At 65.9% G+C, this 110734-nt stretch carries 115 protein-coding genes, 2 tRNA genes and 1 pseudogene (2 of these 118 cut by a window edge); 71 read left to right on the top strand and 47 right to left on the bottom strand.

The window, feature by feature from the left end:
- Positions 1-1112, top strand: partial view of a glycosyltransferase family 2 protein gene (locus IPK75_04235; GenBank protein MBK8197557.1) — the 3' portion only. It extends 1 nt beyond the left edge of the window; 1112 of the gene's 1113 nt are visible here — the last part of the coding sequence; only part of the start codon is in view: it crosses the left edge, with 2 bases visible at positions 1-2; the stop codon is at positions 1110-1112.
- A gap of 1 nt (position 1113) precedes the next feature.
- Here IPK75_04235 and IPK75_04230 read toward each other — a convergent pair whose 3' ends face one another.
- Positions 1114-1845: an SDR family NAD(P)-dependent oxidoreductase gene (locus tag IPK75_04230; protein MBK8197556.1), complete on the bottom strand. Its 732-nt coding sequence runs from the start codon at positions 1843-1845 to the stop codon at positions 1114-1116.
- Between the two features lie 78 nt (positions 1846-1923).
- Between IPK75_04230 and IPK75_04225 the strand changes: the two genes are divergently transcribed.
- A complete protein-coding gene (locus IPK75_04225) occupies positions 1924-3123 on the top strand; it encodes an FAD-dependent monooxygenase (GenBank protein MBK8197555.1) in 1200 nt (399 codons plus the stop codon).
- On the opposite strand, the gene mutM is transcribed toward IPK75_04225, so the two are convergent.
- On the bottom strand, positions 3107-3952 hold the full coding sequence (gene mutM / locus IPK75_04220) for a bifunctional DNA-formamidopyrimidine glycosylase/DNA-(apurinic or apyrimidinic site) lyase (protein MBK8197554.1): 846 nt from the start codon (positions 3950-3952) through the stop codon (positions 3107-3109). The two genes, IPK75_04225 and mutM, sit on opposite strands and share 17 nt — an antisense overlap.
- A 49-nt stretch (positions 3953-4001) precedes the next feature.
- Between mutM and IPK75_04215 the strand changes: the two genes are divergently transcribed.
- Positions 4002-4790 (top strand): class I SAM-dependent methyltransferase, encoded by a 789-nt coding sequence (locus tag IPK75_04215; protein ID MBK8197553.1) that lies wholly within the window; start codon positions 4002-4004, stop codon positions 4788-4790.
- A 2-nt stretch (positions 4791-4792) separates the two neighbouring features.
- Positions 4793-6319 carry a ubiquinone biosynthesis protein UbiB gene (locus IPK75_04210; protein ID MBK8197552.1) on the top strand — a complete coding sequence of 509 codons (1527 nt, stop codon included), beginning with the start codon at positions 4793-4795 and terminating at the stop codon, positions 6317-6319.
- Here the strand turns inward: IPK75_04210 and IPK75_04205 are convergent.
- The gene (locus IPK75_04205) at positions 6310-6924 is read right to left on the bottom strand and encodes a nuclear transport factor 2 family protein (protein ID MBK8197551.1); all 615 of its coding nucleotides are present in this window, start codon (positions 6922-6924) and stop codon (positions 6310-6312) included. The two genes, IPK75_04210 and IPK75_04205, sit on opposite strands and share 10 nt — an antisense overlap.
- Positions 6925-7104: 180 nt before the next feature.
- Between IPK75_04205 and IPK75_04200 the strand changes: the two genes are divergently transcribed.
- The 6 genes from IPK75_04200 to IPK75_04175 all read left to right on the top strand — a co-directional run bounded on the left by IPK75_04200 (position 7105) and on the right by IPK75_04175 (position 10716).
- Positions 7105-7419: a hypothetical protein gene (locus tag IPK75_04200; protein MBK8197550.1), complete on the top strand. Its 315-nt coding sequence runs from the start codon at positions 7105-7107 to the stop codon at positions 7417-7419.
- A gap of 129 nt (positions 7420-7548) precedes the next feature.
- Positions 7549-8775, top strand: coding sequence for a bifunctional phosphopantothenoylcysteine decarboxylase/phosphopantothenate--cysteine ligase CoaBC (gene coaBC / locus IPK75_04195; GenBank protein ID MBK8197549.1), 1227 nt, complete (start codon positions 7549-7551; stop codon positions 8773-8775).
- 46 nt (positions 8776-8821) lie between these two features.
- Complete coding sequence (gene dut / locus IPK75_04190; GenBank protein MBK8197548.1) at positions 8822-9277, top strand: dUTP diphosphatase; 456 nt, start codon at positions 8822-8824, stop codon at positions 9275-9277.
- A 79-nt stretch (positions 9278-9356) separates the two neighbouring features.
- Positions 9357-9566, top strand: a complete 210-nt coding sequence (locus tag IPK75_04185) for a hypothetical protein (protein ID MBK8197547.1) — start codon at positions 9357-9359, stop codon at positions 9564-9566.
- A gap of 60 nt (positions 9567-9626) precedes the next feature.
- Positions 9627-9857, top strand: coding sequence for a hypothetical protein (locus tag IPK75_04180; protein MBK8197546.1), 231 nt, complete (start codon positions 9627-9629; stop codon positions 9855-9857).
- 94 nt (positions 9858-9951) lie between these two features.
- The gene (locus IPK75_04175) at positions 9952-10716 is read left to right on the top strand and encodes an RDD family protein (protein ID MBK8197545.1); all 765 of its coding nucleotides are present in this window, start codon (positions 9952-9954) and stop codon (positions 10714-10716) included.
- Here the strand turns inward: IPK75_04175 and IPK75_04170 are convergent.
- The 8 genes from IPK75_04170 to IPK75_04135 all read right to left on the bottom strand — a co-directional run bounded on the left by IPK75_04170 (position 10713) and on the right by IPK75_04135 (position 17863).
- Complete coding sequence (locus IPK75_04170) at positions 10713-12047, bottom strand: AAA family ATPase (protein ID MBK8197544.1); 1335 nt, start codon at positions 12045-12047, stop codon at positions 10713-10715. The two genes, IPK75_04175 and IPK75_04170, sit on opposite strands and share 4 nt — an antisense overlap.
- 14 nt (positions 12048-12061) lie before the next feature.
- Positions 12062-12412, bottom strand: a complete 351-nt coding sequence (locus IPK75_04165) for a GNAT family N-acetyltransferase (GenBank protein MBK8197543.1) — start codon at positions 12410-12412, stop codon at positions 12062-12064.
- A gap of 150 nt (positions 12413-12562) precedes the next feature.
- Complete coding sequence (locus tag IPK75_04160) at positions 12563-13777, bottom strand: hypothetical protein (protein MBK8197542.1); 1215 nt, start codon at positions 13775-13777, stop codon at positions 12563-12565.
- 87 nt (positions 13778-13864) lie between these two features.
- On the bottom strand, positions 13865-15268 hold the full coding sequence (lpdA, locus tag IPK75_04155; GenBank protein MBK8197541.1) for a dihydrolipoyl dehydrogenase: 1404 nt from the start codon (positions 15266-15268) through the stop codon (positions 13865-13867).
- A gap of 129 nt (positions 15269-15397) precedes the next feature.
- Complete coding sequence (locus IPK75_04150; GenBank protein MBK8197540.1) at positions 15398-15760, bottom strand: hypothetical protein; 363 nt, start codon at positions 15758-15760, stop codon at positions 15398-15400.
- 77 nt (positions 15761-15837) lie between these two features.
- Positions 15838-16512 (bottom strand): hypothetical protein, encoded by a 675-nt coding sequence (locus tag IPK75_04145; GenBank protein MBK8197539.1) that lies wholly within the window; start codon positions 16510-16512, stop codon positions 15838-15840.
- A gap of 69 nt (positions 16513-16581) precedes the next feature.
- Positions 16582-17031, bottom strand: a complete 450-nt coding sequence (locus tag IPK75_04140; protein MBK8197538.1) for a hypothetical protein — start codon at positions 17029-17031, stop codon at positions 16582-16584.
- A gap of 106 nt (positions 17032-17137) precedes the next feature.
- Positions 17138-17863: a glutathione S-transferase family protein gene (locus IPK75_04135; GenBank protein ID MBK8197537.1), complete on the bottom strand. Its 726-nt coding sequence runs from the start codon at positions 17861-17863 to the stop codon at positions 17138-17140.
- A 91-nt stretch (positions 17864-17954) separates the two neighbouring features.
- On the opposite strand from IPK75_04135, the gene IPK75_04130 reads away from it, so the two are divergent.
- Positions 17955-18647, top strand: a complete 693-nt coding sequence (locus IPK75_04130; protein ID MBK8197536.1) for a YafY family transcriptional regulator — start codon at positions 17955-17957, stop codon at positions 18645-18647.
- An 11-nt stretch (positions 18648-18658) separates the two neighbouring features.
- Here the strand turns inward: IPK75_04130 and IPK75_04125 are convergent, their stop codons facing one another.
- Both IPK75_04125 and IPK75_04120 read right to left on the bottom strand, forming a co-directional pair.
- The gene (locus tag IPK75_04125) at positions 18659-19408 is read right to left on the bottom strand and encodes a DJ-1/PfpI family protein (GenBank protein ID MBK8197535.1); all 750 of its coding nucleotides are present in this window, start codon (positions 19406-19408) and stop codon (positions 18659-18661) included.
- A gap of 79 nt (positions 19409-19487) precedes the next feature.
- Positions 19488-20042, bottom strand: a complete 555-nt coding sequence (locus IPK75_04120) for a methylated-DNA--[protein]-cysteine S-methyltransferase (GenBank protein ID MBK8197534.1) — start codon at positions 20040-20042, stop codon at positions 19488-19490.
- A 121-nt stretch (positions 20043-20163) separates the two neighbouring features.
- On the opposite strand from IPK75_04120, the gene IPK75_04115 reads away from it, so the two are divergent.
- Together IPK75_04115 and IPK75_04110 are read left to right on the top strand one after the other, a co-directional pair.
- Positions 20164-20937, top strand: coding sequence for a glucose 1-dehydrogenase (locus IPK75_04115; protein ID MBK8197533.1), 774 nt, complete (start codon positions 20164-20166; stop codon positions 20935-20937).
- A 7-nt stretch (positions 20938-20944) separates the two neighbouring features.
- Positions 20945-21670 carry a hypothetical protein gene (locus IPK75_04110; protein MBK8197532.1) on the top strand — a complete coding sequence of 242 codons (726 nt, stop codon included), beginning with the start codon at positions 20945-20947 and terminating at the stop codon, positions 21668-21670.
- 2 nt (positions 21671-21672) lie between these two features.
- On the opposite strand, the gene IPK75_04105 is transcribed toward IPK75_04110, so the two are convergent.
- Positions 21673-22860: an MFS transporter gene (locus tag IPK75_04105; protein ID MBK8197531.1), complete on the bottom strand. Its 1188-nt coding sequence runs from the start codon at positions 22858-22860 to the stop codon at positions 21673-21675.
- 216 nt (positions 22861-23076) lie between these two features.
- Here IPK75_04105 and IPK75_04100 point away from each other — a divergent pair, with 216 nt between their 5' ends.
- Genes IPK75_04100 through IPK75_04085 form a run of 4 tightly spaced genes read left to right on the top strand, consistent with a single transcriptional unit; the run spans position 23077 to position 24783 of the window.
- On the top strand, positions 23077-23367 hold the full coding sequence (locus IPK75_04100; GenBank protein MBK8197530.1) for a YggT family protein: 291 nt from the start codon (positions 23077-23079) through the stop codon (positions 23365-23367).
- A complete protein-coding gene (locus IPK75_04095) occupies positions 23368-23667 on the top strand; it encodes a DUF167 domain-containing protein (protein ID MBK8197529.1) in 300 nt (99 codons plus the stop codon).
- Positions 23648-24535: a bifunctional methylenetetrahydrofolate dehydrogenase/methenyltetrahydrofolate cyclohydrolase FolD gene (folD, locus tag IPK75_04090; GenBank protein ID MBK8197528.1), complete on the top strand. Its 888-nt coding sequence runs from the start codon at positions 23648-23650 to the stop codon at positions 24533-24535. The genes IPK75_04095 and folD overlap by 20 nt, the downstream gene beginning before the upstream one ends.
- Positions 24532-24783 carry an HNH endonuclease gene (locus IPK75_04085; protein ID MBK8197527.1) on the top strand — a complete coding sequence of 84 codons (252 nt, stop codon included), beginning with the start codon at positions 24532-24534 and terminating at the stop codon, positions 24781-24783. The genes folD and IPK75_04085 overlap by 4 nt, the downstream gene beginning before the upstream one ends.
- 842 nt (positions 24784-25625) lie before the next feature.
- Here the strand turns inward: IPK75_04085 and secA are convergent.
- Positions 25626-28355 (bottom strand): preprotein translocase subunit SecA, encoded by a 2730-nt coding sequence (secA, locus tag IPK75_04080; GenBank protein MBK8197526.1) that lies wholly within the window; start codon positions 28353-28355, stop codon positions 25626-25628.
- 187 nt (positions 28356-28542) lie between these two features.
- Between secA and IPK75_04075 the strand changes: the two genes are divergently transcribed.
- From IPK75_04075 to IPK75_04060, 4 genes are read left to right on the top strand one after another with little or no spacing between them, the layout of a single operon-like run.
- Positions 28543-29463, top strand: a complete 921-nt coding sequence (locus IPK75_04075; GenBank protein ID MBK8197525.1) for a peptidylprolyl isomerase — start codon at positions 28543-28545, stop codon at positions 29461-29463.
- Positions 29460-30710: a bifunctional glutamate N-acetyltransferase/amino-acid acetyltransferase ArgJ gene (argJ, locus tag IPK75_04070; GenBank protein MBK8197524.1), complete on the top strand. Its 1251-nt coding sequence runs from the start codon at positions 29460-29462 to the stop codon at positions 30708-30710. The genes IPK75_04075 and argJ overlap by 4 nt, the downstream gene beginning before the upstream one ends.
- Positions 30707-31111, top strand: a complete 405-nt coding sequence (mutT, locus tag IPK75_04065; GenBank protein MBK8197523.1) for an 8-oxo-dGTP diphosphatase MutT — start codon at positions 30707-30709, stop codon at positions 31109-31111. Before argJ ends, mutT begins: the two co-directional genes overlap by 4 nt.
- Positions 31035-31301 (top strand): Flp family type IVb pilin, encoded by a 267-nt coding sequence (locus IPK75_04060; protein MBK8197522.1) that lies wholly within the window; start codon positions 31035-31037, stop codon positions 31299-31301. The genes mutT and IPK75_04060 overlap by 77 nt, the downstream gene beginning before the upstream one ends.
- A 25-nt stretch (positions 31302-31326) precedes the next feature.
- Here IPK75_04060 and IPK75_04055 read toward each other — a convergent pair whose 3' ends face one another.
- A complete protein-coding gene (locus tag IPK75_04055) occupies positions 31327-32232 on the bottom strand; it encodes a methyltransferase domain-containing protein (protein MBK8197521.1) in 906 nt (301 codons plus the stop codon).
- A 10-nt stretch (positions 32233-32242) separates the two neighbouring features.
- Here IPK75_04055 and IPK75_04050 point away from each other — a divergent pair, with 10 nt between their 5' ends.
- From IPK75_04050 to IPK75_04025, 6 genes are all read left to right on the top strand, one after another.
- Positions 32243-33001, top strand: a complete 759-nt coding sequence (locus IPK75_04050; protein MBK8197520.1) for a ComF family protein — start codon at positions 32243-32245, stop codon at positions 32999-33001.
- 49 nt (positions 33002-33050) lie between these two features.
- Entirely contained in the window at positions 33051-33311 is a 261-nt protein-coding gene (grxC, locus tag IPK75_04045) for a glutaredoxin 3 (GenBank protein ID MBK8197519.1), read from the top strand.
- 13 nt (positions 33312-33324) lie between these two features.
- The gene (locus IPK75_04040) at positions 33325-33771 is read left to right on the top strand and encodes a DUF1178 family protein (GenBank protein MBK8197518.1); all 447 of its coding nucleotides are present in this window, start codon (positions 33325-33327) and stop codon (positions 33769-33771) included.
- A gap of 80 nt (positions 33772-33851) precedes the next feature.
- A complete protein-coding gene (locus IPK75_04035; protein MBK8197517.1) occupies positions 33852-34154 on the top strand; it encodes an aa3-type cytochrome c oxidase subunit IV in 303 nt (100 codons plus the stop codon).
- A 126-nt stretch (positions 34155-34280) separates the two neighbouring features.
- Positions 34281-35249 (top strand): ATP-binding cassette domain-containing protein, encoded by a 969-nt coding sequence (locus tag IPK75_04030; GenBank protein MBK8197516.1) that lies wholly within the window; start codon positions 34281-34283, stop codon positions 35247-35249.
- Positions 35249-36634, top strand: a complete 1386-nt coding sequence (locus IPK75_04025) for an ABC transporter permease (protein MBK8197515.1) — start codon at positions 35249-35251, stop codon at positions 36632-36634. Before IPK75_04030 ends, IPK75_04025 begins: the two co-directional genes overlap by 1 nt.
- A 21-nt stretch (positions 36635-36655) precedes the next feature.
- On the opposite strand, the gene IPK75_04020 is transcribed toward IPK75_04025, so the two are convergent.
- From IPK75_04020 to IPK75_04010, 3 genes are all read right to left on the bottom strand, one after another.
- Complete coding sequence (locus IPK75_04020; protein ID MBK8197514.1) at positions 36656-37252, bottom strand: hypothetical protein; 597 nt, start codon at positions 37250-37252, stop codon at positions 36656-36658.
- A gap of 183 nt (positions 37253-37435) precedes the next feature.
- A complete protein-coding gene (locus tag IPK75_04015) occupies positions 37436-39127 on the bottom strand; it encodes a hypothetical protein (protein ID MBK8197513.1) in 1692 nt (563 codons plus the stop codon).
- 109 nt (positions 39128-39236) lie between these two features.
- Entirely contained in the window at positions 39237-39446 is a 210-nt protein-coding gene (locus IPK75_04010) for a 30S ribosomal protein S21 (protein MBK8197512.1), read from the bottom strand.
- 133 nt (positions 39447-39579) lie between these two features.
- Here IPK75_04010 and IPK75_04005 point away from each other — a divergent pair, with 133 nt between their 5' ends.
- From IPK75_04005 to IPK75_03995, 3 genes are all read left to right on the top strand, one after another.
- The gene (locus tag IPK75_04005; GenBank protein MBK8197511.1) at positions 39580-40191 is read left to right on the top strand and encodes a COQ9 family protein; all 612 of its coding nucleotides are present in this window, start codon (positions 39580-39582) and stop codon (positions 40189-40191) included.
- A gap of 247 nt (positions 40192-40438) precedes the next feature.
- Positions 40439-40774, top strand: a complete 336-nt coding sequence (locus IPK75_04000; protein MBK8197510.1) for a DUF2794 domain-containing protein — start codon at positions 40439-40441, stop codon at positions 40772-40774.
- Positions 40775-40872: 98 nt separating this feature from the next.
- Positions 40873-41208, top strand: a complete 336-nt coding sequence (locus IPK75_03995; protein MBK8197509.1) for a hypothetical protein — start codon at positions 40873-40875, stop codon at positions 41206-41208.
- A gap of 12 nt (positions 41209-41220) precedes the next feature.
- Here the strand turns inward: IPK75_03995 and IPK75_03990 are convergent, their stop codons facing one another.
- On the bottom strand, positions 41221-43176 hold the full coding sequence (locus IPK75_03990) for a DUF885 domain-containing protein (protein MBK8197508.1): 1956 nt from the start codon (positions 43174-43176) through the stop codon (positions 41221-41223).
- 107 nt (positions 43177-43283) lie between these two features.
- On the opposite strand from IPK75_03990, the gene IPK75_03985 reads away from it, so the two are divergent.
- The 5 genes from IPK75_03985 (at position 43284) to IPK75_03965 (ending at position 48606) form a co-directional block, all read left to right on the top strand.
- Positions 43284-44075, top strand: a complete 792-nt coding sequence (locus tag IPK75_03985) for a SapC family protein (protein MBK8197507.1) — start codon at positions 43284-43286, stop codon at positions 44073-44075.
- A 173-nt stretch (positions 44076-44248) separates the two neighbouring features.
- Positions 44249-46357: a thioredoxin family protein gene (locus IPK75_03980; protein ID MBK8197506.1), complete on the top strand. Its 2109-nt coding sequence runs from the start codon at positions 44249-44251 to the stop codon at positions 46355-46357.
- A gap of 41 nt (positions 46358-46398) precedes the next feature.
- On the top strand, positions 46399-47043 hold the full coding sequence (locus IPK75_03975) for a redoxin domain-containing protein (GenBank protein MBK8197505.1): 645 nt from the start codon (positions 46399-46401) through the stop codon (positions 47041-47043).
- An 86-nt stretch (positions 47044-47129) separates the two neighbouring features.
- Positions 47130-48110, top strand: a complete 981-nt coding sequence (locus IPK75_03970) for an alpha/beta hydrolase (GenBank protein ID MBK8197504.1) — start codon at positions 47130-47132, stop codon at positions 48108-48110.
- Positions 48111-48168: 58 nt separating this feature from the next.
- Entirely contained in the window at positions 48169-48606 is a 438-nt protein-coding gene (locus IPK75_03965; GenBank protein MBK8197503.1) for a hypothetical protein, read from the top strand.
- Here IPK75_03965 and IPK75_03960 read toward each other — a convergent pair.
- The 4 genes from IPK75_03960 to ggt all read right to left on the bottom strand — a co-directional run bounded on the left by IPK75_03960 (position 48603) and on the right by ggt (position 52547).
- The gene (locus tag IPK75_03960) at positions 48603-49424 is read right to left on the bottom strand and encodes a ferredoxin--NADP reductase (GenBank protein ID MBK8197502.1); all 822 of its coding nucleotides are present in this window, start codon (positions 49422-49424) and stop codon (positions 48603-48605) included. The two genes, IPK75_03965 and IPK75_03960, sit on opposite strands and share 4 nt — an antisense overlap.
- Positions 49425-49498: 74 nt before the next feature.
- Positions 49499-50059, bottom strand: coding sequence for a rhodanese-like domain-containing protein (locus IPK75_03955; GenBank protein ID MBK8197501.1), 561 nt, complete (start codon positions 50057-50059; stop codon positions 49499-49501).
- Positions 50060-50174: 115 nt separating this feature from the next.
- Positions 50175-50762, bottom strand: a complete 588-nt coding sequence (locus IPK75_03950) for a thymidine kinase (GenBank protein ID MBK8197500.1) — start codon at positions 50760-50762, stop codon at positions 50175-50177.
- Between the two features lie 9 nt (positions 50763-50771).
- A complete protein-coding gene (gene ggt, locus IPK75_03945; GenBank protein ID MBK8197499.1) occupies positions 50772-52547 on the bottom strand; it encodes a gamma-glutamyltransferase in 1776 nt (591 codons plus the stop codon).
- 78 nt (positions 52548-52625) lie between these two features.
- Here ggt and IPK75_03940 point away from each other — a divergent pair, with 78 nt between their 5' ends.
- The 5 genes from IPK75_03940 (at position 52626) to IPK75_03920 (ending at position 58755) form a co-directional block, all read left to right on the top strand.
- A complete protein-coding gene (locus IPK75_03940; GenBank protein MBK8197498.1) occupies positions 52626-53621 on the top strand; it encodes a P1 family peptidase in 996 nt (331 codons plus the stop codon).
- Positions 53618-54652 (top strand): serine protease, encoded by a 1035-nt coding sequence (locus IPK75_03935; protein MBK8197497.1) that lies wholly within the window; start codon positions 53618-53620, stop codon positions 54650-54652. The genes IPK75_03940 and IPK75_03935 overlap by 4 nt, the downstream gene beginning before the upstream one ends.
- A 69-nt stretch (positions 54653-54721) precedes the next feature.
- Positions 54722-54798, top strand: a tRNA-Arg gene (locus IPK75_03930).
- Positions 54799-54976: 178 nt separating this feature from the next.
- Positions 54977-55450 (top strand): hypothetical protein, encoded by a 474-nt coding sequence (locus IPK75_03925; GenBank protein MBK8197496.1) that lies wholly within the window; start codon positions 54977-54979, stop codon positions 55448-55450.
- 77 nt (positions 55451-55527) lie between these two features.
- Entirely contained in the window at positions 55528-58755 is a 3228-nt protein-coding gene (locus tag IPK75_03920; GenBank protein MBK8197495.1) for a PAS domain-containing protein, read from the top strand.
- Here IPK75_03920 and IPK75_03915 read toward each other — a convergent pair.
- The 3 genes from IPK75_03915 to efp form a co-directional block, all read right to left on the bottom strand.
- Positions 58737-59441: a response regulator transcription factor gene (locus IPK75_03915; GenBank protein ID MBK8197494.1), complete on the bottom strand. Its 705-nt coding sequence runs from the start codon at positions 59439-59441 to the stop codon at positions 58737-58739. The genes IPK75_03920 and IPK75_03915 overlap by 19 nt on opposite strands.
- Before the next feature lie 102 nt (positions 59442-59543).
- A complete protein-coding gene (locus IPK75_03910; GenBank protein MBK8197493.1) occupies positions 59544-60071 on the bottom strand; it encodes a PilZ domain-containing protein in 528 nt (175 codons plus the stop codon).
- Between the two features lie 52 nt (positions 60072-60123).
- A complete protein-coding gene (gene efp / locus IPK75_03905) occupies positions 60124-60696 on the bottom strand; it encodes an elongation factor P (GenBank protein ID MBK8197492.1) in 573 nt (190 codons plus the stop codon).
- 112 nt (positions 60697-60808) lie between these two features.
- On the opposite strand from efp, the gene genX reads away from it, so the two are divergent.
- Positions 60809-61852, top strand: coding sequence for an EF-P lysine aminoacylase GenX (gene genX / locus IPK75_03900; GenBank protein ID MBK8197491.1), 1044 nt, complete (start codon positions 60809-60811; stop codon positions 61850-61852).
- Complete coding sequence (locus tag IPK75_03895) at positions 61849-62886, top strand: lysine-2,3-aminomutase-like protein (GenBank protein ID MBK8197490.1); 1038 nt, start codon at positions 61849-61851, stop codon at positions 62884-62886. The genes genX and IPK75_03895 overlap by 4 nt, the downstream gene beginning before the upstream one ends.
- On the opposite strand, the gene IPK75_03890 is transcribed toward IPK75_03895, so the two are convergent.
- The gene (locus tag IPK75_03890) at positions 62868-63737 is read right to left on the bottom strand and encodes a hypothetical protein (GenBank protein MBK8197489.1); all 870 of its coding nucleotides are present in this window, start codon (positions 63735-63737) and stop codon (positions 62868-62870) included. The genes IPK75_03895 and IPK75_03890 overlap by 19 nt on opposite strands.
- Before the next feature lie 565 nt (positions 63738-64302).
- On the opposite strand from IPK75_03890, the gene IPK75_03885 reads away from it, so the two are divergent.
- The 3 genes from IPK75_03885 to IPK75_03875 all read left to right on the top strand — a co-directional run bounded on the left by IPK75_03885 (position 64303) and on the right by IPK75_03875 (position 66911).
- A complete protein-coding gene (locus IPK75_03885; protein MBK8197488.1) occupies positions 64303-65193 on the top strand; it encodes an acyl-CoA desaturase in 891 nt (296 codons plus the stop codon).
- A gap of 116 nt (positions 65194-65309) precedes the next feature.
- Positions 65310-65996: a VWA domain-containing protein gene (locus IPK75_03880; GenBank protein ID MBK8197487.1), complete on the top strand. Its 687-nt coding sequence runs from the start codon at positions 65310-65312 to the stop codon at positions 65994-65996.
- A gap of 159 nt (positions 65997-66155) precedes the next feature.
- Positions 66156-66911, top strand: a complete 756-nt coding sequence (locus IPK75_03875) for a VWA domain-containing protein (GenBank protein MBK8197486.1) — start codon at positions 66156-66158, stop codon at positions 66909-66911.
- A gap of 106 nt (positions 66912-67017) precedes the next feature.
- Here IPK75_03875 and IPK75_03870 read toward each other — a convergent pair whose 3' ends face one another.
- Entirely contained in the window at positions 67018-70332 is a 3315-nt protein-coding gene (locus tag IPK75_03870) for a PD40 domain-containing protein (protein ID MBK8197485.1), read from the bottom strand.
- A 117-nt stretch (positions 70333-70449) separates the two neighbouring features.
- On the opposite strand from IPK75_03870, the gene IPK75_03865 reads away from it, so the two are divergent.
- The 3 genes from IPK75_03865 (at position 70450) to IPK75_03855 (ending at position 72557) form a co-directional block, all read left to right on the top strand.
- Positions 70450-70782 (top strand): PadR family transcriptional regulator, encoded by a 333-nt coding sequence (locus IPK75_03865; GenBank protein ID MBK8197484.1) that lies wholly within the window; start codon positions 70450-70452, stop codon positions 70780-70782.
- Positions 70779-71384, top strand: coding sequence for a hypothetical protein (locus tag IPK75_03860; GenBank protein MBK8197483.1), 606 nt, complete (start codon positions 70779-70781; stop codon positions 71382-71384). The genes IPK75_03865 and IPK75_03860 overlap by 4 nt, the downstream gene beginning before the upstream one ends.
- A gap of 294 nt (positions 71385-71678) precedes the next feature.
- Entirely contained in the window at positions 71679-72557 is an 879-nt protein-coding gene (locus IPK75_03855; protein ID MBK8197482.1) for a M23 family metallopeptidase, read from the top strand.
- A gap of 35 nt (positions 72558-72592) precedes the next feature.
- Here IPK75_03855 and IPK75_03850 read toward each other — a convergent pair whose 3' ends face one another.
- The gene (locus tag IPK75_03850; protein MBK8197481.1) at positions 72593-73918 is read right to left on the bottom strand and encodes a L,D-transpeptidase family protein; all 1326 of its coding nucleotides are present in this window, start codon (positions 73916-73918) and stop codon (positions 72593-72595) included.
- 112 nt (positions 73919-74030) lie between these two features.
- Entirely contained in the window at positions 74031-74708 is a 678-nt protein-coding gene (locus tag IPK75_03845; protein MBK8197480.1) for a nitroreductase, read from the bottom strand.
- A 133-nt stretch (positions 74709-74841) separates the two neighbouring features.
- Between IPK75_03845 and IPK75_03840 the strand changes: the two genes are divergently transcribed.
- The 4 genes from IPK75_03840 (at position 74842) to IPK75_03825 (ending at position 76982) form a co-directional block, all read left to right on the top strand.
- Positions 74842-75309: a MaoC family dehydratase gene (locus tag IPK75_03840; protein MBK8197479.1), complete on the top strand. Its 468-nt coding sequence runs from the start codon at positions 74842-74844 to the stop codon at positions 75307-75309.
- A gap of 57 nt (positions 75310-75366) precedes the next feature.
- On the top strand, positions 75367-75855 hold the full coding sequence (locus IPK75_03835; protein MBK8197478.1) for a GFA family protein: 489 nt from the start codon (positions 75367-75369) through the stop codon (positions 75853-75855).
- Positions 75856-75937: 82 nt separating this feature from the next.
- Positions 75938-76342, top strand: coding sequence for a response regulator transcription factor (locus IPK75_03830; GenBank protein ID MBK8197477.1), 405 nt, complete (start codon positions 75938-75940; stop codon positions 76340-76342).
- Positions 76343-76445: 103 nt separating this feature from the next.
- Positions 76446-76982, top strand: coding sequence for a DUF4199 domain-containing protein (locus IPK75_03825; protein ID MBK8197476.1), 537 nt, complete (start codon positions 76446-76448; stop codon positions 76980-76982).
- Positions 76983-77037: 55 nt separating this feature from the next.
- Here IPK75_03825 and IPK75_03820 read toward each other — a convergent pair whose 3' ends face one another.
- Positions 77038-77817, bottom strand: coding sequence for an SDR family NAD(P)-dependent oxidoreductase (locus IPK75_03820; protein ID MBK8197475.1), 780 nt, complete (start codon positions 77815-77817; stop codon positions 77038-77040).
- 77 nt (positions 77818-77894) lie between these two features.
- Here IPK75_03820 and IPK75_03815 point away from each other — a divergent pair, with 77 nt between their 5' ends.
- The gene (locus tag IPK75_03815; GenBank protein MBK8197474.1) at positions 77895-78296 is read left to right on the top strand and encodes a DUF1232 domain-containing protein; all 402 of its coding nucleotides are present in this window, start codon (positions 77895-77897) and stop codon (positions 78294-78296) included.
- Between the two features lie 119 nt (positions 78297-78415).
- A complete protein-coding gene (locus IPK75_03810) occupies positions 78416-78949 on the top strand; it encodes a lysoplasmalogenase (GenBank protein MBK8197473.1) in 534 nt (177 codons plus the stop codon).
- On the opposite strand, the gene IPK75_03805 is transcribed toward IPK75_03810, so the two are convergent.
- Both IPK75_03805 and IPK75_03800 read right to left on the bottom strand, forming a co-directional pair.
- Complete coding sequence (locus IPK75_03805; GenBank protein ID MBK8197472.1) at positions 78946-79782, bottom strand: TauD/TfdA family dioxygenase; 837 nt, start codon at positions 79780-79782, stop codon at positions 78946-78948. The two genes, IPK75_03810 and IPK75_03805, sit on opposite strands and share 4 nt — an antisense overlap.
- Positions 79783-79840: 58 nt before the next feature.
- Entirely contained in the window at positions 79841-81055 is a 1215-nt protein-coding gene (locus IPK75_03800) for an FAD-binding oxidoreductase (GenBank protein ID MBK8197471.1), read from the bottom strand.
- 227 nt (positions 81056-81282) lie between these two features.
- Here IPK75_03800 and IPK75_03795 point away from each other — a divergent pair, with 227 nt between their 5' ends.
- The 6 genes from IPK75_03795 to IPK75_03770 all read left to right on the top strand — a co-directional run bounded on the left by IPK75_03795 (position 81283) and on the right by IPK75_03770 (position 87335).
- Positions 81283-82449: a phosphoserine transaminase gene (locus IPK75_03795; protein MBK8197470.1), complete on the top strand. Its 1167-nt coding sequence runs from the start codon at positions 81283-81285 to the stop codon at positions 82447-82449.
- A 19-nt stretch (positions 82450-82468) separates the two neighbouring features.
- Positions 82469-83011: an acetyltransferase gene (locus tag IPK75_03790; protein MBK8197469.1), complete on the top strand. Its 543-nt coding sequence runs from the start codon at positions 82469-82471 to the stop codon at positions 83009-83011.
- A gap of 5 nt (positions 83012-83016) precedes the next feature.
- A complete protein-coding gene (locus IPK75_03785) occupies positions 83017-84612 on the top strand; it encodes a phosphoglycerate dehydrogenase (protein MBK8197468.1) in 1596 nt (531 codons plus the stop codon).
- 110 nt (positions 84613-84722) lie between these two features.
- On the top strand, positions 84723-85328 hold the full coding sequence (locus tag IPK75_03780) for a flavodoxin family protein (protein ID MBK8197467.1): 606 nt from the start codon (positions 84723-84725) through the stop codon (positions 85326-85328).
- A gap of 56 nt (positions 85329-85384) precedes the next feature.
- Positions 85385-85963, top strand: coding sequence for an acyloxyacyl hydrolase (locus IPK75_03775; GenBank protein ID MBK8197466.1), 579 nt, complete (start codon positions 85385-85387; stop codon positions 85961-85963).
- A 76-nt stretch (positions 85964-86039) separates the two neighbouring features.
- Entirely contained in the window at positions 86040-87335 is a 1296-nt protein-coding gene (locus IPK75_03770) for an adenylosuccinate synthase (protein MBK8197465.1), read from the top strand.
- 10 nt (positions 87336-87345) lie between these two features.
- Here the strand turns inward: IPK75_03770 and IPK75_03765 are convergent, their stop codons facing one another.
- From IPK75_03765 to sdhC, 5 genes are read right to left on the bottom strand one after another with little or no spacing between them, the layout of a single operon-like run.
- Positions 87346-88128: a succinate dehydrogenase iron-sulfur subunit gene (locus IPK75_03765; GenBank protein ID MBK8197464.1), complete on the bottom strand. Its 783-nt coding sequence runs from the start codon at positions 88126-88128 to the stop codon at positions 87346-87348.
- Between the two features lie 27 nt (positions 88129-88155).
- Positions 88156-88452 carry a hypothetical protein gene (locus tag IPK75_03760; GenBank protein MBK8197463.1) on the bottom strand — a complete coding sequence of 99 codons (297 nt, stop codon included), beginning with the start codon at positions 88450-88452 and terminating at the stop codon, positions 88156-88158.
- Positions 88453-88483: 31 nt separating this feature from the next.
- Complete coding sequence (locus tag IPK75_03755; protein MBK8197462.1) at positions 88484-90271, bottom strand: succinate dehydrogenase flavoprotein subunit; 1788 nt, start codon at positions 90269-90271, stop codon at positions 88484-88486.
- A gap of 24 nt (positions 90272-90295) precedes the next feature.
- Entirely contained in the window at positions 90296-90685 is a 390-nt protein-coding gene (sdhD, locus tag IPK75_03750; protein MBK8197461.1) for a succinate dehydrogenase, hydrophobic membrane anchor protein, read from the bottom strand.
- 9 nt (positions 90686-90694) lie between these two features.
- On the bottom strand, positions 90695-91093 hold the full coding sequence (gene sdhC / locus IPK75_03745) for a succinate dehydrogenase, cytochrome b556 subunit (GenBank protein ID MBK8197460.1): 399 nt from the start codon (positions 91091-91093) through the stop codon (positions 90695-90697).
- Between the two features lie 94 nt (positions 91094-91187).
- Between sdhC and IPK75_03740 the strand changes: the two genes are divergently transcribed.
- The 5 genes from IPK75_03740 to IPK75_03720 all read left to right on the top strand — a co-directional run bounded on the left by IPK75_03740 (position 91188) and on the right by IPK75_03720 (position 98131).
- Complete coding sequence (locus IPK75_03740; GenBank protein MBK8197459.1) at positions 91188-92903, top strand: DUF885 domain-containing protein; 1716 nt, start codon at positions 91188-91190, stop codon at positions 92901-92903.
- A gap of 18 nt (positions 92904-92921) precedes the next feature.
- Complete coding sequence (gene bla, locus IPK75_03735; protein MBK8197458.1) at positions 92922-93875, top strand: subclass B3 metallo-beta-lactamase; 954 nt, start codon at positions 92922-92924, stop codon at positions 93873-93875.
- 51 nt (positions 93876-93926) lie between these two features.
- Entirely contained in the window at positions 93927-95789 is a 1863-nt protein-coding gene (locus IPK75_03730) for an ABC transporter ATP-binding protein (protein ID MBK8197457.1), read from the top strand.
- A 5-nt stretch (positions 95790-95794) separates the two neighbouring features.
- A complete protein-coding gene (locus IPK75_03725; protein ID MBK8197456.1) occupies positions 95795-96511 on the top strand; it encodes a type 1 glutamine amidotransferase in 717 nt (238 codons plus the stop codon).
- A gap of 102 nt (positions 96512-96613) precedes the next feature.
- Positions 96614-98131 carry a phosphomannomutase/phosphoglucomutase gene (locus IPK75_03720; protein ID MBK8197455.1) on the top strand — a complete coding sequence of 506 codons (1518 nt, stop codon included), beginning with the start codon at positions 96614-96616 and terminating at the stop codon, positions 98129-98131.
- Position 98132: 1 nt separating this feature from the next.
- Here IPK75_03720 and IPK75_03715 read toward each other — a convergent pair whose 3' ends face one another.
- The 3 genes and pseudogenes from IPK75_03715 to IPK75_03705 all read right to left on the bottom strand — a co-directional run bounded on the left by IPK75_03715 (position 98133) and on the right by IPK75_03705 (position 100186).
- On the bottom strand, positions 98133-98468 hold the full coding sequence (locus IPK75_03715; protein MBK8197454.1) for an EamA family transporter: 336 nt from the start codon (positions 98466-98468) through the stop codon (positions 98133-98135).
- Positions 98469-98488: 20 nt separating this feature from the next.
- A pseudogene (locus IPK75_03710) lies at positions 98489-99183 on the bottom strand (methyltransferase domain-containing protein).
- A gap of 1 nt (position 99184) precedes the next feature.
- On the bottom strand, positions 99185-100186 hold the full coding sequence (locus IPK75_03705; protein ID MBK8197453.1) for a glycosyltransferase: 1002 nt from the start codon (positions 100184-100186) through the stop codon (positions 99185-99187).
- A gap of 81 nt (positions 100187-100267) precedes the next feature.
- On the opposite strand from IPK75_03705, the gene IPK75_03700 reads away from it, so the two are divergent.
- Complete coding sequence (locus IPK75_03700) at positions 100268-102028, top strand: hypothetical protein (GenBank protein MBK8197452.1); 1761 nt, start codon at positions 100268-100270, stop codon at positions 102026-102028.
- Positions 102029-102034: 6 nt separating this feature from the next.
- Here IPK75_03700 and IPK75_03695 read toward each other — a convergent pair whose 3' ends face one another.
- A complete protein-coding gene (locus tag IPK75_03695; GenBank protein MBK8197451.1) occupies positions 102035-102655 on the bottom strand; it encodes a glutathione S-transferase family protein in 621 nt (206 codons plus the stop codon).
- A 154-nt stretch (positions 102656-102809) separates the two neighbouring features.
- On the opposite strand from IPK75_03695, the gene IPK75_03690 reads away from it, so the two are divergent.
- The 5 genes from IPK75_03690 (at position 102810) to IPK75_03670 (ending at position 107595) form a co-directional block, all read left to right on the top strand.
- Entirely contained in the window at positions 102810-104120 is a 1311-nt protein-coding gene (locus tag IPK75_03690; GenBank protein ID MBK8197450.1) for a UDP-glucose/GDP-mannose dehydrogenase family protein, read from the top strand.
- Between the two features lie 166 nt (positions 104121-104286).
- Positions 104287-104937, top strand: a complete 651-nt coding sequence (fsa, locus tag IPK75_03685) for a fructose-6-phosphate aldolase (GenBank protein ID MBK8197449.1) — start codon at positions 104287-104289, stop codon at positions 104935-104937.
- A 187-nt stretch (positions 104938-105124) separates the two neighbouring features.
- Positions 105125-105937: a bifunctional hydroxymethylpyrimidine kinase/phosphomethylpyrimidine kinase gene (gene thiD / locus IPK75_03680; GenBank protein ID MBK8197448.1), complete on the top strand. Its 813-nt coding sequence runs from the start codon at positions 105125-105127 to the stop codon at positions 105935-105937.
- A gap of 320 nt (positions 105938-106257) precedes the next feature.
- Positions 106258-106617 carry a hypothetical protein gene (locus IPK75_03675; protein MBK8197447.1) on the top strand — a complete coding sequence of 120 codons (360 nt, stop codon included), beginning with the start codon at positions 106258-106260 and terminating at the stop codon, positions 106615-106617.
- Between the two features lie 159 nt (positions 106618-106776).
- A complete protein-coding gene (locus IPK75_03670) occupies positions 106777-107595 on the top strand; it encodes a PhzF family phenazine biosynthesis protein (GenBank protein ID MBK8197446.1) in 819 nt (272 codons plus the stop codon).
- Here IPK75_03670 and IPK75_03665 read toward each other — a convergent pair.
- From IPK75_03665 to IPK75_03650, 4 genes are all read right to left on the bottom strand, one after another.
- Positions 107592-108311, bottom strand: a complete 720-nt coding sequence (locus tag IPK75_03665; GenBank protein ID MBK8197445.1) for an SDR family NAD(P)-dependent oxidoreductase — start codon at positions 108309-108311, stop codon at positions 107592-107594. The genes IPK75_03670 and IPK75_03665 overlap by 4 nt on opposite strands.
- Positions 108312-108353: 42 nt before the next feature.
- Positions 108354-108429: transfer RNA gene (locus IPK75_03660), tRNA-Thr, on the bottom strand.
- Positions 108430-108511: 82 nt separating this feature from the next.
- Positions 108512-109945 (bottom strand): heme biosynthesis protein HemY, encoded by a 1434-nt coding sequence (locus IPK75_03655; GenBank protein ID MBK8197444.1) that lies wholly within the window; start codon positions 109943-109945, stop codon positions 108512-108514.
- A 6-nt stretch (positions 109946-109951) separates the two neighbouring features.
- Positions 109952-110734, bottom strand: partial view of a hypothetical protein gene (locus IPK75_03650; protein MBK8197443.1) — the 3' portion only. It continues 243 nt past the right edge of the window; the window shows 783 of its 1026 coding nt (coding positions 244-1026); its start codon lies beyond the right edge, outside the window — the gene reads right to left on this strand; it ends in the stop codon at positions 109952-109954.

Raw genomic sequence — 110734 nt, 5'->3', positions numbered from 1 at the left:
TGCCCAGCTCCCTACAGTCTCTCGCGCTTGACCGTGACCTCTTGGCTGTGCCGCCGCCTTTCCGGCCGCACGCCGTTGCGCCGGCCCTGACGGTCGTCATCACCAACTACAATTATGCGCGCTATCTCGGCGTGGCTATTGACAGTGTCCTATCCCAGGACCGGACGGTCGAGCTTGTGGTCGTTGACGACTGTTCGACCGATAATTCACGTGACATCATCACCGCCTATGCCGGCCGCCTGAAGGCGATTTTCCTGCCGGTGAACGGCGGCCAGGGCGCAGCCTTCAATGCTGGTTTCGCCGAAGCGACCGGCGACCTTGTGATGTTCCTCGATGCGGACGACTTCCTGCTTCCGGGCGCGGTCGCCAGCATCCTGTCGAACCGCAAACCGGGCGTTTCGCTTTACCTCTACCCGATGCGGTATTCGGACAAGTCCGGCACCCTCGGCGGCGTGCACCCGGCCCGCGGCTTCTCCGGCGGCGACATTTCTGCCCTCCTGCGCGAGCGCGGCCGGTATGACGGCACGATCACGTCTGGCATGGTGATGGACCGTGAGCGGATGAAGTCCTTCATGCCGATGGATGCGGCCTCCTTCCGATATGGCAGCGACGGGCACATCGCCGTCGCCGCGCCGCTCTACGGCGTCGTCAGTCCAGAGCGCGACCTCATCTCTGCCTACCGCCTGCACGAGGCGCAACACACCAGCGCCGCTTCGGGTATCGTTGCCGCCCGCGCCCGCTGGCGCATCACGCACGACCATGCCCGCTATGCCGTGCTGCGCGAACATGCTGGCCGTACGGGCCTGTCGGTCGCCGCCGAACTCGGCGGTCGCGACAGTCTCCACCTGAAGGAGCGTCTCGTCTCACTTGTCTACGACCCGGCGCAGCATCCTGTGCCGTCTGACTCTGTGAAAGCCTTGCTCGGCCAGTTGCGGCGCGTGTCGCTGGCGCAGATCAGCGGGCCCTACCGCTTCCTTCGGGCCGCCTGGTGGGTCCTGCTCGCCTGCCTTCCCGCAGGCCTGCGCCGCAAAGTGCTGGCCTGGGAGGTCGAGCCCGCGTCGCGCCCGCAATGGTTCACCCGCGCCGTGCGCGCGCTGCGCCGCAAGCCCTGACCTACCAGCTCTCGTTCCAAGGCCTGAGGTCGAGTTCGTGAGTCCAGGCTGAGCGATGCTGGCGGTGCAGCCAGACATAGTTCTTCGCAATTTCGTCCGGGATCAGCAGGCCGTCACGCGCGCGCCGCTCATCGGCGTCGGCGAGGTTCTCGCGGATGAACTGGCTGTCGATCGCGCCGTCGACGACGATATGCGCGACATGGATTCCCTGTGGGCCCAGCTCGCGTGCCATCGACTGGGCGAGCGCCCGCAGGGCATGCTTGGCGCCGGCAAAGGCCGAAAAACCTTCGCGGCCCCGCACACCCGCTGTCGCGCCGGTGAACAGGATCGTTCCTCGTCCGCGCGGACGCATCACACGCGCCGCCTCGCGCCCGGCCAGGAAACCTGAATAGGCCGCCATCTCCCAGACCTTGTGATAGACGCGGCTGGTCGTATCCGTGATTCCGAAGCGCACATTGGCGCCGATATTGAACACGCAGACTTCCAGCGGGCCGATCTCGGCTTCGATCTGGTCGACCAGCGCAGCGGTCGCCTCTTCTTCGCGCGCATCCACGCCGAAGGCGCGTGCCTTGCCGCCTTCTGCCTCGATGTCCGAGACGAGCTGGGCAAGCGAATCGAGATTGCGCGCCCGCCGCGTCACACAGGCCGTGAGGCCCTCGCGCGCGAAGGCCCGTGCGATCGCGCCGCCCGTCGCATCCCCCGCGCCCACGATCAACGCTGCTCCGCTTGCCATGCCTGCCTCCCGTTTCTTTTCGGAACTTACTCTCGCGCACACTTGCGCTCCACACAAGGAGCAGGGCTAAACAGGCTGATGAGCCGAACCCTCCACATCGCAATTGCCGGCGCCGGGATCGGCGGCCTGGCTGCAGCCGCCCTGCTTGCCCGCGCAGGCCACCGCGTCTCCATATTCGACCAGTTCGAACAGGCCGGTCCGGTCGGCTCCGGCTTGATGCTGCAGGAGACCGGGCTCGTCATTCTTGGCGCGCTAGGCCTGCGGGAAACGGCCGAAGCGCTTGGCAGTCCGATCCTCCGGCTCTGGGGGATTTCCGCCGACACCGGCCGCGCCGTCCTGGACGTCCGTTACGCAGCCTTGCGCCAAGGGCTCGCCGGCGTGGGCATCCAGCGCGCGGCCCTGTTCGGCCTGCTCAGCGAGGCGGCCCGGGCCTCCGGCGCGGCGCTTGTCGCGTCCACGCGCGTTTCGGCCGCCAATCCGGAAACCGGCATGCTGGTCACCGCGCAAGGCGCGCACGGGCCGTTCGACCTGCTGCTCGACTGCATGGGCGTGCGCTCTCCGCTTTCGTCGGCGCCCGTCCGCGAATTGCCCTTTGGTGCGCTCTGGGCAACCTTGCCCTGGCCCGAGGCCGGCCCGTTTGACAACACCGCCCTTGAGCAACGCTACCAGGCGGCCAGCAAGATGGCCGGCGTCATGCCATCGGGCCGGGTGCAGGACGGCGCGCCGCAAAGCCTCACCTATTTCTGGTCGATCCGCGGCGATGCTTACCCGGATTTCCGGGCAGCGCCGCTCACGCACTGGAAGGACGCGGCCCGTGCGCTCTGGCCAGACACCGCGTTGCTCATCGATCCGTTGACGGAGCATGACCAGCTCACATTCGCGCGCTATCGCCATCGTACGCACTGGCCGGCAGCCTCCGGGCGCCTGATCCACATCGGCGATAGCTGGCACGCCGCCAGCCCGCAGCTCGGGCAGGGCGCCAACATGGCGCTGCTGGATGCCTATGCCCTCTCGCGCGCAGTAGGCGCGGGCGGCGAAGCGGCGGACATCGCGGCGTCCTATGTCCGGCAGCGCGCGGCGCATGTGCGCCTGTTCCAGCTGATGACCTGGGCCTTCACGCCCGTCTACCAGTCCGACTCGCGACTGCTGCCCTGGCTGCGCGACTGGCTGGCGGCGCCGGTATCGAAGATCTGGCCCACGCCAGCATTGCTGGCCGCCCTCGTCAGCGGCGCCCTCGGCTCTCCGCTGCGCCGGCTCGGCCTCAGCGCTGGCAGGTAGGGCAATAGAAAGTCGACCGGCCGGACTGCACGATGCGCTTCACGGGCGCACCGCAGCTTTTACAAGGCTCGCCCTCCCGATCATAGACGTCAAAGCGATGCTGGAAATAGCCGAGCCCACCGTCGGTCGCCGCGAAGTCCGATATTGACGATCCGCCGGCCGCGATGGCCTCGGCAATTACCGCGTTGATCGCCGGCGCGAGGCGTGCGGCGCGCAGGCCCGGCACCGTGCGCGACAACCGCTTCGGCGAAATCCCGGACCGGAACAGCGCCTCGCAGACATAGATGTTGCCGAGGCCTGCGATGATCGACTGGTCGAGCAGCGCGGCCTTGATTGGCGCCGCCTTGCCCGCAAGAGCGGTGTCGAGGTAGGCGGCCGAAAACCCGTTCGACAACGGCTCCGGCCCCATCGTCTTTAACCTTGGGTATGCCTCAAAAGTCGCGGCGGGCCAGAGTTCCATGAAGCCGAACCGGCGCGGGTCGTTATAGGTGACGGTCTCGCCGCCTTCCATGTGGAACACGACGTGGTCGTGTGCCGGTGCGCCGCCCGGATCGTGATGAAAACTTGCGGTCGCCCCCCCGCCAACTGTGAACCGCCCGGTCATGCCGAGATGCATCACCAGCACCTCTCCGGTCGAGAGGTGTGCCGCGAGGAATTTCGCCTGCCGGGCGAGCCGGTCGATCCGCGCATTCGCCACCCGTTCGGCAAACCGCGCGGGCAGGGGAAAGCGCAGATCGGCCCGGCGCTGCTCAAGCCGCAGGATGCGCCGGCCCTCCATCACAGGGGCAAGTCCGCGGCGAACTGTCTCGACTTCAGGTAATTCAGGCATCCTTATCGCATATACGCTAAGCAGGCAGCGACATGTAAGATGGCTGAGCATGACCGGAACGGACAATTCAGAGCGCAAGGTCTCCTTCGGGTTCGAGGAGGTGACGGAATCCGAGAAGGTCGCCCGGGTCAAAGGCGTGTTCCGCTCGGTCGCCTCGCGCTACGATCTGATGAACGACCTGATGAGCGCCGGTGTCCACAGGTTGTGGAAACACGACGCCATGAACAGGCTGAACCCCCAGCCGGGCGAGCGCCACCTGGATGTTGCCGGCGGAACTGGCGAACTCGCCCGCGCCTTCCTCGCCCTGGCTGACAAGTCGGCCGCGCGGCGCGGCGACACGCGCCAGGCCACGGCGATCGTCTGCGATATCAATGATGCGATGCTAGAAGCCGGTAAGGCGCGCGCCGACAATGCGCAGTGGGCCGGGCGGCTCGACTGGGTGTGCGCTGACGGCCAGAAGCTGCCCTATCCCGACCGCAGCTTCGACGCGGTGACCGTATCCTTCGGTATCCGCAATTTTGCTGACCGCGTCGCGGGCCTGCGAGAGTTTCGACGTGTGCTGAAAACCGGCGGCCGCCTCGGCGTGCTCGAGTTCAGCCATATGACGGCGCCGCTCCTGCAGGAAGCTTACGACCGCTACAGCTACGCTGTGATTCCGCCGCTCGGCAGCCTCGTCGCGGGCGACCGGGCAAGTTACCAGTACCTGGTCGAGTCGATCCGTCAGTTCCCGGAACAATCCGTCTTCAAGGCTGAAATCGAATCGGCCGGATTCTCTCAGGTATCCGTCACCAACTATTCCGGCGGCATCGCGGCCCTGCATTTTGGCTGGGCGGTCTAGCCGTGTTCAGGGCGCTCTCCGACTACCGCCGCTTGTTGCGCGCCGGCACGGCGCTGGCGCGCTACGATGTCGTGTTGCCCGGCGACTACCAGGCCCGCTTGCCACTGCCCGCCAAGGTCGCCGGCGGCATACTCCGCCTTTTCGGGGGCGGCGCGCGCGGACGTCCCGGCCAGCGCCTCGCGGCTGCGCTGCAGCGCCTCGGCCCGGCCTACATCAAGCTGGGCCAGTTTCTTGCAACCCGTCCTGACGTGTTTGGCCCGGAAGTCGCGGGCGACCTGTCGCGCCTCAAGGACAAGCTGCCACCATTCTCGATGAAGCAGGCCCGTGCGGCTCTCGCGGGTGAATTCGGCGAGGCGGAGGCTGCACGTCTTTTTCCCGGCTTGTCTGAGCCATTGGCCGCTGCGTCGCTCGCGCAGGTTCACCGGATGGCGCTTCCGGACGGCGACCGCGCGGTCAAGATCCTTCGCCCCGGCATCGAGCAGCAGCTGGCGCTCGAACTGTCCGCCATGCGCCGCGCAGCGCGCACGATCGAGGGCGTCTCCGCCGAGAGCCGGCGCCTGAAGCCGATTGCCTTTACCGACACCATTGCCGCCTTCATGACGCGCGAGCTGGACCTTCGCCTCGAAGCCGGCGGCGCCGACGAGATGCGCGAAATCCACCTGAAGACAGGCTATTTCGACATCCCGAAGATCGACTGGGAACGCACCGGGCGCCGTGTGCTGACAATGCAGTGGATCGAAGGCACGCCTCTGACGGTGGCGGGCGTGCTCGACCGGCCTGGCCTTGATCGCACAAAGCTCGCCAATGACATCACGCAAGGCTTCCTCGCCAGCGCCATTGAGCACGGCGTTTTCCATGCCGACATGCACGAGGGCAACGCGATCCTGACACCTGAGGGCCGTATAGCCCTCGTTGATTTCGGTATCATCGGCCGCATCGGGCCCACCGAACGCCGCTTCCTCGCGGAAATCCTGTGGGGGTTCCTGAAGCGCGACTATGTCCGCATAGCTGAGGTCCATTTCGAGGCGGGCTATGTGCCGCCCACCCAGTCGGTAGGCGATTTCGCCCAGGCGCTGCGCTCCATCGGCGAGCCGTTGTTTGGGCGGCCCGCAGAAGAGGTGTCGATGGGCCGCGTCCTGCTTCAGCTGTTCGACTACACGCACACGTTCGGCATGGCGCTACGGCCCGAACTCGTGCTGCTCCAGAAGACGATGGTGCAGGTCGAAGGCGTCGCGCGCGCCATCGATCCCGCCCACAATATCTGGAACGCTTCCGAACCCGTCATTGAAAGCTGGATGCGCCGGAACTTCGGACCCGAAGGCGCTATCCGTATGGTCACCGAGAACGTCCGTGCCGTGACGGACCGGCTGAAACGCCTGCCGGACGTGATGGACCGTTTCGAGAAGCGGCTCGAGGCAGAACCTGCCCCGCCGCCGGTGCGCGAACGGTTTGCGCCCTGGTGGGGCTGGTTCGGCCTGCTTGCGGTGCTGGCCGGTTTCGCAGCCTGGGCCGCGCGCGGCTATTCCTGAGGCGTTGGCCCGGCGTCGATCACCGCTTCGGTGACCGGCACGTCGGCGGCCGCCGCGTCATCCGCCGGCACGGCGTCCAGCGGCGCCTCGTCCGCTGCCGGCGGGGCGTCTCTGAGATCGGCTGGCGGCTCACTCAGGTGGCCGATCAGGAACTTCCAGTCGTCGTCTTCCTTCACCACCACACCGGTGAATGCACCCTGCGACGTGAACTGCGCGCCGGGTCCGAAATCGAAGGCCAGCGTATAGTCGGCGGAAACCGCCGCCGCAGTTTTCGATAGCGGGGTAATGTCGCGGTGTTGCAGGTCCATGTCGGCCGTGTAGCCGCCGGTGGCCGCCATATCGAGCGCGGCGGCTGCGTCCTGCGCGCTCGCATAGGCGACCCGGCCATTTTCGACCCATCGGAAGCCGGCCCGTTCGGAATACATCGGCTTCAGCAGCGCGAACTCGCCCTTGTCGGTCGTCTCGATCCAGTGATCGAGAAAGGCATCGACTTCGCTGATCGTCACTGTCTTGTCGTGCGCACTCAGCTGCGCGCCTGAACAACCCGCCACCAGCACCATCACGGCCGCAGCCGCAGCTCGCACCAATTCCTGTATCCTGTTCATGTTGTGCCTCCCCGACGCTTGCCAATCTAACCCAAGACGCGGCCTCGAACGAGAGCCAGGCGAATTTCTCGCGGCGGGGGCGCCTGCCTGCCTGTGGAAATCCCGCGCCAAGCGTAAACGGTTAATGTCCGGGCCGGTGTGCGTTAACGTCCTCGTCATCGACGACGCAGGAGCACTTCGATGAAACGCAGCCTGATCTCCTTCACGGTCCTCCTCAGCCTCGCCGCGCCCGGGTTCGCGGATGCCTGCGACGCGGCCACCGAAGCGGCGACCCGCGCCGCGCTGCAATCGGCCGAAGCCGCTGGCCGCCGCACGGCGACCGTGCGGGTCAGCTGCGACGGCGAGCGCAAGACCTACGTGCTGCGCCGCTCAACCACGGCATCGGGCGCTTCGGTCACCGTGCGCGAGATCACCCGCGGCGCCGGGCAGGACGGGTTAGCCGGCGCGGCCGCAAGCGACTCTTCCACGGCCCGCATCATCCGCGTCGGCCAGTAGGGCGGCGCGCGCCAGGCCGCGCAAAGTGTTTCCGCATCCTTGACGCCAGCTGCACAATCCCGCGGATTTGATGGGGCCATGGCAAGGTATTTGCGCTAGAAACCCTCTGGAAACAGACCGGCAGAGTGAATGAACAGCCCGCGCATCCTCCTGATCATTGGCGGCGGCATTGCCGCCTACAAGAGCCTTGAGCTGATCCGCGAGCTTGGCCGCCGGGGCATCGCCTCGCGTTGCATCCTGACCAAGGCGGGCACCGAATTCGTCACGCCGCTTTCTGTTGCGGCCCTCTCCGGCGAGAAAGTGTTCACCGAACTCTTCGACCTGACGGCAGAAACCGAGATGGGCCATATCGAGCTGTCACGCTCGGCGGATCTCGTCGTCGTCTGCCCTGCGACGGCGGACCTGATGGCGAAAGCGGTCGCCGGTCTCGCCAACGATCTTGCCTCCACCACCCTGCTTGCCACCGACAAGCCGGTGCTGATGGTGCCCGCCATGAATGTGCGCATGTGGGAACATGCCGCCACGAAGCGGAACGTTGCCCGCCTGCGCGCCGATGGCGTGCGCGTGGTTGAGCCGGATGTCGGCCCGATGGCCTGCGGTGAGTTCGGCCCGGGCCGCCTGCCGGACGTCGCCGCGATCGTGCGCGAGATCGAAGCAGCGCTCGCCCCGCCTTCGAAGCGCCTCGCCGGGGTCCACGCCCTTGTCACCGCCGGCCCGACGCGCGAACCGCTCGACCCCGTGCGCTATATTTCAAACCATTCCTCGGGCAAGCAGGGCTATGCGATTGCCACTGCCCTCGCCGCGGAAGGCGCGGATGTCACGCTGGTCTCAGGCCCGGTCGCGCTGAAGCCGCCGGAAGGTGTGCGCTTCGTTTCGGTCGAAACCGCGCGCGACATGCTGAAGGCCTGCGAAGAGGCGCTGCCGGCAGATGTGTTCGTGTCCGTCGCTGCGGTCGCCGACTGGCGCCCGGTCAGGGCGGCACCGAAAAAGCTGAAGCTGAAAGGGCAGGGCGACGCCCCCGCCATCCAGCTCGCCGAAAACCCGGACATCCTGCGCACGCTCAGCCACAAGCGGAAGGGCCGCCCGCGCCTCGTCATAGGTTTTGCCGCCGAGACACATGACGTGGAATCCCTCGCCGTCGAAAAGCGCCTGCGCAAGGGCTGCGACTGGATCGTCGCAAATGATGTCTCCGGGGATGTGATGGGCGGCGCCGAGAACGAGATCTACCTGATCACGCCGGACGGCACCGAGCACTGGCCCCGCTTGGCGAAAGACGACGTCGCCCGCCGCCTCGCCGCGCGTGTCGCCGATGCACTCTCGGGCCCGGATTCCGGCCTGAGCCTCGCCGCCGAGTAACCGCGTCCCGCTTGACTCTCCGCCAGAGTCTCCGCACCCGGAGGCCATGAGCGATATCACCGTTGAAGTCCGCCCGCTTCCGCATTTCGAAGGGCTCGTCTTGCCCGCCTACGAGACCGCAGGGTCCGCCGGCATGGACGTGCGCGCGGCGGTGCCAGAGGCCGGGCCGATTGTGCTGAAGCCCGGCGAGCGCGCCATGGTGCCCACCGGTCTGTCGGTTGCCATTCCGGCAGGTTACGAGATCCAGGTCCGCCCGCGCTCCGGCCTCGCCGCCAAGCATGGTCTCACCTGTCTCAACACGCCGGGCACCATCGACTCCGACTATCGCGGCGAGATCAAGGTCATCCTGATCAATCTCGGCGCCGAGCCCTTCACCATCCAGCGCGGCGAGCGCATCGCGCAACTGGTGCTTGCGCCGGTCACCCGCCTCGCCTGGCGCGAAGTGGACGCGCTTGGCGAAACCGAACGCGGCGCCGGCGGATTCGGCTCAACCGGCAGATAGTTCCTAAAATCTCGCCTCCGGCCCTTGCGTTGCCCCCCAATCTTCCCACATTGATAATCGATAAGTATGGGAGGAAATCATGTCCGGCTTCTGGCCTGTCTTCGGAATCATCCTGTTCGTCTGGCTGATGAGCCGGCGCGATCGCCGCCGCTGCGGCCGCCGCGCCGAATTTCCCGACCGGCGGGACGAGACAATCGACCGCCTGACCGAGCGCGTGCGCGCGCTCGAGAAGATCATCACCGACAATGACTGGCAGCTGCGCCGCGACATCGACGGCCTTGGCCGTTGAGGCTGGCATGGCCGGCTCACACCAACTATAGTTTTCCAGACTAGCGCACGGAGGCGTCTCATGGATGTTTTTACAATGGTCGTCATCATCGTGGCGCTGGGCATCGGGTCCGGGATCGTCACGACCTACCTGAAGACGCGCGCTGAAGCGCCGCCGGCGGGCGCCTCGCTGGGCGAGGTCGAGGCCATGCGCCAGGACATCCAGCGCCTGAAGGAACGTGTCCGCACGCTGGAAGCCATCGTGACCGACAAGGACCGCGTGCTGGCAGACGAGATCCGCAAGCTCGCCTGACCGGAACGTAAACGCCGCCGGACCAATTTCCGCGGCCGGTTTTGCCGGATCGTGACCTCGTCGCGCTAGGGTTGCCGCCAGCTTGGAGGCGCCCATGACGTTTGGGAAAAAGAATCAACCGGCTTCGCCGCCTTCGGGCAAGCCCTTCGGGCGCAAGGGCGCAGGCGCCCCGTCCGGCCGGCTGGCGCCCGGGTCCTCGGACAAGCTGTCGCCGGAGGCGCTCGCCTTCCTGCAGGCCGAACGGGCCCGCGCCGCAGAACTCCCGAAACCTGCCAACGACTCCAAGGCCACAATCAAGGCCCCTCGAGTCAAAGCGCCCTCGGCTGGCCTGCCGTCTTATGCGGTGCCCGCCAACGACACGTCTGCTCATCCCGGCAAGCCGGTCTGGGGCAGGCGCGTCGTTGCCCGCCTGGTCGATGAACTCGGCATGTGGCTGCTGATCTTTGTCGTCTTCAGCGGCCATCTTTCGACAACGATCGCCGCTTATGGCGATGCCCAGGACGGCAGCCCGGCCGAAGCCGCCGCCGCGCTCGACCTGTTCGGCTATGCGCTGCTCTTCATGGTGCTCCAGGCGGCCTACAACATCATCATGGAAGCGTCGCCGAAGCAGGCCACGCTCGGCAAGATGCTGGTCGGCGCAGTTGTCACCACCCGCGACGGCCTGCGGCCAAGCCTCGGCGCGGTCATCCTGCGCAACACGGCCGCGCGCTTCGCCGTCAACATCATGCCCTTCTCGGGCGGCTATGTGATCGGCCTGTTCAACAAGGAACGCCGCTGCCTGCACGACATGATCGCCGGCACCGTTGTGCGCAAGCGCGTACCCGGCGGACCCGCTGTCTACAGCGACGTCTTCGCCTAGACGAGCACGCCTTCGTCCTTGCGGAACTTTGCCAGCAGGTAATTCGGTGTGTCCTCGATCGTGTCGAGCGCGCCGAAGGCAAAGGCCTCCCGGTCCAGCACCAGGTCGCGCGGGCGCAAGGGCCGCGATATCTCGAGCCCTTCCAGCGTGCGGGCCCGCGAGAAAGCTACATAAGCCTGTCCGTGGGCGAACATTCCGGAGTCGAAGTCGATATACACGTTGTCCAGCGTCAGGCCCTGCGCCTTGTGGATCGTCACGGCATAGGCGAGCCGCAGCGGCACCTGCTTGAACGTGCCGACCACTTCGCGCTTCACTTTCTTGGTATCCATCTCGAAATCGTAGCGATACTTTTCCCAGGCTGCCGCTTCGATTTCGTAGACGCGTCCGGCAATCTTCACGATCACGCTTTTGGCGCCGAACCCTTCGACATGGCCCAGCGTGCCGTTCACCCAGCGCCCTTCCGGATCATTGCGGATCAGCATCACCCGCGCGCCGACCTTCAGTTCAAGGTCGGACTCGGTGGGGAAACTCTTCTCGTCAAACTGGCCCTGCACATCCGCCGGGAACACCTTGCGCTCGCCCTTCAGCTCCGCCAGCCGCGTCTGGTTGATGCGGAAGGCGTTCGCGTTGTTCGGCGTCAGCACGACATGCGTCTCGGAGGCGTCCGACGCGCTGCGCGCCGACACCAGCTTCGCCAGCGTCAGCTCGTCATTCGGCGTCACCCGACCGGAGCGCAGCGCGCCCAGCAGCGCCAGGAAGCGCGGATCCTCCTGCCGGAACACATGCTTCAACGCGAGCAGCGAAAACTCTGCGTCCTTGAAGGCAGGCGCATTGAAGAAATAGCTCCCGCCGAAGCGTTCCAGCAGGATCGGGCTTTCCTGATTGGAGACGACCGGCGGCAGCTGATGCAGGTCTCCCGACAGGATCATCCGTACACCGCCGAACGGGCGCTTCGAGCCCCGGTTGAGCTTCAGGCTGCGGTCGATGGCGTCCAGCATGTCGGCGCGGACCATCGATATCTCGTCAATCACCACCGTATCCACGGCGCGTACAACGCGTGCATTCGGCAGCCGGCGCACGTCCTGCGGCTCGATCAGGCGCGGCGGCAGCTTGAAAAACGAATGGATCGTCTGCCCGCCGGCATTCATCGCGGCCACGCCGGTCGGCGCGACGATCACTGCCTTGTCACCGGCCTCGCTGAGGAACTTGCGCAGCAGCGTTGTCTTGCCGGTGCCGGCGCGCCCGGTCAGGAACAGGTTGCCCTGAGCGCCCGCGCCGCGCGCCACCCATTCGGCAGGCGCCGCGTAGATGGATTCCGGGGTAGGGGGCACCTTCTTGGGCAAGCTCAGGGGCTGACGAGGCGCATCTGGCGCGCCTTGCCGGCAGCGCCTGTGCTCGCCACGACCTGCCAGCCCAGCGCTTCATAGGCGCGCCGTGCGCCGAGGTTTTCCGTATCAACATCCAGGCTCAACGCGCCGCTCGCGCCCTGGCGGGCGACTTCCAGCAGGCCGCGCGCGACGCCGCAGAAGCGCCAGTCCGGGTCGACGAACAGGTGATCGATATAATCCTGAGGCATCTGCAGGGTGAGGAAGCCGACAAGGCCGGCATCCGGCTCTTCGGCCACCCAGGCATTCTGCGGGCCGAGCGCCCGGCGCAGGATCATGTACTGTCCGCGGTTGCGCACGCGCCACGGCATGTCGGCCAAGCATTTGCGAAAGATCGTCAGGCAGGGGCCCGCATCTGCCGCCGTGAACGGCCTGATGCTCCATCCGGCTCCTGCATGCTTGTACATGCCGGCAGATTAAGGTGAGGCGGCGGCGGCGTCCAGACAGAAGGCGCCGGAATGTCAGCCGGCAGTGCACGGCTTCAGTGTCACGCCGCCGCTCCCATTGATCGTCTGCATCAGGCCCATCATCACGAAATTGTCGAAGAAGGTGTCCGACACCGTCGCCCTTGCATCGGCCATGGCCGCTTCTTTCGCGGATGCAGGCAGGTTCTTCGATTCGATGCTGTCCATGATGGCATTGCTGAGCTTGTTCACCTGGCCGGCGCCGTTGCGGGCCGATTCCTCGTCCCATTCGCCGCCGTTCTCGGCGAGCACCATGTAGGGCGCGTTATCCCCCGCGTACATCATGCTTCGAAACAGCAGCACCCAGCCGACGCGCGCGGGCTCGCCGAGGCGGAATTTCTCCATGAACTTCACTTCCTGCGTCATCGCGCCAAACGCATCGTCCGAAACCTTGGACTTGGTCAGCGCGTCACCGGCCTTCACCGCCAGCGTGCCCGGACCGCAGGCGTCATCGCCGAGCACGCTGAATTTCGAAATGTCGCCTACTGCGGCCAGGAAGTCCTGCCGCTCCTTGATCTTCTCGGCCGCGACCGCCTTGCCGAACGCTTCGGTTGTCTCGATCATGACCTTCACGGTCGGCGCAGCGCTTTCCAGTTCCGGCGGCACGTGACCGAACGGTTTGCCGTTCGAGGGGCGCTCCCGGCAGGCCAGCGTTACCGTCTTGTCGGCGAGGGTCTCCAGCGGATTGCCGACTTCCCAATAGCCGTAGCCCTTGAACTCGCGGATATGCGCGATCTCCTTGTCGAGCGCCGCGCGTTCTTCCGGCGTGTAGCGGAACACCTCGCCCCAGCGCAGGCTGCCCAGCACGTCCACATGCGCAATCATGCGCCAGTACTGGTCCATCACGAACATCGTGATCTGGTGTTGCTGCGGCGGGTCTTTGCCGTCGGGCTGCTTGCAGGCGAATTCCGTGACGCTGCCGGCCGCATTCGCCAGCGCCGCATCAACCTGGCCGCGCACCTCCGGCAAGACCATGGCTTTCAGGTCAGCCGCCTTGATCGCCAGCATCGATTCCGAAGCCAGCACGTACATGGGGTCGGTCCAGTTGCACTTCTTTGCCGCGGCCGTGATCTGCGCCACGTTCGCCAGCTCGGCCAGGATGGCATTGGGATTGGGCGCCGCCGGCGCAGGTGTGCGCGGGTCATCCATCTGCGCCATCGACGGCAACGCGATCAACGCGGCGGCCAGGCAGGCCTTCACAGTTCTGAACATCGCATTCTCCCCCTCAAGTCTGCACAGGCGGGAGTCTAGGCGTGATACGGGCCGGAAATCCACCCCCCCTGAGCGAGGGGGCAGGGCCTACATCTGCATCGTCCAGCCTTCAACGCCCATTGCCGCCTGGCGCACGGCTTCCGAAAGCGTCGGGTGGGCGTGGCTGGTGCGGGCGATGTCTTCCGAGGCGGCGCCGAATTCCATCGCGACGCAGATCTCGGCGATCATCTCGCCGACACCGGTGCCGATCATGTGTGCGCCAAGGATCTTGTCAGTGCCTTTCTCGGCAAGGATCTTCACGAAGCCGAGCGTCTCATGGTTCGTCCGTGCGCGGGAGTTTGCCATGAACGGGAACTTGCCCTTCACATACTCCACGCCGGCCGCTTTCAGCTCTTCCTCGTTCTTGCCGACCCAGGCGATCTCCGGGTTGGTGTAGACGACGCTCGGCACGAGGTTGTAGTCGACATGGCCCGCCTTGCCGGCGATCAGCTCAGCCACCGCCGTGCCGTCGTCTTCGGCCTTGTGCGCGAGCATCGGGCCTGGAATGCAGTCGCCGATTGCCCAGACGCCGTCTGCCACCTTGAAATGGTCGGTCACTTCGATCACGCCGCGCTTGTCGGTCTTGCCGCCCACGGTCTCGAGCCCGAGGCCCTCCGTATACGGCTTTCGGCCGACGGCGACGATCACGATGTCGGCGTCCAGCGTCTCGCTGTCACCGCCCTTGGCAGGCTCCATCGACACTTTCAGCTTGGTCTTCTGCTTTTCGATGCCGGTCACCTTGGTGCCCAGCTTGAAGGTCAGGCCCTGCTTCTTGAAGGTGCGTTCGGCTTCCTTCGCGACTTCGGCGTCGGCCGGCGGCAGGATGCGGTCGAGGTATTCAACCACCGTTACTTCGGAGCCGAGGCGCGCCCAGACCGAGCCCATCTCAAGGCCGATCACGCCGGCGCCGATCAATATGAGCCGCTTTGGCACGGCGGCCAGCGAAAGCGCGCCCGTGTTGGACACGACGCGTTCTTCGTCGATCTCGATACCGGGGAGGGTGGTGGGCTCGGAACCCGTCGCGATCACGATATTCCGGGTTTCCAGCACGTTGACCGCGCCGTCGGGAGCGGTCACTTCGACCTTGCCCTTGCCGAGGATGCGGCCCTTGCCTTTGATATAGTCGGCCTTGTTCTTCTTCAGCAGGAACTCGACGCCCTTGGTGAGGCCTTCGACCGCGTCGGCCTTCTGCGCCATCATCTGCGCGAGGTCGAGTTCGAGCTTGCCGGTCTTGATACCCATCGCGGCGAACTCATGCTGCGCGGCGTGGAAATAGTGCGAGGCGTTGAGCAGCGCCTTGGACGGGATGCAGCCGACGTTCAGGCAGGTGCCGCCGAGCTTCCCGCGCATCTCGATACAGGCGACCTTGAGGCCCAGCTGACCGGCGCGGATGGCGCAGTTGTAGCCGCCGGGGCCGCCGCCGATGATGACGACGTCATAGGTCTCTGCCATGGGAATACTTTCCTCAATAGGGGCCCGGTTCGGGCCGGATGCCGGACCTCGCGCGGCGCGCGAGTCATTTGCGCCGCATACCTATGCATTCCCGTATCGAAATCAATCCGCAGGGACCCGATTCTGGACCTAGCTGCGCTTGACGAAAGCGAGCCCGCCGGCGAGCACAATCATCAAGCCGCCCGCGATGGCTTCGTCCATCCACATCCGCGCCGCCGTGCCCATGCCCGCCATCGCGCCGGCGAGGGCCGCAAACAGGATCGCGCCGATCATTGCCAGCCAGCCGCCGCCTTTCAGGTTGAGCGCGGCCAGGGCGCCGCCGATGAGGGCAAGGGCGGCCGCCGCGATGCGCCACAGGCTGGTCGGCGGCTGCAGCAGTGCGTCATCCAGCGGGCTGCCCCGGCTGACCAGCAGCTGCACGGCAGAGACGCCCTGCCACAGCAGCCAGAGGGCAATTGCGGCCAGCAAAGCGGCGATGATTCGGCGGATCATGGTTGTCCCCTCCCGGAACGCGTGTTCTTGCGGGGAAAGCTAGGCCGATGCGCGCGATCCGGCAACAGAGCAGGGTATCAGGCGGCTTCGTCCTGCTCATCCTCGCCGCGCAGGCGGGCGAGTTTGGCGGCGCGGGCGGCGTTGCGGCGCTTGGCCTGCGCTATGAACATCGCGCGCTGGCGCTGCACCACGATGTCCGGCACGAACACTGGCGGCTGTTTCTTCTTGGGCGGCTTCGGCGGCTTCACCTTCGCGGCGGCCTTCGCACGCGCCATTGCCTGCTGGATGGCGGTTGCTTCGTCCATGCCGTCGGGCACTTCCACATCCATCATCCGCGGCGCCTGCTTGCGCAGTTCCCACACCGCCGACAGCAGCAGCACCGCGCCGGCCATCAGGCCCGCCATCGCACCTTCACCGGCGCTCGGGTCCAGCCACCATTGGGGATCGAAGTGAACGAGGAACACGGACGGAATCGAGAAGCACAGCGCGAACAGGTACCAGGCGACGGCGCCGCCCTTGCGTCCGGCAATGGTCGCGCCGGCGGCGTAATAGCCGATCGCGGCAAACAGGTAGGCGCTGCCATGGGCAATGCCCAGCTCGCGCCAGTTGACGCCCTTAAGGCCGTTGGCCACGTCGTCCTGCACGATCCAGCCCATCACCATCACGATCGACGGCCAGCGCAGGGCGGTCAGCGCGCCGAAGGCGAACGCAATCGCATAGATGGTCAGGAGGATCGTAATGAGGCGGCGCATCCGTCACGCGTAACACGCGCGTGGTTTGCGCTGGCTGAACACGGTCGGTGAAATTTCACCGATCGCCCGTCAGCCCTGCTGCGGGAAGACAAACAGGAACAAGGTCAGGTGGACCGAGGCCTGCAGCGCAAAGGTCATGCCGATCCCTTCGGCGGTCGATCTCAGCTGCCAGGCGAGGAAGGTCAGCGCATAGATGAAATAGGCCCAGGCGAAGATCAGCCCGCTTTGCAGCCCTGCGGCGAGGCTGAAGAATCCCGCGCAGGCTAGCGTGGCGGCGCCCGCGGCGTGCCAGTAGGTCGGCGTCCGGCGGCGTGCCGCCTCAAGCAGGCCCCAGAGCACCAGCGTCGAAACCGCCGGCCAGAGGACCACAAAGCCGAACAGCGGCGGCGGCGGGGCGGGGTCGGTCTCCGGCTGAGGGAATACCAGCACGGCAAGTACCGCGACCAGCAGGGTGCCGATGAGCGCCAGCAGGTAGGCGCGCCACAGGTACACCGCCCGGTGGCCATCGGTTCGGGTCATGAAGCCCAGCCATCGTGTCACGTGTGCGCTCCCCGGTCCTCGCAGCGACCCGCACACGCCATCGCGCGCGGGCCGCCGGATCAGGGCCTAACACACGTCCCGCCGGTCAGGCCATCTCGGGCACCGGCCAGAGGTTCTTCGCGAAATAGCGCGCCTTCATCCGGTCCATGTAGTCGACGAGGTTGCCATGGCCGCGCACCAGCCCGCTGAGCGGCGTGTCGAAAAATTCCGTCGCCGCCGAGATCAGCACCGCCGAGACGCTGGCATCTGCCGCCGTCGGATGGTCGCCGAACAGGTAGTCCTGCCCGGCCAGCTGGCTGGCGATGGCCTCAAGGTCCCAGGCCGCCAGTTGCATCCGCTCGGCTTCGGAATGGCGCGTGAAGCCGCGGCCGAACTGGGTCGCTGCAACGCCGTCGCGCGCCTGCCGGCTCACCTCGGCGCGCATCGGCTCCGGCACACCGCTGAAAAACAGTGCGGGGCCCTTGTTGAAGTTTGCATCCTTCATCCAGCGTTCGGTCACGATGCAGGCAACGAGATGGTCTTCCGCCATCCGCTCCAGCGCCCAGCTTGCGGCGCGCTGCTGGTCGTCGAGGCCATCGAGCAGCGAGCAGCCGGTCTTCGCCTCGACATGTGCGCGGATGAAATTGCTGTCCTGCACCACGAGGTCGCCGTCGCGCAGGTAGGGCGCCTTGTGCTTCGACACGGCTTCGAGGTCTGCAAAGCCCCGGTTGAACGCCGCGTCCAGCATCTGCAGCTGGATCTCGGATTTCATCACGAAGGGGCTGGGCGAGGGGCAATCGAACATCGGGCCCCATCCGTAAAGCGTCATCATGGTCAGTCTCCATCTCTCGGGTTGATGCAGGCTTGATAACCACCCACTGCTGACAGCATGCTGTCAGCAGCGTGGCAGTAGGACCAAATTCATGAGACGCACCGAACGCCTGTTCCAGATTATCCAGGTCCTGCGGCGTCACCGGGCACCGGTGACCGGGCACGCGCTGGCGGAGGAACTCGAAGTCTCCCTGCGCACGCTCTACCGCGATATGGCAGAGCTCATTGCCCAGCGTGTGCCGATCCGCGGCGAGGCGGGCACCGGCTATGTGCTGGAGGAGGGGTATGACATGCCGCCCCTGATGCTGACAGCGGACGAACTCGAGGCGGCGGTACTCGGCGCGCAGTGGGTGGCAGCGCGCGGCGACGCGGCCCTTTCCCGCGGCGCGCGCGACCTGATCGCCAAGCTCACCGTGGCCGTGCCGCGCGAGCTGCAACCGGTGATCCTCGATTCCGGATTGACGCCGGTCAGCTACCGCGAGCGCCCGAAGGACAAGGTCGACATCGGCCTCGTTCGCCAGGCCATCCGCTCACAGACGAAACTGCAGATCGACTATGCCGACGAGGCGGGCGCCGTGACGCAGAGGATCATCTGGCCCTTCCTGCTGGCCTATTGGGATGAGGTGCGCCTGATTTGCGCCTGGTGCGAGCTGCGGCAAGGCTTCCGGCATTTCCGCACCGACCGGATCAGCCGCGCCGAACTTACGCAGCGGTTTCCCGAGCGGATCGCGCGCCTTCGCAAGCGTTGGGAGCAGGAAGACCGCGGCCGCCGCCGCGATCCCTAGCTATCGCCTGATTATCCGCCCAGAGCTTCGATGATCTCTCGGGGCGCTGTTCTGGCCGACCCGGCATTATAGGGTGGATGCGGATCATATTCGATGGCGAGCTGCGCCATCATCGCGGCCTTGTCGCCATAGAGGTCTGCGATGAGCGCCAGTGTCAGGTCCATACCGGCCGACACGCCTGCAGACGTCCAATACTTGTCGTCCTTGACCCATCTTTCCGGCACGAAGGTTGCGCCTGCGGGTGCGAGCATGTCCGAAAACTTCCAGTATGTGGTCGCGCGCCGCCCTTGCAGCAAGCCGAGATGCGCGAGCATCAGCGACCCCGTACAAATACCGACCGTATAGAGACTGGTCGTGTCGATCTGCTTCACCCAGTTCGCAACCACGGGATCGTTCGCCGCGGTCATCATGCCTTGCGCTCCGCCCGGCACCAGAAGGACGTCGGTGCGCGTGATCTCCTCAAGGGATACATTGGCCTTGTACGCGACAATGCCGCTGTCACTTTTCATGATGTCAGTCGTCTTTCCGGCAAGGACGACTTCGACTCCGTTAACGCGGTGCAAGGCTTCATACGGACCAACCCAGTCCAGCACTGTCGTGCCCGGATAAAGGAGAATCGTCACTTGCGTCCGCGTACCTGTTCGCCGTCCGGTGGAGTCAAGTTGCGGGCCGGGCCCGGCATGCGCGCAGCCGGTCAAAAGCGCAGCCGTGCTGGCAAGGCTCAGGGCGGTAAAAGTTCGGCGATCAATCGTTCGAGTCATTCCGCGTCTCCGGCCCCAACCTTTTTTGTTCCCGTGAGGGTTTAGCTCGCTTTACCGCACCTGTCACAGCCCGCCGGCTTCAGTCGAACAGGCCGGGCAGTTCCGGCGCGGCGCCGTCAGCGTCGATGCGCTCCAGCTGCAGCATCCGGCGCTTCGTGGCGCGCCCGCCGTGCGCCGAAAATCCGCCGATCTTGCCATTCGCAGCCAGCACCCTGTGGCACGGCACGATCAGGGGCCAAGGGTTGGCGCCCATCGCTGCCCCGATTGCCCGCGCCGCGCCGGGCTCGCCGACAGCTGCCGCCAGCGCGCCATAGCTCGTCGCCTCGCCCCAGCCGGTTTCGCGCAGCGCCGTATATACGCGCACCTGAAAATCGCCGAGGCCGCGCATGTCCAGCTGAGCATCCCGGAAGTCCGTTTCAGCGCCCTCGAAATAGGCGCGCATCTTCTGCACGCAGGCCTCGATTGCCGGTGGCAGGTCATCGGTCTTGGTGCCGCCAGATCGCCGGGCCAGCCGCGCCGCTGTTTCCGCGGCGCTCGCTTCCGGCAGCTGCACCTGCGTCAGCCCGGCCGCGCTCCAGCCCAGGCCGCAAGGTCCCGCATCTGTCTCGAACAGGTGATAGCAAGCACCGGCCATCCACCGATGATGCCGCCACCCGGCGCGCGGTTCAAGCCGCCTGCGCCCAAGTTTGCCATTGGCCGCGCTCGGCCCGGCCTGCTAGGGATTTGCCCGAAGCAAAATCACCGGGAGGAAAACGATGGGCCGCGTATCTGGAAAAATGGCATTCATCACGGGCGGCGCGCAGGGGCTTGGCGAGGCCACCGCCCGCATGCTCGCGAAGGAGGGCGCCAAGGTCACCGTCACCGACGTGAACGGGAAGGGGGCCGAGGCTGTTGCGGCATCGATCAACGCCCAATACGGCGCCGGCACGGCCTTCGCCTGGCAGCAGGACGTCACCGACGCGGCGCGCTGGCCGGAAGTGCTCGAGCTGGCGCATGATGCGATGGGCGGCCTGAACGTGCTCGTCAACAATGCGGGGATCGGATCGCTCGGCTCGGTCGAGGACGAGAGCTACGACATGTTCAAAAAGGTCCAGACGGTCGATGTCGACTCGATCTTCCTCGGGTGCAAATACGCCATTCCGCTGATGCGCAATCATGGCCTCGGCTCGATCATCAACATCTCGTCGATCGCCGGCATCATCGCCAGTGGCAACTACGTGTCCTACAACACGGCCAAGGCTGCGGTGCGCCACCTTTCCAAATCCATCGCGCTGCACTGCGCCAAAACGGGCGGTCAGATCCGCTCGAACTCCGTGCACCCCGTATTCATCAACACGCCGATCCTGGATCGCACCAAGGAAATGTTCGGCGAGGAAAAGGCGCTTGCGAAGCTCGGCCGCCAGATTCCGCTCGGCAAGGTCGGCGAGCCCGATGATATCGCCTACGCGGTCCTGTATCTCGCTTCGGACGAATCGAAACTTGTCACCGGCATCGAACTGAAGGTCGATGGCGGCATCAGCGCGATGTGATGCCGGCATGCTGCGCTGGCTTATCCTTCCTGTCATCGCGGCGGTCGCCGCGTGCGCCTCGCCGCCGGAGCCGGAAGTGGGCAAGGGCGGCATCGCCGAGACCGCGCCGCCGCCGGACTGCGCGCCGCCCGCACCCTATGGCGGTTACCTGTTCTGGATGGAGGATCTCTCGGTCCAGCCTGGTGCGCAGGTCAAGTTGACGCCGTGGTTCACGCCGCAGCCGGGCGTCATGGAGGATGTCGATGCCCGGTGCCTGACGATCACCGAAGTGTCCGGTCCCGGCCAGCTGCTGGAGGATGGGCGCACGGTGGCCGTCAATCCAGACGCAGGCGACGGATCGGCTGTGCTCATCCGCGGAACCATCGGCGACACGGCCATCAGTGGACGGATTGCCGTCTATGACCGGTCGAGGCTTCCAATCGTCGGGTATTGGCACCAGAGGCCCGAGGAGTGCCAAGGCTCCGAGCCGATGCGCGAACTGGTGTTCAACGGCGACGGCACGTTCTCCGCGACCTGGATGCCCTTCGAGGTCTACAAGGACTTCTGGGGCACGTTCACCTATGATGCGGAGACGCGCGAACTGGTGCTGACGCCGGCTGGCGGCAATCACGTACCGCCCGATGCGAAGCTGAGGGCAACGATCGAGCTGACCTCCGACACGCTCGACCCCGGCCCCGGCTTTGCCGGTTCGCCTTCAGGCGGACCCGGCTGCGACGCGCCGTTCCGGAAATAGGATCAGGCGCCGGACGGTGTCTTCCGTGCGGTGACGAAATAAGCGTAAGCCGCCAGCCCCGCCATCAGCACGGCAGACGCGATCAGCGGCAGCGCGTGGTCGACCTGATAGAGCCCGGCGCCGATCAGCGGGCCGAAAATGAACCCGGAAGGCGGGGCGGCCGACATCAGCGCCGCCGCAGCGCCTTGTTCCTCGCGGCTCACCGACAGGCTGCCGAGGGCGTTGGCCGAAGGAATCGCCAGCGCTGATCCGGCGCCGATGGTGAGGAACGCGGCGCACAGGACCGGGAAAGCGTGGAACGCGTCGGCGGCGATGTAACCGAGGAAAACAATCGTCAGGCCAATCGGCAGCAGGCGGCGTGGATCGGGCTTGAAGCGCGAGATATAACCAAACTGGATGACGATGGTGGCGATGGCCATGCAGGCAAACGCGATGCCGGTATAGAGGACGGCGGTCTGGCCGGCCGTCTCGCCGTGTGTCTCGCGCAGCCGGTAGCGGTCCTCGATGAACCAGGCGAGCGTCTGCTGGACCATACCGACGGCAATGAAGTAGCAGACGAGGAACAGCAGGTGTGGGCGCACGCGCGGATCGGTCATCGCAAGCGGCTTGGGCCGGGCAAAATCGCGGGGCCGCGGGGCCGTCTTCGGCAGGGCGAAACCGATCAGCACACCGACGATCAGGCACAGCACGATCGAGCCCCAGAGCGGGGCGAGGGCGCCGAAGGGCGCGAGCGCCGCCGCCCCGGCCGGTCCGAGGATCGAGCCGATGCTCATTCCGGCGCCCAGCATGCCGAGGCCCGCTGCGCGGTTCAGCGGCGTGGTCGCGTCGGTCATCGCCGCCATCGAGGCGGGCTGCAGACCTGGCGTCAGCAGGCCGAACCAGAGGCGCACGAAGATCAGCGCCGACATCAGCGTGGTGCCGGCCAGCACGCCAGCCAGACCCGCTTGCAGCGTGAACAGGAAGGCCATGTTGGTGAGGCCCATCGCGATCAGCGAGAAGACCATCACGCGCTTGCGCCCCACGCGGTCTGCCAGGCGGCCCCAGCGGGGAATCATGAAGGCGTAGAGTAGGGTCGACAGCGTCAGGATCGCCGCGACTTCAATCGTGCTGAGCCCGGCGCTGCGCGCCAGCGGGGCGACCACGACGAAGTTGATGCTCATGCCGGCGCCCATCGCGATGGTGGCCAGCATCAGCATGTTGCGCTGGAACGGCGACAGCGGGTGCAGCGGCGTTTCGGTATGGTCCATCGTGTACGCCCCTGCTTCTGCGGGGGAAGCTAGGGTGGTTGCCGGGGGAAGCCAAACCCTTCCGTTGCGACAATCGGCGGGGTGAACCTTGCCTCACCGGGGGGATACACCCTAAGTGAAACAGCAGATCACCCCCGAATCCGGAGCAATGCCGTCCCCATGAAAGCCGTTCTCGAGGTCGTTCTCCAGATTCTCAACATTGCCAGCTGGATCATCATCATCCAGGCGGTGCTGTCCTGGCTGATCACGTTCCGTGTGCTGGACCTGCGCAACAACGTGGTCGGCTCGATCTGGGGCGCGCTGGACCGCATGACCGAGCCGCTCTACCGGCCGATCCGGCGCATGCTGCCGGCCATGTCCGGGCTCGACCTGTCGCCGCTGGTGGTGCTGCTGCTGATCTTCTTCCTGCAGAGGGTCATCATCTATTACATCTATCCGAACGTCTTCTGATTGGCGCACCGGCTTGCCGTACGGGTCCAGCCCGGCGCGTCCGCAGACCGGATCGAGGGCAGGGGCACTGACGATGCCGGGCGCGTCTTCCTGAAGGTACGTGTGCGGGCCCGGCCCGAGGCGGGCGCGGCGAATGCGGCGGTCGAGGCGGTTGTGGCAAAAGCGCTCGGGCTGCCGAAGTCTGCGGTGCGGGTGGTGACGGGCGCCAAGACTCGGATAAAAGGCCTCGAGATTGACGGCCCGCCGGAAGTGGCGGGCATGATTGAGGGCTGGTTGGCAGATGGTCGCGCAGCGGATTGACGGACATGTGATCTCGGCCGAGGTCAAGGCGGCGGTGGCCCGCGCGGTGGCCTCGCTGCCCGGCCAGCCCTGCCTCGCGGTGGTTCTCGTGGGCGAGGACCCGGCGAGCCAGGTCTACGTGCGCAACAAGGGCAAGGCGACGGTGGAGGCGGGCATGCTGTCGCGCCATCATGTGCTGCCGGCGGATGCGACGCAGGCAGAAGTCGAAGCCGTGATCGCCGACCTCAATGCCGATCCGTCCGTGGACGGAATCCTGCTGCAGCTGCCATTGCCGAAGGGGCTCGACCCGGACGCGGCAATCGAGCGGATTGATCCGGCCAAGGACGTTGACGGCCTGACCGAAGTTTCGGCCGGCCGGCTGAGCCTCGGCAAGCCGGGCCTTCGCCCGTGCACGCCGACCGGCTGCGTGATCATGGCCAAGCGCGCGTTGGGCGACAATCTTTCGGGCAAGCATGTCGTCGTGATCGGCCGCTCGATCCTCGTCGGCAAGCCGTCGGCGCTGCTGTTCCTGGCGGAGAATTGCACGGTGACGATCGCGCACAGCCGGACGAAGGACCTCGCAGCGATCTGCCGGTCGGCAGACATCCTCGTTCCGGCTGTCGGGCAGCCGGAGATGGTGCGCGGCGACTGGGTGAAGCCGGGTGCGACGGTCATCGATGTCGGCATCAACCGTGTGCCTGCGCCCGAGAAGGGCGAGGGCAAGACGAAGCTGGTGGGCGATGCGCATTTCGAAAGCTGCGCCGAAGTGGCCGCCCACATCACGCCGGTGCCGGGCGGGGTGGGGCTGATGACGGTGGCCTGCCTCCTGCGCAACACAGTGATCGCGGCGTGCGCGCGGCGCGGCTGGGCCTTGCCGGAGGGATTGTGAGCCAGACGTTCCAGCCTCCGCAGACGGAGCTGTTCCGCACGCTGTGGGCCGCGCAGGAAGGTTGCTGCGCGCTCTGCGGCCTCGCGATGCCCGCGAGCCGGTTTGACCTTGCCCATGCCACGCTCTGGAAAAAGCAGCGCCCGACGTTCGATCATATCCGGCCGAAGGCGGCGGGCGGGTCTGATGCGCCGGGCAATCTCCAGCTGGCGCATGCGATCTGCAATCTCCGCAAGGGCGCCGCGCTCTAGGCTCGGTGCGCGGGGCAGCACCTCAATCCGGACCGGCAGAGCCGTCCGGGTCCGGAGGGTATTGTGGCAAGGCAGTCGCCGTTCCGGCAACTGGCCTCCTCCGGGAAATCGCGGTGCGATTTCTGATCCGTCGGAGCCTGCGCGGCGGACGCCCGCAGCGTCCGGGAAGAAGAATGTAGTGCGGATGGACGCCTCACGTCCGCCGCGCCCGGCCCGGGGCTTCGGGCAGTTCTCGGGATGACTTCGGCGCCGCCAGGCCTTGGCTGCTTACCCGCTACGGACCACGCAGGGTGTGCGTGGTGGCCAGAGGGATTCTCCACCGGCATTTGCTCCGGCTTGCCTGGATCGACGTCCCTAGGGCGAAGGTGGGCCGTTATCCCACTTTCGCCCGCACCCGGGCCGGTCCAGCGACAACCGAACGGTACCGGCCCGGCTCCTGTCGCTGGATGAGGGGAGATTACACCCGCTGCGGACCCCGCCGGATTGGTTGGGGTGATCTTTTTTGCAGGGCGCGGAAAAGGTTCGGAATTTTGCGGATCGGGAGGGCGGGTTTGGTTGCGCAGGGCGGAGCTTGTGCAACAAAATCCGGGCGCGCCCTCTCCGCAGATCCCTGCGTCCTTCGACTTTGCTCAGGATGAGGGCAGGGGTCCAGTTCGCAGCATTTGCGGGGAGTCTAGGTCTGGGTCCCTGCCTTCGCAGGGACCTGCGGCGAGGTGGGATTTCTGCATCCCGACGTTTGCCCGGATGACACGGGTGTTAGGCGGCGCTAAGCAGTCCGTGTCCGGACAAAAGGAAACGGCAGGCGCGGGGCCTGCCGTTTGGGGGTTCTGTCTGGTGGGGCTTCAGGCCTTCTGGGTTTCGATGGCGCCGTGGCAGTGCTTGTATTTCTTGCCGGAGCCGCAGGGGCAGGCCGAGTTGCGCGGCGTATCAGACCAGTCATCTTCCGCCTGCGGAATATCGACCGGACGATCCGACGGGTCCATCTCGTTGACGCCCGTGTCGGGGTCGAGCTTGGTTTCGTGCAGCGCCGGCGGCGGCGCAGCCGGAACGGCGGCCGGGCGGCGCGCTTCCGGGGCTGGGCTGGTCTGGATGCGGATGTGCATCAGCGAACGGGTGACCGTGGCGCGCAGCTCGCCGAGCAGCGTGTCGAACAGGTTGAAGGCTTCGCGCTTGAACTCGTTCAGTGGATCGCGCTGGCCGTAAGAGCGCAGGTGGATGACCGAGCGCAGCTGGTCGATATGCTGAAGATGCTCGCGCCAACGCAGGTCGAGCACCTGCAACAGCAGCTGTTTCTCGATGCGGCGCATCTGTTGCTCGCCGATCGCGGTGGTCAGGCTGGCATAGTGCTTCTCGACCACGCTGCGGATGCGCTGGGCGATTTCCTCGTTGGCGACGCCTTCCTCGGCGGCCCAGTCCTTGACCGGCAGGTCGAGGGCAAACTCGGCGCGCATCGCTTCGGCAAGGCCGTCAATGTCCCATTGTTCCGCATACGCCTTTTCCGGCATCGTGCGTGAGACCAAGGCGTCGATCACCGTATCGCGCATGTCGGCGATGGTGTCGGAGACGTCGTCGGAGCGCAGGAAATCGAGGCGCTGCTCGAAGATCGCCTTGCGCTGGTCGTTGATGACGTCGTCATACTTCAGGACGTTCTTGCGGATCTCGAAGTTGCGCTCTTCGATCTTGCGCTGCGATGTTTCCATCGCCTTGTTCATCCAGGGGTGGGTGATTCCCTCGTCTTCCTTGATGCCGAGGCGGCGCATCACCGAATCCATCCGGTCGGCCGCAAAGATGCGCATCAGGTCGTCTTCGATGGAGATGTAGAATTTCGACTTGCCGGGGTCGCCCTGACGGCCGGTACGGCCTCGCAGCTGGTTGTCGATGCGGCGGCTTTCGTGACGCTCCGTGCCCAGAACGTAAAGGCCGCCGGCGTCCAGCGCCTGCTTCTTCTTGACCTCGATATCGGCCTTGATCTGCGCGGAAAGCAGCGAAACTTCGCCGTCCGACAGGACGCGGCCGAGGGCTTTTTCCTTTTCGCCGCGCTCCTGGGCAAGGCGCATGTCGGGGTTGCCGCCGAGCTGGATGTCCGTGCCCCGGCCGGCCATGTTGGTGGCAACCGTGACGGCGCCGGGCACCCCGGCATTGGCGACGATGAAGGCTTCCTGCTCGTGGTAGCGCGCGTTCAGCACCTTGTGCGGGATGCGCTGCGCAGTGAGCAGGTTGGAGAGGACTTCCGATTTCTCGATCGACGCCGTGCCAAGCAGGATCGGCTGGCCCTTGGCGTGGACTTCCTTCACTTCCTTGACGATCTCGGCATACTTCGCCTTGGCCGTGCGGTAGACGACATCGTCGTCATCCTGGCGGCGGACCGGTTTGTTCGTAGGCAGATCAACGACGGCGAGCTTGTAGATGTCGGCGAATTCGTCGGCTTCGGTCAGCGCCGTGCCGGTCATGCCGGCGAGCTTGCCGTAGAGGCGGAAATAGTTCTGGAAGGTGATCGAGGCGAGCGTGACGTTTTCGGGCTTGATCTCGACGCGTTCCTTGGCCTCGATGGCCTGGTGCAGACCTTCGGAAAGGCGGCGGCCTTCCATCATGCGGCCGTTGAACTCGTCGATCAGCATGACCTGACCGTCCTTGACGATGTAATCCTTGTCGCGGCTGTAGAGCTTGTGGGCGCGCAGGGCCTGGTTCGAATGGTGGACGAGCGAGATGTTGCCCGGCTCCCAGAGCGAGCCTTCGAGCAGGCCGAGTTCGACGAGCCAGGCTTCGATCTTCTCGACGCCGGGTTCGGAGAAGACGACCGAGCGCTGCTTTTCGTCGAGATCGAAATCGGCCGGCTCGAGTTTCGGGATCAGGCTGTCGATCTTGATGTAGAGGTCCGAGCGGTCGTCGGTCGGGCCGGAGATGATCAGCGGGGTGCGCGCTTCGTCGATCAGGATCGAGTCGACCTCGTCGACGATGGCGAAGTGGTGTCCGCGCTGGGCCATCTGGTCCAGCGAGTATTTCATGTTGTCGCGCAGGTAGTCGAAGCCGAACTCGTTGTTCGTGCCGTAGGTGATGTCGGCGGCGTAGGCGGCCTTGCGTTCCTCGTCGGAGACGCCGTGGACGATGGTGCCGGTGCTCATGCCGAGGGCGCCGTAGATGCGGCCCATCCATTCGGCGTCGCGGCGGGCGAGGTAGTCGTTTACGGTGATGACGTGGACGCCCTTGCCGGAGAGGGCATTGAGGTAGGCGGCGAGGGTGGCGACGAGGGTCTTGCCCTCACCGGTGCGCATCTCGGCGATGGCGCCGGAGTGCAGCACCATGCCGCCCATCAGCTGCACGTCGAAGTGGCGCATGTTGTTGGCGCGCTTGGCGGCCTCGCGCACGACTGCGAAGGCTTCTTCCAGCAGGCTGTCGAGGGTGGCGCCATCGGCGAGGCGCTTGCGGAATTCCTGGGTCTTGCCCTTCAGCGACTGGTCCGACAGCGCTTCCATGATCGGCTCGAGCGCGTTGATCCGGTTCACGCGGGACCGCAGCGGCTTCAGTTTGCGGTCGTTCGCGGTTCCGAAAATCTTGCGGGCAACAGTAAGCATATGAGGCAGCACCAAACAGTTTGTAAGGATGTACGGGGGCGATCCTGAACCGGAGCCTACAGGAATCTGATCCGCTATCCCACCGCGCTTTGCCTGGCTGAAACTACTCGACCAGCACGCGGGGCAGACTTAAGAACGCCGCCAGAGGGTGTCAATGAGGCGCCCTCAGTCTCTGAGGGGGGGCGCGATGCGTGCCAGGCCATTGATTTCTCCCGCGCATTTGGCGGCATTGGCGCTGGCGGGCTGGTTGGCCGGGTGTGGACAGCCCCAGACGCGTACCGCCGAAATTCCGGTCGCGGACCAAACGGTCGCAGCTTATGTGAACGGTGAACCCGTGTTCGAGGGCGATGTGGAGCTGGAAGCGGTGGCGCGCGGGCTGGTCAGCGCCGGCACGCCCTTCGATGCCGATGAGGACGCCTTCCGCCTCGTGCTGGACCAGCTGATCGACCAGAAACTGATGGCCCAGGAGGCCCAGAAGCGCCAGTTGGACCGTGATCCGGCCGGCCAGCGGCGGCTGGAGATGGCGCGTGAGCGCATCCTCGGGAACCTGCTGGTCGAGAGCCTGGTGGCCCAGGAGGTGACCGAAGAGGCCATCGACAGGATGTACAGCGAGCAAGTGCGCCTGCAGCAGGCGAATGACCAGGTGTCGATCGCCCATATTCTCGTCGATACGAAGGATGAGGCCGATGCGCTGTTCAAGCGGATCGAGCAGGGAGAGACGTTCGAAAGCCTGGTGTTCAACAATTCCAAGGACACGCGCACGCGCATGGAAAACGGCGACCTCGGTTATGTGGCGCCGAACGACATGGCCGATCCCTATCCGGTGGTGATCGCCAACACGCCGGAGGGCGAAGTGTCGCCGCCGTTCGAGACGGCGGAGGGATGGCACATCCTGAAGGTCAAGAAGCGGCGCACCGAGCCGCCGAAGACGCGCGACGAGATGCGCCCCGAGATCGCGACCTTCCTGACGCTCAACGAGGTCAGCCGGATCCTGCGGCGACTGCGCACGGAAGCGTCCATCGAACAAGGCAGCGGACAGGTGTATGTGCCCACCACGGAGCCTGCCGCGCCGATCCTGCCCCCTTCACCCGGAGATGATGACCTGTGAACCTGAAGCCTTCGCCCTTCGCGCCTGCCGCTTTCCCGACCTTGCCGGAGGTGCGCGGCGTGCGCACGGCCACCGGCAGCCGCGGATTCTATGCGCGCCGGGGCATCGAGCGGGATGACGTCTTCCTGGCCGTGTTCGATCCGGGCACGACGTGCGCCGGCGTCTACACGCGCTCGCTGACCGCGTCGGCGGATGTGCGCTGGTGCCGCGAGGCGCTGGAGAAGGGCGGCGGCAAGGCGGCGGCTCTGGTGGTCAACTCGGGAAACTCGAACGCGTTCACCGGGCCGAAGGGCGTGCTGAAGAATGAGGCAACCTTGAAGGCACTGGAAGACCGGCTCGGCGTCGCGCGGGAGCACTGCTTCCTCGCCGCGACCGGTGTCATCGGCGAGCCGCTGGCGGACCCGAACTATGTTGGCGCGTTCGTGCCCGAGCTGGCTGCGAAGCTGGCTGCGCCGGACTGGGAGAAACTGGCGCGCGCGTTCATGACGACCGACACCTACGCCAAGGGCGCAGGGATCACGGTCGATCTCGCCGGCGTGCCGACGAACTTCGCCGGGATCGCCAAGGGCTCGGGCATGATCGCGCCGAACATGGCGACGATGCTGTCCTATGTGTTCACCGATGCGCCGATTGCGCCGGCAGTGTTGCAGGACATCCTCGAGGACATCACGGACGAGACGTTCAACTCGATCACGGTGGACGGCGACACGTCGACGTCCGACACGCTGATGGTGTTCGCGACAGGCGCGACAGGAGACATCCCGATCGAAAGCCGGGAGGATCCGCGGTTCCCGGCCTTCGCTCATGCGCTGAAGACCGTCTGCCTCGACCTCGCCCACCAGATCGTCAAGGATGGGGAAGGGGCGAGCAAGTTTGTCACCGTCCGCGTCGAAGGCGCGGTGGCGCACCTCTCAGCCAAGATTGTGGCGGAGTCGATTGCCAACTCGCCGCTGATCAAAACGGCGATGGCGGCGGGCGACGCCAACTGGGGCCGCGTGGTGATGGCGGTCGGCAAGGCGTTCGAGCCGGTCGATACCGAATATCTCGCCGTCTGGTTCGACGATGTGCAGGTAGCGAAGGATGGCGCCCGCGCGCCCGACTATGACGAGGCGGCCGCGAGTGCCGTGTTCGCCAAGTCCGAGTTCACGATCCGCGTCGACCTGGGTGTCGGCGGCATGGCGTGGACCGTGTGGACCTGCGACCTGACGCATGGCTATGTCGACATCAACGGCGCCTACCGGACATGAGCGGGCGCGTGCTGCTCGTTGTGGCAGCGGCCTTGTTCGATGACCGGGGACGCATCCTTCTGGCACAGCGGCCGGAGGGCAAGCAGTTGGCGGGGCTGTGGGAGTTTCCGGGCGGCAAGCTGGAGCCGGGCGAAACCCCCGAAGCGGCGCTCGTGCGCGAACTCGAGGAAGAACTTTCGATCACGGTTAATGAAAGCGCACTGGAACCGCTCACTTTCGCAAGCTTCAGTTACCCGGCCTTTCACCTGTTGATGCCACTATACGGGTGCAAGAACTGGTCTGGGGCCATCCAGCCACGCGAAGGACAAGCCACCGCGTGGGTCGATGTTTCCAGGCTGGGAGACTACCCCGCGCCACCGGCAGACCTTCCCCTGTTCGACTGGCTGGCCAAACGGACCTGACGAAAGCGAACTGATCGTGACCCCGCGCTGCTTTGCAGACTTTGTTTCAGACGAGAGCGGCGCGACGGCCGTTGAATACGGACTGATTGTCGGCCTCATCGTCGTGACAGTGCTGGGCGGCCTGACCGCCGTAGCTGATGCCAACAGCGACACCTACGAAATGCTCGAGAGCGAGCTGGTGATCGGCTAGTCCGGAGACGGACAAAAAACCACAATCAGGTTTCGGGCGTGCGCTTCACGGCGGCGGCAAGGCTGGCTTTGGCGCTGCCGGGCTTCAGCGGTTGCGGCTGTCCGGGGGCAGGCGCCCAACCCATCACGTGCACGATCTCGAATGTGGCGGGCACCCGCCCATCGGCCTGCGCGAAGCGTTCGCGGTAGAGGGCGAGCGCGCGGGCCAGCACGCGCCGGGGCAGGGGCTGCGCCATGCCCGGCGCGAAGGCGGCGCGCTCGCCCATGCCTTTCAGGTCTGCGAACAGCTTCCGGGGATCGCCATAGCGCACGACGACCGTGTCCCGGTCGGCGACCGGCAAGGCGAGGCCGGCGCGCTGCAGCAGGCCCGCCATGTCGCGCAGGCCCGGGAGCGGCGAGAGACGCGGCGCGAGGCCGCCCATCAGTTCGGTCTCGGCATCCGTCAGTACACTGCGTAGTTCCGGCAATGTACCGGCTCCGAACAGGGCGCCTGCGAACAGGCCGTCCGGCTTGAGGATGCGGCGGACTTGCGCCAGCGTGCCGGGCAGGTCGTTGACCCAGTGCAGGGTCAGCGGTGCCACCACGAGATCGAAGCTGGCGGGTTCGAACGGCAGCTGTTCCTCGTCGGCGAAGGCAGCGGGAAGGCCGCGCGCTGCAGCCGCAGAAAGAAAGGCTGGCGCGGTATCGGCGGCGACCATCGCCGCGACCTTGCCGCTGGCGACGAGGCGCGCAGACAATGCGCCGCCGGCGCTGCCAAGCTCGAGGCCGCGCTCGAACCGGCGCGATGTGTCGTCGAGGCGGCTTTCGATATCGCCGGCCACCCGCTGGCGCAGGAAGTCATAGTCTGCAAAAGTTCGCGCAGCCCGTTCGCGGCGGGCGGCAATCCGCGCGCGGTCGAAGATCTGCGGGGGGGATGGCGAGGGGGACGGCATGGCGAGCGATATGCCCAAGCGGGGCGCCGGGGCCAAGGCGTTTCTCCGGCAGGGCGCCGATTTCTTCTGGCCGCCGCGCTCGCTGCTGAGCGGCGCGCGGGGGATGGGCAGCGGGCCGCTGTCGCCGGGCGATTTCCAGCAGCTGCGGTTCATTTCCGATCCCTTGTGCGACCGCTGCGGGGTGCCGCTGGACTATCGCACGGGCGACGAGACCTGGTGCGCGGTCTGCCTCGCCCGGCCGCCGCGCTGGGACCGGGCGCGGGCGGCACTGGTCTACGATGACACCTCGCGCCGGCCGGTGCTGGAGCTGAAGCGGGCCGGGCGGCGGGACGGGCTCGAGACGCTGTGCGGCTGGATGCGGCAGGCGGGCGGCAGCCTGATCGACGAGGCGGATGTGCTGGTGCCGGTGCCGCTGCACTATACGCGGCTGGTCGTGCGCGGCTTCAACCAGTCGGGCTGGCTGGCGCAGGCGATTGGCGCGGCGGCCGGCCGGCCGGTTGCGGTCGACGCGCTGGTGCGCACCCGGCGGACCGTCAGCCAGGCCGGGCTTGGGGGCAGGGCGCGCCGGCGCAATGTGTCCGGCGCGTTCAAGGTGCGCGCGTCGCGGGCGGGCCGGATCGCCGGGCAGCGGGTGCTGCTGGTGGACGATGTGCTGACCACCGGCGCGACCCTGTCGGCCTGCACGCGCGCCCTGAAACAGGCGGGGGCGCGGCAGGTTGACGTGCTTGTGCTGGCCCGCGTTGTCCGGGAAACCGACGTAACCATATAATAAAACCTGAAGCGGCAGGATGTAGCCGTGCCAAGGAAAGGAATGCCGGATGGCCAAGGTCACGATCTATACGCGCCAGTTTTGCCCCTATTGCTCGCGGGCGGTGGCGCTGCTGAAGGACAAGAAGGCCGACTTCACCGAGATTGATGCCGGCATGGACGCGGCGAAGCGCGAGGAAATGGTTCAGCGCTCGCACGGCGGGAAGACATTCCCGCAGATATTTGTGGGCGAGACGCATATCGGCGGCTGCGACGACATAATGGCGCTGGACCGGGCCGGCAAGCTCGACCCGATGCTGGCCGGGGCCTGAGGAGGCCGCAGGCATGATCCGCTACGCGCTGGCCTGCCAGGAGTGCGATCACGGCTTCGAGGCCTGGTTTGCCTCGTCGGAGGCGTATGACCGGCTGGCGAAACGCCGGCAGGTGGCGTGTCCGGAATGCGACGGACGCCGGGTCGACAAGCAGATCATGGCCCCCGCGGTGAAAACGACGAAGGGCAGGACGCCGTCGCCCGATCCGGAAAAGGCGTTCGCAGAATTTGCCGCGAAAGCGCGCGCGCATGTGGCCGAGAATTTCGATTATGTGGGCGACGGTTTCGCCGAAGAAGCCCGCGCGATGTATTACGGCGAACAGGATGACCGCCCGATCTGGGGCGAGACGACGCCCGAGGAGCGCGAGGCCCTGAAGGAAGAAGGCGTGGCGGCTTTGCCGCTGCCGGCGCCGTTTGCGCCGACGCCGCCGAAACGCAAGCCGGGCAAGGCCCTGAACTGACGCCGGAGGGGCGCTTTGCCGCGCTTGATGGCTGGCGCCGGCCCCGCTAGAAGGCCGCATACCGATTCCAAGAGGGCAACATGGCCAGCCACGAATACCATCACGGCGATATGGATATCCGCGACCAGAAAGCGACCTGGGACGGCTTCATCACGGGCAGCGTCTGGGGCGGCCTGCTGATCATCCTGATGGTCGGCCACGCCACCCTGGCGATCGCAATCGGCCTGAACTGGGCTGTGTCGCTGGGCATCATGGCGATTGTCGGCTTTGCGGCCGGCCTGCTGATGAACCTCGGTGGCCGCTGGATGGCGACCGTGGTGGTGATGATCGTCCTCGCGCTGATCGTGCAGGCGATGATCTGGCTGTTCGGCGCCGTCCTCTAGGACGCTGATTCTGCACAATTCCGACGGCGGGGCTTAACGCGCCCCTAAGCCTTCACAGGTCATAAACCTTGAGCTTTATCGAAAAGCGCTAAAGTCTGGTTTTGAAGCTGTTGGAGGAGGCCGCCGATGGGCGACGCACCACTCGTCATGTCTGGCGCGACAAAGAGGTTTGGCGGGTTCACCGCCGTCAACAGCCTGTCATTCGACGTGCCGGCCGGGCAGATCGTCGGCTTCCTCGGACCCAACGGGGCGGGCAAGTCGACCAGCCTGCGGATGGCGCTGGGCGTGATGGCGCCGGATGAAGGCGAGGTGGCACTGTTCGGGGCGAAGCCGGAGATCGGCGCGCTGAAACGGGTCGGCTTCCTTCCGGAAGAGCGGGGCCTCTACAAGAAGATGACCGCGCGCGACACGATCACCTATTTCGCGCGGCTGAAAGGTATGGGCGCGGCTGAGGCGAAGGCGCGGGCCGATGAGCTGCTGGAGTCGACCGGGCTCGGCAAGTTCCGGCTGACGCGGATATCGAAACTTTCGAAGGGCATGGCGCAGAAGGTGCAGATCCTGTCGACGCTGGCGCACCGGCCGGACTTCCTGATCCTCGACGAGCCGTTCTCGGGCCTCGACCCGATGAACCAGCAGACGCTGGAAGACCTGATCCGCGCCGAACATGCGCGCGGGGCGACGATCCTTTTCTCAACGCATGTCATGGAACATGCCGAGCGGCTGTGCGACCGGATCGTGATGCTGGCGCGCGGGCGCAAGGTGTTCGACGGCACACTCGATGCGGCGTATGCGAGCCTCGGGCAGGGTGCGCGCATGGCGGTGGAGCACGGGTTCGACCTTGCGGCGGCGCTGGCACCGAAGGGGTTCGAGGCACAACGGGCGGCCGACAAGGGACCGGGTGACAGCTGGCGCGTGGCATTGCCTGCCGGGCGCGGCTCGCAGGATGCGCTGCGGGCGGCGCTTGAAGCGGGCGCGCCGATCCTCGGCTTCCAGCCGGAGGAGGCGCGGCTGCGCGATGTGTTCGTCTCGCTGGTGGGCGAGGCAGAGGCAGCGGCGCTGGACACGCCGGTTGCCGCCGAAGTGGAGGCCGCGTGATGCGCAACATCTACCTGATCTTCCGGCGCGATTTCCTGGGCTATGTGAAGGCCTGGGGCTTCTGGCTCAGCCTTGCCGCGGTGCCGATCTTCCTCGTGATCGGTGCGAGCTTCGGCTATTTCGCGGCCTCGTCCTCGCCGGTGCGCTATTATGCGGTGGTCGAGACGACCGGCGCGATTTCTGACGCCATCGATGCCGAGTTCCGGCGGGTCGAGATGCGGGCGGTCGAGGATGCGATGTCGATTGCCGGCGGCGATGGTGCGGTGATCACCGAGGCGCAGGCCGCCGCGGCGGCGCCGCGCAAGTTCATCGAGGTCGAGGCGCCCGGCGACAGCCTGGAGGCGCTGCGGCCTTACCTGTTCGGCGAGAAGCTCGTGGATGGACCTGACGGGCCGAAGCCGCTGTTTGCCGCCTTCGTGCTGACGCCGGATGACAGCGCGCTGCAATACTGGAGCACGGACGTGAACGTTGCGACGCTGCGCTACGCGGCCGAGACGGCGATGCGCGACCTTGGCCGGCGCGAGGCGTTGCTTGAGGCGGGGCTGAGCGCGGACTTCCTGAAGACGGTCGATGAGACATCGCTGCCGGTCACGGCCTTCCGGCTGCGCAGCGAAGCGGAACCGGCAACCGGTGGCTCGGAAGTGACCATGGCGGACAAGGCGCCGGCGATCGTGGCCGGGGCGCTCGCCTATTTCCTGTGGCTGATGATCTTCTCGATCATCCAGTACCTGCTGATGGGTACGATCGAGGAGCGTTCCAACAAGATCTTCGACACGCTGCTGACGTCTGTGAAGCTGCCCGAACTGCTCGCGGGCAAGTTGCTTGCCGTGTTTGCAGTCACCTCGACGATGATGCTGTCCTGGTCATTGTTTGCGGGCGCGGGTTCGGTGATCGCGGCAACGCGCCTGCCGGGCCTCGACGAAATGATCGACCCGTTCCTAGCGTCGGCGACCGATCCCGGCCTGATCGTCCCGGCCCTGATCAGTTTCGTACTGGGCTATGTGCTCTACGGCGCGATCTTCATGGCACTCGGCTCGCTGTGTGACACGATCCAGGAAGCGCAGACGCTGCTGAGCCCGATGATGATCCTGCTGATGCTGCCAATGTTCGCCATCTTCGTGGCCTTCCAGGATCCCGGCTCGCCGGTCATCGACTATGCGAGCTGGGTGCCGATCTTCACGCCGTTCCTGCTGATCCTGAGGATGCCTCAAGACCCGCCGATGTGGGAAATCCTCGCGCAGATGGCGCTGATGGCGGTGACCACGGCGGTGATCGTCTGGGGCGCGACAAAGGTCTACCGCGCGGGCGCCGTGCACGGTGCGGGCATCGGCGACCTCGGCGGCATGATCAAGGGCGCACTCGGGATGAAGCCGAAGGCGGGATGAGCAGCGTGTGGCTGGCCGTCTTCAGGCCACCTGCGCCGCCGTGCCCAGCGAGAACGATCTGACGGCGTCAAACCGGCCGGATTCGACGGGTTCGGCATTCCAGGGGCGATCCAGGAGCCAGGATGCATAGTCGAGGTTCGAGAGGCGCGGCAGCGGAAGCAGCGGCAGCACTTCATCCATCACGAACTCTGCACGCCGGGAGCTGATGGAAAACGTTTCGGCGCGGCGGCCATCTGCTTCCACCTGCGAAAATTCGGCGTAGTACGAACCGCGCTCGAACTTCACCGACCGTGTGCTGACGGTGAACATGAGCGTGTCGCGGTCGAGCCAGGAGATGACGTCGCCCGGCACATAGATGCGATGGGAGAGGTCGGCGTCCGGGAAGGCCTGGAGCAGCAGCTTGACCACGCTCCGCCGCAGCGGGAAGCCTGACTGGGCCACCTGTTTCCAGACCGACAGCGGACCGTCCTCGCCGTCCTTCTCGAGAATTTCGAGGTTCTCTCCGCCGCGAAGCATGATCATCCAGCGCGGGCGATGGGGCGAGAAGATGTAGGTGTCGGTGCGGATCTCGGCGACGCCGAGGCCGAACAGGTGATGCAGGGTTTCGATATGGGGCAAACCATCCGAGGGTCAGGCGCGGTATTCGAAGAAGGCTGAACGAGACATGCTGGAACCTGTCTTTTCTGTAAGCGTCTGTTTGGCCAACGGCCAAAGCGCAGCGCAGTTCCAACGATTCCCAAAATCGAGGGTTAATGCAGGCTTGAAGCCGCCAAAGGGTGCGCGGCCAACGATCCGGCCGGCTTATTCGCCTGAGAGGCGACGCGCGCAGGCCGCGTCGTTCGCGACATCCGCAAGCAGCAGGCTGCGCACCGGAAAATCTTCGCGGCTGGCCGGCAGCCAGGTGATGGCGCGCACACCGTCGCCTTCTGTGACGAGCGCGGTCGCTTCTTTCTCCGGCGTGCGGTCGCGCGAGTCTTCCGACCATGAGCGCAGTTCCATGTCGTTGCGCAGGCCCGCTTCATAGGCGCGGCTGGACTCCTCCACGCCCTGGATCTTCCAGCCGGCCGCGGCAGTTGCCGAGAAATCGAACCCGCGTTCCCAGATCGGTCCGGCGGTCACCGTGACCTTGCCGCACGGTGCGAACGTGTCTTCGGCGAGCGTCACCGGCGCGCCCTGCATCGCCATGGCGTCCAGCTCCGCGGCGACATCCCATCCGGCCACTTTCTTCACTTCGCGAACGAGCAGGTCGTAGGCATAGGCATCGGTGTCGCGGCTGGCGGCGCGCTGCATGCGCAGCAGCACGTCGTCCAGGTCGGACTTGCCTTTCGTGCGGCCACGGATGCCTGCGTCGAGCCACGCCGCGATCAGCATGCCCTTCTGGTAGGGCAGGCGGCTCATCTCCTGGCTCGACCAGAAGCCGTCCGCAATGTCGCTGGCTGTGGCCGTGCGCACCGGTGAAATGTCGAAGGCTTTGGCGGCCTGATTGAACGCCTTGGCGAAGTCTGCGGGTGACCAGAGGCCTTCGCGCACGAGGACTCGGAAGGTGGCCCAGTCGGTGAAGCCTTCCGACAGCCAGTAATGGCGCGCTTCGTCCTCCTCCGGCATCCGGCCGATGCGGTGGGGAATCCAAGTGTGCATCATTTCGTGTGCGATCAGCGGGGCGGCATCCTCCGCCTGCATGTTGGCGCCGGAGAACAGGGAGAAGGCGTCGCCGAGGCCGGTGCCGCCGATGGAGTAGGACTCGGGTTCAGCCGGCTCGGCGATGACGGTGACAAGGAAGGGTTCGTCGCCGGACGACCAGTAGCGGCGCTCGGCGGAGGCGATGGCGGTGAAGGTCTGCTGCCAGAAGGCATCGTCCAGCGTGTCGAACGTGCCGACGAGCGCGAGGCGGGCCTTGCCCGATTCGATCAGGCGGAGGTTGCCGCCGAAGACGGCGCTCTGGGAGAGGTTGCCGAAGGTCGTGCGGCCGGAGGGGCCGGCATGGTCGAGATCGGAGACAAGGGTGAGGCCGTCCGGCCGATCGAGCGTGACGCGGGCGGCGGTCGTCTCAGAGAGCGAGTCCGGCTGGGGCAGGACGGTGAAGCCGATGAAATAGAAATGGTCCGGCGCGAAGCGCGGGCGGTAGTCGTTGCCGCCGAGTTTGGCGTCTGGTGCATCGGGACCCGATCCGACTTTCCAGTCGAGACGCAGGTGCGCGCCGGGCGCATGACGCAGGACGAGCTTGCCCGGCGGGCTCGCCGCATCGACTTCGCCGCCGGTGGCCCGGATGTCCCACAGGCCGCGGTAGAGCTCGCGTTCGCCGCCCCACTCATCCGGCAGCTGAACTTCGGTCACGCCGTCGGCGTCGCCGGGAAAGCTGAGCGACATGTCGAGGCGGGTGACCGCGCCCGATTCCACGACCGGTGTGATGTGCCACTGGACGGCGTCGGCGCGCGGCGACATGCCGGACAGCGCAGTGAAGCTGGCGAGGGCGATGAGGTTTCGGAGCAGCATCCGGGACTCCCTTTGAGGCGCCGCCAGATAACCGGATTGCGGCACAACGAAAAACCCCGCCAGCGGGGCTGACGGGGTTTTTGTTCAGTCGATCGGCGGATCGCCGGGTCTACACGATGCCTTCGCGCTGGGCGCGTTTGCGGGCCAGCTTGCGGGCGCGGCGCACGGCTTCGGCGCGCTGGCGGGCTTTCTTCTCGGACGGTTTCTCAAACGCCTGACGCGCTTTCATTTCCCGGAACAGGCCTTCGCGCTGCATCTTCTTCTTCAGCGCGCGCAGGGCTTGCTCAACGTTGTTATCGCGGACGACGATCTGTACTATGGGACTTCTCCATCGGGTTCGGTTCGGGCAGCGGCCCGGAAAATGGGGCAGAATGGGCCTGACAGCCCGGAAAGCGCGGCCTATATCACGGGGGACAAGCCTTCGCCAAGCCCTCGCCGCACCGGAATTTACGATGACTGAGCCACCTTCCGAAACCCTTCGCCGCCGGTGGCTCGCCGAATTGCTGCCGGACGTGGCGTTTGACGGGTGGACCGAGGCGGCCGCCCGGCTGGCAGCGGGCCGCGCCGGGCTCAGTGAAGGTGAACAGGCGCTCGCCGCGCCGCAGGGCGTGGTGAACCTGATCGATGCGTTTTTCGATGAGGCCGAGGCGGCGGCACGTGCTTCGCTGGCCGGGCTGGACATGTCGGGGATGCGGGTTCCGGACAAGGTGAAGGCGGGCGTGCTGGCCTGGCTCGAGGCGCTGGCGCCGAATCGCGAGGCGGTCCGGCGGGCGGCAAGCCGGGGCTTTCTACCGTGGAGCGCGGGCCCCGCCGTGCAGCGGACGTGGAAGGTCGCCGACATGGTGTGGACCGCGGCGGGCGATGCCTCGGAAGACTATAACCGCTACTCGAAGCGCGGCCTGCTGGCGGCGGTGCTGCCGGCGATCGTGCTGTACTGGGCGGATAATCCGGCGCCGGAAGATCTGGACGGGTTCATCCAGCGCAGGCTCGCCAATGTGTCCGGGATTGGACAGCGGGCGGGCAAGCTCGTCAGGCCGGTGCTGGAGCGCTTCGGAAAACGCTGAGTGCGCGGGCCTTCTTCGCGGATGTGGGGGAGGTGTCGGACGGAAGCTGACCAAGCGCCCCAGGGGGCTGGGGGGGCTGATGGGTCTGGAGCACTTGTAAATGACCTCCGCCCGACAATTCAAAGATGGCGAGCGCCTGCGGCGGCGGCAAGTCCGAAAAGCGGCGTTTTCGGGAAATGCGGATTAATTCGCAGTTAGTTGTTTCGGGGGCTGGACGCAGGCGCAAAGCTATGCGGAACTGTCCGTGATGACGGAACAGTTTTCGCGCAAGCCCGCTGCCGATCCCGTGGTCGCTTTCCAGAAGAGCGAACTCCAGCCCATACTCGATGTCTATGGCCGGCTCGTGATTGCCGGCGAGGCGCGCGACTACTCGATCGGCTTCGGTCGCGACGTGGCGACGTTCGCGATCTTCCGGCGGCATGCCGAAAGCCCCACCTGGCGCATCGAGAAGGAACCCGCGCTGGCAAACCGTCAAGGCCAGTATGCGGTGTATGGGCTCGGCGGCCAGGTGCTGCGGCGCGGACGGGAACTGAAGCAGGTGCTTCGCGTTTTCGACAGCCGGAAGTTCACTATCGTCCGTTAACGGATGATCCTGTCAAATTAACCCTTTGTTTACCAAAAACTTCTTGCGAACCAAATTGGAACAGAGTAGGAACATTCCACAAGGAACGGAGCATGAACATGGGTAGCGCAGTGAGCTTTCGCGGTCAATCGGGCAAGGCGTGGTCTTTCCAGCGGGCAGCCGCGGATGCGGCCTGGGCGCGGGCGCCGGGGGTGGTGATCTTCGCGATCCCGGAAGCCTGCGGATGGCGCCTCTTCCGGGTGCTGGAACTGACCGGCAAGCCGCATGACATCCAGCCGATCTGGGCCTATTCCGAGGCCGAGCGCTACGGCGCCACCGCCGTGTTCGTGTCGCTCGAATTCGATCCCTCGGTGCGCAAGCAGATGGTCGCAGACCTCGAGGCGGGCTTCCGGCCGCTGGTGCGGTCCGGCGATGTGATCCGCCTCGCCGCCTGAGGAGGCAGGCGCCTAGCGCGAAGCGGCGGTGTACCAGTGGGTGACGTCCGCCTCGACCATGTCGAGCGGACGGGGGCCGCCGTCGAGAATGGCCGCGTGGAATTGCCTGGCATCGAAGCGGGGGCCCAGCACGCGCTGGGCCCTTTCGCGCAGGTCGAGCAGCCGCTGGCGGCCGATCCAGTAAGCGGCGGCCTGTCCGGGCCAGACGCTGTAGCGGTCGACCTCGTCGGCGGCCGCCTCGACGCCGAGGCCGGTTACCGAGATGATGTAGTCGATGGCGCGGTCGCGCGACCATTTCTGCTGGTGGATGCCGGTGTCGGCAACGAGGCGCGCGGCGCGGAGAAGCATCGATTGCAGGTAGCCGATGCGCCCCAACGGATCGTCCGTATAAAGACCACCTTCGTCGGCGAGTGTTTCAGCGTAAGATGCCCAGCCTTCACCGTAGCCGGCGTTCCAGATCAGCTGGCGGGCGAGCGGCAGGTTGGCCTTCTCGGCAGTCAGCGCGCTCTCGAGATGATGGCCGGGCAGGGTCTCGTGGAAGACGAGGGTCGGCAGGCTGTAGTCCGGCCAATCGCTCATCCGGCTGAGGTTGATTTCGAAGCGGGCGGGGTTGCGGCCGTCGGCGGTGCGCGGCGTGTAAGCGGCGGACGGCGCGGAGGCGGCGAACGCGGCGGGAATCATGCTGACCGTCACGTTCGATGCAGGACTTGCGCCGATCTGGGCATCGACCACGCCCTGCGCGCGGGTGGTCAGCGCGCTCAGCCGCTCGATCAGGGCGGCGCGTCCGAGGTCCGAGGCTTCGTAAAGCTGGCCCGGCTGCGCGGCGAGCAAGGTTAGGCGTTCAGAGACTGTGCCTTCAGTGAGGCCGACACCGCCGAGGGCGCTGTCGAGCTCTGAGGTCAGCCGGGTGACATCCGCCATGCCGCGCCGATGCAGTTCAGCGGGCGTTTCTTCGGTGCCGGTATAGGCCGCCAGGACGGCGCGGTAATAGGCGTCGCCGCCTGCGACTTGCCAGATGCCCGGTTCGGCCGGTGCAATTTCGGCCAGCGCGGCCACTGTGTCGGCGAACCGCTGGTAGGCGGGCGCAACGTCGCCGGTGAGCAGGTCGCGCAGCCGCTTGGAATTGGCCGCGCGCGCGTCCGGCGTCAGGCCTTCGACGCCGTTCTGCAGATTGTCGAAGATTTCAACGATCGCGGGGGTTTCGGGAACTTCGGCCGGGACGGCGCCGGGCGTGGGCGCAGGCACGGTGAGCGGCGCGGGCAAGGGCGTGAGGGCCGGAACGGCGGCGTTCACCCGGGCGCCGGCCTCGGCGAGCGCCTGCATGCGCGCGAGCACCGCTACTGGCGGCACCACGCCGGCCCGGGCATCGGCCTCGAGGCGGCGGCGATCGTCGTCGATCGCGCCCGGCAATTGCGAGACGCGCGCGAGGAAATCCTGGGCGTCGGCAGGTGTTTCGAGCGGCTGGCGGCGCACCAGCAGTTCCGGCACGTCGAGATAGGCGCCGCTCATGTGGTCGGCGACATAGGGGGAGAAGGACGACAGGTCGCCCTTGCCATGGCCGGCGACGAGCACTGCTTCGGCCGCTTCATAGGCGGCGATGACGGCGTCAAGGTTGCGAGCGAGCGCGCTGCCGGGGGCAGGGCGGGCAGTGCGCACCAACACGTCGAGGGTTTCAAGCCGCTGAAGGCGCGCGCGCTCGAAGGCCGCCTGCGAGCGGTCGGTCAGGAAGCCGGCAAAGGGAAAACCGACCACCTCCGGGTTCAGGCCAAGCTCGGTGGCAAGCTCCGGGTCGCGCACGAGTTCGTTCTGCGCAACCGTGTTCAGCGTGCGCTCGACCTCGCGCGCAATCCGGCGCGGCGTGCCCTGCGGATCCGCGTCGCCGGAACACGCCGAAAGCAGCATGGCCGCGACAGCGCCGGCCAGACTGGCAGTCAGGGCGCGGCGGCCGGTGGGAGGGGTTGGGAGCATGACGATTTTTTCACGGCAAAGGCACTGTAATTGAGCCCGGTTCGGGTGTTGTGGCCAGAGTATATTTCCGGTAGCACTCGCGCCAAATCCTGAGGAGTTCAGAGCCCGTGACCACGACTGCAGCTGGCGGTTCGCCGCCCATCACCGGACAAGTCCTGTTCTACAAGCAACCGCAGCCCCTGTCGGCCGAGAACCATGGCGGCCTTGGCGTGAAGCAGGTGGCCCAGCCGTTCGCGTTCCTGCGCGAAGCGCATGCCGTGCCGGTGACTGTGACCGAATTCGGCGTGGCTGCGGCTTCGTATCCGATCATCTTCGTGGGCGATGACCGCACGCCGGTTTCGGTCATGGGTGTGCGCCAGGGCCAGAACCTGTTCGTCGACACCAATGGTTTCGTGATCGAAGATTACTACATCCCGGCCTTCGTGCGCCGTTATCCGTTCGTGTTTGCCGCAGACGAGGGCTCCGACCGGCTGTTGCTTTGCGTCGACCGCGCGGCGCCGATGGTGTCGAACCAGCCGGACGTGGCCTTCTTCGAGAACGGCCAGCCGAGCAAGTTCACGCAGGACGCCATCGAATTCTGCAAGGAGTTCGAGCGCCAGCGCCGCGCGACGGTCGATTTCGTCAAGATGATCTCGGCGATGGACCTGTTCGAGCAGAAAACCGTGGCATTCCAGCCGCGCGATGCCCAGGGCCGCGAAGTTGGCCCGCAGCAGAAGGTTGCCGACTACTGGGCGATCTCCGAGGAGCGCCTGAACGCGCTGCCGCCCGAGAAATATCTCGAGCTGCGCAACAATGGCGCGCTCGGCGCCTGCTACGCCCACCTCGTGTCGCTGCTCAACTGGTCGAAAGTGATCCAGCGCGCCGTGCGCACGCCGCCCCCGGGCCAGGCCGCCGCCTGACGGGGAAACCCAAGGTAAACGCGGATTTCCCGCAATTGAAACGGCTCTCCCGCGGGAGGGCCGTTTTCTTTTCGCGGTCAGGTGCGGCATCACGATGAGGCGAGTGGGGTTTGCGCCCCGGTGCGGGCAGCGCATATGCTGGCCGGGCAAAGGATTTGCAGGGGTTGCGATTGATGATGCGCGTTTACCACGCCGTGGCCGCGGCCTTTCTCGGGCTGAGCCTCCTGTCGCCGGGCGCCTCGGCGCAGGAAGGGCCGGGCCGCAAGGCGGAGGCCGAGCTGATTTCCGACCGCGCCAGCGTTGCGCCGGGCGAGACGATCCACGTGGCGCTGCACATGACGATGCAACCGGGCTGGCACATCTACTGGAAGAATGCGGGCGATGCCGGCCTGCCGCCCCAGCTGATCCTCAACGACGATACGGGCCTGCCGGACGGCGCGCTGGGCGAGTTCATGTGGCCGCTGCCGAAGCTGCTGCCGGTCGTCGAAGGCGAGATCATGGACTACGGCTATGACGACGAAGCCGTGTTCGTCATGCCCCTGAAGGTGCCGGAGGATGCGAGCGGGGAGCTGCGTCTTGAAGGGGTTGCCGACTACCTGATCTGCGAGTCGGTCTGCATTCCGGAAACCGCCGATGTATCGCTGGTGCTCGGTGTCGGGGCACCGGTCGAGAACCAGGTATCGGGCGAGCTGATCGGCCGCTGGATTGCCAGGGTGCCGGGACCCTTCGCGGGCGAGGCGCGTATTTCGGACGCGGCCGCGCCGTGGACACTCAGCCTCGCGCCGGAGGACGCGTTCGCCGAAGGAACGCGCGTGCGCTTCTTCCCGAACGGGCATGAGATCAGTCATCCGGCAGAGCAGCCCCAGCGGGCGGGGCCGGGCGGTGTGAGCGTGTCGCTGACGCCGGACCGGGCGGGCAAGGTCGGCGAGACGCTGGAAGGGATCATCCGGGTGGAGGCGCCGGGCGCCGAGCCGGTGGGCTATGAAATCCGCGCGGTGCGCGGCGATGTGCTGCCGGGCACGTCTGACGCCGCCGTCATCGAAACGGCTGCGGCGAGCGCCGCGCCGGTGGACATGCGCGCCTTGCTGGGGCTCGCGGGCCTCGCGTTTCTCGGCGGCGTGATCCTCAACCTGATGCCCTGCGTGCTGCCGGTCCTGTCGATGAAGGCGGTGGGGATGGTGTCGGCCGCGGCGACCGGGCATGCCGGCGAGATCAAGTCTCACGGCGTGTGGTACACGGCGGGGGTGATGGTATCCTTCCTCGCGCTGGCGGCGGTGATCCTGGCAGTGCGGCAGGCGACCGGATTTGCGACGCTCGGGTTCCAGATGCAGCATGCGCCGACGGTGGCCGTCCTTGCACTGATCATGTTCGGTGTCGGCCTTTGGCTGATGGGCTTTTTCGAACTTGGCACGTCGATCACCAATACCGGCTCGGGGCTTGCGAGCCGGGGCGGGGCGCTGGGCGCCTTCTTTACCGGCGTGCTGGCGGCCGTGGTGGGGGCGCCGTGTGTCGGCCCGTTCCTCGGCGCGGCGCTCGGCGCGGTGATGAGCCAGCCGGCCGCGGCGGTGGTGATCGTGTTCGCAGCCATGGGCTTCGGCATGGCGTTGCCGTTCCTGATCCTGAGTTTCCTGCCGGGCCTGCACAAGTTGCTGCCGAAGCCCGGCAAGTGGATGGACACCCTGAAACAGGCGTTCGCGTTCCCGATGTTCCTGACGGCCGCCTGGCTTCTGTCGGTGCTGGCGGGCCTTGCCGGCGCTGCGGCGGTCGGCTGGACGCTCGCCGGGGCGACGGCGCTGGCCTTCGCGGTCTGGGTGTCGCGCGGCGGCGGCAATGTGCGCAAAGGGCTCGCGCTGGCGGCGCTGGCGGCGGGCTTCTTGCTGCCGGCGGTGCAGGCGAACGTGCCGGCCGGGGCGGCGGCAACCGTGCCGACGCTGCCGGCCTATGCCGAAGGCGCGTGGAGCCCTGAGGCGGTGTCGGCGGAACTAGCGGCGGGCCGGCCGGTATTCGTCGATTTCACGGCGAGCTGGTGCGCGAGCTGCCAGGTGAACAAGCTGACGACGCTGTCGACGAAGAAGGTGAAGGCGGCGTTCGCGCAGGCGGATGTGGCCTTCCTGGTGGCGGACTTCACGCAGAAGGATCCGGTGATTGCAGAGGAACTGAAGCGGCGCGGACGGGCCGGCGTGCCGATGTACCTCTGGTATCCCGCCGGTAGCAGCGAGCCGGAGGTCCTGCCGGAATTGCTGTCTCAAGAACTTGTTATTGGACTTGTCGAGGGCAGCTAGGCTGAATGCCTGGCAGACAATCATTCCGGAAGGAGACGACGATGCAGATCACCCGCCGCCATCTTTCACTTGCCGCCGGCATGGCCGCCGCCGTGGCGCTGACGGCCGGGGCGCTGATCGCGTCGACCGCCGAAGCAGCGCCGGCGACCGGCCTGGCCGCGCCGGACTTCAGCGGCGTCACCTCGGCCGGTGAGACGATCTCGCTGTCGGACTTTGCGGGCAAGACGGTCGTGCTCGAATGGACCAATGATGGCTGTCCGTTCGTGCAGAAGCACTACACCTCGCCGCCGTCGAACATGCAGACCTTGCAGAAGTCGGCAGCAGCGGACGATGTGGTCTGGATTTCGGTGATCTCGTCGGCGCCGGGCAAGCAAGGCTTTGCTGACGGTGCGCGCGCCGATGCGCTGACGGCCGAACGCGGCGCGGCGCCGGCGCACGTGGTGCTCGATCCGGACGGGACGATCGGCAAGCTCTACGGCGCGAAGACAACGCCGCACATGTTCGTCATCTCGGCCGACGGCGCGCTGGCCTATGACGGCGCGATCGATTCGAAGGCAACCGCCAAGGTTTCCGATATTGCGACCGCGACCAACTACGTAACCGCTGCACTGGCGGACATCGAGGCCGGCAGGCCGGTCGCGACGCCGGTGTCGAAACCCTATGGCTGTTCGGTGAAGTACAAGTAGCACCGGGCCTGGCCCCGCTGACGCAAGGGCGGGGTTGATCGGCGCGGCCACTCCGGCGCACAGTGTGCAAAAGCCGGGGAGGGCCCATGAGCCGCGACAATGATCCGATCGTCCGCGACCAGCCGGCGGAGATGCCGTCCGAGGGCGGGCCGCTTGCTGACTATCGCGGCGCGCTGCCGCCGGCGCCTGACTGGTTTCCGGATGCGGTGGCGACACCCTACGAAACACACCGGATCGAGGTGCTGGGGGCCGAGGTCAGCTACCAGCGCTGGGGCAAGCGCGGTGCGCCGGGGCTTTTGTTCGTACACGGAAATGGTGCGCACGCGCACTGGTGGGATTTCATCGCGCCCTATTTTGCCGAGCACTACAACGTGGCGGCGCTGACCTTCTCCGGCATGGGCGAAAGCGCGTGGCGCGAGAACTATGACATGGCGACCTTTTCGGCCGAGCAGGTGGCGGTGGCGGAGGATGCCGGCTTGTTCGAGGGGCCACGCAAGCCGGTGATCGTGGCGCATTCCTTCGGCGGGTTCGTGACACTGGTGACCGGCGCAGAGCATGGCGAACGGTTCGAAGGCATGGTGATCGTCGACAGCCCGGTGAACCCGCCCGAGCGGCCGCACCAGGGGCCGTCGCGCGCCGGGCGTCCGCACCGGATCTATCAGGACCTTGCCACGGCACTGGCGCGGTTTCGGCTGGCGCCGCCGCAGCTCTGCGAAAACCATTTTGCGATGGACTATATCGCGCGCTGGAGCCTGAAGCGGGCAGAGGGTGGCTGGACCTGGAAGTTCGATCCGACGATCTGGACGCGGTTCGAGCCGGGCCGCGATGGCGGGGAGCTGCTGAAGGCGGCGAAGTGCCGGGTGGCGATCATCCGGGGCGAGGAAAGCGCGCTGATGCCGGACATCGTGCGCGACCACATGCGCAGCCTGCTGGGCCATCAGGTGCCGTTCGTATCGATCCCGCATGCGCGCCACCATGTCATGCTGGACCAGCCGATCGCGTTCATCTCGGCGCTGCGGATGCTGCTGGCTGAATGGGACCATTCCGATCCGCACCGGCGCGTGTGAGCTTGCCAGCCGCGCCGGCGAAGCTAAGGGTGGGCTGAAGCGGCAAACGGAGAAGATCATGTGGCGAGCGGGTGTGCTGGGGCTGGTGCTTGCGGTCTCGGCGTGCGCGAGTGTGTCTCCGTCTTCACCTCCGCCTCCGCCGCCCGCGCCGGATTTCGCGGCAGTGCCGTCGGCGCCCGCACCGGCGCGCGCTGTGCTTTATGCCGACTGCCTTTCGCAGGCGATCACCAAGGATGCGATGGCGCTGGTCGATGACGGGGATACGCAGCTTCTCCAGTTCACCTGCACGGGCGCCCCGGCGCAGCGCTTCAATGAGGCGCTGAGCGTGATGGGGGAAGCGGCGGGAAGTGTCTGGAGCGACGGCGATACGACGTTCCGGGCGACGACCAAAGTGCGCGCCAACCTGTTCGGAGTCGACTATTGCGCCAAGGGGCCGGGCCTCATGGAGTGCCGGATCGTGCTCAACACCGGCCCGTTCCTGACGGCGAAAAACTAGCCGGCGAAGGCTTTCTCGATAACGAATTCGGCCGGCGAGGCATTCGAACCCTCGGTCAGGCCGGCTTTCAGCATCAGCGCCTTGGTGTCCTGGATCATTTCCATCGAGCCGCACATCATCGCACGGTCCGTGGACGGATCGAGCGGCGGCACGCCCAGGTCGGCGAACAGTTTTCCGCTCTCGATCAGGTAAGTGATACGGCCCATGTTCGGATAGGGCTCGCGCGTGGTGCTCGTGTAGAGCGCCAGCTTGCCGCCGACGAGTTCACCGACCAGCGGATCGTCCTTCAGGCTGTCGATCAGGTTGCGGGAATAGGTGAGCTCGGCCACGTCGCGGCAGGTATGGGTGACGATCACCTGTTCGTAGCGCTCATAGGTCTCGGGGTCGCGTACGAGGCTGGCGAAGGGGGCAAAGCCGGTGCCAGTGGAGAACATGTAGAGGCGCTTGCCGGGCGTCAGCGCGTCGAGCACCAGCGTACCGGTCGGCTTGCGGCCGAGCAGAACCTTGTCGCCGGGCTTGATCGACTGGAGGCGGGAGGTGAGCGGACCGTCGGGCACCTTGATCGAGTAGAATTCGAGTTCCTCGTCCCAGGAGGGAGAGGCGACCGAATAGGCGCGCAGCAGAGGTTTGCCGTCTTCCTTGTAGAGCCCGATCATCACGAATTCACCCGAGCGGAAGCGAAAATGAGCCGGGCGGGTGAGGCGGAAGCGGAACAGCCGGTCAGTGTAATGCTCGACGGCGAGGACGGTTTCCTCGGTCGGCCCGTTGGGGTTCACTTTGGCTGCAGCCGGCTGGCTGGCCGTGGCATCAGCGCTCATTTCAGCCCTCCTGAGGGATCGCAGCCCCCAATTGAGCGAGCGGCCTGCCAAAAGCAATGCGTCAGATGATAGCTTTAGTTTTGCTGATAGGTCTGAGGCCGGACCCAGTCGATGTCGGCGTCCTCGATGCTGTAGGCGCCGTCGAGCTCGTAGATGTTCTCGTAGCCATAGCCGTAGAGGTTGATGAAGGTCGGCACGTTGAGGGCCAGCGGGGCCGATTTCAGCATCACCGGTGCAACGTTGTCGGTGAAGTTGTTGTTGCAGTAGATCAGGATCCGGCGGTCCTTGGAGCCGATCACTTCGGCCAGCATGCCAGCCGAAAAGTCCGAGAAATTGAGGTTTACGGCGCCGTCGATATGGCCGAGGGAAAAGGCGCCGAGGCTGCGCGCGTCGAGCAGGATGGTGTTGGGATCAGCCTTCATGGCGTTGAAGGTCTCAAGGTCGACGAGGCGGGACTGGCGGTAGGCGGAAATCTCGCCTGAAAGTTCAAGGAAGCCGGCATAGTCGACTTGTTCCGGCGCAGCCTGGGCCCGGGCGGGCGGGACGGCGAGCGCGCCCAGGGCGATGGCGATGAGCCCGAGCGCTGCGACCAGCGCGATCACCGGCATACGTGTGCGGACGGGTTCCTCGGTCATTTCCAGCCTCCTCTAGCGGCCTCAGGCCTCCAAAGTCGCGAAACTCAGTGGCCAGATTGTGCGCGCATCAAGGAGAAGCTGCGAATTTTGTGCCAGTTGGATAACCGCGCCGGGCTCAGCGGGGCGGAAAGCGGCCCATGCTCTCTTCCCAGTGGCGCCGGCAGAGCGAGACATAAGTAGTCTTGGCGATCGAGATCTGGTCGCCTTCGGTGAGCGCCTTTCCGTCCGGGCCCAGACGAACCACCATCGTCGCCTTGCGGCCGCACTCGCAGATGGTGCGCACTTCGCGCAGGTTGTCGGCGATGGCGAGCAGGGCGGCGGAGCCTTCGAACAGTTCACCGCGGAAATCCGTGCGCAGCCCGTAAGCGAGCACGGGCAGCCCGAGATGGTCGGCAACTCGGGCGAGTTGCCAGGCCTGGTCCTTGGTCAGGAACTGCGCCTCGTCGACGAAGACGGCGTCGAGCCGGCCATTCGCCTTGTGGGTCTCGATCAACGCAAAGAGATCCGTGTCCTGCGTATAGAGCGTCGCTTCGGCCGAGATGCCGATACGCGAGCTGATATGGCCGTCCTCGGCGTCGCGGTACAGCGCCGACGTGAGCAGCAGCACGTCCATGCCGCGTTCACGGTAGTTGTACGCGGCCTGCAGCAGGATCGTCGACTTGCCGGCGTTCATCGCCGCATAGGAAAAGTAGAGCTTGGCCATAGGCGCGGCTCAACGGATCGGTGTGGCCACACCTTCGCGGCGCGGATCGGCGCCGCCTTCGAGGCCGCGGTCACGCACGACGATCAGGTGAAGGCCGGAATTCTCGCCGGTGCGTTCTTCCACCTTGTAGCCCATCTCGCGCAGCGCTTCGGCCGACTGCGGGCCGCCGGCCACATCGACCTCGACAGCGACCGTGTCGCCGCGCGCGATGATGTTCGGCAGGGCCGCAGCTTCCTGGGCGGTCTTGCCCCAGTAGAGCACGCCGACGAGCGTCTTGGCGACATAGGCGATGATCGAGTTGCCGCCCGGCGAGCCGGTGACCATGAACAGGTCGCCGCCCTTGTCGAAGACGAGGGTGGGTGACATCGACGAGCGCGGCCGCTTGCCGGAGCCCGGCGCGTTGGCGACCGGTTTGCCGCCCTTGGTCGGCTCGCGCGAGAAATCGGTCAGCTGGTTGTTGAGGAGGAAGCCGCCGGCCATGCGGGAAGAGCCGAAGGCGGCCTCGACCGTGGCGGTCATCGAGACGGCGTTACCTTCAAGGTCTATGATCGAGATGTGGGTCGTGCCGGCGCCCGGCTCGGTCGGGTCTTCGCCCCACATCGGGCGCAGCGGTTCCTTGCCCAGCACCACTCCCGGGTCGCCCGGTGTCGCCTTGGCGTCCGGCGTGAACACGTCCTTCGCGCGCGCCTTGATGTAGGCGGGATCGATCAGTTCGGCGGTCGGCACCGGCACGTGGTCGGCATCGGCGACATAGTGGTCGCGGTCGGCATAGCCCAGGCGCTGGGCGTCGACGAAGGCTTTCAGATACTGGCTCTCATCAACACCGGTGCCCTTGGGGGCGAGGTATTCATAGAGGCCCATGATGAGGTTCTGGGCGATGCCGCCGGAGCTGGGCGGCGGGGCGGAGCAGATCTTGTAGCCCGACTGCAGCTCGCCGCAGACGGCGTCGCGCACGGCGACCTTGTAGTCCTGCAGGTCCTGCAGCGTCATGGCGCCGCCGTCCGGACCTTCGGTCACGGCGGTGATGATGTCGGCAGCAATGCTTCCCGAATAGAAGGCCGACGGGCCTTCCTCGGCGATGGCGGCGAGGGTGGCGGCATAGGCCGGATTGTTGCGCACGAAGCCGGCCGGCAGGGGTTCGCCGTCCGGATAGAAATAGGCCGCGGTGACCGGGTTGTCGTCGAGCCGGATGGCGCCGCGCAGGCGCGGCTCGGCGAGGGCTTCGGCAAGTTTCGGCGAGACGACGAAGCCATCTTCGGCGAGGTCGATCGCAGGCTGGAACAGCGTCGCCCAGTCGGCGCGGCCGGCAGCTTCGTGGGCGGCCTTGTAAAGCGCGATCTGGCCGGGCACGCCCACCGATCGGCCGGATTGCCAGGCGGTGACGAAGTCCATCACCTTGCCGTCCTTGATGAACAGGTTCTCGTCGGCGGCCGCCGGAGCGGTTTCGCGCCCGTCGAAGACGGTGACAGTGTCCTTCGCGCGGTCGTAATAGACGAGGAAGCCGCCGCCGCCGAGGCCGGAGCTTTCCGGCTCGACCAGCCCGAGCACGGCATGCACGGCGATGGCGGCGTCGATGGCGTTGCCGCCGTCGCGCAGGATTTCCAGGCCGGCTTCCACGGCATAGGGGTTGGCGGCAGCAACCATGCCGCCCTTGGTCCATGAGAGGTCGCCCAGCCCTTCGACGACGTCGGTCTGTGCTTCGGTGGTTGCAGCCGGCGGCGCGGCGGCGGGCTTGGCGCAGGCGGTGATCACAAGCGCGAGTGCAATGCCGGGGATGAGGCGCATGAGAAAACCCTTTGCTTGGCGCGGCGCTCGCAGGCCCTTAAGACCGGAGCTGACAAATCAGATTACAAGGCTCTTAACATGGCAAAGCCGGGGTCGCGCAACCTCATAACAGATGTTCCGGGCATTCGGGTCGGCCAGGCCGAGGATGCCGGCGTGCGCAGCGGCGTGACCGTCATCCTGCCGGACCGGATGAGCGTGTGCGCTGTGGCGGTGGCCGGCGGCGGGCCGGGAACGCGCGAAACCGACCTGCTGGGGGGCGGGCGGCTCGTCGGGGCGGCGGACGCGATCTGCCTGGCCGGGGGCAGTGCTTTCGGGCTCGCGGCGGCTGACGGCGTGATGGCGGGGCTGAAGGCAGAAGGGCGCGGGTTCGCGCTGGTGCCGCGGCCCGGCGTGCCGGCGACGCCGATCGTGCCGGCCGCGATCCTGTACGACCTTGCCAATGGCGGCAACAAGGAATGGGGCGAGACGTCGCCTTATGCGGCGCTGGGGCGAAGGGCGTTCAATGCGACCTCCGATACCTTTCGGCTGGGACGTGCCGGCGCAGGCACGGGCGCGCGCGCTGGCCTTGCGCCCGGCGGAACGGGGTCGGCCAGCATCGTGACCTCGGATGGGTTCACGGTGGGCGCGCTTGCCGCCGTCAATTCTTTCGGTTCGGTGCGGATGCCGGGCAGCGAGGCTTTCTGGGCCTGGCCCTACGAGATTGCAGGTGAGTTCGGCGGGGCGCGACCGGACACGTCGGCCGCCTTCGACGCCGAGGATTGGGGCGCCGCCAAGTCCAATCCTTCGCCGAGGGAGAATACCACGATTGCCTGTATCGCCACCGACGCCGAGCTGACGCGCGACGAGTGCGAACGTGTCGCCCAGATGGCGCTGGCCGGCATGGCGCGGGCGATCCGCCCGGTTTTCGCGCCGACGGATGGCGACGTGGTCTTCGTGATGTCGACCGCGCGGCGCGCACTCGATACGCCGCGTGCGCTTCAGGTTGCGCGGCTTGGTGAGCTGGCCGCCGGCACACTGGCGCGCAGCATTGCGCGCGGCGTGTTCGAGGCCGAGCGGCAGGAGGGGGCGGCATGATCCGTGTGCTGAGATATTTTGCGCTGGGAGCTGCGGGCGCTGCGATACTGGCCGGGTGCATGGTCGCAGGCCGCGACGCGGATGTGGCGGACTGGCCCGGCATGGTGTCGATCCAGACGGTCTCCGGCCGCACCGTCTACCATGAATGCGGCGGCACGCTGGTGACGCCGGACTGGGTGCTGACGGCTGCGCACTGCGCCGAGGACATGCAGGTGGACGCCGACGGACGCGCCGCCCAGTATGCGCGCGCCGCCGACGGGCGCTGGACGCGGCAGGGCGCCGTCGCGGTGGCGATCGGGCTTGGCGACCTGCGCACGATCCCGCCGGGTAGTGTACTGCCTGTCAGCCGCGTCGTGATCCATCCCGGCTACAAGGCGGGCGCGCCGGAGCGAGGCAATGATCTCGCCCTGCTGAAACTCGCCCGGCCCTCCACGGCGCCGGCGATGCCGCTCGATATGCGCGGCGACGCTGCGGGGCGCCTGTTCGAACCCTACGCCGACTTGCTGGCGGCCGGGTATGGCCGCAAGGGCGAGGGCGCGCAGGGGGAAGGGGGCACCACCCGGTCCGGCCGGCAGGTCGCGGCGGGCTCGCTGATCCTGCAGGAAGGCTATGTGCCGCCGGTCGAGATGCAGGAGTGTGCGCAGCGCATCCGGGCGGGCCTGGAACGCGAGGGGCTTGGAGAGACGTTCCGCGGGGTCACGGTGGATGCAGCGACGCAACTCTGCGCCGGCGATGGCGGCACGGATGCCTGCCAAGGCGACAGCGGTGGCCCGCTGGTGCTGCGCACCGCGAACGGCCCGGTGCAGGTGGGCGTGGTGAGCTGGGGGCTCGGCTGCGCGCGGCCGGAAAATCCGGGCGTTTACGCGCGCGTGTCGGCCTATGCCGGATGGATCAGCCGAGAGACGGGCCTTGCCCCGCCGTCGGGGGCGTCTGAAGCGCCCCGGCCGGCCGAAATGCCTGAAGTTTCAGGCACTGATCCCGGCGAGACCCCGCCGGAATCGCCTGCCGGCGCAGACGAAACGCCGGGCTGAATCCATAGGTTTTTGTGGCTTGCAAGGCCGGGGGCTCGCCTGTATGTGTCCCCTCCTTGCAGTGGCAATGCACCCGTAGCTCAGCTGGATAGAGCACCAGACTACGAATCTGGGGGTCAGGAGTTCGAATCTCTTCGGGTGCGCCATGCCTGTTGTTGCAGCTTTCGCCTTGAATGCGGCGTGCGACTCTGAAAACCTCGTGCCTGGGCAATCGTGACGGCTGCGCGGTGCGCGGTTTGAAGCTTTTAGACCCTTGGGAAACGTCTCCCTAGCTTCCTTGGTGCACAGGTGTCGCGGGTGAACAATCAGAACGAGGACGATCGCTTGAAACTCGCTTTCAGCCAGTCAGGTGACGCGTCCCCGCTCGAATACATGACCGTGGTGGCCGTGGAAAAAGCCTTGCGCAAGGTGCGCGCCTTCACCTGCCTTGTGATCGGCAACCGCGTTGAAGCCGACGAGATCGTCGAAGACGCCCTGATCCTCTACCTGTCGACCGACCCGGATGCCGACGATGCAGAGCAGGCCTGCGCGTACATGATCGCGGCAGTTCGGCGGCTCCTGCGTACTTCGGGCGCGCGCGCGCGGCGCGGCGTGGACCTCGAACAGGCGCTGTCGCCCTTGCTCGACCTGTCGCTGGACATCCGTGAGATCGCGGCGCTGCACCTGGGGGCGGGCTTCTCCGCTTCCGAGACTGCTGTGTTGCTCGGGCTCGATATCGCGGAGGTGGCAGCGGCGCTCGACGCGGTGCGCGGCGCGATCGGGCCTGAAACCTATGAGCGGGCCGCCCCGGCCGCCTGAGGCCTGATGGCAGCCCGGGCCGGCCATGCTAGGCTCTCCACCAAGGCCGCCCGAGCGGGCGCAGCAGCGCAGCGCACATGCACGAACGAGAAACCTATTACGAGCGCCATCCGGACCCGATGTGGGTCTATGACTTCGACACGCTGCAATTCCTTGACGTGAACGAAGCGGCGATCGCCGTGTATGGCTATAGCCGCGCAGAATTCCTTGCGATGGACGTGCGCGAGATACGCCCGGCGGAAGATGTGCCCCAACTGCTGGAAGACATCGCCGAGGCGCGGGCAGGGCGAAATGCGCCGCGCGTCTGCAGGCACCTGAAGAAATCCGGCGAGCTGCTGTTCGTGCATGTCGTGGCACGCTCAGTGGACTGGCAAGGCCGGCGCGCGCGTCTTGTGTCGGTGCGCGACATCACGCTGGCGGTTCAGGCCGAGCAGGCCCGCGAGACGCTGCTGGCCCGGGAGGCGAGCCTGCGAAGTGTCGCGGAGGCCGCCGCCGCGCAGTTCGAACGCCTCTTCAGTGCGGTGCCCGGCAACATGCTGGTCCTGTCGCCGGGCGACTGGACCGTGCTGGCGGTGAGCGACGCCCTGCTCGACGCCGCGCGGGTTGAAAAAGCCGCTTTCCTTGGCCGGCCCTTGTTCGAGGCTCTGCCGGATTCCGGCGAGACGCCGCAGGCTGTTTCGTTGCTGCAACTGCGCGCCTCGCTCCAGCAGGTGATCGACACGGGCGAGCCGGACCAGCCGGGCGTGCTCTATTATCCGGTGCCGGTGCGCAGCGGTGACGCGAATGATGCGGGACACCGGCTGTGGATCGCCGTCAATACGCCTGTGAAGGCCGCCGATGGCACGATCAGCTATGTCATGTGCACGCTCGAGGATGTGACGACGATCATCGCCGGGGCGGCGGCCCGGGGCACCAGTTTCGAGATCATCGAACAGGCCCGCCGCGCATTTCCCAGACACGACCTGCCTTACCTTCGCACCACCATGGACCTGCGGTCGGCCATGGCGCGCCTTGCCGAGCAGAATGCCAACCTGCGCACCGCGCAGCGGCTGATCCGCATGGGCGCCTGGAAGTTCGGTCTCGAGACCGGACGTCTGGTCTGGTCGCCTGAAGTGCTCGACATGTACGGCGTCGCGGAAGCCGACTTCGGCGGCTCGTTCGATGCCTACGCGGCGCTGGTCCATCCTGACGACCGCGAAGCGATGACCGAGAATTACCGGGCCTTCGCGCGGTCCGGGGAGCTTGTGTTCGAATTTGCCCACCGCGCGGTACGGCCCGATGGGAAGGTGATCCACGTGCGCGGGATCGGAGAGATCACGGACGCGCCGGATGGGCGTGTGTTGACGGGCGTTGTCCAGGACGTCACACGCCAGGTCGAACGCGACAACCGGCTGCACCTGCTCGACCAGTCGATCAGCCGGCTGAACGATGTCGTGCTGATATTCGAGGCCGCGTCCGGGACCGCCGGCGCCGACGCGCCGATCGTGTACGTCAACCCATCCTTCCTGCGGATCACCGGCATGGCGCTCGAGGATGTGCTCGGCCAGCCGATATCGACCGTGATGCTGGAAGCGGCGCCCGGGGTGCCGCTGGATGTGCTGGTGACGGCGATCGCGAACCCGGTTTCGCTGCGCTCGGACATCCGTCTGTTTGCACGCGACGGGCGGATCGTTCCGGCAGAAATCGACCTGGTGCCGGTGAAGGGCCTCACCGGCAAGGTCACCCACTGGGTGGCTGTGGTGCGCGACATGTCCGAGCGGGACGCGGCCGAAGCGTTGGCGCGCGCCAATGAAGAGCGATTCCAGTTGCTCGCCCGCTCCACCCATGACGTTGTCTGGGACTATGACTTGCGCAAGTCGCAGATCACCTGGAACGACAACTTCCGAAAGCTGGCGGGCAACGCGCAGGCGCCGCTGACGGATGCTCCCTCGTCCTGGCTGAACCGTCTGCATCCGGATGACCGGGCCCGTGTGATCGAAGGATTCTATGGCGCGGCCGCCTCGGCCGCAGACGCCTGGACGGATGAGTACCGGTTCCTGCGGGATGACGGCAATGTGCGCTATGTGTTTGATCGGGGCTTCATCTCGCGGGACGCCAGCGGTATGGCCGAACGGATCGTGGGCAGCATGGTTGACATGACCAACCAGAAGCTGGCGGAGGCCCGCCTGGTGCAGGCCGAGAAGCTGGAAGCGCTCGGCCAGATCACCGGCGGCGTCGCGCATGATTTCAACAATCTCCTGATGGTGATTACCGGAAATGCCGAGACCTTGCTGGAGCGCGTGGAAGATCCCCGCGAGCGGCGCCTGCTGGAGCTCGTCTTCGCCGCCGCCGAACGGGGCAGGGACCTGACCGGCCGGCTGCTTGCCTTTGCGCGGCGTATCCCGCTGAAGCCGGTCGTACTCGAACTGGATGATCAGGTCACGCGCAGCGCGGAACTGTTCCGGCGAACCTTCCGGTCGAACATCCGTATCGAGATGAAACTTGAATCAGGTGGAGCCCGGATCGAGAGCGACCCGGCCCAGCTTGAACTGGTCCTGCTAAATCTCGCCGTGAATGCGCGCGACGCCATGCGCGACGGCGGTGTGTTGACGTTCCACACGCATGTCGACCGGACCGGCGGGCGGGCGCAGGCGGCGCTGACAATATCGGACACGGGCGACGGCATGGATGACGAGACGCTGCGCCGCTGCCTCGATCCGTTCTTCACGACGAAACAGGTGGGCAAGGGGCTTGGGCTCGGCCTCAGCATGGCTTTCGGCTTCATGGAGCAATCCGGCGGCACCTTGCAGATTGCTTCCCAGCCGGGCCGCGGTACGCAGGTGACATTGTTGTTCCCGGAGACAGCCAAGGTGCAGTTGCCTGCGCCGCCGCCGCCGGTCGATGCGCCCATGGGGCGCGGCGAGCATATCCTGCTCGTTGAAGATGAGCCAGGTGTGCGCGAGCATGTCGAGCGTGTGCTCGTTTCGCTCGGCTACCGCGTGACCGCGTGCGAGAGCGCGGACGCTGCGATTGAACGCGTGAGCGAAGGGACCGCGTTCGACCTGATCTTTTCAGACCTCATCATGCCCGGGACGGCGGACGTGCGCGAGCTTCTGAAGGTGGCGCGGCGCCTGTGGCCCGACATCGAGATGCTGTATTCTTCAGGGTATCCGCGCGAACTCGTGGCGCGCGACGGGCGCCTTGCGACCGATATTGAGCTCCTGCCGAAGCCCTACCGGAAGGCCGAGCTCGCCGTACGGCTGCGCGCGATGCTTGACCGTCAGGCCGCTTCCCGCCAGCGCGCGGTTCAGAGCGGCGGCGCCTGAGCGATGAGGCGGTAGCCGGCGCCGCGTGCGGTCTGGACCGTGTCGCCGGCCGATGCTTCCAGCTGAGCCAGCTTGCTCCGCAGGCGGCTGATATAGGTCTCGAGCACTTTCTCGCCTTCACGGTAAGATCGGCCGAACGCTTTCAGGTATAGCTCCTCGCGTGCGACCACGCAGCCGCCAGCGTCAACGAGCGCGCCCAGCAACAGGAATTCGGCGTGGGTCAGGTCAATCTGGCCGGCGCCGAGGCGCAGCATGCGGCGCGACTTGTCGAAGGTGATGGAGCTGATATGCGTCGGCGCGAGGTCCTCCGCGGCCGGAGCTGCCGTGCGGCGCACTAGCCGCGCGACGCGGGCGTGCAGTTCCTTGAGACTGAGCGGCTTGAGAACATAGTCGTCGATGCCGCGATTGATCAGGTCGGCGCGAAATTCGGTTTCGCCCCAGCCGGACAATACGATGATCGGGATGTCGCTGAGGCGGCGGATCTCGGCGATGATCTGCGTGCCCGACGCGTCAGGCAGTTTCATGTCGAGGATCACGCAGTCTGCCGCAGACAGCCCGCCCGAAAACAGCACGGGCTTGAAACTGGCGAAATCCTTGAAAGCTTCGATATGGTCTTGGTGATCCGGCCAGCCAAGCTGGATGGTTTCGATCAGGTCTGCGTCGTCTTCTACGAGGAATATCTGCAAGCGTGCCTCTTCTGGCGATTTCGGCGGCAGGCCATGTTCGGTGGCGCGCCATTTAGAGCTTAACGGGAGGTGGGATCAATTGCGGATGGCCGTGGGAGCGGTTCAGCCTGGACCGGCCGTGCGGCGCAGGTTTACAGGGGTGATCGGCGCGGATGGCTTTTCGGGGCCGGGAGCGACGAATTGTGCGCCAACCTGGTCGCCCCGTTGCCACCGGGTCTCACAGGTGCGCTTTTCAGACTTGCCAGTGTTCGGATTGAGAATGACAAGGACGAAGCTCTCCGGGACCACAAAGGGTGAGCCAAGCTTCAACCGGACGCCACCTTCGGAAATATCGCGGATGGTGACGTCATAGGTCTTGTCGCCCGCGCAGATGATCCGTGCGCCCTTCAGCGCGCGCTGGCGCGGCGTTCGGCGATTGGCGTCTGGCTCGTGATCGGACATCCGTCTGGCCTGGTTCGGGATGCGCGTCGAAGATTGAGGCGGGGGCCGGCGCGCTTCCTTAGAGTAAATCATTGCGCCTGCGTGGTTAAGAATACGTAGTTGGGCAGCAGACGGCGGAAAGTTGGCCAGCGCCGGGCAGACGCTGGCCCAAGTCTGTTCGTATTGGATCGGAAACACGTTGGTTTCCACGCTATCTATGCGCGGCCGGCGGCGTTGGTTCCCGTGCAACTGCAGCGGTTGCTCAGTCCTTGGCGCGTTCCATGTAGCTGCCATCCTCGGTGTTCACCACAACGCGGGTGCCCACACCGACGTGGGCCGGCACCATGATGCGGGCGCCGTTGTCGAGCTTGGCGGGCTTGTAGGAACCCGACGCCGTCTGTCCTTTGACCACCGGTTCGGTTTCCACGATTTCCGCGGTGATGCGGGCGGGCAGGGTGACCGAGACGGCCTCGCCGTTGAACATCTGCAGGATGACCGTCATGTTTTCCTGAAGGTACTGGGCGCCGTCGCCGACCATGGCTGCCGGCACGACCACCTGCTCATAGTTGCCTGAGTTCATGAAGACGTAGTTCTCGCCTTCCATGTACAGGTAGGTGTGGTCGACTTCCTCGACATAGGCCTTCTCGACCTTGTCGGACGTCTTGTAAGTATTCGAGATCTTGATGCCGTCCGAGATGCGGCGCATGTCGATCGTCGTGGTCGGCGTACCTTTGCCGGGACGGAAGGATTCGGCCTTGAGCACAACGTAAAGCTGGCCGTCGGTGTGTTCGATGATGTTGCCTTTGCGGATATCCGCAGCGATTTCAACGGCCATGGGTCGTTCCTGAGTTGCGAGGGCGAAAGCGCCGCTATATACCGCCTCCGCGCCGTTTGGCCAGCGCCGGATGGGTCTTTGGCCCGCTTTGATCCTGCCCCGCCGGAGCCCGATGACCCCCGACAACCCGCCCTGGTGGTCGCCCGCTGCCCATGCCCGTCGCCGCCCCTTCCTGCAGGCACGCGGTGCGGTCAAGGCATCGATGCGCGCCTGGTTCGCGTCAGAAGGCTTCACCGAGACGGAATGTGGCCAGCTGCAGCGCTCACCGGGCAATGAAGCGCACCTGCACGCCTTTGAAACGCGGTTTGTGGCCGAGAACGGCGGGGCGACGCCGCTTTACCTGCACACCTCGCCCGAATTTGCGATGAAGAAGCTGCTCGCCGCCGGTGAGACGCGCATTTTCGACTTCGCCCGTGCTTTCCGGAACCGCGAGACCGGGCCGCGTCATTCGCCCGAATTCACGATGCTGGAATGGTACCGGGCAGGCGAAGGCATCGAGGAGGTCATGCGGGATGCGGCACGGCTGTGCCAGCTCGCTGCGGAGGCCGCAGGAACCCGCACGCTTATCTGGAAAGGCGCCTGCTGTGACCCGTTTGCGGCGCCGGAATTCCTGACGGTGGCGGAGGCCTTTGTGCGCTACGCCGGCATCGATCTCGAGCCTTTGCTGGACGATTCGGCCGGCCTTGCAGCCAAGGCACGGACGGCCGGCGTGAATACGCCGGACGGCGCGAGCTGGACGGACGTCTATTCCGCTGTTCTCGTGACGCGGATCGAGCCGAAGCTCGGGCAGGGGCGGCTGACCTTCCTCCACCGATACCCGGCCAGCGAGGCGGCGCTGTCCCGTCCGGACCCGGACGATCCGCGCTACGCCGAGCGGTTCGAGCTCTATGCCTGTGGGGTCGAACTCGCGAACGGCTATCGCGAACTGACCGACGCGGCCATGCTGCGAGCGCGCCAGGCGTACGAGATGGACTTGAAAGAGGATGTCTACGGCGAGCGCTATCCGCTCGACGAGGCGTTCATTGCTGCGGTGGCCGCTATGCCGGAGGCAAGCGGCGTGGCGCTCGGGTTCGACCGGCTGGTGATGCTGGCGACGGGGGCCGCGCAGATTTCGGATGTCCTCTGGACGCCGCCTCCTGTAGAGGAGCGGGCATGACTGTCGCCACACTCCGTACCGTCGCAGACCTGAAGGCCGCAGGCCTGATCGCCGAGGCGCAGGCCGAACGGCTGGCAGACGTGGCCCGAGCCTATGCCATCGCGCTGCCGGAAGCGATTGCGCGGCGCATCGGACCCGGCGACGCGGATCCGCTTCGCCGGCAGTATGTTCCGTCAGCAGAGGAATTGCGCGTCCTGCCGGGCGAGGCCGCCGACCCGATCGGCGACGGACGGCATTCGCCGCTGCCGGGTCTCGTGCACCGCTACCGCGACCGTGTGCTGATCAAGGCGGCGTCGACCTGCCCGGTCTACTGCCGCTTCTGCTTCCGGCGCGAAATGGTGGGCCCGGAGAAGGGCGACGCACTGACCAAGGCAGAGCTTGCCGATATCCTCGCCTATGTCGCTGCGCACCCGGAGATCTTCGAGGTCATCCTGACGGGCGGCGATCCGATGATGTTGTCCGCCGCCCGCGCGAGGGAGCTGACGCGGTCGCTTTCGGAGATCGAGCACGTCAAGGTCATCCGCTGGCATAGCCGCATGCCGGTAACCCGGCCTGACCGGATCACGCCTGTCTATGCCGACGCCCTCGCGAGCGGCGGCAAGGCGGTGTTTGTCGCCGTGCATGCAAACCATGCGAGCGAGTTCACGCCGGAGGCGGTCGCCGCCTGCCGCCTGCTGGCATCGCGGGGTATCGCGCTCGTGTCGCAGTCCGTGTTGCTGCGGGGGGTCAATGATACACTAGGCGCACTGTCGGACCTGATGCGGACCTTCCTCAGTGCCGGGATCAAACCCTATTACCTTCACCAGCTGGATGCGGCGCCTGGCACGTCGCACTTCCGCGTGCCGGTCGAGGAAGGCCAGGCGCTGGTGCGGGGGTTGCGCGACAGCATATCCGGCCTGGCCGTGCCTCATTACGTGTTCGACATTCCGGGCGGGGTCTCGAAGGCATCGCTCGCGCTGGCCGATGTCGAGCAGCGCGGCGACCGGTTCGAAGTGCGGGGCAGCGACGGCGAATTCTATCCGCTGGCGGACTGATTGGCTTGGCGCGGGCGGCCCATGATCAACAGGGCGACCAGCCCGATGGATGTGGCCTGGCTCGAGAACAGTTCCAGCAGCACTGCGAACAGCCAACTCGGCAGCGAGGCACGCTGCTCGGCCTGCAGCAGGATGTTGCCTGATCCCTGACCCAGCAATTCGGCATTCGCCGCTTCGATCTTGGCGTTCAGTTCGTCCCGGCGTTTCGCGAGGCCGAGTTCATTCTGGGCGTCTCGGTATGGCTTCTGTTCCGTGCGACCGACGCGCTCGACTTCGGCGATGTAGGCCTCTAGGCCCTCGACCGAGCGGGTTTCCGGCGGGATGCCTTCGAGCTGGCGGCGCCAGTCGGCAAGCTGGGTTTCAAGCACATCGCGATTGCTGGCCGCGCTCGACACTTCGGCCGCGGCGCTGAGATTGTTCGAGTGGATATAGATTTCTGTGCCGAGGATCGAGGCGCCGGCGCCGATCAGCGCGAAGACCAGCGAGCGAAGGCTTTCCCACATCCGCTTGTTGGCCGCGTGCCAGTAGACGAAGGTGAAACCGCCGAAAGAGATGACGGCAGCGATAATGCCCGCGGCGCCCCAGACCCGGCCCTGGGCAGGGTCGGACACGGTCGAGGCGAAGGCATTGTAGTTGGCAAAGCCGGACAACCCAGCGGCCATGAGCCCCGCGCCCACAAACACAAGCGCGAGCAAGATTATGATGGCTTTCTCGCCGGCGCCGCGCCGCCGCTCGGCCCGGGCGGCGCGCACTTCCTCGATGCGGCGTTCGTTTTCGGCGCGGACTTCTTCGGGTGAGGGTAGCTTCTGCTCCGGTTTCAACTGCAGAACTTTGCGCTCGGTCTTGAGCAAGGGATTGTGAGCTTTGACCGCCGGTACGTAGCTCGGGCGATCCATATCTTCTGTCGCGGCTTTTTCGTCTCCGGCGGTCGATCGGCCGGAGGGAACGAGCGCATGCTGCGCTTTTCTTCGAGCTATCGTCGGCCGCAGTGTCCAAACGTCCCCGATTTCATTACCTTGTTCGCAGGTGTATCTCAGTGTTCGAAGGTTGATCCGCAGGTTCGGGTCGCCACTTTCCCAGCAGTCGTCATGCACGGGGCACAAAGCCGGGATATCTTCGTCTTGGGTCGCTGCTGTATCGACGCCAAGCTCCCGAAGAACCCAACGGACATCTTCTTCCCGGCTTGCATCAGACATCTTGGCCCCACTTTCTCCCGTGCTTATCTAGCCGGACTGGAGCAGCGGCGTCACCACCCTTGCGGCGCCGGCATCACACTTGCGCGAAGTTCGCAGTTGCGAAGCATTTTCATCTTTGCCGGGCCGCGCGCAGGTCTTAATCAGGTATTAATCGGCGAACAGGAAGACTTCGCCGGAGGGGAACCCAGCCAGAACCGGCGGATGAAAGGAAAGTCGTGCCATGATACCGCGCTCGATCGCGATACCGAAAAACTGGAAGACATTCGACATGCCGAGCTTTTTCTCGGCCTTCGGCTATCCGGTCCTCGGGGTGGCCCTTTTCACCACCATGGTCCTGCTCGGCATCTTCGTCACCGAACTTACCTTCCATTGGTGGTATGTGCCGCTTGCTATCGGCGTCATCGCGTTCTCCGTCTTCTGGTGCAACATGGGCATCGGCCCGCTGCACCGCATCCTTCAGCACCGTGCCGGCGTGCTGGCGCCGCCGGCGCAGGTGCTGGCCATGATCAACCTGATGATTGCGATGCAGGGCCGCGTGCGCGACTGGGTGAACTATCACTCACAGCACCACCGCTTTGCCGATGGCCCCGGCGATCCGCACAACCCGTTTGAATCGAAGCGCTGGGCCTGGGTCGGCTGGATCCTGTTCCGCGACCAGAAGGATGTGGAGCGTCCGATGCCGCTATGGCTGAAGAAGCACCCGATCGTTGTCTGGATGGACCGTTTCTACAACCAACTTAGCCTTGTCATCCACTTCGTCGTGCCGGCGATCATCTACCTGATCGTCTGGGCCTGCGGCGGCTCGCTGGTACTGACGGCGCTGCTGCATGCCAGCGTCATCATCGGCCGGGCGATCCAGTTCCACGCCACCGTTTACGGCATCAACGTGCTGGGCCACCTGAAGACGCCTGTCTGGGCGGACCATTTGATGGCACTGCTGACCGGCGGCGAGGCCTTCCACGACCACCACCATGACGAGCCGCAGAGCGCGCTTCACCGCCCGCGCAAGGGCGTGTGGAATCGCATCGTGGATTACAACGGCACCGTGCTGCTTTTCCTGGAAAAGATCGGCTGGGTGCGGGACCTGAAGATCGCGCCGCGCTTCGCCTGACCCGGCGCGCCTTCGCAGTTGCAGCAACGAATTATGGGAAGCGCCCCCTTTAACCGGGTGGGCGCTTTCCCATTTGGGTTGTCCGGGCGTGGGGGCGCACGAGAGAGGGACTATCCATGACTGACACACAAAAGACGGCCGCACCCGCTGGCCCCTCCCACTCCTATGTCCTGCTTGACCGTACCGGCTCCATGGGCGGCATCTGGGACGAGGCCCTTGGTTCGGTGAATGCCTATGTCGATGCCCTCTCCAAGCCCGAAGGCGGCTTGGCCCCGGACCCCGGCGAGAAGGTGACGCTGGCGGTGTTCGACCATCATTCGGGCCTGCAGTTCGACGTCATCCGGAAAGGCGTGCTGCTGGCGGACTGGAAGACTGTCACGAATGAAGATGCCACGCCGCGCGGGATGACCCCGCTGTTCGACGCGCTGGCGCGAACGGTGGCGCTGGCAGAAGCCGACAATCCGGACCGGGCCGTGATCGTGGTGATGACCGACGGGGAGGAAAACTCCTCACAGGAAGTCACCAAGGATGGCGCCAAGGCGGCGCTCGACCGGGCACGGGCACGTGGCTGGGAGGTTGTTTTCTTGGGGGCTGACTTTGCAAAGTTTGCCGACGCCGGCGCGGTCGGCGTGGCCGGCTCGAAGTCGATGGCGATGGCGCCCGGCATGTTCGAGGGCTCGATGCGCAAGCTCGCGTCCAAGAACCGGGCTTACTACGCACGCCAGTCCGCCTCGGTGGACTTCAACGAGGAAGACCGCGCAGAGTCGGGCGAAAAGGACGTCCTGCGCCGCAAGGGCAAATGATCCGTCCCCTGAGTGCGTAGTCTGAACAGCTGTTCAGCAAAAAGTTGGGCCGCCCCTCAAAAGGCGGCCCAATTCCTTTGGGTCGGCCGATTCGCGACACAGACGCGCCGCAATCGGGGCGCAGCTTTTCGCCATCACGAAACGGGAAGGGACGCACCCATGAAACTCACACGATCCATCGCCGCCATTGTTGCCGGCTTCGCTTTCGCCGCTACCTCGCAGGCCAAGATCCTGCCCAAGCCGGTCAAGAATGACACGGTCCAATCCTATATCCTGCTCGACCGTACGGGCTCGATGTCCGACATCTGGGACGAGGCGCTCACCTCGGTGAACGCTTATGCCGACAGCTTCGCGGCCGATGCGCCGGGCGCCGAGATTGCCGGCGGGGACATCAAGACCGCCGTGACGCTGGCGGTGTTCGACCACCAGGACGGCATGCAGTTCGATGTGCTGCGCGACAAGGTCGATCCGGCCAAGTGGACCGACGTGACCGACGACGAAGCCAACCCGCGTGGCATGACCCCGCTGTATGATGCGATCGGCCGGATCGTGAACCGCGCCGAGGCCGATGCGCCGGAAAAAGCCGTCATCGTCATCATGACCGATGGTCTCGAAAACTCGTCCAGTGAGCTGACGAAACAGGGCGCCAAGGCTGCGCTCGACCGCGCGCGTGCCAAGGGCTGGGAGGTCGTCTTCCTCGGCGCCGAATTTGCCAGCTTCTCTGACGCGGAAGCCGTCGGCATGGCCGCCTCGAAGACGATGGCGGTCGGCCAGGGCCAGATGAAGGAATCCATGGACAATCTCGCGCAGAAAGCCCGCGCCTATGGCAAGGGCGCCGAGGCCGAGATCGAGTTCAACGCGGCTGACCGCGCACAGGCCGACGAAGCGGGTGTGAAGGAACGCAAAGGCCAGTAATCACGGCTCACTTTTCCGGAAGCCCGAACCCTCGGCGACACAGGTCCGGAAAAGCGAAAGCCCGCTCGCGAGAGCGGGCTTTCTGTTTCTGGCGTCCGTGTCCGGCCTATCGCACGTCCTGGCCTGGCGTGCCGAGCGGGGAGAGGGGGCCTGCGACCAGCGGCGCGATCGGCTCATCGTGTATCTTCGCTTCAAGATAGCTTATCGCCTGCGCGAGCTGGGCATCTTCGCCCAGATAGGTCGCACGCGGAGGATTGTCGACCGGCTGGTCAGGACCGACGCCGAGGCCTTCGATCATCCAGCGTCCGTCTGCGGTGAACTGGCCGAACTCCGCCACGCGCGCCCGCCCGCCATCGGCGAGCGAATTGCGGTCCGACAGCCAGATGCCCGCGCCGGCCGTGCGTGAGCCGACCAGCGGCGCCAGCTCCAGGGCCTTGATGCCGGCCGCGAAAGTCTCGCCGTCGGAATAGGTGCCTTCATTGATCAGCACGGCGAGGTGGCCGCGGAAGGTTTGCTGCATGTTCTGGCTGCCGCCGGTGCCTTCGGGCCCCGGCCAGTACGCCCAGACTTTGCGCAGCAAGGTGCCGATGATCCAGCTGTCGATATTGCCGCCGCGATTGCCGCGCACGTCGATGATCAAGCCATCCTTGTCGTAGTGCTCGTAGAAGTCGCGTGCGAACGAGGCGATGTCGCCCGGCGTCATCGCGCGCAGATGGAGGTAGCCGATCTTGCCGCCGGTCTCGGCGGCCACGGTTTCGCGGTTGTGCTGCACCCAGTCGGCGTAAAGCAGCTGGTTCTGGATGCTCCGTGAGGCCGGCACCACGATCTCACTCCGCTTGGCGCCGGCGCGTGAGAGTTCAAGGCGCACCTGCATGCCCGCCTTCATCGTCAGCGCATCCGCCAGTTCATCAGGCGTGCGCACTGCTGCTCCGTCGACTGCGGTGATGAGGTCTCCGGGGCGGACATCGACGCCGGGTTTGAGAAGGGGGCCGAGCGTATGCGGACGATCACGCTCGCCGTTGAGGATGGACACAATTTTCACCCCGCCGGAAGAGGCCTGGTAAGTTGCACCGAGGAAACCCGGCGCGCCGCTCTCATCATCCACGGGCGTGTCGCCCGGCACGATCTGGCTGTGCAGGATGCCAAGCTCCGCCGACATCTGTCCAAGCAGGTCGTTCAACTCGCCGCGATAACCGATCCGTTCGGCCAACGGCACGAATTGGTCGCGCACGCCGTCCCAGTTCACCCCGCGGAGATTGACGTCATATGCAAAGTCGCGGTGCAGACGCCAGGCGTCGAGCGTCATCTGGCGCCATTCGTCCTGCGGGTCGATCGCCGGTCGCCAGTCCGCCAGCCGCACTGTCTGGCTCGACGTATCGTCCGGGAACGGATCGCCCGGCGAGAGCACCAGCATCGTGGACTCTTCGCCCTCGCCCATCAGCACGAAAAGCTTACTGCCGTCTGCGGACAGGCTGAAGCTGGCGACGTTGTCGGCGTAGTCTTCGACCTTTGCCTTCTCACTCTTGATTTCCAGTCGCTTGAGCGAGCCCAGCGGCTCGCCGGGCACCGATTCAAGCAGGAAGATATGGGTGGCGTTCGCCGCTATCGACACGTAATCGCCGGGCCGTACCGGCACATCCCACAGCCGGCCCTGCACGCCGTCGAGGACGACTTTCGGACCTTCCGGTTCGGCGGTTGCTTTTGCCTTGTCGCCTTTCGACTTCTTCTTGTCAGCGGATTCGTCCGGCGTCTCTGACGGCGCTGCGCTGGCGGGTGCCAGCTCATCCGGCGCCTCGAACGGGAAACTGGCGGCGGGATCCAGCTGCAAGGCATAGAGCTTGGCACGGGCGCTGAAGGCCGGGCCCATGTTGCGGTCGCCCCACGGAGCGCCGGGATTTGCCTCGAAGTTGCGGTTCGACAGGAAATAGAGCCAAGCGCCATCGGCAGAGAAGGCCGGCGCGGAGGATTCGAACTTGCCGGTCGTCAGCACGGTGCGCTGGCCCGTCAGGGTATCGTAGAGAACGATCTGCGGTATGTCGCGCGCGTCAAAGCCGGTATAGGCCACATACCGTCCGTCTGCGGACCAGGTGAACTCCTGGAACGCGTCGTCCCCGCTGCTGGCCGTCGCGTCGATCTGCGTGCTATTGCCGGTCGCGGCGTCGAGTGCGAACAGTTTGCCGCGCTTGGTTGTGTAGAGGACCGTGCTGCCCTTTGGCGCCGGGAACAACCGCCAGATGTGCGCAGCCGTGCCCGACGTGACGGCCTTGCCGGGGCTGGTGCCATCTGCGGGGAACTGCCAGATTTCGCCATACGTGCCGCCGTCCACGATCGCAAACACGGACTTGCCGTCAGCGCCAATGGCGGCCGAACGGGCGCGTGTTCCTGCGGGCAGCACATATTCGATCCGCCGGCGAATGCCCGTGAAGGCCGTGGCGACGCGGCCGCGCGCAGTGACCGTGACTGCTTCGCCCGACGGTGACAGGCGTGCATCTTCCAGGTAGGCGAGCGGCGATTCAAGCCAGCGTTCGCGCTTGAAATCGCTGTCGCTGGCGAGGCGGATATCAAGCTTCGCAGTCGTGCCGGCCGAGATATCATAGGTGTAGAGGTCAGCACCGCTCTGGTAGGCAATCTTGCCGGCGTGCAGGTAGGGCGTGCGCATCTGCCAGGCGTTCGACTGTGTGTGCTGCACCGGATCTGTGCCGTCTTCTGCAACCGACCAGATGTTGTCGGTGCCGGACTTGTCGCTGATGAAATAGATGCGGCCCTGCCAGGCCATCGGTGTACGGATCGGTGCGCCGAAGTCCGCCGCCAGCCGCACCGCCTCGGTGTCGCTGCCAAGCGTGTAGCGCCAGAGCTGCGCCATGCGCCCGCCGCGATACTGCACGGCATTGTCGGCGAACATGGAAAGCCCGTAGCGCGTGAACACCAGCGTCTTGCCGTCGCCTAGCAGCGTCGCGAGGTCGGCGTCGGCGAGGGGGATGTCTTCGACGGCGCGTGTCTGCCGGTCGATGCTGCGAAGGAGCCGCGGGATCGTGCCTGGCAGGTTCGAGGTCCTGTAAAGCACGCGGTTGTTGTCGAGCCAGCCGCGCACGGTCACGTCGCCGCCTTCATGCGTCAGGCGCACCGGTGCACCGCCGGACACCGGCATCAGGTAGATCTCCTGCGGCCCGTCATAGCTGGCATTGAAAGCGATCCATTTGCCGTCGGGCGAAAGCATCGGCGAAGATTCGGTCTCGACATGCGTGGTCAGCCGGATGGCGGTACCGCCCGCAGGATCAGCGCGCCAGAGGTCGCCTTCGCTGGCGAAGACCAGGGCCTGGTCGCTGAGCGCCGGCGTCTGGTAATAACCCAGCGTCTGGGCGTGGGCGCCGGCTGCTGCCGCGACGGCCGCCGCCAGAGCGACAAACGAAACTTTCCGCATCTTCAATTCCCCGAATTGTGAAGGCGGCACCATAAGATCATATCGAATTTCGACAAGCGCCGGTCATTCAAGAGGGGAATTTACATACCTCGAATTTCGAGGTATATGCATTTCACGATGAGTGATACTCTGGACGATATCGAAAAGCGCTGGCGCAAGGGGGTCCTGCCTTTTGCGGTGATCGCGGTGCTAGGGAAGGGCCCCGTGCATGGCTACGGCCTAGCGCTTGCCCTGCGCGACGTGCTGAGCGCCGCGATTCCCGAGGGCACGCTTTATCCCCTTTTGAATGGACTTGAGCGGGACGGCCTCGCGGTCGCCGAATGGACAATCCAGGAGAGCGGACCCGCCCGCAAGATCTACGCGCTGACCCCCGCCGGCCGCGATGTGCTTGGCGAAGCCGCCGCTCGCTGGGGCGCCTTCAACCAGAACCTTGGAAAGCTGATCCCATGAACCGCTGGACCGATATTTCCGATGCCGGGGCGCGGGCCGTCTTCGCGGACTATTTCGCAAAGGTGGACCGTCTCCTCGCGCCGCTACCCTCCGAAGCGGCCGCGGACGTCCGCCGGGAACTCGAACAGCATGCGCTTGACGCGCTGGCCGGCGGCACAAGTGCACCTGAAGCGCTGGAGCGGCTCGGCGCGCCGGAAGACTTCCTTCCGGACCTTGTTGCCGAGAAGCTGCGCACGCGCGCTGCCCGCTCGCTGATGCCGGGCCACATCGCGCGTGCGCTTGCCATGAGCGCGTCGACGGGCGTCACCGGTCTTGTCGTGTCGAGCCTCGCCGGGCTTGGCTATGCGATCGCGCTGCTCGCATTGATCATGGGTGTGATGCACCTGATCGATCCGGACTCGGCAGGTGTCTACCGCATGCCGGACGGACAGACGCTGATCGGCTTCGGCAAGTCGCCGGGCGACGTCGATATCTACGGCCACTGGTTTTCGCCGATCGCCTTTGCGGTCGCAGCCGGACTTTACCTCATTCTCACGCTGGCCTTCGGCTGGGTGAAAATCCGCAAGCCTGAGGGGCGCGGGCGGCAACACATGACAGACTGATCTTTCAAGGAGAACAACATGAAATCCCATTGGCTCGCTGCCCTCGCAGCGGGAATGCTGGCGGCTTGCCCGGCTTCTGCACTCGAAATCCGCGTCGATCCCGCCCCGCTCTACGTGTTCGACACGGCGCCGGACCGGAACATTTTCGACGTGCTCGCCCAGAACATTCTTGTGGTGAACACGGACGATGAGGCCGTGGACGTGCGCGGCCTGCGGCTTGAACTCTATGCTGAAGGCGAGCTGCTTTCGGTGACGCGCACGCCGGCCGCCAAGGTCGCCGCCCGCGCTGCGAGGATGGCGGGCATGAAGGAGGCCGGCCTGCTCGACATGATGGACTTCCAGTTCCATCTCTCGCGCCTGCTTGGCACAGGCGAACAGCTGAGCGCGGACGCCACACTGGAAAAGGGCGAAGTCCTGCTGAACGCCTGGCTCTATGCGGCTTCCAGCGGCTTGCCGGACATCGCGCGCATCATAGCGGAAGGGCCGGACGGCGATCTCGGATCGGTCGATGTCCCGGTGCTGCGCCGCGCATCCGAAGTGAGCTACCGCTCCCCCGTAGAAGGCCGCTGGTACGTCTTTGCGTCCGGCGATGCAGGCCATCATCACCGCTGGGTCGTGTCATCGGAATACGCGCTCGACATTGCTCGCCTCGGACCGGACGCGAAGACCCATACCGGCGACGGCACGAGGTTCACGGACTATTTCACGTTCGGTCAACCGGTCATGGCCGCTGCAGACGGCGTCGTCGTCGCCGTGCGCGATGAAGTTGCGGAAGACGAAAGCACCCTTCGACAGCCCGGAGAAGGTTTTGAAGCCTATGAAGAACGCGTCTCCGCAACGCAGCAGGACATCATGTTGCAAAGCGGATTTGAAGGCGCAGCCGGCAACTACGTCCTGATCCGGCACGCAAACGGCGAGCACTCGCTTTATGCCCACCTGCACAAGGATAGCGTCAAGGTGAAAGCCGGTGATACGGTCAAGGCGGGCGATCAGATCGCCGAAGCCGGTTCATCCGGAAATTCGACCGAACCACACCTGCATTTCCAGGTCATCGACGGACCAGATTTGAATTCCGCACGCGGATTGCCGGTCGAGTTCAGCGGCCTGCGCGACGACTGGGTGTCGATGCAGCAACGCCAGCTCCGGGCGGGCGACATCATCGAGGCGCAATGATCTGCTGAGGTCTGGTCGGCGATGTCCGGTGCCCGCTAACCCGTTTCAGCACAGGTTTCGGGGCCGGGGGTCGTCGCCTTGGCCCGAAGCGCCGGCGCCTGCGCAGGCGGGCGCATCGGGGAGGCCAGCGCCTCCAGCAAGGAGGCATCCCGGCCGTAAATGTCCGGCGCGTAGACCACTGTTCCGTCAGCGGAGGGAATGGCAGTCAGATAGACGATGTCGATCGGCACCGGGGCCGCGAGGGTCGCCTTCGTCTCGTCGCCGGAGGCGACTGCCGCCGCAATCCGATCATCGTCCCAGCCCGGCGTGTCCTTCAGGACCCAGCTCGCGAGGCCGACCGGATCCTGCACCCGTATGCAGCCTGACGAGAAGGTGCGCACCTGCCTGGCAAAGAGGTTCTTTTCGGGCGTGTCGTGCAGGTAGACCGCGTCCGGGTTGGGAAAAACAAACTTGACCTGCCCAAGCGCGTTGGCGGGGCCGGGGGCTTGACGGATATGATACGGAAAAGCGGAAGACGAGACCGCTTGCCAGTCGATAGATGAAGGGCTCACTGCATTTCCGGAGCGGTCAACGATCCTGTAGCCGAGTCTCGAGACCGCTCCCGGATCGCGCCGGAACTGGGCCAGCTTGTCGCGGCGCGCGATGCTGTCCGGAACATCCCACCACGGATTGAACACGACATACTCGACGGCGTCTGAAAACTCCGGCGTCTGTCGGGTCAGCTGTCCGAAAACGGCGGCGCGACGTGAAGTTTCCGAGCCGTTTTCGAATGCCATCACCTCAAAGGTCGGAATGTTCGCCATGATCTGGCGCGGCGGCGCGTCATGGGCAAGCCAGCGCAGGCGTTCCAGCCCGGCCCGGAGGCTGGCGATGCGCGCCTCTGCAGCGGCAATCCCGGCTGCATCCTTCAATCCGGCCAGCGCCGCGCGCTGGGTCTTGAGTTCGGCGACGAGCGACCAATACATCGGCGTCGTCGGGGCCAGAGCGTCAAGGGCGCCGCGATAATCCACGGCGCCGTAGGCAGGATCGAGATTGCCGGGATAGGCGGCGAGCGAGGCGTCCGCTTGCAGGCGCGGCGTCAGGGTTGCCGGGTCCAAAGCTCCGAACCGGAGGTGTGTGGCGGCAAGGCGCCAGGATGTTTCGACATCGCCAGATGCGTAGGTGCCGGGGTCAAGTCCGTGGGCGGACATACGGTCGAGCGACTGCCGGATCGCCTCGACGTCGTGAACCTTGCCGGCAGGGGGTGGGCAGGGGGCGGGCTGTGTACTTTCCGGCGCCGCAATCGTCGGCGGACAATCTTCCTCCGAGCCGGTCACTGGTTTCGCGCTTGAGCACGCCGCCACCAGAACTGCCAGTGTCATTGCCAGCAGGGCCGCAGCCCGTCCGGCGACCGGCCACACGCGGGAACCATGAAAGCGAGCAAGCATGCGTCAGCTATTCCAATAGACGCTGACGACTATGCCCGCAGCCGGCCTAGTCCTCAAACCCCCGGAATACAGCTGCTTCATCAACGGACTTGCGGCGTGACACCACAGCGTTGGCCGGGAAGGACTCGTCCGGCCAACCCATCGCCACGCAGGTCTGGATCACCTGGTCGTCCGGAATGCCCGCATGCTCGCGCACCACGGGCGACTGCATGATGCCCTGCGAATTGATCACGCAGCCGAGGCCCCGGTTCCAGGCGGTGTTGACGAGGCAGTTGACGACCCCCCCGCAATCGAACGGCGCGATGTCGCTGCCCTGGATCGACTTGTCGTAGGTGATCACGATCGAGACGGGCGCATCGAACTGGCGGAAACCGCGCAGCACCCAGTCCATCCGCTTTTCCTTGTTGTCGCGCTCGATGCCCATCGCTTCGAACAGCTGGATCGCGATCTCGATCTGCCGCTTGCGGTGGTCGCCTTCGTAGCCGGGCCCCATCCGGAACTCGCGGCTGTCCGGCACGCCGGCGAGGTTGCGTTCGACATTGCCCTTGCGGATCCGGTCGAGCACCTCGCCGGTCACGACATAAAAATTCCAGGGCTGCGTGTTCAGCGAGGTCGGCGCGCGCATGGCGACCTCGAGTATCTCCCGGATCAGCGCCTTCGGCACCGGCTTCTTCTGGAAACCCCGGATGCTCCGGCGTCCCCGCACGACGTCTTCATATTCCACTGCGCTCTCCCGTCCGCTTTCCGGCAAGTACTAGCGCGGATGGCCGCTCGCGCATCCCCTCCCGTTGGGTCAGTCTTGCCAACTCCCGTCGTTCCGGCCACCTGCGAAGCGATGGTATCCCGGGGAAATTTGCATGCGCTATTTCGAGGACATGGTGGTCGGCACGCGGTCGAAGGCGGCGCGCACCTACAAGGTGACGCGCGAGGAAGTGATCGAGTTTGCGACGAAATACGACCCCCAGCCGTTCCACCTCGACGACGAAGCGGCGAAGCAGACGCATTTTGGCCGGCTCTCGGCGTCCGGCTGGCACACCGGCGCGATGGTCATGCGCATGATGGTCGACAGCTGGAAGGACACGGAACCGACCGCCGGGCTAGGCTCGCCCGGCATCGACGAACTGCGCTGGGTCAAGCCCGTCTATCCCGGCGACGAACTCTCCGTGGAGGTCGAGCTGGTCGAGAAACGGCGCTCGAAATCCCGCCCGGACATGGGCATCACCAAGTCGCGCCAGACCGTCTACAATCAGAATGGCGATATCGTCATGACGATGATCTCGAACGGTCTCATCCGCGTGCGCGATCCCTCGGCGCCGATCGGCTGACACGCCGCTTGTCCGGCACGCGCGCACCGCTACACTTCGCGCGTGGAGGAGAGGCCCATGACCCGAACGCTTGAAGGCGGCTGCACCTGCGGCAAGGTCCGCTACCGGCTGAGGCGCGACCCGATGATCACGCATTGCTGTCACTGCAGCTGGTGCCAGCGGGAGACGGGCTCTGCCTTTGTCATCAACGCCGTCATCGAGACGTCGGAAGTCGAGCTTCTGGCCGGGCCGCCGAACGTGATCCTGACACCGAGTGAAAGCGCGAAGGGCCAGCTGATCGCGCGCTGCCCAGACTGCCAGGTTGCGGTGTGGAGCCACTATCCGACCGCGCGTGAAGCGGCCGCTTTCATCCGTGTGGGCACGCTCGACGACAAGGCGGCCATCACGCCGGACGTGCACATCTTCACGTCGACCAAGGCCAGCTGGGTCGGCCTGAACGATGGCAAACCGGCGTTCGACGAATTCTATCCGGATGCCGGCGCCGTCTGGTCGCCGGAGGCGAGGACGCGGTGGGCAGCGGTGCTGGCCTCCCGGTCCGGCGCCTGATCCGGCGGCGCTCAACGCGAAGGAATTGTCCATGGGTAAACGGAACCGGCCACTCGGCATCACGCGCAAGTCGCTGCTCGCAATGGTCGCCTATGGCGGCCTGCTCGCGCTCGGCACACTGATCCTGTCCGTGATGGACTATCACCGCCTGAGCGTGGGATCGTCCTGGCAGCTCCAGGTTTTCGTGGTCGCGCTCCTGTTCCTCACGCTTGGCATCTGGATGGGCGCGCGTCTGTTCGGCGCTCGCCGCAAGCCGGAGGCGTTTGACGGCAACCCCGAAGCGCGCCGGACACTGGGCCTCAGCGCGCGTGAAACCGAGGTTCTCGGGCTGCTCGAGGCCGGCCTTTCCAACAAGGAGATCGCGGCGAAGCTGGGCGTGTCACCCAATACAGTGAAAACCCATGTGGCCCGGCTGCTCGAAAAGCTGCAGGCGCGCCGCCGTACCGAAGCGATCCTGAAAGCGCGGGAACTTGGCATTCTCGCTTGAGCCGCCGGAAAATGGCTGAATTCGCGAAAATCACCCTTTCTGGCGATTGCTGGCGAGGCCCCGTGCCGGACATTGGTGGCGCAAGCTGAACAGGAGAGCTTCCATGTTGTCTTCCATTCTAAAGAACGGCGCGGTTGCCGGGTTGATCGTCGGCGTGCCGATGGTTCTTGTCGCGGCCGTGTTCGGCGACAAGGCGCCCACCGGCAATGCCGGCCTGCTCGTCGGCTACACGACCATGCTGGTCGCGCTCAGCATTATTTTTCTCGCCGTTAAACGCCAGCGGGATGTCGCCAACGGCGGCGTCATCAAGTTCCTGCCCGCCTTCCTGATGGGTTTGGGTATCAGCGCCGTTGCGGGGGTCTTCTACGTTGTGGCGTGGGAGGTGACCCTTGCGGTCACGGGCATGGATTTCGGCGCCTTCTACACGGAGCACCTGATAGAGGCCGCCAAGGCCCGCGGCGCCAGCGAAGCGGAAATCGCGGCCGAGACGGCAAAGGCGCAGGAGTTTGTCGAAATGTACGAAAACCCGCTTTTCCGGATGCCGATCACCTTCACGGAAATCCTGCCTGTCGGCTTGCTGGTGTCGCTCGTCTCGGCGCTGCTGCTGCGCAACAGCCGGTTCATGCCGGCGAAAGCCTGACAAAAAAGGCCGGCCCCGCAGGGCCGGCCTTGATCATTCCGGGATGCGCAAACGCTTAGCGCGGCGCCATGCGGATGGCGCCATCGAGGCGGACGTCTTCGCCGTTGAAGTAGCCGTTGCGGCACATCTCGACGGCCAGCGAGGCATACTCTTCCGGATTGCCGAGACGGGCGGGGTGCGGAACCTGCGCGCCGAGGGCGGCTTTCACGGGCTCCGGCGCGGCGGCCAGCAGCGGCGTGTTGAAGATGCCCGGCAGGATCGTGTTGACGCGGATGAAATCGCGGCTGAGGTCGCGGGCGATCGGCAGGGTCATGCCGACAACGCCGCCTTTGGATGCCGAGTAGGCGGCTTGGCCGATCTGGCCGTCTTCAGCGGCAACCGACGCCGTGTTGACGATCGCGCCGCGCTCGCCGTCGATCGGGTCGAGCGTCAGCATGCCGGCAGCCGACTTGGCGATGCAGCGGAAGGTGCCGACGAGGTTGATCTGGATAATCAGGTTGAACTTGTCGAGCGGGAAGTGGCTGATCTCGCCGGTGTTCTTGTCACGGCTGGCGGTCTTGATGGCGTTGCCGGTGCCGGCGCAGTTGATCAGGATGCGCTCCTGGCCGATGGCGGCGCGGGCTTTCGCGAAGCCTGCGTCGACCGAAGCGTCGTCGGTCACGTTGACGTTGCAGAATACGCCGCCGAGTTCCTTTGCAACCGCTTCGCCCTTTTCGGCGTTGAGGTCAAAGAGGGCGACTTTCACGCCATAGCTGGCCAGTTTGCGGGCCGTTGCCGCGCCGAGGCCCGATGCGCCTCCCGTGATGACGGCGGAGATGTTCGAGTTCAGTTCCATGGGCAAAGCCCTCCAAGAGTGTTGGTATTGCTTTCGGTGATGTTGGCAGTGAACTATAATACCCCTAGGAGAGCGCAATGTCTGACGCAGCGGAAATCATCAACACCGTGAGGGGTGAAGGCGGGGTCTACCTGCCGAAGACGATTCAGCGCAATGAGCGCATCGCGCGCGGCGTTGTGCCCAAACTGCTACGGTTTGCAGGGAAAATTCCCTTCGCGGATGATCTTGCGAGCGCCTATTTTTGCGCGCGGGATCCTTTGACGCCGCTCAAGGCGAAGGCGGTGCTTTTTGCCGCAGCGGCCTATTTCGTGATGCCGGTCGACATGCTGCCGGACGTGATCGCCGGCCTCGGCTTCACCGATGACGCCACGGTGCTTGCGACCGCGCTCAGCGTCGTGGGCATGCACGTCAAGGAACGCCACCGTGCCCTCGCCCGCAAGGTGCTGCGCCTGCCCGAGCCGATCGGGGACGCGGCCTGAGCGAACACGCGATCCGCGCGGCGTTTGCCTTCGCCGGCGCTCTGGCGCTGGCCTACGGCTTCATTTTCAATTTCCGGGAAGGCGGACCGGTCCGCGCCGCGGTGAAGGTGTCCGGCGTCTTGGTCCTCTCTGCGGCGGCTTATGCCGCTGGCGGGCCATGGCTGCTGTGGGCGGCACTTGCGGCGTCGGCGGTCGGCGACCTGTTCCTCGCTGGCAAGCCGGAACGTTGGCTGCTGCCGGGCATGGCCGCCTTTTTCCTGGCGCACGTCTTCTATGTGATCCTGTTCTGGAAGATCGGCGATGGCGCGGGCTGGACCTGGCCGGTGAAGGCGGGGCAGGCGGTGCTCGTGCTGGGCGGCGCGGCCTATATCCGCTGGCTGGTGCCCTGGCTCGGGAAGATGCGGGTCCCCGTTCTGGCCTACGGCGCGGTGATCCTGATGATGGGGGCAGCTGCGATCGCGCTGCCGGCCAGCTACCGCCTGGTGACTGCCGGCGCCCTGATGTTCATTGCATCCGACGCCGTGCTCGCCAATGAGCTATTCCGCCAACCTGCCGGTGCGCCGCCGCGCAGGCTCCAGTCCTACGCCGTTTGGTTCCTGTATTTCTTCGGCCAGGCCGCGATCACGTTCGGCATGATCAGTGCCGTCACCTAGACCGGCCGGTCCCCGTTCACGGTAGCGCGCCGCATGTGGCGCCGGTGGCCGGGATAGTCGTTCAGCGCATAGTGCCAGGTGCAGCGATTGTCCCACATCGTCACGTCGCCGGCCTGCCAGCGCACGCGGCAGGTGAAGCGCTCCTCGCGCGAATGGTTGAACAGGTAGTCGAGCAGCGGCTTGCTCTCGCGTGTCGACCAGCCGGCAAAGCGCAGCGTGAAAGCCGGGTTCACGTAGAGGCCCTTGCGACCGGTCTCGGGATGGGTGCGGATGACCGGGTGTTCGAACTCCGGTGCCTCCTCCGCGACCGAAGACGCCATCGACTTGCGCGACTGCGCCGAAATACCGTGTACGCCGTATTCGCGGCTGGCGGAGTGCACCGCCTTGAGCCCGGCCAGCGTGGACTTCAAGCCGGGTGACAGGGCGTCGTAGGCAGCCTGCTGGTCGGCGAACAGGGTGTCCCCGCCATACGGCGGCAGTTCGATGGCATGCAGGATCGAGCCGAGGGCAGGGACTTCCTCAAAGCTCATGTCCGTGTGCCAACCGCCGCCGAAGTTGGTCTTGTCTTCCTTCTCCTTGATGATCTCCATCAGCTCCGGATGATCCGCCATGCCCTTCACGTAGGGGTGGATATTGAGCGTGCCGAACCGGCGGGCGAATGCCTTGTGCTGGTCGGGCTGCAGGCCGGTCTGCCCGCGCATGACGATCACCTTGTGATCGAGAAAGGCTTGGTGGACCTGGTCAAACGCGGCGTTTGACAGGCCGGCCTGCAGGTCCAGCCCGAAGATTTCAGCGCCCAGCGTGCCGGAGAGGGGACGGATTTCGATGCTCATACGGCAATGAAACCACCGCCGCTTGGTCCGCGCAATGAAGGTGTCTGTTTAGACTTTCTCAGGTCGCGCGGAACAAGTCCCGGTCCGGATCGCTGCGCCCCTTCGCCCATTGGCTGGCGATTTCGGACGCGACGTAGCTGAACGTGATGCCGTTTCCGCCGCAGCCGAGGATGGCAAGGCAGTTCGGCAGGCCGTCGATTTCCTCGAACAGCGGCAGGCCTGTCGGGCTTTCGGCGAAGGCGCCGGCCCAGGCATAGTCGATCTCCAGTTTGCGGCCGGGCAGCAGGCGCTCGACGGATCGCAGGATCTTCTCCGCCTTGGCGGGCACGGCCGCGTCGCGGCGATCGGCGTCCTTGAGGCCAGAATCCTCGCCGCCGGCGACGATGCGGTTGTCCGGCGTGCTGCGCAGGTAGAGGTAGGGATCGGCCGCCTCCCAGATCAGGCAGCGGCCGGGCCAGAATTCGGCGGGCGGGATCGGTTTTGTGGCAATCGCCCAGGACGAGGTGATGTCGAACCGGTCGCGCGGCAGGCCGTCCACGACTTCGTACCCCGTCGCGAATACGGCGCGCCGGCAACTGATCTCGCCGCCCTCGCCGGTGCGCAGGACGACCGAGCGGGCGCTCGCCTCAACCCGCACCACTTCCTGTCCGCCATAGACCCGGCAGCCGAGCCGGCGCGCCGCACGCAGACAACCGGCGGTCAGCTGGATGGGATTGAGCTCGGCGGCGCCGCCTGAGACGATCGCCCCCGTCCGATCGATTCCGTAGATGTCCCGAAGCTCCGCTCCCGGAAGAAATTCAGACGGCAAGCCGATCTTCGCCCGGTGTACGGCCTCGGCTTTCAGTCCGCGGAATCCCATTTCCGGGCCGGCAAGATAGAGGGCCTGCCGGTCAATCCAGTTCGCGGAGATGCCCAGTTCATGCACGAGGGCGCCGAGGCCGGCCACGGCGGCGTAGGAGCGCAGATAGGCGCGCTCCGCCTTTCGCGCCCCGATCTGGTCCGCGAGCTTTGTCAGCGGCGTGTCAATTTCGAACTGGATCATTGCGGTGCTGGCAAGCGTGCTGCCTGATCCTGGCTCACGCCGGTCGACGACCACGACATCAAGGCCAGTGCGGCAAAGCGCCAGCGCCGTCAGGGCGCCGCTCACCCCGCCGCCGACAACCGCGACATCGCAGTGTTCCTGTTGCAGCCGGCTGCGGGTCTGCACGCGGCTATGCGGGCTGTCGGCCCAGACTGGAGTTCCGCCTCGCAGGTCACGTTTCTCGGTCAACATGGAAACGGGCGGCTCCGGCTGGGGGTTGAACGCGCCTCGCACCGGCAGGGGCGGGGACCCGGTTCCAACGTCGATCGCGGACCTGCGTTCCCGCCCCGCGGGTGTCGCGACTTCGGCGCGCTACCGAAAATGCCATTTGTGTCCGTCCGGGAAATGTGAGACACCGCGCGCGGGCCAGGCGCCACCAACGGCGCCCAGCCTATCTGTGAGGATAGGAGTAAAAACAGATGACCGTGACCACCGCCAAGCCGGTAGTGCGCCCTGCGTGCCCGCATTTTTCGTCGGGCCCCACCGCAAAATACCCAACCTTTTCATTGCAGAACCTCGCCACCGCCGCCCTCGGCCGGTCGCACCGTTCAGGCGACGCCAAGAAGAAGCTCAAGGCTGCGATCGACCGCACCAAGCTTATCCTGGGCCTGCCGGACGGCTACCGGGTCGCCATCGTGCCGGCCTCCGATACCGGCGCCGTCGAGATGTGCATGTGGTCGATGCTCGGCACCAAGCCGGTAGACGTGTTCGCGTGGGAAAGCTTCGGCTCCGACTGGGTGACCGACGCGACCAAGCAGCTGAAGCTCGCGGACTGCAAGACCTATGTCGCCGATTACGGCGCCCTGCCGGACTTCGCTAAGGCCCGCGACGACGCCGACATCATCTTCACCTGGAACGGCACCACGTCGGGCGTGCGGGTCAAGAACGCCGACTGGATCAAGCCGAACCCGGACCGTGTCGTGATCTGCGACGCGACGTCTGCCGCCTTCAGCCAGGACATCGAGTGGGAGAAGCTCGATGTGGTCACCTATAGCTGGCAGAAATGCCTCGGCGGGGAAGCGGCCCACGGCATGCTGATCCTGTCGCCCAACGCCGTGAAGCGCCTTGAGAGCTACACGCCGGACCGTCCGCTGCCGAAACTCTTCCGCATGACCAAGGGCGGCAAGCTCGACGAAGACCTGTTCGAAGGTGCCACCATCAACACGCCGTCGATGCTCTGCGTCGAGGACTACCTGCAGGCGCTCGACTGGGTCGAACGGCTGGGCGGCTGGAAGAAGCTGAAGGAACGCTCGGACGACAGCCTCCGTACCCTGACGGATTGGGAAGGCAAGACCGATTGGGTCGAGTTCCTTTGCGCCGACAAGGCGGTGCGCTCGAACACCGGCGTGACGTTCAAGATCGTCGATCCGCGCGTCGCCAAGCTCGACGAAGCCGGCCAGCGCGACTTCATCAAGAAGATGATGAAGCGGCTCGAGTCCGAAAACGCCTGCTTCGATGCCGCCGGCTATGCAAAAGCGCCTCCGGGCCTGCGCATCTGGGTCGGCGGGTCGGTCGAGCCCTCGGACGTGTCGAAGCTCTTGCCCTGGCTCGACTGGGCCTTCCACGAGGAAGCCTCTAAGCTCTAGCGCGCCCGGGTTCGCCAGCATGTCGCTCGTTCTGCGTCCCGCAACGCCGGATGATATCCCAACGCTGGAGCGTTGGGATCACGAACCGCACGTGATCCGGGCGACCAGTGACGATCTGGATCAACCGAAAGCCTTCGGCGATCTCTACTGGCCGGACGAATTTGCGCTGATCGCGCCCGACTACCAGTATTACATCGCTGAAGAGAACGGTCGTCCGGTCGGAGCCATGCAGATCATCGATCCGCACACGGAATCGACGCACTATTGGGGAGAGGTCGAGCCTCACCTGCGCGCGCTCGATATCTGGATCGGCGACACGTCTGACCTCGACCGGGGCCTTGGCACAGCGATGATGCAGCTTGCCTTCAAGCTGTGCTTTGCCGATGCCGCCGTGACCGCGATCATCATTGACCCACTGGCGTCCAATACCCGCGCCCACACTTTTTACCAACGACTCGGCTTCCGACCTGAAGGCCTTCGGAAACTGGGTGACGATGACGATATCTGCCTCGTCCACCGCCTGACGCGTGAAGACTGGCTCAAACTCTTTTCTGGAGAATAATCCTCATGCCCAAAGTCCTCATCGGAGACACGCTCTCCCCCGCCGCCGTCGACATCTTCAAGGCGCGCGGCATAGAAACCGACATCAAGGTTGGTCTGTCCAAGGAAGACCTGATCAAGATCATCCCGCAATATGACGGCCTCGCCGTGCGCTCGGCCTGCAAGCCGGATGCGGACGTGATTGCCGCCGCGACGAACCTGAAAGTCATCGGCCGCGCCGGTATCGGCGTCGACAATATCGACATCAAGGCCGCCACCGCCAAGGGCGTCGTCGTGATGAACACGCCGTTCGGCAACGCCATCACCACCGCCGAGCATGCCATCGCCATGATGTTCGCTGCCGCCCGCCAGATCCCGGCGGCCAACAACGACACGCAGGCCGGCAAATGGCCGAAGTCCGGCTATATGGGTCTTGAAGTGTCCTACAAGACCCTGGGCCTGATCGGCTGCGGCAATATCGGCAGCCGCGTCGCCGAGCGCGCCATCGGCCTCAAGATGAAAGTCGTCTCGTATGACCCCTTCCTGACCGAAGAACGCGCCATCGAACTCGGCGTGGAGAAGGTCGAACTCGACGAGCTCCTGCGCCGCGCCGATGTCATCACGCTGCACGTTCCGCTCACGGACCAGACCCGCAATGTGCTGTCGCGCGAAGCCCTCGAGAAGACCAAGAAAGGGCTCATCCTCGTCAACTGCGCGCGGGGCGGCCTTGTGGACGAGACAACTGTGCGCGACCTGCTCGAAAGCGGCCATCTCGCGGGCGCAGCCTTCGACGTGTTCGCGGTGGAGCCTGCCAAGGAAAACGTGCTCTTCGGCGCGAAGAATTTCGTTGCCACACCGCACCTCGGTGCAGCCACCGTCGAGGCGCAGGAAAACGTTGCCCTGCAGGTGGCCGAACAGATGGCGGATTATATCCTCACCGGCGCCGTTACCAACGCGCTCAACATGCCGTCGGTCACCGCCGAGGAGGCGCCCCGCCTGAAACCCTTCGCCGCGCTCGCTGAAAAGCTCGGTTCCTTCGCCGGGCAAATATCCGACTACGGATATGATGAAGTCGTCATCGAATACGAAGGCGAAGTCTCCGAGCTCAACCGCAAGCCGCTTACGGCTGCGCTCCTGTCCGGCCTGCTGCGGGCCTCGCGCGGCGACGTCAATATGGTCTCCGCCCCGGCCATCCTCGCCGAAAGCGGCGTAAAGCTGACCGAGACCAAGACCGAGACCAGCCCGATCTATGACAGCCTTATCCGCATCAAGGTGAAGACCAAGGCGACGAAGAACTCGCCGGAAGGTGGCTGGCGCACGCTCGCCGGCGCGCTGATCGGCGGCAAGCCGCGCATCGTCGAGGTCAAGGGCATGGCGCTCGAAGGCGACTTCTCGCCCTTCACGCTCTACGTCAACAACCTCGACAAGCCCGGCTTCATCGGCGCCCTCGGCCAGATGCTCGGCGAGGCGAAGGTCAACATCGCGACCTTCCACCTCGGCCGCCAGGCCGCGGGCGGCGAAGCCATTGCGCTCGTTGGTATCGACTCGATGCCGCCGGCCGGCGTGCTGGAGAAACTCGATGCCCTGCCTCAAGTGCGGTATGCAAAGGTGCTGAACTTCTGACGCGCCAACGCCCCGGGCATGCGGGGCGCGCATAAATCCTATCCAAAAGGGGCGGGCTGATCTCGGGACGGCCCGCCCTATCTGTTCCGGGCAACAGAAAGGGATTTGTCATGTCCAACATCGCCATCGTCTATCACTCCGGTTACGGCCACACCGCCAAGGTGGCCGAACACGTGCGCAAGGGCGCATCCTCTGCGCCCGGCACACGGGTGACGCTCTACAGGGCCGAGGATCTCGCCGACCCCGCGAGGGGACCCTGGGGCGAACTCGCCAAAGCGGATGCCATCATCTTTGGCGCGCCGACCTATATGGGCTCTGCCTCCGGCGTGATGAAAACCTTCATCGACGCGACCTCGAAAGCCTGGTTCACGCGTGACTGGGCCAACAAGATCGCCGCCGGCTTCACCGTCTCGGGCTCGCTGTCGGGCGACAAGACCGTCACGCTCCAGCAGTTCGCGACGCTCGCCGCGCAGCATGGCATGGTCTGGGTCGGCGCGGACGTACCCAGCGGCTACAATTCCTCGAAGAGCGATTTTGCAACCGCGCATAACCGGGCTGGCCACTTTCTGGGGCTCGCCGTCCAGGCCCTGACCGATCTGCCGGCCGACCAGACACCGGACCGCTATGAGCTTGAAACCGCCGAGCTCTTCGGAAAACGTGTCGCCGAAGCCACCTTGCGCTGGGTTCGGGTACCGGCAGAGCCTGAACTGGCTTGACGGGAACGGCGCATGGGCGTGATGCGTTCTGACTGGAATGTCATGAAGGATCGTCCATGCGCCGTCTTGCCCTTAGCCTGTCACTTGCCGTCCTGCCGGCCCTTGCCGCCGAAGCGGGGGCTCTGGACGAGATCCGTATCGGCGTTGTCCAGCACAACATGTGCGTGCTCGATTGCGACAATGCCGACAAGGAAGGCGGACCGAACATCAACGGCGAGATCGTGTTCAAGTCGCCGGACCTTCTCGACTTTGTCTGGAGCCCGCGCCCCTACATCGTGGCAAGCGTCAATACTGCGGGCGACACGAGTTTCGGCGGCGCCGGACTCGAATGGGAATGGAAGTTCGCCGAAGGCTGGTCGTTCGAGCCGGGCTTCGGCTACGTCATCCATGACGGCGAACTCGAGTTCCCGTATCCGCAGGGCGATCCCCGCAACGACCCGATCTCTGCCCGGAAGGTCTTCCTCGGTTCGCGCGACCTGTTCCGCACCAACCTGTCGCTGAACCGCGACATTGGAGAGAAGTGGGGCGTGCAGCTGATGTACGAACACCTCAGCCACGGCCAGATCCTTGGCGATGGCCGTAACCAAGGCCTCGACAATGTCGGCGTGCGCGTCCGCTACCGCTTTGACGATTAGCCCCCGCGCGCATCTGTCCCTTGCAATTTGACGCCAATTCCTGCCCTTGTCGCCGCGGCTGCAAACGGAGCGGAACATGGCAGGTGTCGTCGTCGTAGGCGCCCAGTGGGGCGACGAAGGCAAGGGCAAGATCGTCGACTGGCTGTCGGCACGCGCCGATGTGGTCGTCCGCTTCCAGGGCGGGCACAATGCCGGCCACACGCTCGTCATTGACGGCAAGACCTTCAAACTCGCGCTGCTGCCGTCCGGCCTCGTGCGCGGCGGCAAGCTTTCCGTCATCGGTAACGGGGTCGTCGTCGACCCCTGGCACATGCTGACCGAGATTGATGGCATCCGCAAACAGGGCGTCGACGTCTCGCCGGCAAGCCTCATCCTTGCCGACAATGCCTCGCTGATCCTGCCCTGGCACAAGGATATCGACGCTGCGCGGGAAGGGGCCCTCGGCGCCGCCCAGATCGGCACCACCAAGCGCGGAATCGGCCCCGCCTACGAAGACCGCGTCGGCCGCCGTGCCATCCGCGTGGCGGACCTCGCAGACCCCGCCGCGCTCGACATGAAGATCGAGCGCCTCCTCGCCCACCACCGCCCCCTGCGCATCGGCCTCGACCTGCCGGAGCCAGACGGCGCGCAGCTGAAGGCCGAGCTGCTGAAGATCGCCCCGCAGATCCTCGCCTATGCGCAGCCTGTCTGGAAGGTGCTCGACGAGCAGGTCCGCAAGGGCAGGCGCATCCTGTTCGAAGGCGCGCAGGGCGTCATGCTCGACGTCGACCACGGCACATACCCGTTCGTCACCTCGTCCAGCGTCGTCGCAGGCAATGCCAGCGCAGGCTCCGGCGTCGGTCCCGGCGCCATCTCCTATGTCCTCGGCCTCGCCAAGGCCTACACCACGCGCGTCGGATCCGGCCCGTTCCCCACCGAGCAGGCCAATGAAATCGGCCAGCGCCTCGGCACTGTCGGCCACGAGTTCGGCACCAATACCGGCCGTCCGCGCCGCTGCGGCTGGTTCGACTCGGTGATGGTCAGGCAGGCCTGCGCTACGTCGGGCGTCACCGGCCTCGCCCTCACCAAGCTCGACGTGCTGGACGGCTTTGACGAGATCAAGGTCTGCACGGCGTACAAGCTGAACGGCAAGACCATCGACTATTTCCCTGCCGGCCTCACCGACCAGGCTGCGGTCGAGCCCGTCTACGAAACCCTGAAGGGCTGGAGCGAATCCACCCGCGGTGCGCGCTCCTGGGCGGACCTGCCGGCGGAAGCGGTGGTCTACGTGCGCCGCCTCGAGGAGCTCGTCGGCAAGCCGTGCGCACTCGTTTCCACGTCGCCGGAGCGCGAAGACGTCATCCTGATGCGGGATCCGTTTGAGGGTAGGTGAGGGGAGAGCCTCAGCTCACCCGCTCGACCATCATGTGCTTGATCTTGGCGATCGCCTGCGCGGGGTTGAGGCCTTTCGGGCAGACCTGCGCGCAGTTCATGATCGTGTGGCAGCGGTACAGTTTGAACGGATCTTCCAGCGCGTCGAGCCGCTCGCCGGTCGCCTCGTCGCGGCTATCGATCAGCCAGCGATAGGCTTGAAGCAGGGCCGCCGGGCCGAGATATTTCTCGCCGTTCCACCAATAGGACGGGCACGAGGTCGAGCATGAAGCGCACAGGATGCACTCGTAGAGGCCGTCAAGCTGCGTGCGGTCCTGTTCGGACTGGCGCCACTCCTTCTCCGGAGTCGGCGTATCGGTCTTGAGGTAAGGCTGCACATAGGCGTGTTGCGCATAGAAGTTGGTCAGGTCCGGGATCAGGTCGCGGATCACCGGCAGGTGGGGCAGGGGGCTGATCGAGATGACGCCGCCCGGCAGGTCATCGAACCCCTTGGTGCAGGCGATCGTGTTGCGCCCGGCAATGTTCATCGCGCACGAGCCGCACACGCCTTCGCGGCAGGACCGGCGGAAGGCCAGCGTCGGATCGATGTTGTTCTTGATATAAAGCAGCACGTCGAGGATCATCGTGCCGGCCCGGTCCATGTCCACCCAATAGGTGTCCCAGCGCGGGTTGGCCTTTTCCTCGGGGCTGTAGCGATAGATGCGGAACTCGCGCAGGTTCGTCGCGCCCTGCGGCTTCGGCCAGGTCTTGCCCTTCTGGACCTTGGAATTCTTCGGGAGGGTCAGCTCAACCATGTCGTGTTCCTGAATCTGTCGCTAGAATTACGGGACGCGGCGCCGGGCGGTGATCACCGCGCCATCGGTGACGCTGAATCCGAATCCATAACCGCCCTGGCTGATGACGCCTTTTTCGGAATGTCCGCTTACGGAGGGCAGTATGGAGATCACGTCGTAGCCTTCTTCATGTAGTCTGTTGCAGGCGGCTTCGATCTGGGCAGCGAGGTCGGCGATGTCCGCCTGATGCGGATCGTCGACCAGTTTCATGCCCCGGCCGAGCAGCTTCTTCTCTTCCTTCTTCTGCCTTCCGGCACGGACGGATACGGACTTGTATTCACTCATCCCTCCCTCCGTGCCATGTCCGGCAATTCAATCAGTACACCCGCGCTTTCGGCTCGATATAGGCGATGTCGTTGGACAGCGTGTATTCGTGCACGGGGCGGTAATCGATGGTCACCTTGCCAGCACCGTCGACCCAGGCGAGCGTGTGCTTCATCCACGTCTCGTCATTGCGGTCCGAGAAGTCCTCTCGCGCATGCGCGCCGCGGCTTTCCTGGCGGTTGGCAGCGGAGTTCACGGTGACCGCAGCCTGGCAGATCAGGTTGTCGAACTCGATCGCCTCGACGAGGTCGGTGTTCCAGACCAGCGTACGGTCGCGCACATCCAGGCCGGGGAGCTTCTTGTAAAGCGCGTCGATCGCGTCGACGCCCTCCTTCAGCACCGACCCCGTGCGGAACACGGCGCAGTCGGACTGCATCGCCTTCTGCATCTCGAGGCGCAACTTCGCGACCGGCTGGTCACCCGACGAATTGCGCAGCTTGTCGAAGCGGGCGAGGTGGCTGTCGGTGAACCGGTCGCTCATTTCGGCCTGGCGGGCGCCGGCTTCAGTCGTCGCGCCGCAGCGAAGGCCGGCCGCGCGGCCGAACACGACGAGGTCGATCAGCGAATTGGAGCCGAGCCGGTTTGCGCCGTGTACGGACACACAGGCTGCTTCGCCCACGGCCATCAGGCCGGGCACGACCGAATCCGGATCACCGTTCTTCTTGGTCAGCACTTCGCCGTGATAGTTCGTCGGGATACCGCCCATGTTGTAGTGCACCGTCGGCAGCACCGGGATGGGTTCCTTGGTGATGTCGACGCCGGCGAAGATCTTCGCGGTCTCCGAGATGCCCGGCAGGCGCGCGTGCAGGGTTTCCGGCGAAAGGTGGTTCAGGTGGAGGTAGATGTGGTCCTTCTCCGAACCTACGCCGCGGCCTTCGCGGATTTCCATCGTCATCGCGCGCGAGACAACATCGCGCGAGGCAAGGTCTTTCGCGGACGGCGCATAGCGCTCCATGAAGCGCTCGCCTTCGGAGTTCGTCAGGTAGCCGCCTTCGCCGCGCGCCCCCTCGGTGATCAGGCAGCCCGAGCCGTAAATGCCGGTTGGGTGGAACTGCACGAATTCCATGTCCTGCAGCGGCAGGCCGGCGCGCAGCACCATCGCATTGCCGTCGCCGGTGCAGGTGTGGGCCGAGGTGCATGAGAAGTAAGCGCGGCCGTAGCCGCCGGTGGCGAGGATGGTCTTCTGCGCGCGGAAGCGGTGCAGCGTGCCGTCATCGAGCTTCCAGGCGGTCACCCCGACGCAGGCACCTTCCTCGTTCATGATAAGGTCGAGTGCGAGATATTCGATGAAGAACTCGGTGTCTTCGCGCACGCATTGACCGTACAGGGTGTGCAGCATGGCGTGGCCGGTTCGGTCGGCCGCCGCGCAGGTGCGTTGCACCGGGCCCTTGCCGAATTCGCGGGTCATGCCGCCGAAGGCGCGCTGGTAGATCTTGCCTTCCTCGGTGCGCGAGAAGGGCATGCCCCAGTGCTCGAGTTCATAGACCGCCGCCGGTGCTTCCCGCACGAGGTATTCGATCGCGTCCTGGTCTCCGAGCCAGTCGGAACCCTTGACGGTGTCGTACATGTGCCACTTCCAGCTGTCCTCGGACATGTTGCCGAGCGAGGCGGCAATGCCGCCCTGGGCCGCCACCGTGTGCGAACGGGTCGGGAACACCTTGGTGATGCACGCCGTGCGCAGGCCCGCCTGGGCCGCGCCGAGGGCTGCGCGCAGGCCAGAGCCGCCCGCGCCGACAACGACGACATCGTAGGTATGGTCCGTCCAGGTATAGTTGCTCATGTCCTGCCTATCTCGCCTCGTGCGTCAGCGGCCCGTCCAGATGCTCAGCACCGACATCACCACGACGCCGAACAGGCCGGCGGCGAAGAAGGTGTTGAGGATCAGGAGCGCCGCGCGGGTGCCTGGCTTTCCAATATAGTCTTCGATGACGGCCTGCATGCCGAGGCGCATGTGATAGAACGCCGCGCCGGCCGTCAGTATAAGGAGGGTTGCGTTGAGCGGTGCGCTGACCCAGGCGAGCGCATCGCTGTAGCCGCCAAGGGCCGCCTTCATCACCGAAAACAGGAACCACGGCACCAGCACGATCAGCGCGAGCGCCGACACGCGCTGACGGATGTGGTGGCTGGTGCCGGTCTTCGAGGCGCCGAGGCCGCGGGCGGTCTTGATCGGGGTCACGTAGGGCGTGTTGGACATCTGAGCGCCTCAGGCCATCATCGCGGCGGCCATCAGGGCGATCGCCCCGGCCAGCGCAAAGATGTAGTTGAAAATGGAAACCTGGCTCGCAACCTTCGGGTCGAAACCGGCGCCGGGGCCGTCCCAGACGAGGTGGCGGATGCCATTGGCGAAGTGGAAGAGCACCGCATAGGCCCACAGGAACAGCAGCACCTGGCCGGGGATCGAGAAGGCCACCGCCTCCACCGTTGCATAGGCGTCCGGCCCGCTCGCCAACGCCGCCAGCCAGACGGCGATCAGCAGCGTGCCGCCATACAGGCCCATGCCGGTGATCCGGTGCGTGATCGAGGCAGCCATCGTGGCATGAAAACGCCAGACTTGCAGGTGAGGGGAGAGCGGCCGGGAGTCAGCCTTCGGGGCGCTGGACATGCAGACGAATCCTTGCGTGCCGTGAAAACACTTGGCTCTGCCTTCTAGGCGCCTCTATGGTCGTGTCAACGCACGCCCAGACAGGAGCGACATTATGAAACCAGCTGTCCTCGCGGCATGCATTCTGGCGCTTTCGGCGCCTGCCTTTGCCGATCCGCTTGATCCCCTCGTCGAGGCCTATGAGTCGTTCGTTCTGGCGGGTGATCCCGGCGAAGCGGCCCGCGCGGCCGGCACGGCGCCCACCGGATGGGGGCATGTCCGCCGGCGTGACGTGGACACGAGAGCGATGACCGCCCGCACACTGCTGGAGGAGATCGAGGCAACCGAGACCGAGCGCACCGTCGACGCCGCCATCCTCAAACGCCTCCTGCATGACGAGATCCTGTCGGCGGACATGGACCTCGGCCGCATCCCCTTCACGGGCGACTGGGGCTTCCATGCCGAGCCGATCTTTGCTGCCATGCGGCTGCGCATCAAGGACGAAGCCGACGCAGCTGCCTGGGTCCAGAGGCTGGACGATGTACCCCGCTATTTCGCCGAAAACCGGGTCAACATGGCCCGCGGCATCACTACCGGCTGGACCTCCTACAAGGATCCGCTGGCGACCACCCGCGAGCAGATCGAGGCGCAGATCATCGATGATCCCTCGAAGAGCGAGCTCTACGCGCCGCTCCGCGCGCTGCCCGATACGATCCCGCCCGAGACGGCCGCGAGGCTGCGCGCCGAGGGCCTTGCCGCCACGGCGCGCGCCATCCAGGCCTACCGCGACACCGCCCGCTTCATCGACCTGACCTATGCCCCGGCCGCCCGCACAGAGGCCGGCATCGCGAACCTGCCGCACGGCAAGGAAGTCTACGCCGCCGAAGTCGAGCTCCACACTGCCGGCGCCGGCTACAGCCCTGAAGAAATCCACCAGATCGGCCTCGACGAGGTCGCCCGCATCCGCGGCGAGATGGACAAGGTCATCGCCGAAACCGGCTTCAAGGGCAGCTTTGCCGAGTTCCAGGCCTTCCTGCGCACCGATCCGCAATTCTACGCCAAGACCGACGCCGAGCTGATGCACAAGGCGAAGGAGATCACCGGCCGGATCGACTACATCCTGCCCACGCTGTTCGGCCACCTGCCGAAGCTCGGCTACACGGTCGATCCCGTCCCGCTGTCGATCGCGCCCGGCTACACGACCGGCCGCTACGTGCAGGGCGACCCGGGCGAAGGCCGAATGGGCAGCTACCTGGTCAATACCTATGCGCTCGAGCAGCGACCGCTTTACGAGCTGCCGGCACTCTCGGCCCACGAATCCGTGCCGGGCCACCACCTTCAGATCGCCCTCGCGCAGGAGATGGAAGGCCAGCCGCGTTTCCGGCAGGAGTATTACGCCACCGCCTTCGGCGAAGGCTGGGGCCTCTATGCCGAGCGCATCGCGGGCGAAGCCGGCATTTACAAGACGCCCTATGAGCGCTTCGGCGCGCTCTCGATGGAAATGTGGCGGGCCTGCCGCCTCGTCGCCGACACCGGCCTGCACTGGTACGGCTGGACACGCGAAGAGGCCGAAGCCTGCTTCTTCGAGAACTCCGCCCTCGCGCCGCTCAACATCAAGACCGAGGTCACCCGCTATATCGGCTGGCCCGGCCAGGCGACCGCCTACAAGATCGGCCAGCTCAAGATCAGCGCCCTGCGCGCCGAGGCCGAGGCCGCGCTGGGCGACAAGTTCGATATCCGCGCCTTCCATGATGTCGTGCTCGGGCAGGGCGCCGTGCCGCTCGATGTGCTCGACGCGCAGGTGAAAGCCTGGATCGCGTCCAACCAATAGCCCGCCCGGAGCAAGTCCATGCGCATCGCACTCGCCGCTGCATCCCTCATCCTGTCCGGCGCCTGTCACCACCCTGCGCCGCCCGCGCCCCAAGCTGCGCCGGCCCTCGCCGAACCAGCCGCGCCGCTGGCCTCCGATGCCGAGATCGATGCAGCCACGGCCGCGCCGCTTGACGAGATCTCCGTCAACATGGGCTGGAATGATCCGGCCCCCGCTTTCACCGTGATCGGCAATATCCATTATGTCGGCACCGACACGGTCAGCGCGTTCCTCATCACCACACCGGACGGCCACTTCCTGATCGACGGCATCCTGCCGCAGTCCGCGCCGCTGATCCTCGACAATATCCGCGCCCTCGGCTTCGACCCCGGCGACGTCAAATACCTGCTCAACAGCCACGCCCATATCGACCACGCGGGCGGCCTTGCCGGCCTGCAGCGCGCAACCGGCGCCGTCATGGTCGCCAGCGCGGCAGACAAGCCCTATCTCGAAGCCGGCGACATCGGCTTCGGTCCCTCGGGCGGCATGAAATTCCCGCCTGTGCGCGTCGACCGCGTCATCGCGGACGGCGAGGCGCTGACCCTCGGCGGCGTCACGATGACCGCGCATCTCACCCCCGGCCATTCGCCCGGCTGCACCTCCTGGACCCTCCCGGTCACGGGCGCGGACGGCGCGCCGCACACGGCTTTCTTCCATTGCAGTTCCACTGTCGCGGGCCAGAAGCTCGTGCCGGAATCCTATCCCGGCATGGTCGAGGCCTACTGGGAAACGTTCGAGAAGGTGCGCACCTTCGAGGCCGACATTTTTCTCGCCAACCACGACAATTTCTTCGGCCTGAAGGAACGGCGGGCGCGCCTGATGGCGGGCGACGCCAATGCGTTCGTGGACCCCGGCGCGCTGCAGGCCTTCAACTCCGCGATGGAAAAGGCCTTCGAAACGCAGCTCGCGATGGAGGAAGACGCCGCGCGCTAAACGCCCGGCGCACCTTGTTCTGCGGCCCGCGCCGCGCCAAATGGGGCGGCCATGTTCCGCTTTTTTGAACGCCATATAGAGCCTTTCCCGGAAACCCGCGCCGGCGTGCCGCCGCGCGGCTTCCGCGCTTTCGTCTGGCACTATATCCGCGACGCGGCGCCCTGGCTGGTCGCGATGTCGCTGCTCACCGCCATCATCGCGGTCGGCGAAGTGGCGCTCTACGGCTTCCTTGGCGGCATCGTCGACTGGCTCTCGTCGGCCGACCGCGAAGGCTTCCTCGACCGGGAAGGCGGGCGCCTCGCCCTGATGGCGGGGTTCATCCTCATCGGCTTGCCGCTGGTGACGCTGCTCAACAGCCTGATCATCTACCAGGGCCTCATGGGCAACGTGCCGATGAGCGCACGCTGGCGCATGCACCGCCAGATGCTCGGCCAGTCGATGAACTTCTTCGGCAACGAATTTGCCGGCCGAGTCGCCACGAAGGTGATGCAGACCTCGCTCGCCGTGCGCGAAGTGGTGATGAAGGTGCTCGACGTCTTCGTCTTCATCATCGTGTATTTCGTCACATCGCTGGCCCTCGTCGCCTCGGCGGATCCTCGCCTGACCCTGCCGCTGATCCTTTGGGCCATTGTCTACGGTCTGGTCGTCAGCTGGTTCGTGCCGCGTCTCGGCAAGATTTCCGAAGCGCAGGCCGACGCGCGTTCGGTGATGACCGGCCGCATCGTTGATTCGTACACGAACATCCAGACCGTGAAACTGTTCGCCCATTCGGGCAACGAGGCGACCTATGCCAAGGACAGCATGACCGGCTTTCTTGGCACGGTGTACCGCCAGATGCGGATGGTCACGGCCTTCAACGTCATCGTCTACCTGAACAATTCGCTGCTGATCTGCCTCATCGCGGGCATCGGCATCTATCTCTGGATGGGCAACCTGATCGGCGCAGGCGCCGTGGCGGTGGCGGTCGGCCTGTCGCTGCGCATCAAGGCAATGTCGCAATGGATCATGTGGGAAGTCGCGGGTCTCTTCGAAAATATCGGTGTCGTCTATGATGGCATGTCGATGCTCGACAAACCGGTCGCCGTGCAGGATGCGCCCGGCGCCGCCGTGCTCCCGCCGGTCAAAGGCGACATCCGCTTCGAGCACCTGACCTTCCACTATGGAAAGGGAGCAGGCGTCATAGAGGATCTCTCGCTGGCCATCCGTCCCGGCGAGAAGATCGGTCTCGTCGGGCGTTCGGGCGCCGGCAAAACGACGCTGACCAACCTGCTGCTGCGCTTCTACGACGCCGAAAGCGGGCGCATCCTCGTGGACGGCCACGATATAGCGGGCGTCACGCAGGACTCCCTCCGGGCACAGATCGGTGTGGTCACGCAGGACACCTCGCTCCTTCACCGCTCGATCCGCGAGAACATCGCCTATGGCCGCCCCGGCGCTAGTGACGATGATGTGCGCCGCGCCGCAGGGCAGGCGGCCGCGCTGGACTTCATCGCTGGCCTGGAAGACGCCAAGGGCCGGCGCGGGCTCGACGCTCATTCGGGCGAACGCGGCGTCAAACTCTCCGGCGGCCAGCGCCAGCGCATCGCCATCGCGCGCATCTTCTTGAAGGATGCGCCGATCCTCATCCTCGACGAGGCGACCTCTGCGCTCGACTCAGAGGTCGAAGCCGCGATCCAGGAACATCTCTTCCAGCTGATGGAGGGAAAGACCGTCATCGCCATCGCCCACCGCCTGTCGACCATCGCCGCGATGGACCGGCTTATCGTGCTCGATCAGGGCCGGATCGTGGAGCAGGGCACGCATGCCGAGCTCGTTGCGGCAGGTGGTCTTTATGCGGAGCTCTGGGCGCGCCAGTCCGGCGGCTTCCTCGTACAGCCCGAGGTGCGCGAAATCGAAGACGTGCCCGCGGAGTAGGCGCCATGAAGCTGACCATCATCGAAACCGGGCTGGTGCCGGCGCCGATCCGCGACCAGTTCGAGGACTACCCTTCAATGTTCCGCCGGATGATCGCCGGCGCTGATTCCGGCATCACCTGCGAGACCGTCTCGGTCATCAAGGGAGGGGACCTGCCGGATCCTGCATCGCTGGACGCCGTGCTCTACACCGGCTCACCCGCCGGCGTGTACGACCCCGAGCCGTGGATCGCGCCGCTCAGCGATTTCATCCGCGCCGCCGCCCACAGCAATACGCCGCAAGTCGGCATCTGCTTCGGCCACCAGATCATGGGCGAAGCGCTCGGCGGCAAGGTCATCAAGTCGCCCAAGGGCTGGGGTGTCGGGCGTCATACCTACGAGATTGTTCAGTGTCCGGACTGGTCCGGCACACCATGCCCGCCGTCCGTCAGTATCGCCGTCAGCCACCAGGACCAGGTCGTCGAGCTGCCTCCCGGCGCGGACGTCATCGCCCGCTCTGACTTCACGCCTTATGCCGGCCTCCTTTACCGCGACTTCCCCGCCATCAGCTTCCAGTGCCATCCCGAGTTTTCGCCCGGCTATGCCGCCGCTCTCTACGGGGCCCGCCGCAGCGGTTCACTCGGGGAGGCGGCCGCCGATGCGGCCATAGCCTCGCTCGAAGCCGGTCTCGACCGCGCGCTGCTGGCATCCTGGATCACGCGCTTCCTGCGCGCATCGGCCTGAGCGCAGGCCGCACACTTCCCCTGTGGCGCGAAAGCTGCAAAAGCTTGGCCAGATCCCGCGCTGCCCGCCGCAGCGCGCAAAACCCGTTTCACGGAGAGACAGATGTTGCCGAAACCGCGTACCGATATCGCCCCGAACACGCTCGAATTCGAGATCCTGCCGCTGGTCAAGCCCACGGGTTTCCGCGAATATGACGCGCGCTGGTGGTTCAACGGTATCGGCCATGCGAAGGCTCCGGAGCTGAACCTCACCGGCGTCCAGGCCCTCGGCCTCGGCATGGCAACCCTGTTCCACGAACTGGGCGTGAAGCCCACCGTCGTCACCGGCCACGACTTCCGCTCGATCAGCCAGCCGATCAAGAACGCGCTCACGCTCGGCCTGGTCGCCGGTGGCTGCGAAGTGATGGATGTCGGCCTCGCGCTCTCCCCGATGGTCTACTGGAGCCAGTTCGAGCTTGACGCCGCCTGCTGCGCCATGGTCACCGCCTCGCACAACGAGAACGGCTGGACCGGCGTCAAGATGGGCGCCAACCGCCCGCTCACCTTCGGCCCGGACGAAATGGGCCGCCTGAAAGACATCGTCATGAACGGCAAGTTCGTGGTGCGGGAAGGGGGCAAGCACACGCGCGTCGACGGCATCCGCGAGAAATACATCAACGCCATTGTCGGCGACACGAAGCTGACCCGGAAACTGAAAGTCGTCGCGGCCTGCGGCAACGGTACGGCCGGCGCCTTCGCAGGCGACGTGCTGCGCGGCCTCGGCGCCGAAGTGATCGAGATGGATTGCAACCTCGACAACACGTTCCCGAAATACAATCCGAACCCGGAAGACCATGAAATGCTGCACGAGATGTCGCTCGCGGCGAAGGCGCACGGCGCCGATGTCGTGCTCGGCTTCGACGGCGACGGCGACCGCTGCGGCGTGGTCGACAATACCGGCGAGGAAATCTACGCCGACAAGATCGGCCTGATGCTGGCGCGCGACCTGTCGAAGAACTACCCGAACGCCAAGTTCGTCGTCGATGTGAAATCGACCGGCCTCTACAAGACCGACCCGGTCCTGAAAGCCAACGGCGCGACCGTCGACTATTACAAGACCGGCCACTCCTACATCAAACGCCGCACCACCGAACTCGGCGCGCTCGCCGGTTTCGAGAAGTCCGGCCACTTCTTCTTCCGTCCGCCGATCGGCCTCGGCTATGACGACGGCCTCGTTGCGGCCAAAGCGGTGCTCGAAATGCTCGACCGCAACCCCGGCAAGACGATGGCCGACCTGAAGGGCGAGCTCGGCGTTGCCTACACCTCGCTCACCATGTCGCCCCATTGCGGCGACGAGGTGAAGTACGGCATCATCGACAAGATGGTCGAGGAGTACAAGTCGCTTGCCGGCTCGACCATCCTTGGACGGAAGGTCGTCGACGTGAACACCGTCAACGGCGCCCGCGTGACGCTGGAAGACGGCTCATGGGTGCTCGTGCGCGCCTCGTCGAACAAGCCTGAGCTCGTCGTCGTGGTCGAGTCCATGGCCTCGGAAGCCGACATGAAGGATCTCTTCCACAAGGAAGTGAAACCCCGCCTCGGCAAGCACAAGGAAGTTGGCGCCTACAACCAGGAAATCTGAGCTACGACCAGAGCGTGAAGAGACCCGCGAGCACGAGGCCCATGCCGAGATAGTAGCGGGCGCTCAGCGCTTCGCCGAGCCAGAGGTGCGCCATGACCGGCACGATCACGAAGGTCAGGGCCATGAAGGAATAGGCGTAGGACAGCGGCACGCTCTTCAGCACGTAGACCCAGAGCAGCGTCGCGCCGCCATAGAGGGCGAGCGCGCCGAGGAAAACCGGGCTCAGCATCGCCGATTGCACCGGCTGGCCCGGGAAATCGGCGAGGCGCTGCCCGGTGATCTTGAACATCACCTGTCCCGCCGCGATCAGGAACGGCGTGGCGACCAGCAGGCCCATCAGGTGCAGCGGCAAGCCCTTCACGCGATGTCCTCGCGGTAATAGATGTCGCGCCCGATATTCCGGCAAACGTAATTGTCCGGCACCGGCATCATCGCGCGCAGGAAGCTGTGCGTATACGGAAAGAAATTGAGGTGCGGGTTGAACGTGTAGCGGTATTCCGCTCGCGCGGCACCACGATGATCAGCCGCCGCCGCGTCACCCGGCGCAGCTCGGCGATCGCGGCGCGGTAGTCCACCACATGCTCGATCACATGCGTGCACACGACCGTGTCGAACATCTTGTCCGGATAGGGCAGGGCTTCCACCTTGGCCGCCTCATAGTCTATGCCGTCATCGCGCACATCGGGTTCGATCACGAAGTCGATGCCGGTCAACGCTGTAAGTTCCGGCCGCACCGCCTTGATGCGCCGCAGCAGCGCGCCGGTGCCGCAGCCGACATCCACGACGCCCGCGCCGACCACATCGGCGGCAATCGCCCGGATGCAGGCCTCGGAATTGTCGGTGTCCTCATGCACGCGCGGATGTTCGCGGTAGAGCGCTTCGTATTCTGCATCGGTGAGGAAAGCCGCCCGTTCGCGGAAGCGCGCCAGGTGGTCCACGTGGCGGCCCCAGGCCATGCCGGCGGCCGCGCGGAACAATCCGCTGTCGCGCAGTACCGGCGGCACCACGTCCTCCAGCACGAAGCGGATGCGGTTCGTCAGTTCCCGGCGCATCTCAGAATCCTGTGCCGCGCATCGGCGCCTCGCGTTCCTCGATCGGCTGCGCGCCGAAGAAGGCACGCTCGCCGCGGGCTGGCGCCTGCGAGAGATAGAAGATGCGCTTCTGCTCGATGCGCGCCCGCGATACCGAGTCGAGGATGATGCCGCAGGAGAGCGACAGCATCGCGCCAACCAGCAGCGTCATCGCCAGCATGACGGTCGGGATGCGTTCCACGAGCCCCGTCTCGAAAAACTCGATCGTGATCGGCAGCATCAGCGCGCTTGTCGCCGCAAACAGGAAGGCCGCGATTGCGCCGAAGAACACGAAAGGTTTGGTCTCCTTCAGCAGCATCGCCATCATGGTGAGGATGCGCGCGCCGTCCCGGAAGGTCGACAGCTTGCTCGCCGAGCCTTCGACGCGCCTGCCATAGTCGAACTCGATCTCGGTCACGGGCAAGCGCAGCGTCGAGGCGTGGACGGACATTTCCGTCTCGATCTCGAAGCCCGCGGAGTTCGCCGGGAAGCTCTTGGCAAACCGGCGCGTGAACACGCGGTAGCCCGAGAAGATGTCGGTGAAGTCGCGTCCGAACATCGCCTGGTAGATGCGGTTGAACAGCTGGTTGCCGAGCGCATGGCCGCGCCGGCCTGCGTCTTCGGTGATGTTGCGGCGTGTGCCGACCACCATGTCCGAGCGGTCTGATAGCAGCGCCTCGACCATGCGCGGCGCCGCCGCAGCATCATAGGTGCCGTCGCCATCGGCCATGATGTAGATGTCGGCCTCGATGTCGGCGAACATCTGGCGCACGACATTGCCCTTGCCCTGCCGGCGGCAGGTGATGACCGTCGCGCCGGCGATTGCCGCCTGCTGCGCCGTGTCATCAGTCGAGTTGTTGTCGTAGACATAGATCCGCGCGCCCGGCAGCGCCTTGCGGAACCCGATCACCACCGACGCAATCGCCAGGCCCTCATTGTAGCAGGGCAGGAGCACGGCGAGGCTGTAGCGGCTGGAATCGGACATGGTCGCGTTCAGTCTTTGGTGAATGTTTCCATGTCATATCCGCCACTCGTTAAGTTAGCCTTGATTGAGGGGCAGTTCCCGATGACGGCGCCCAGCCGCCCCGCAGACTTCGCCGCGCGCCATGCCGGACTGCTTCTGTCCGCGGCCGTGTTCGCCAGTCTCGTGATCGTCAGCCTGCTGAGCGGCGGCTTCGGCCGTATCGGGCCGGACGGCGACGATGTGATGCGCCTTGTCGAGGTGCGTGACCTCCTCAACGGGCAGGGCTGGTTCGATCTCGTCCAGCCGCGTCTCGGGCTAGAGGGCGGCACGCTGATGCACTGGTCCCGCCTCGTCGACCTGCCGCTGGCCGTCACGGCGGTCGCGCTGACGCCCTTTGTCGGCCAGCACACCGCGCTGATGATCGCCGTTACCTTCTGGCCGCTGATCAGTGTGCTGATTGTCACCGGCGCGCTCGTGTTGGGCGCGCGGGCGCTCGGCGGACGCGGCGTGGTGGCTTACGCCTGCCTGTTCGGCTTTGCGGTCCTGTTCCGCCATTTCCGCTTCCTGCCCGGCGCCATCGACCATCACAACCTGCAGCTTGGCCTCCTGATGCTCGCTGTCGCGGCGCTCGCTGGCCGGGCGCGCGCGCCGGCGGCGATGGCGCTCGCTGGCGCCAGCCTTGCGCTCGCGGCCGCCATTGGCGTCGAGGTGCATCTGTTCGTCGGCGCCATTGCCGTATTCGTCGCGCTGGACTGGATGGTCGCCGGTGAACCCGCCCAGCGCGGCGCCGTCGTGTTCGGCGCCAGCTTCGCCGCGGTGCTCGCCGCGACCTTCCTGCTGACCGTTCCGCCGCTCGACTATGGCATCGCGCGGTGCGATGCCCATTCGGCCACCACCTTGCTGGCCGGCCTCGCCGGCGGCGCCGCTTTCGGCCTGGCCGCGCAGGTCACCTCATCGAAATCGTTCGCCGTGCGCGCCGGCGCCCTCGCCAACGTCGCCGCAATCTGCGCGGTTCTGGTCGTACTGATCGCGCCGCACTGCCTGTCGAACCCGCTCGACAGCCTCTCGCCGCAGGCGCGCGAACTCTGGCTCTCGCGCGTCGACGAAGCCCGCCCCACTTCGGCGTATCTGGACGGCCAGCTCAATGAATTCCTGTTCCGCCTCGGCACGATCGGCGCCGGCCTCCTCGCGTCGGCCTGGCTCGCCTGGAAGGGCGACGACCGGCGCAGCGCGCTGCTGTTCCTCCTTGTGCTGACGGTTTCACTCGTCTTCGCGCTCTACCAGACCCGTTTCTACGTGTTCGGTCAGCTGTTCGCCGTGCTGCCGCTGGCCGTGCTGGCCGCGCGCCTGCACGCGGGCGAGGGCGGCGCGCCGCGCCTCGCGTATCTGGGTGTGGTGGTGGTCGGGATTCCTGCCATCTGGGGTGTCGCCGGCGCCGCCATCGCTCCGCCCCGCCCGCCGGTCATCGTCGCGGCGGCCGAAGCCTGCGATCCGGCCGCCATCCACGCCGCCCTCAACGTGCTGCCACCCGGCCGCATCCTCGCGCCGGCGTCGGATGCCCCCGGCCTGTTGCTCGAGACGCCGCACAGCGCCCTCTATGGCCACTACCACCGCAACGCCGCCGGCATCGACGCCGCGCTCGCCATTTTCACCGGCCCGCCCGCGGGCGCGCGCGCCCGCATCGCCGCCGCGAAGGTCGACTATCTCCTCGTCTGTCCGTCCGACCCGGACATGCGCTTCTTTGCCGAGCGCGCGCCGGATGGCCTCGTGGGCCGCGTGCTCGACGGTGACGTGCCGGATTGGTTGGAGCCCGCCGTCAAGGTCGGCCCCGCCACGATCTACCGGCCGAAGCGCGGCAGCTGACCCGTCTCAGCCCGGCCCGTATTCGGCGCCCGCCGCATTGTCGATCTCGCTCGCCCGGATGAACCCGCGCCGCGACTGGATACGGTCGACATACGCCTCCACCTCCGGCGTCTTCGGCACGGAGCCGAACTGCACGCCCCAGCCGATCTGGGCGCCCAGGTACACATCCAGCGCGCTGAACTTGGCGCCCAGCAGGTAGCCCTGCTTCGGCACCAGGCCGAGCAGAACCCGCAGGGTCCGGTCAAAGTCCCCATAACCGACAAAGCCTGACCTCTCGGGCGCTACTTCGACGCCGAGCGACTTGTTCGTGCTCGCCTGTTCCCACGGCCCCGCGCCGAACAGCATCCAGCGGTAATACGCCGCGCGGTCGTCCACCGGCGGCGCCAGATCCGCCTGCGGAAAGGCATCGGCAAGGTAAAGGCAGATCGCCGCGCATTCGGTCACCACCCGGCCGTCATGAACGATGGCCGGAACCTTCCGCATCGGGTTCACCGCGGCATATTCGTCCGTGTTCATCTCCGGCCCGTAACGCAGGTAGCGCGTTTCATACGCGGCCCCCGTCTCCTCCAGCATCCAGCGGGCAATCCGCCCCCGCGACATCGGGTTCGAATAGAAGATCAGGCTCATCGGACTCTCCAGTTTGTTCACGTTTTGATCTAGTCGTCCGCAGGCCCCCGAGTCAACCCGCCTGCCGTCGCGGCAAACGCCCCTTGACCCTCTGGCCCAAAAAATGCACCCCGCACGCGATCACCCGGCTTTGTATTCTATTGAGGGACTTCCCATGCGTGTTGCGATCATCGGTACCGGCTATGTCGGCCTCGTGTCTGGCGCCTGTTTCGCCGACTTCGGCCATGTCGTTACCTGTGTCGACAAGGACAAGTCCAAGATCGACAAGCTGCACGCCGGCATCATGCCGATCTACGAACCGGGCCTCGACGACCTCGTCGCCAAGAACGTCAAGGAAGAGCGCCTGTTCTTCACGACCGACGCCGCCGAAGCCGTGAAGGATGCCGACGCCGTATTCATCGCGGTCGGCACCCCTTCGCGCCGCGGCGATGGCCATGCGGACCTGTCTTATGTCTATGGCGCCGCCGAGGAAATCGGCCAGATGATGACCGGCTTCACCGTCGTCGTCACCAAGTCGACCGTGCCGGTCGGCACCGGCGACGAAGTCGAGGCGATCATCCGCAAGGTGCGGCCTGACGGCGACTTCGCGGTGGTCTCCAACCCCGAATTCCTGCGCGAAGGCGCCGCCATCAAGGACTTCAAGATCCCCGACCGCGTCGTCGTCGGCACCGATGACGAGCGCGCCCGCCAGGTGATGCGCGAACTCTACCGCCCGCTCTTCCTCAACGAGACGCCGATCCTGTTCACCGCCCGGCGCACGTCGGAGCTGATCAAGTACGCCGCCAACGCCTTCCTCGCCGTGAAGATCACCTTCATCAACGAGATGGCGGACCTCTGCGAGAAAGTCGGCGCCAACGTGCAGGAAGTCTCGCGCGGCATCGGCCTCGATGGCCGCATCGGCAAGAAATTCCTCAACGCCGGCCCCGGCTATGGCGGCTCCTGCTTCCCGAAAGACACCCTCGCCCTCACCAAGACCGCCAACGACTATGGCAGCCCGGTGCGCATCGTCGACACCGTCGTCGAGGTCAACGCCGCCCGCAAGAAAGCGATGGCCGCCAAGGTCATCGCGGCGATGGGCGGCGATGTGAAAGGCAAGACCATCGGCGTGCTCGGCCTCGCGTTCAAGCAGAACACGGACGACATGCGCGACGCCCCCTCGCTCGACATCCTGCCGGCGCTCACCGCGGCGGGCGCCCGCGTCGTCGCCTATGATCCGGAAGCCATGAAGGAAGCCGCCCACCTCCTGAAGGACATCGAGTATGCCGACAGCGCCTACAAGGCGATCGACGGCGCCGACGCGATGGTCATCATCACCGAGTGGGACTCCTTCCGCGCGCTCGATTTCGACCGCGTCAAGGCCGCCATGAAGTCGCCCATCGTCATCGACCTGCGCAACATCTACTCGCCGGACGACATGGCCCGTTACGGCTTCTCCTACACCTCGATCGGCCGCGCGGCCGTCTGAGGTTTCGGCGCCCTGACAGCAACGCTCCCTCCGGCAACGGGGGGAGCGTTCGCGATTCCGGGCCCGGCGCGCGCCTATTCCATCGGGGCGGGCGATTGGCTAAGGAAGCGGCACCGATTCCCGCGCCCCCGGCGCCCCGCCTCCGAACCAGACTGGACCCCCACCCATGAAATTCTTCGTCGACACGGCTGATACGAAAGACATCGCAGACCTCGCCGCCTCCGGCCTGATCGACGGGGTGACCACCAACCCGTCGCTGATCGCCAAGTCCGGCCGCCCCTTCGCCGAAGTCATCGCGGAAATCTGCGAGCTGACCCCCGGCCCGGTCAGCGCCGAAGTCGTCGCCACCGACTATGACGGCATGATCAAGGAAGGCCGCAAGCTCGCCAAGATCGCGTCCAACGTCACGGTCAAGCTGCCGCTCACGCTCGACGGCCTCAAGGCCTGCAAGACGCTCACGGGGGAGGGCACGCAAGTCAACGTCACGCTCTGTTTCTCGGCCAACCAGGCGCTGCTCGCCGCCAAGGCCGGCGCCACCTTCATCTCGCCCTTCATCGGCCGCCTCGATGACATCCACCTCGACGGCATGGACCTGATCGCCGAGATCCGCCAGATCTACGACAACTACCTGTTCGACACGGAAATCCTCGCCGCCTCGATCCGCACGGCCAACCACGTCAAGCAATGCGCCCTCGTCGGCGCCGACGTGATGACCGCCCCGCCCGCGGTCATCAAGGGTCTCGTCAACCATCCGCTGACGGACAAAGGCCTCGAAGCCTTCCTCGCCGACGCGAAGAAGGCCGGCATCAAGGTTTAGGTCAAAGAAGAAAGCCCCTCACCTCCCATTTCTGCGCAATGGGTCCCTCCTCTCCCGCGAGGCGGGAGAGGGGTAAGAGGCGAAGCGCCAACCCCTCTCCCATGTAATGGGAGAGGAGGGGCCCGCCGCCAGAGGCGGTGGGAGGTGAGGGTCTTGGCAACAACACGATGACGTTGAAGGTATCCCCATGACCACCCCCCAAGGCCGCGTCCTCATCATTGCCGGTTCGGATTCCGGCGGCGGCGCCGGCATCCAGGCCGACATCAAGGCGGTCACCATGCTCGGCGGCTACGCGATGACGGCCGTCACCGCGATCACCGTTCAGGACACGAAGGGCGTCCATGGAGTCTGGCCCGTGCCGGTCGAAGCCGTCCTTGGCCAGATCCAGGTCACGCTCGCGGACATTGGCGCCGACGTCCTCAAGACCGGCATGCTCGGCTCGGCCCAGCTCGTCGAGGCGGTCGCCGAAGCCCTTGGCCAGCATGCACCGCTCATTCCGCGTGTGATCGATCCCGTCATGGTCGCCACCTCCGGCGACCGTCTGGTCGACGAACGGGCCGTCGGCGCCATCCGCTCCGAACTCGTCCCGCGTGCCCGCCTCGTCACGCCCAACGCCCCGGAAGCCGAAGTGCTGACCGGCAAGCCCGTGGAGAACCTCGACGGCCAGCGCCGCGCCGCCGACCGGCTGCTCGAACTCGGCGCCAACGGCGCCCTCGTCAAAGGCGGCCATATCGGCGGCAAGGTCATCCACGACGTGCTGCAGACCACCACCGGCGAATGGATCTTCGAAGGCCCGCGCCTCGACACCACGTCCACCCACGGCACCGGCTGTACGCTCGCCTCCGCCATCGCCGCGCGCCTCGCGCAGGGCCGTTCGGTGCCCCAGGCCGTCGAAGAGGGCAGGGCCTATCTCTTCGGCGCGCTGAAAGCCGCCAAGGGCCTCGGCAAGGGCCACGGCCCTGTCCACCACGGCTGGCTGCTGGATGAGTTGAACAAGTAGGGGGCGCCCATCCCCGCGAAGTCGAAGCTCATCCTGAGCGAAGTCGAAGGATAGAGCGGGCTCACTGACGTGGGAGCGCACGCACATCCTTCGACTTCGCTCAGGATGAGCTCAAATATGTTGCACAAGAATCGACTTGCGCGACGAAACTCCCCGAATCTCGCAACCTCCCACTATGTCATCCCGGGCGAAAGCCGGGACCCAGACGTCTGATTCCAATAGCTTTCCAGGCCTCGTCCGTCCGCACGCTGAAATTTTCCTGACTTTTTTGCCCTCCGCGAATCCGGCCGCATGCAGTCCGGTTGTATGATCACGGCTCGATGTATTCCCTGCACCATCCGCCTGCGAACCTGACGCTGATCCACTGGCTGCTCTGGCCACTGATCGCCGCGCAGCTTGCCGCGCTGAAGAACTGGGTGCGCCGCACCTATGGCTACGGCGTGCCGTATGGCTATCATGTCAGCCGCTGGGGCCGCGTCACGCTGCGCCATGTCGGCGCGCAGCCGCTGACCAGCGACTCCGCCGCGCCCGCCTTTGCCGCCGCGCGCTTCGATTTCACGCTCGGCCTGTCGCGCGTCGCCGCGCTGCCGCCCGCCGCGGGCCGCGTCGCCCCCTTGCGCCTGCTGGCCATGGTCCTCGATCATTGCGGCGCCGTCACTCCGCACACGGATACATCCTAGACGGTCCGCAGATCCGTAACCCAGCCGCCTGCCGCACCGGCCCCGCCGGACCTGCGGCCGCCCGTGCAGCCATCAGCCGAACTCACAGCCCCATCAGATTTCCTCGTTTGCCCCCCGGCCCGCCGCCATGCGACAAGGCGGTCCCCGATGGAGAGACCCATGCCCGCGCTACCCTTCTTCCAGGTCGATGCCTTTGCCTCGAAATCCCTCGAGGGAAACCAGGCCTGCGTCATGCCGCTCGATGCCTTCCTGCCGGACGAGACGCTGCTCGCAATCGCCGCCGAGAACAACGTCGCCGAGACAGCCTTCATCGTGCCCGCGACCGAAGGCATCTGGAAGCTGCGCTGGTTCACGCCCGCCGTCGAAGTGCCGCTCTGCGGCCATGCCACGCTCGCCGCCGCCCATGTGCTCTTCAACCATGCCGGCTATGAAGGCTCCGGCGTCGCCTTCGACACGGTGAAGTCCGGCCGCCTTTTCGTGAAGCGTCTCGTTGATGACCGGCTCGAGATGGATTTTCCCTCCGCGCCGATCAAGCCTGTTCCGGTTACGGACGATATTGCCGCCGCTCTCGGCGCCCGCCCGGTCGAAGCCTGGGGCGGCATGTTCTATGCCGCGCGGTTCGAGACGCCGGAAGAAGTGAAGGCCCTCGCGCCCGATCACCGCGCGCTGAAGACGCTCGGCGCCGCCGGCGGCGGCTGGGACCGCGGCAATTTCGGCTGCTTCGCCCTCGGCGGCGACGGGGCAGGGGCCACCTCGCGCTTCTTCGCGCCGGGCTCGGGCATTGACGAGGATCCCGCCACCGGCAGCTGGCACACGATGCTGGCCCGCGTGCTCGCCGAAAACTTCGGTGCCCCCGCCGCCCGCTGCTATCAGGCCTATCCAGGCCGCGGCGCCTGGATCGATGTGCGCCTCGACGGCGACCGCTGCAAGCTGACGGGAAAGGCCGTCACGGTCATCGAAGGCCAGTTCCGGCTTTAGGCGGGAATCTCCTTGCCGGCCCAGTCGAAACACTTGCCCGATGCGTCCGGAGTGAGCCGGTCGATCACGTCCAGAAGGTGCCCGGCCGATTGCACGGCTGTGAGCAGGCGCTCCTCGGGCACGTTGGTCTGGAACGGCGCCGAGAGGGCGGTATCCACCGTACCCGGATGAAGGCCCACGCAGATGCAATGCGGCGCCCGCCGCGCCTGTTCGATCGCATAGTTGCGGATCAGCATGTTCAGCGCCGCTTTCGACGCGCGGTAGGCATGCCAGCCGCCCAGCCGGTTGTCGGAGATCGAGCCGACCCGCGCCGACAAGGCGGCAAACACGCTGCGCTCCGCCTTCGGCATCAGCGCCAGCATGTGCTTGGCAATCAGGGCCGGGCCGAAGGTGTTGGCCTCGAACACGCGCCGGAACGCCTCGAGGTCCTGCGCCCGGAAAGTCTTCTCCGGCTGCACGCCCTTCCCGGAAAGGAACCCGCTCGCAACGATGCAAAGTGAAACCGGCCCCGCCGCGCCAATCTCTGCCGCTAGGTCGGCAAGCTGCGCGTCCTGCGTGAAATCGGCCCGCCGCGCTTCGGCGCCTTCGGCCGGCGCGCCCGAACGCGATACGGCGAACACGCGGCCATGCTGCCCCCGCGCCAGCAGGCGCTCAACCAGCGCGCGGCCAATCCCGCCCGAACTTCCGAATACAACAGCAACCGTCACGCTGCCCAATCTAGGACGGCGGCCATGACAAGAAAGGAGGGAGGCCGAAAATGGTGCCGCTTAGGTGACTTGAACACCTGACCCCCGCATTACGAATGCGGTGCTCTACCAGCTGAGCTAAAGCGGCATGCCGTTTCGGGCAGGCCCCGCATATACTGGCAGGCCGGAGGGGGCGCAAGGCCGTTTTGCCACCCCGAAAGGCGGCCCGGTCAATCCTCGTCCGGGGCGTAGTCGAGGGGCTGGGTCAGCGGTCCTTGCGGCGCTTTCGGCGGGGCGAGCGGGCCATCTTCGGACATCGGCAGGGCCAGCACGCGGCCCGCCTCCAGCTCGCGGCCATAGGTTTCGTAGCGCGGGTGGACGAGATCGCCGACATCGCCGAAGGCGTAGACCATCCGGCCCCAGGCCGCGCGGTCGAAGTCGAAGGCATTGCCCTTCGGGTCGATGTCCGACCAGTCGGCCTCGCGGGAGGCGGAGGCGGCCATGCGGCCCCAGCGCTGAGCCTCGACCGGGTCGCCATAGCCTTTCAGCGCGCGCTCCATCAGGAGGCAGAGACGGGCGGTCGGGTTTTCCTCGACGAGGAGGGCGAGGATGCGGATGGCGCCGACCCAGTCGGCATTGTCCATCGCGATCTCCGCCATCACGATGCGGCTTTCGCGGTGGCCCGGATTGCAGTCGGCAAGGCCCTTCAGGCGGGCGGAAATGTTCTGCCGCGTGTCCTGCGGAATGAGGCGGCGCGACAGCTGGGCGAGCGCGGGATGCGGCCGCGCCTTCCAGCCGAGTTCGAGCACGCCCTGCGCGGCTTTCGCCTTGCCATCGGTCATCAGGAAGCGGGCGCCGTGATAGGCGGCCGGGGGGAAATCGGGCGCGGAGCGGATCGCTTCGGCGAGCGCCTTCTGGGCCGCAACCTTCTCCGTATGCGGAAGGCTGACCGCCTTGGCGGTGTGCAGCACGGCGCGGCGGCGCTTGGCGTTGAGAGGTTCGACTTCGGCGCGCTTTTCGCCCTGTACCAGGGTTTCGAGCGCCTTGTCCCAATCGCCTTTCGAGACCTGCAGGTCGAAGAGGGAATTGAACGGCCAGTCGGCGTCGGACTTGAGGGCGAGGGCTTCGCGGGCGCGGGTTTCAGCCGTCAGCTGGTCGCCGCGTTCGGAGGCGGCGGTGGCCGAACCGCGCAGGCCCGCAAGCTGGCCGCCGGGCAGGCGGGTCAAGAGGCCCCACGCCCGTTCGGCGCCGGCCCAGTCTTCGTTCGCTTCGGCGGCGCGCGCTTCGAGCAGCAGTTTCAGCCGCTCGTCTTCGGCATGGCGCATGGCGCGGCGGGCCAGCTTGAGGGCGGCCTTCGCATCGCCGCCTTCAGCGGCGAGGAGGCCTTCGGCGAGCGCGGCATTGGCCTTGCGGGTGCGCGACAGGCGGCGGGCTTTCGAGATGCGGCCGGGAAGGACGAGCAGGCCGGTGGCAAGCCACCAGACCAGCGCGATCAGGCCGCCGAACAGGACGAGGGCAATCGCGGCGACACCGGATTTGACGGCGACGATTTCCTGGCCGACCGGGAAGGTCACTTCGCCCGGCAGGCTGAAGGCCAGCCAGGACAGCGCCGCGCCGACCATGACGAGGACGATGACGATGATGAACAGGAAAAACCGGCTCATGGCGCGTCAATTCCCCCCTTCGATCAGGCTCAGGCGGACGTCCTCCAGCGCCTGTTCGAGCGTGATGCGACGGTTTGCGCGCCGGGTCCAGTCTTCTGCGGCGGCGGCTGCGGCGGGCTCGAGCCCGGCCATAGACTTGAGGGCAAGCGGCAGGTCGCCCGCATCAAGCGCTGCGGCGGCCGCATCGAGGGCTTTCGAGACGGCAGAATGCTTGCCGCCGGCCGGCCGTACACTGACGGCATCGCCGAAAGTGCGGTCGATCCAGGAGAGGCGGCCGGAGGTTTCCGGGGTCGTGGCGGCGAGGATCGCGGCGCGGACTTTCGGGAATTCTGCCTGCAGTGTGGTGAGGGCTGGCACGCCGGATATGTAGGGCGCAAGGCGCTTGATCTGCTCGTTGCCGGGCACGGCGTCGCGCAAGGCGCGGTAGTCGGACTCGAAGCCGGCGCCGCGGCGCGTGGCCGACTCGATGGCCGACAGCGCCAGCGCGGCATTTGCCCGGCTGCCGCTGGACTTCACGGCGGCGCTTGATTCAGCGGCGGCTGCCTGCGTGGCGGCTTCAAGGCTGGCGAGGCGCGCCGTCAGCAGGGCAACGTCGGCGCTCGGCGTCGCCGGCGCGCGGCGTTCGAGCGCGTCGAGCCGCGCGCTCAGGTCGGCAAAGGCCTCCGGGTCGCCGCCCGCGGCAATCGCCTGGTCGAGGCGGCGGGAGACGGCATCCAGCTGTCGGATGAGGCCGCCCAGTTCCGCCGAGGCGGCGGCGGGCTCGGCGAGCTTTTCGTCGATGGCAGCTTG

The sequence above is a fragment of the Acidobacteriota bacterium genome (assembly GCA_016712445.1).
GTDB lineage: Bacteria > Pseudomonadota > Alphaproteobacteria > Caulobacterales > Hyphomonadaceae > Hyphomonas.
This window is presented reverse-complemented; position numbering and strand designations above follow the sequence as displayed.

Coding starts and splice junctions, on each gene's coding strand:
- IPK75_04230 (MBK8197556.1), bottom strand. CDS start 1,845: ATGGCAAGCGGAGCAGCGTTGATCGTGGGCGCGGGGGATGCGACGGGC.
- IPK75_04225 (MBK8197555.1), top strand. CDS start 1,924: ATGAGCCGAACCCTCCACATCGCAATTGCCGGCGCCGGGATCGGCGGC.
- mutM (MBK8197554.1), bottom strand. CDS start 3,952: ATGCCTGAATTACCTGAAGTCGAGACAGTTCGCCGCGGACTTGCCCCT.
- IPK75_04215 (MBK8197553.1), top strand. CDS start 4,002: ATGACCGGAACGGACAATTCAGAGCGCAAGGTCTCCTTCGGGTTCGAG.
- IPK75_04205 (MBK8197551.1), bottom strand. CDS start 6,924: ATGAACAGGATACAGGAATTGGTGCGAGCTGCGGCTGCGGCCGTGATG.
- IPK75_04200 (MBK8197550.1), top strand. CDS start 7,105: ATGAAACGCAGCCTGATCTCCTTCACGGTCCTCCTCAGCCTCGCCGCG.
- coaBC (MBK8197549.1), top strand. CDS start 7,549: ATGAACAGCCCGCGCATCCTCCTGATCATTGGCGGCGGCATTGCCGCC.
- dut (MBK8197548.1), top strand. CDS start 8,822: ATGAGCGATATCACCGTTGAAGTCCGCCCGCTTCCGCATTTCGAAGGG.
- IPK75_04185 (MBK8197547.1), top strand. CDS start 9,357: ATGTCCGGCTTCTGGCCTGTCTTCGGAATCATCCTGTTCGTCTGGCTG.
- IPK75_04180 (MBK8197546.1), top strand. CDS start 9,627: ATGGATGTTTTTACAATGGTCGTCATCATCGTGGCGCTGGGCATCGGG.
- IPK75_04175 (MBK8197545.1), top strand. CDS start 9,952: ATGACGTTTGGGAAAAAGAATCAACCGGCTTCGCCGCCTTCGGGCAAG.
- IPK75_04165 (MBK8197543.1), bottom strand. CDS start 12,412: ATGCCGTGGCGCGTGCGCAACCGCGGACAGTACATGATCCTGCGCCGG.
- IPK75_04160 (MBK8197542.1), bottom strand. CDS start 13,777: ATGTTCAGAACTGTGAAGGCCTGCCTGGCCGCCGCGTTGATCGCGTTG.
- lpdA (MBK8197541.1), bottom strand. CDS start 15,268: ATGGCAGAGACCTATGACGTCGTCATCATCGGCGGCGGCCCCGGCGGC.
- IPK75_04150 (MBK8197540.1), bottom strand. CDS start 15,760: ATGATCCGCCGAATCATCGCCGCTTTGCTGGCCGCAATTGCCCTCTGG.
- IPK75_04145 (MBK8197539.1), bottom strand. CDS start 16,512: ATGCGCCGCCTCATTACGATCCTCCTGACCATCTATGCGATTGCGTTC.
- IPK75_04140 (MBK8197538.1), bottom strand. CDS start 17,031: ATGACCCGAACCGATGGCCACCGGGCGGTGTACCTGTGGCGCGCCTAC.
- IPK75_04135 (MBK8197537.1), bottom strand. CDS start 17,863: ATGATGACGCTTTACGGATGGGGCCCGATGTTCGATTGCCCCTCGCCC.
- IPK75_04130 (MBK8197536.1), top strand. CDS start 17,955: ATGAGACGCACCGAACGCCTGTTCCAGATTATCCAGGTCCTGCGGCGT.
- IPK75_04125 (MBK8197535.1), bottom strand. CDS start 19,408: ATGACTCGAACGATTGATCGCCGAACTTTTACCGCCCTGAGCCTTGCC.
- IPK75_04120 (MBK8197534.1), bottom strand. CDS start 20,042: ATGGCCGGTGCTTGCTATCACCTGTTCGAGACAGATGCGGGACCTTGC.
- IPK75_04115 (MBK8197533.1), top strand. CDS start 20,164: ATGGGCCGCGTATCTGGAAAAATGGCATTCATCACGGGCGGCGCGCAG.
- IPK75_04110 (MBK8197532.1), top strand. CDS start 20,945: ATGCTGCGCTGGCTTATCCTTCCTGTCATCGCGGCGGTCGCCGCGTGC.
- IPK75_04105 (MBK8197531.1), bottom strand. CDS start 22,860: ATGCTGGCCACCATCGCGATGGGCGCCGGCATGAGCATCAACTTCGTC.
- IPK75_04100 (MBK8197530.1), top strand. CDS start 23,077: ATGAAAGCCGTTCTCGAGGTCGTTCTCCAGATTCTCAACATTGCCAGC.
- folD (MBK8197528.1), top strand. CDS start 23,648: ATGGTCGCGCAGCGGATTGACGGACATGTGATCTCGGCCGAGGTCAAG.
- secA (MBK8197526.1), bottom strand. CDS start 28,355: ATGCTTACTGTTGCCCGCAAGATTTTCGGAACCGCGAACGACCGCAAA.
- IPK75_04075 (MBK8197525.1), top strand. CDS start 28,543: ATGCGTGCCAGGCCATTGATTTCTCCCGCGCATTTGGCGGCATTGGCG.
- mutT (MBK8197523.1), top strand. CDS start 30,707: ATGAGCGGGCGCGTGCTGCTCGTTGTGGCAGCGGCCTTGTTCGATGAC.
- IPK75_04060 (MBK8197522.1), top strand. CDS start 31,035: ATGTTTCCAGGCTGGGAGACTACCCCGCGCCACCGGCAGACCTTCCCC.
- IPK75_04055 (MBK8197521.1), bottom strand. CDS start 32,232: ATGCCGTCCCCCTCGCCATCCCCCCCGCAGATCTTCGACCGCGCGCGG.
- IPK75_04050 (MBK8197520.1), top strand. CDS start 32,243: ATGCCCAAGCGGGGCGCCGGGGCCAAGGCGTTTCTCCGGCAGGGCGCC.
- grxC (MBK8197519.1), top strand. CDS start 33,051: ATGGCCAAGGTCACGATCTATACGCGCCAGTTTTGCCCCTATTGCTCG.
- IPK75_04040 (MBK8197518.1), top strand. CDS start 33,325: ATGATCCGCTACGCGCTGGCCTGCCAGGAGTGCGATCACGGCTTCGAG.
- IPK75_04035 (MBK8197517.1), top strand. CDS start 33,852: ATGGCCAGCCACGAATACCATCACGGCGATATGGATATCCGCGACCAG.
- IPK75_04030 (MBK8197516.1), top strand. CDS start 34,281: ATGGGCGACGCACCACTCGTCATGTCTGGCGCGACAAAGAGGTTTGGC.
- IPK75_04025 (MBK8197515.1), top strand. CDS start 35,249: ATGCGCAACATCTACCTGATCTTCCGGCGCGATTTCCTGGGCTATGTG.
- IPK75_04015 (MBK8197513.1), bottom strand. CDS start 39,127: ATGCTGCTCCGAAACCTCATCGCCCTCGCCAGCTTCACTGCGCTGTCC.
- IPK75_04005 (MBK8197511.1), top strand. CDS start 39,580: ATGACTGAGCCACCTTCCGAAACCCTTCGCCGCCGGTGGCTCGCCGAA.
- IPK75_04000 (MBK8197510.1), top strand. CDS start 40,439: ATGACGGAACAGTTTTCGCGCAAGCCCGCTGCCGATCCCGTGGTCGCT.
- IPK75_03995 (MBK8197509.1), top strand. CDS start 40,873: ATGGGTAGCGCAGTGAGCTTTCGCGGTCAATCGGGCAAGGCGTGGTCT.
- IPK75_03990 (MBK8197508.1), bottom strand. CDS start 43,176: ATGCTCCCAACCCCTCCCACCGGCCGCCGCGCCCTGACTGCCAGTCTG.
- IPK75_03980 (MBK8197506.1), top strand. CDS start 44,249: ATGATGCGCGTTTACCACGCCGTGGCCGCGGCCTTTCTCGGGCTGAGC.
- IPK75_03975 (MBK8197505.1), top strand. CDS start 46,399: ATGCAGATCACCCGCCGCCATCTTTCACTTGCCGCCGGCATGGCCGCC.
- IPK75_03970 (MBK8197504.1), top strand. CDS start 47,130: ATGAGCCGCGACAATGATCCGATCGTCCGCGACCAGCCGGCGGAGATG.
- IPK75_03965 (MBK8197503.1), top strand. CDS start 48,169: ATGTGGCGAGCGGGTGTGCTGGGGCTGGTGCTTGCGGTCTCGGCGTGC.
- IPK75_03960 (MBK8197502.1), bottom strand. CDS start 49,424: ATGAGCGCTGATGCCACGGCCAGCCAGCCGGCTGCAGCCAAAGTGAAC.
- IPK75_03955 (MBK8197501.1), bottom strand. CDS start 50,059: ATGACCGAGGAACCCGTCCGCACACGTATGCCGGTGATCGCGCTGGTC.
- IPK75_03950 (MBK8197500.1), bottom strand. CDS start 50,762: ATGGCCAAGCTCTACTTTTCCTATGCGGCGATGAACGCCGGCAAGTCG.
- ggt (MBK8197499.1), bottom strand. CDS start 52,547: ATGCGCCTCATCCCCGGCATTGCACTCGCGCTTGTGATCACCGCCTGC.
- IPK75_03940 (MBK8197498.1), top strand. CDS start 52,626: ATGGCAAAGCCGGGGTCGCGCAACCTCATAACAGATGTTCCGGGCATT.
- IPK75_03935 (MBK8197497.1), top strand. CDS start 53,618: ATGATCCGTGTGCTGAGATATTTTGCGCTGGGAGCTGCGGGCGCTGCG.
- IPK75_03920 (MBK8197495.1), top strand. CDS start 55,528: ATGCACGAACGAGAAACCTATTACGAGCGCCATCCGGACCCGATGTGG.
- efp (MBK8197492.1), bottom strand. CDS start 60,696: ATGGCCGTTGAAATCGCTGCGGATATCCGCAAAGGCAACATCATCGAA.
- genX (MBK8197491.1), top strand. CDS start 60,809: ATGACCCCCGACAACCCGCCCTGGTGGTCGCCCGCTGCCCATGCCCGT.
- IPK75_03895 (MBK8197490.1), top strand. CDS start 61,849: ATGACTGTCGCCACACTCCGTACCGTCGCAGACCTGAAGGCCGCAGGC.
- IPK75_03885 (MBK8197488.1), top strand. CDS start 64,303: ATGATACCGCGCTCGATCGCGATACCGAAAAACTGGAAGACATTCGAC.
- IPK75_03880 (MBK8197487.1), top strand. CDS start 65,310: ATGACTGACACACAAAAGACGGCCGCACCCGCTGGCCCCTCCCACTCC.
- IPK75_03875 (MBK8197486.1), top strand. CDS start 66,156: ATGAAACTCACACGATCCATCGCCGCCATTGTTGCCGGCTTCGCTTTC.
- IPK75_03870 (MBK8197485.1), bottom strand. CDS start 70,332: ATGCGGAAAGTTTCGTTTGTCGCTCTGGCGGCGGCCGTCGCGGCAGCA.
- IPK75_03865 (MBK8197484.1), top strand. CDS start 70,450: ATGAGTGATACTCTGGACGATATCGAAAAGCGCTGGCGCAAGGGGGTC.
- IPK75_03860 (MBK8197483.1), top strand. CDS start 70,779: ATGAACCGCTGGACCGATATTTCCGATGCCGGGGCGCGGGCCGTCTTC.
- IPK75_03855 (MBK8197482.1), top strand. CDS start 71,679: ATGGCGGGCATGAAGGAGGCCGGCCTGCTCGACATGATGGACTTCCAG.
- IPK75_03850 (MBK8197481.1), bottom strand. CDS start 73,918: ATGACACTGGCAGTTCTGGTGGCGGCGTGCTCAAGCGCGAAACCAGTG.
- IPK75_03840 (MBK8197479.1), top strand. CDS start 74,842: ATGCGCTATTTCGAGGACATGGTGGTCGGCACGCGGTCGAAGGCGGCG.
- IPK75_03835 (MBK8197478.1), top strand. CDS start 75,367: ATGACCCGAACGCTTGAAGGCGGCTGCACCTGCGGCAAGGTCCGCTAC.
- IPK75_03830 (MBK8197477.1), top strand. CDS start 75,938: ATGGTCGCCTATGGCGGCCTGCTCGCGCTCGGCACACTGATCCTGTCC.
- IPK75_03825 (MBK8197476.1), top strand. CDS start 76,446: ATGTTGTCTTCCATTCTAAAGAACGGCGCGGTTGCCGGGTTGATCGTC.
- IPK75_03820 (MBK8197475.1), bottom strand. CDS start 77,817: ATGGAACTGAACTCGAACATCTCCGCCGTCATCACGGGAGGCGCATCG.
- IPK75_03815 (MBK8197474.1), top strand. CDS start 77,895: ATGTCTGACGCAGCGGAAATCATCAACACCGTGAGGGGTGAAGGCGGG.
- IPK75_03805 (MBK8197472.1), bottom strand. CDS start 79,782: ATGAGCATCGAAATCCGTCCCCTCTCCGGCACGCTGGGCGCTGAAATC.
- IPK75_03800 (MBK8197471.1), bottom strand. CDS start 81,055: ATGTTGACCGAGAAACGTGACCTGCGAGGCGGAACTCCAGTCTGGGCC.
- IPK75_03795 (MBK8197470.1), top strand. CDS start 81,283: ATGACCGTGACCACCGCCAAGCCGGTAGTGCGCCCTGCGTGCCCGCAT.
- IPK75_03790 (MBK8197469.1), top strand. CDS start 82,469: ATGTCGCTCGTTCTGCGTCCCGCAACGCCGGATGATATCCCAACGCTG.
- IPK75_03785 (MBK8197468.1), top strand. CDS start 83,017: ATGCCCAAAGTCCTCATCGGAGACACGCTCTCCCCCGCCGCCGTCGAC.
- IPK75_03780 (MBK8197467.1), top strand. CDS start 84,723: ATGTCCAACATCGCCATCGTCTATCACTCCGGTTACGGCCACACCGCC.
- IPK75_03775 (MBK8197466.1), top strand. CDS start 85,385: ATGCGCCGTCTTGCCCTTAGCCTGTCACTTGCCGTCCTGCCGGCCCTT.
- IPK75_03770 (MBK8197465.1), top strand. CDS start 86,040: ATGGCAGGTGTCGTCGTCGTAGGCGCCCAGTGGGGCGACGAAGGCAAG.
- IPK75_03765 (MBK8197464.1), bottom strand. CDS start 88,128: ATGGTTGAGCTGACCCTCCCGAAGAATTCCAAGGTCCAGAAGGGCAAG.
- IPK75_03760 (MBK8197463.1), bottom strand. CDS start 88,452: ATGAGTGAATACAAGTCCGTATCCGTCCGTGCCGGAAGGCAGAAGAAG.
- IPK75_03755 (MBK8197462.1), bottom strand. CDS start 90,271: ATGAGCAACTATACCTGGACGGACCATACCTACGATGTCGTCGTTGTC.
- sdhD (MBK8197461.1), bottom strand. CDS start 90,685: ATGTCCAACACGCCCTACGTGACCCCGATCAAGACCGCCCGCGGCCTC.
- sdhC (MBK8197460.1), bottom strand. CDS start 91,093: ATGTCCAGCGCCCCGAAGGCTGACTCCCGGCCGCTCTCCCCTCACCTG.
- IPK75_03740 (MBK8197459.1), top strand. CDS start 91,188: ATGAAACCAGCTGTCCTCGCGGCATGCATTCTGGCGCTTTCGGCGCCT.
- bla (MBK8197458.1), top strand. CDS start 92,922: ATGCGCATCGCACTCGCCGCTGCATCCCTCATCCTGTCCGGCGCCTGT.
- IPK75_03730 (MBK8197457.1), top strand. CDS start 93,927: ATGTTCCGCTTTTTTGAACGCCATATAGAGCCTTTCCCGGAAACCCGC.
- IPK75_03725 (MBK8197456.1), top strand. CDS start 95,795: ATGAAGCTGACCATCATCGAAACCGGGCTGGTGCCGGCGCCGATCCGC.
- IPK75_03720 (MBK8197455.1), top strand. CDS start 96,614: ATGTTGCCGAAACCGCGTACCGATATCGCCCCGAACACGCTCGAATTC.
- IPK75_03715 (MBK8197454.1), bottom strand. CDS start 98,468: ATGGGCCTGCTGGTCGCCACGCCGTTCCTGATCGCGGCGGGACAGGTG.
- IPK75_03705 (MBK8197453.1), bottom strand. CDS start 100,186: ATGTCCGATTCCAGCCGCTACAGCCTCGCCGTGCTCCTGCCCTGCTAC.
- IPK75_03700 (MBK8197452.1), top strand. CDS start 100,268: ATGACGGCGCCCAGCCGCCCCGCAGACTTCGCCGCGCGCCATGCCGGA.
- IPK75_03695 (MBK8197451.1), bottom strand. CDS start 102,655: ATGAGCCTGATCTTCTATTCGAACCCGATGTCGCGGGGGCGGATTGCC.
- IPK75_03690 (MBK8197450.1), top strand. CDS start 102,810: ATGCGTGTTGCGATCATCGGTACCGGCTATGTCGGCCTCGTGTCTGGC.
- fsa (MBK8197449.1), top strand. CDS start 104,287: ATGAAATTCTTCGTCGACACGGCTGATACGAAAGACATCGCAGACCTC.
- thiD (MBK8197448.1), top strand. CDS start 105,125: ATGACCACCCCCCAAGGCCGCGTCCTCATCATTGCCGGTTCGGATTCC.
- IPK75_03675 (MBK8197447.1), top strand. CDS start 106,258: ATGTATTCCCTGCACCATCCGCCTGCGAACCTGACGCTGATCCACTGG.
- IPK75_03670 (MBK8197446.1), top strand. CDS start 106,777: ATGCCCGCGCTACCCTTCTTCCAGGTCGATGCCTTTGCCTCGAAATCC.
- IPK75_03655 (MBK8197444.1), bottom strand. CDS start 109,945: ATGAGCCGGTTTTTCCTGTTCATCATCGTCATCGTCCTCGTCATGGTC.